At 70.3% G+C, this 106,451-nt stretch carries 92 protein-coding genes and 2 pseudogenes; 48 read left to right on the forward strand and 46 right to left on the reverse strand.

Annotation, left to right across the window (positions count from 1 at the left end):
• Positions 1-212: pseudogene (locus AB0B28_RS09450) on the forward strand (hypothetical protein); the annotation flags it as partial.
• Here the strand turns inward: AB0B28_RS09450 and rpmB are convergent.
• The gene (gene rpmB / locus AB0B28_RS09455; protein WP_030157716.1) at positions 209-400 is read right to left on the reverse strand and encodes a 50S ribosomal protein L28; all 192 of its coding nucleotides are present in this window, start codon (positions 398-400) and stop codon (positions 209-211) included. The pseudogene AB0B28_RS09450 and the gene rpmB overlap by 4 nt on opposite strands.
• 386 nt (positions 401-786) lie before the next feature.
• On the opposite strand from rpmB, the gene AB0B28_RS09460 reads away from it, so the two are divergent.
• The 9 genes from AB0B28_RS09460 (at position 787) to rnc (ending at position 9,442) form a co-directional block, all read left to right on the forward strand.
• The gene (locus tag AB0B28_RS09460) at positions 787-1,965 is read left to right on the forward strand and encodes a hypothetical protein (protein WP_360118987.1); all 1,179 of its coding nucleotides are present in this window, start codon (positions 787-789) and stop codon (positions 1,963-1,965) included.
• Positions 1,966-2,333: 368 nt separating this feature from the next.
• Positions 2,334-3,923 (forward strand): DAK2 domain-containing protein, encoded by a 1,590-nt coding sequence (locus tag AB0B28_RS09465; RefSeq protein ID WP_360118989.1) that lies wholly within the window; start codon positions 2,334-2,336, stop codon positions 3,921-3,923.
• Positions 3,920-6,085, forward strand: a complete 2,166-nt coding sequence (gene recG, locus AB0B28_RS09470; RefSeq protein WP_360118991.1) for an ATP-dependent DNA helicase RecG — start codon at positions 3,920-3,922, stop codon at positions 6,083-6,085. The genes AB0B28_RS09465 and recG overlap by 4 nt, the downstream gene beginning before the upstream one ends.
• Before the next feature lie 110 nt (positions 6,086-6,195).
• On the forward strand, positions 6,196-6,753 hold the full coding sequence (gene rsmD / locus AB0B28_RS09475) for a 16S rRNA (guanine(966)-N(2))-methyltransferase RsmD (RefSeq protein WP_360118993.1): 558 nt from the start codon (positions 6,196-6,198) through the stop codon (positions 6,751-6,753).
• Positions 6,750-7,259, forward strand: a complete 510-nt coding sequence (gene coaD, locus AB0B28_RS09480) for a pantetheine-phosphate adenylyltransferase (protein WP_360118995.1) — start codon at positions 6,750-6,752, stop codon at positions 7,257-7,259. The genes rsmD and coaD overlap by 4 nt, the downstream gene beginning before the upstream one ends.
• A 62-nt stretch (positions 7,260-7,321) precedes the next feature.
• Entirely contained in the window at positions 7,322-7,831 is a 510-nt protein-coding gene (locus AB0B28_RS09485) for a hypothetical protein (protein WP_360119151.1), read from the forward strand.
• A gap of 120 nt (positions 7,832-7,951) precedes the next feature.
• On the forward strand, positions 7,952-8,512 hold the full coding sequence (locus AB0B28_RS09490) for a YceD family protein (RefSeq protein ID WP_360118997.1): 561 nt from the start codon (positions 7,952-7,954) through the stop codon (positions 8,510-8,512).
• 27 nt (positions 8,513-8,539) lie between these two features.
• On the forward strand, positions 8,540-8,713 hold the full coding sequence (gene rpmF, locus AB0B28_RS09495) for a 50S ribosomal protein L32 (RefSeq protein ID WP_360118999.1): 174 nt from the start codon (positions 8,540-8,542) through the stop codon (positions 8,711-8,713).
• Positions 8,714-8,725: 12 nt separating this feature from the next.
• The gene (rnc, locus tag AB0B28_RS09500; RefSeq protein WP_360119001.1) at positions 8,726-9,442 is read left to right on the forward strand and encodes a ribonuclease III; all 717 of its coding nucleotides are present in this window, start codon (positions 8,726-8,728) and stop codon (positions 9,440-9,442) included.
• Positions 9,443-9,683: 241 nt separating this feature from the next.
• Here rnc and mutM read toward each other — a convergent pair whose 3' ends face one another.
• The 3 genes from mutM to AB0B28_RS09515 form a co-directional block, all read right to left on the reverse strand.
• Entirely contained in the window at positions 9,684-10,514 is an 831-nt protein-coding gene (gene mutM, locus AB0B28_RS09505) for a bifunctional DNA-formamidopyrimidine glycosylase/DNA-(apurinic or apyrimidinic site) lyase (RefSeq protein WP_360119003.1), read from the reverse strand.
• A gap of 43 nt (positions 10,515-10,557) precedes the next feature.
• The gene (locus tag AB0B28_RS09510; RefSeq protein ID WP_360119153.1) at positions 10,558-11,181 is read right to left on the reverse strand and encodes a response regulator transcription factor; all 624 of its coding nucleotides are present in this window, start codon (positions 11,179-11,181) and stop codon (positions 10,558-10,560) included.
• Positions 11,182-11,351: 170 nt separating this feature from the next.
• The gene (locus tag AB0B28_RS09515; RefSeq protein WP_360119005.1) at positions 11,352-12,083 is read right to left on the reverse strand and encodes a CAP domain-containing protein; all 732 of its coding nucleotides are present in this window, start codon (positions 12,081-12,083) and stop codon (positions 11,352-11,354) included.
• A 338-nt stretch (positions 12,084-12,421) separates the two neighbouring features.
• On the opposite strand from AB0B28_RS09515, the gene AB0B28_RS09520 reads away from it, so the two are divergent.
• The 4 genes from AB0B28_RS09520 (at position 12,422) to AB0B28_RS09535 (ending at position 18,383) form a co-directional block, all read left to right on the forward strand.
• Positions 12,422-12,610, forward strand: coding sequence for a hypothetical protein (locus AB0B28_RS09520; RefSeq protein ID WP_360119007.1), 189 nt, complete (start codon positions 12,422-12,424; stop codon positions 12,608-12,610).
• A 199-nt stretch (positions 12,611-12,809) separates the two neighbouring features.
• Positions 12,810-16,352, forward strand: coding sequence for a chromosome segregation protein SMC (gene smc / locus AB0B28_RS09525; protein WP_360119009.1), 3,543 nt, complete (start codon positions 12,810-12,812; stop codon positions 16,350-16,352).
• A 75-nt stretch (positions 16,353-16,427) separates the two neighbouring features.
• Positions 16,428-17,567, forward strand: a complete 1,140-nt coding sequence (gene ftsY / locus AB0B28_RS09530) for a signal recognition particle-docking protein FtsY (RefSeq protein WP_360119011.1) — start codon at positions 16,428-16,430, stop codon at positions 17,565-17,567.
• A 27-nt stretch (positions 17,568-17,594) separates the two neighbouring features.
• Positions 17,595-18,383, forward strand: a complete 789-nt coding sequence (locus tag AB0B28_RS09535) for an aminoglycoside phosphotransferase family protein (RefSeq protein ID WP_360119013.1) — start codon at positions 17,595-17,597, stop codon at positions 18,381-18,383.
• A gap of 54 nt (positions 18,384-18,437) precedes the next feature.
• Here AB0B28_RS09535 and AB0B28_RS09540 read toward each other — a convergent pair whose 3' ends face one another.
• Together AB0B28_RS09540 and AB0B28_RS09545 are read right to left on the reverse strand one after the other, a co-directional pair.
• Complete coding sequence (locus AB0B28_RS09540) at positions 18,438-19,718, reverse strand: vanadium-dependent haloperoxidase (RefSeq protein ID WP_360119015.1); 1,281 nt, start codon at positions 19,716-19,718, stop codon at positions 18,438-18,440.
• Between the two features lie 259 nt (positions 19,719-19,977).
• Positions 19,978-21,192, reverse strand: a complete 1,215-nt coding sequence (locus AB0B28_RS09545) for a hypothetical protein (RefSeq protein WP_360119017.1) — start codon at positions 21,190-21,192, stop codon at positions 19,978-19,980.
• 234 nt (positions 21,193-21,426) lie between these two features.
• On the opposite strand from AB0B28_RS09545, the gene AB0B28_RS09550 reads away from it, so the two are divergent.
• Positions 21,427-21,618 (forward strand): hypothetical protein, encoded by a 192-nt coding sequence (locus AB0B28_RS09550; RefSeq protein WP_360119019.1) that lies wholly within the window; start codon positions 21,427-21,429, stop codon positions 21,616-21,618.
• Positions 21,619-21,674: 56 nt separating this feature from the next.
• Here AB0B28_RS09550 and AB0B28_RS09555 read toward each other — a convergent pair whose 3' ends face one another.
• From AB0B28_RS09555 to AB0B28_RS09590, 8 genes are all read right to left on the reverse strand, one after another.
• Positions 21,675-23,069, reverse strand: a complete 1,395-nt coding sequence (locus AB0B28_RS09555; RefSeq protein WP_360119021.1) for a cellulase family glycosylhydrolase — start codon at positions 23,067-23,069, stop codon at positions 21,675-21,677.
• Between the two features lie 146 nt (positions 23,070-23,215).
• Positions 23,216-24,253 (reverse strand): LacI family DNA-binding transcriptional regulator, encoded by a 1,038-nt coding sequence (locus AB0B28_RS09560; protein WP_360119023.1) that lies wholly within the window; start codon positions 24,251-24,253, stop codon positions 23,216-23,218.
• A gap of 55 nt (positions 24,254-24,308) precedes the next feature.
• Positions 24,309-26,033, reverse strand: a complete 1,725-nt coding sequence (locus AB0B28_RS09565) for an ABC transporter substrate-binding protein (protein WP_360119025.1) — start codon at positions 26,031-26,033, stop codon at positions 24,309-24,311.
• Positions 26,034-26,141: 108 nt separating this feature from the next.
• On the reverse strand, positions 26,142-27,026 hold the full coding sequence (locus AB0B28_RS09570) for an ATP-binding cassette domain-containing protein (protein WP_360119027.1): 885 nt from the start codon (positions 27,024-27,026) through the stop codon (positions 26,142-26,144).
• A gap of 1 nt (position 27,027) precedes the next feature.
• Positions 27,028-27,981 (reverse strand): ABC transporter ATP-binding protein, encoded by a 954-nt coding sequence (locus AB0B28_RS09575; RefSeq protein WP_360119029.1) that lies wholly within the window; start codon positions 27,979-27,981, stop codon positions 27,028-27,030.
• Positions 27,981-28,862, reverse strand: coding sequence for an ABC transporter permease (locus tag AB0B28_RS09580; protein WP_360119031.1), 882 nt, complete (start codon positions 28,860-28,862; stop codon positions 27,981-27,983). Before AB0B28_RS09580 ends, AB0B28_RS09575 begins: the two co-directional genes overlap by 1 nt.
• Complete coding sequence (locus tag AB0B28_RS09585; RefSeq protein WP_360119033.1) at positions 28,859-29,854, reverse strand: ABC transporter permease; 996 nt, start codon at positions 29,852-29,854, stop codon at positions 28,859-28,861. Before AB0B28_RS09585 ends, AB0B28_RS09580 begins: the two co-directional genes overlap by 4 nt.
• Before the next feature lie 66 nt (positions 29,855-29,920).
• Positions 29,921-31,540 carry an ABC transporter substrate-binding protein gene (locus tag AB0B28_RS09590; RefSeq protein ID WP_360119035.1) on the reverse strand — a complete coding sequence of 540 codons (1,620 nt, stop codon included), beginning with the start codon at positions 31,538-31,540 and terminating at the stop codon, positions 29,921-29,923.
• Between the two features lie 616 nt (positions 31,541-32,156).
• Between AB0B28_RS09590 and AB0B28_RS09595 the strand changes: the two genes are divergently transcribed.
• Both AB0B28_RS09595 and AB0B28_RS09600 read left to right on the forward strand, forming a co-directional pair.
• Positions 32,157-34,583, forward strand: a complete 2,427-nt coding sequence (locus AB0B28_RS09595) for a glycoside hydrolase family 2 TIM barrel-domain containing protein (protein WP_360119037.1) — start codon at positions 32,157-32,159, stop codon at positions 34,581-34,583.
• Between the two features lie 174 nt (positions 34,584-34,757).
• On the forward strand, positions 34,758-35,303 hold the full coding sequence (locus AB0B28_RS09600; RefSeq protein ID WP_360119039.1) for a hypothetical protein: 546 nt from the start codon (positions 34,758-34,760) through the stop codon (positions 35,301-35,303).
• On the opposite strand, the gene AB0B28_RS09605 is transcribed toward AB0B28_RS09600, so the two are convergent.
• Complete coding sequence (locus AB0B28_RS09605; protein ID WP_360119041.1) at positions 35,300-36,406, reverse strand: nicotinate-nucleotide--dimethylbenzimidazole phosphoribosyltransferase; 1,107 nt, start codon at positions 36,404-36,406, stop codon at positions 35,300-35,302. The genes AB0B28_RS09600 and AB0B28_RS09605 overlap by 4 nt on opposite strands.
• Before the next feature lie 50 nt (positions 36,407-36,456).
• Between AB0B28_RS09605 and dapF the strand changes: the two genes are divergently transcribed.
• Entirely contained in the window at positions 36,457-37,239 is a 783-nt protein-coding gene (gene dapF / locus AB0B28_RS09610; protein ID WP_360119155.1) for a diaminopimelate epimerase, read from the forward strand.
• 55 nt (positions 37,240-37,294) lie between these two features.
• Here the strand turns inward: dapF and AB0B28_RS09615 are convergent, their stop codons facing one another.
• A complete protein-coding gene (locus tag AB0B28_RS09615) occupies positions 37,295-38,683 on the reverse strand; it encodes an NAD-dependent malic enzyme (RefSeq protein ID WP_360119043.1) in 1,389 nt (462 codons plus the stop codon).
• Between the two features lie 189 nt (positions 38,684-38,872).
• Here AB0B28_RS09615 and hflX point away from each other — a divergent pair, with 189 nt between their 5' ends.
• Positions 38,873-40,288, forward strand: a complete 1,416-nt coding sequence (gene hflX, locus AB0B28_RS09620) for a GTPase HflX (RefSeq protein ID WP_360119045.1) — start codon at positions 38,873-38,875, stop codon at positions 40,286-40,288.
• Between the two features lie 71 nt (positions 40,289-40,359).
• Positions 40,360-42,189, forward strand: a complete 1,830-nt coding sequence (locus AB0B28_RS09625; protein ID WP_360119047.1) for a hypothetical protein — start codon at positions 40,360-40,362, stop codon at positions 42,187-42,189.
• Between the two features lie 77 nt (positions 42,190-42,266).
• On the opposite strand, the gene lexA is transcribed toward AB0B28_RS09625, so the two are convergent.
• The gene (gene lexA / locus AB0B28_RS09630; RefSeq protein WP_360119049.1) at positions 42,267-42,923 is read right to left on the reverse strand and encodes a transcriptional repressor LexA; all 657 of its coding nucleotides are present in this window, start codon (positions 42,921-42,923) and stop codon (positions 42,267-42,269) included.
• A 391-nt stretch (positions 42,924-43,314) separates the two neighbouring features.
• Between lexA and nrdR the strand changes: the two genes are divergently transcribed.
• Positions 43,315-43,782 (forward strand): transcriptional regulator NrdR, encoded by a 468-nt coding sequence (gene nrdR, locus AB0B28_RS09635; RefSeq protein WP_360119051.1) that lies wholly within the window; start codon positions 43,315-43,317, stop codon positions 43,780-43,782.
• A 74-nt stretch (positions 43,783-43,856) separates the two neighbouring features.
• Positions 43,857-46,712 (forward strand): vitamin B12-dependent ribonucleotide reductase, encoded by a 2,856-nt coding sequence (locus AB0B28_RS09640; RefSeq protein WP_360119053.1) that lies wholly within the window; start codon positions 43,857-43,859, stop codon positions 46,710-46,712.
• 531 nt (positions 46,713-47,243) lie between these two features.
• Here the strand turns inward: AB0B28_RS09640 and AB0B28_RS09645 are convergent.
• A complete protein-coding gene (locus AB0B28_RS09645; RefSeq protein ID WP_360119055.1) occupies positions 47,244-48,698 on the reverse strand; it encodes a DUF222 domain-containing protein in 1,455 nt (484 codons plus the stop codon).
• Positions 48,699-49,065: 367 nt separating this feature from the next.
• Between AB0B28_RS09645 and AB0B28_RS09650 the strand changes: the two genes are divergently transcribed.
• On the forward strand, positions 49,066-49,653 hold the full coding sequence (locus AB0B28_RS09650) for a TetR/AcrR family transcriptional regulator (RefSeq protein WP_360119057.1): 588 nt from the start codon (positions 49,066-49,068) through the stop codon (positions 49,651-49,653).
• A 17-nt stretch (positions 49,654-49,670) separates the two neighbouring features.
• A complete protein-coding gene (locus AB0B28_RS09655) occupies positions 49,671-50,567 on the forward strand; it encodes an alpha/beta fold hydrolase (RefSeq protein WP_360119059.1) in 897 nt (298 codons plus the stop codon).
• 51 nt (positions 50,568-50,618) lie between these two features.
• Here AB0B28_RS09655 and AB0B28_RS09660 read toward each other — a convergent pair whose 3' ends face one another.
• From AB0B28_RS09660 to AB0B28_RS09680, 5 genes are read right to left on the reverse strand one after another with little or no spacing between them, the layout of a single operon-like run.
• Positions 50,619-51,824 carry an FHA domain-containing protein gene (locus AB0B28_RS09660; RefSeq protein ID WP_360119061.1) on the reverse strand — a complete coding sequence of 402 codons (1,206 nt, stop codon included), beginning with the start codon at positions 51,822-51,824 and terminating at the stop codon, positions 50,619-50,621.
• The gene (locus AB0B28_RS09665) at positions 51,821-52,888 is read right to left on the reverse strand and encodes a PP2C family serine/threonine-protein phosphatase (RefSeq protein WP_360119063.1); all 1,068 of its coding nucleotides are present in this window, start codon (positions 52,886-52,888) and stop codon (positions 51,821-51,823) included. Before AB0B28_RS09665 ends, AB0B28_RS09660 begins: the two co-directional genes overlap by 4 nt.
• Positions 52,889-52,900: 12 nt before the next feature.
• Positions 52,901-55,261 carry a tetratricopeptide repeat protein gene (locus AB0B28_RS09670; protein WP_360119065.1) on the reverse strand — a complete coding sequence of 787 codons (2,361 nt, stop codon included), beginning with the start codon at positions 55,259-55,261 and terminating at the stop codon, positions 52,901-52,903.
• Between the two features lie 9 nt (positions 55,262-55,270).
• The gene (locus tag AB0B28_RS09675) at positions 55,271-56,245 is read right to left on the reverse strand and encodes a glutamate ABC transporter substrate-binding protein (protein WP_360119067.1); all 975 of its coding nucleotides are present in this window, start codon (positions 56,243-56,245) and stop codon (positions 55,271-55,273) included.
• Positions 56,242-57,582, reverse strand: a complete 1,341-nt coding sequence (locus AB0B28_RS09680; RefSeq protein ID WP_360119069.1) for a hypothetical protein — start codon at positions 57,580-57,582, stop codon at positions 56,242-56,244. Before AB0B28_RS09680 ends, AB0B28_RS09675 begins: the two co-directional genes overlap by 4 nt.
• 213 nt (positions 57,583-57,795) lie before the next feature.
• Between AB0B28_RS09680 and AB0B28_RS09685 the strand changes: the two genes are divergently transcribed.
• From AB0B28_RS09685 to AB0B28_RS09695, 3 genes are read left to right on the forward strand one after another with little or no spacing between them, the layout of a single operon-like run.
• Positions 57,796-58,251 (forward strand): deaminase, encoded by a 456-nt coding sequence (locus AB0B28_RS09685; RefSeq protein ID WP_360119071.1) that lies wholly within the window; start codon positions 57,796-57,798, stop codon positions 58,249-58,251.
• Positions 58,252-58,260: 9 nt separating this feature from the next.
• Complete coding sequence (locus AB0B28_RS09690) at positions 58,261-59,046, forward strand: sulfurtransferase (protein ID WP_360119073.1); 786 nt, start codon at positions 58,261-58,263, stop codon at positions 59,044-59,046.
• Positions 59,043-59,645: a hypothetical protein gene (locus AB0B28_RS09695; protein ID WP_360119075.1), complete on the forward strand. Its 603-nt coding sequence runs from the start codon at positions 59,043-59,045 to the stop codon at positions 59,643-59,645. The genes AB0B28_RS09690 and AB0B28_RS09695 overlap by 4 nt, the downstream gene beginning before the upstream one ends.
• 504 nt (positions 59,646-60,149) lie before the next feature.
• Here AB0B28_RS09695 and AB0B28_RS09700 read toward each other — a convergent pair.
• The 5 genes from AB0B28_RS09700 to AB0B28_RS09720 all read right to left on the reverse strand — a co-directional run bounded on the left by AB0B28_RS09700 (position 60,150) and on the right by AB0B28_RS09720 (position 63,415).
• Positions 60,150-60,836, reverse strand: a complete 687-nt coding sequence (locus AB0B28_RS09700; RefSeq protein WP_360119077.1) for an iron dependent repressor, metal binding and dimerization domain protein — start codon at positions 60,834-60,836, stop codon at positions 60,150-60,152.
• 96 nt (positions 60,837-60,932) lie between these two features.
• A complete protein-coding gene (locus AB0B28_RS09705) occupies positions 60,933-61,901 on the reverse strand; it encodes a sigma-70 family RNA polymerase sigma factor (protein ID WP_360119079.1) in 969 nt (322 codons plus the stop codon).
• A gap of 144 nt (positions 61,902-62,045) precedes the next feature.
• Entirely contained in the window at positions 62,046-62,684 is a 639-nt protein-coding gene (locus tag AB0B28_RS09710; protein WP_360119080.1) for a TRIC cation channel family protein, read from the reverse strand.
• A 68-nt stretch (positions 62,685-62,752) separates the two neighbouring features.
• Entirely contained in the window at positions 62,753-62,974 is a 222-nt protein-coding gene (locus tag AB0B28_RS09715) for a DUF3039 domain-containing protein (RefSeq protein ID WP_360119157.1), read from the reverse strand.
• A gap of 114 nt (positions 62,975-63,088) precedes the next feature.
• A complete protein-coding gene (locus AB0B28_RS09720) occupies positions 63,089-63,415 on the reverse strand; it encodes a DUF3099 domain-containing protein (protein WP_360119082.1) in 327 nt (108 codons plus the stop codon).
• Between the two features lie 71 nt (positions 63,416-63,486).
• Between AB0B28_RS09720 and dtd the strand changes: the two genes are divergently transcribed.
• Positions 63,487-63,909, forward strand: coding sequence for a D-aminoacyl-tRNA deacylase (gene dtd, locus AB0B28_RS09725; RefSeq protein WP_360119084.1), 423 nt, complete (start codon positions 63,487-63,489; stop codon positions 63,907-63,909).
• Between the two features lie 95 nt (positions 63,910-64,004).
• A complete protein-coding gene (locus AB0B28_RS09730; RefSeq protein WP_360119086.1) occupies positions 64,005-65,714 on the forward strand; it encodes a DEAD/DEAH box helicase in 1,710 nt (569 codons plus the stop codon).
• Positions 65,715-65,834: 120 nt separating this feature from the next.
• Here AB0B28_RS09730 and AB0B28_RS09735 read toward each other — a convergent pair whose 3' ends face one another.
• The 3 genes from AB0B28_RS09735 to AB0B28_RS09745 all read right to left on the reverse strand — a co-directional run bounded on the left by AB0B28_RS09735 (position 65,835) and on the right by AB0B28_RS09745 (position 68,710).
• Positions 65,835-66,074, reverse strand: coding sequence for a hypothetical protein (locus tag AB0B28_RS09735; RefSeq protein WP_091053111.1), 240 nt, complete (start codon positions 66,072-66,074; stop codon positions 65,835-65,837).
• A 322-nt stretch (positions 66,075-66,396) separates the two neighbouring features.
• Entirely contained in the window at positions 66,397-67,983 is a 1,587-nt protein-coding gene (locus AB0B28_RS09740; protein WP_360119088.1) for an RNA polymerase sigma factor, read from the reverse strand.
• Positions 67,984-68,194: 211 nt separating this feature from the next.
• Positions 68,195-68,710 (reverse strand): LytR C-terminal domain-containing protein, encoded by a 516-nt coding sequence (locus AB0B28_RS09745; protein WP_360119090.1) that lies wholly within the window; start codon positions 68,708-68,710, stop codon positions 68,195-68,197.
• A gap of 351 nt (positions 68,711-69,061) precedes the next feature.
• Between AB0B28_RS09745 and AB0B28_RS09750 the strand changes: the two genes are divergently transcribed.
• Complete coding sequence (locus AB0B28_RS09750; protein WP_360119092.1) at positions 69,062-69,358, forward strand: DUF4193 domain-containing protein; 297 nt, start codon at positions 69,062-69,064, stop codon at positions 69,356-69,358.
• Positions 69,359-69,425: 67 nt separating this feature from the next.
• Here the strand turns inward: AB0B28_RS09750 and AB0B28_RS09755 are convergent, their stop codons facing one another.
• Positions 69,426-69,905, reverse strand: a complete 480-nt coding sequence (locus AB0B28_RS09755; protein ID WP_360119094.1) for a DUF3093 domain-containing protein — start codon at positions 69,903-69,905, stop codon at positions 69,426-69,428.
• A gap of 73 nt (positions 69,906-69,978) precedes the next feature.
• Here AB0B28_RS09755 and dut point away from each other — a divergent pair, with 73 nt between their 5' ends.
• The 4 genes from dut to AB0B28_RS09775 are packed head-to-tail and all read left to right on the forward strand — an operon-like array spanning position 69,979 to position 72,362.
• Complete coding sequence (gene dut / locus AB0B28_RS09760; RefSeq protein ID WP_360119096.1) at positions 69,979-70,455, forward strand: dUTP diphosphatase; 477 nt, start codon at positions 69,979-69,981, stop codon at positions 70,453-70,455.
• Positions 70,448-71,191 (forward strand): DUF3710 domain-containing protein, encoded by a 744-nt coding sequence (locus AB0B28_RS09765; protein ID WP_360119098.1) that lies wholly within the window; start codon positions 70,448-70,450, stop codon positions 71,189-71,191. The genes dut and AB0B28_RS09765 overlap by 8 nt, the downstream gene beginning before the upstream one ends.
• Before the next feature lie 5 nt (positions 71,192-71,196).
• Entirely contained in the window at positions 71,197-71,565 is a 369-nt protein-coding gene (locus AB0B28_RS09770) for an OB-fold nucleic acid binding domain-containing protein (protein WP_360119100.1), read from the forward strand.
• A gap of 50 nt (positions 71,566-71,615) precedes the next feature.
• Positions 71,616-72,362: a DUF3159 domain-containing protein gene (locus AB0B28_RS09775; protein WP_360119102.1), complete on the forward strand. Its 747-nt coding sequence runs from the start codon at positions 71,616-71,618 to the stop codon at positions 72,360-72,362.
• Position 72,363: 1 nt separating this feature from the next.
• Here the strand turns inward: AB0B28_RS09775 and AB0B28_RS09780 are convergent, their stop codons facing one another.
• From AB0B28_RS09780 to AB0B28_RS09790, 3 genes are all read right to left on the reverse strand, one after another.
• Positions 72,364-73,428, reverse strand: coding sequence for a lytic polysaccharide monooxygenase (locus AB0B28_RS09780; protein ID WP_360119104.1), 1,065 nt, complete (start codon positions 73,426-73,428; stop codon positions 72,364-72,366).
• A gap of 87 nt (positions 73,429-73,515) precedes the next feature.
• The gene (locus AB0B28_RS09785; protein ID WP_360119106.1) at positions 73,516-74,181 is read right to left on the reverse strand and encodes a TrkA family potassium uptake protein; all 666 of its coding nucleotides are present in this window, start codon (positions 74,179-74,181) and stop codon (positions 73,516-73,518) included.
• Entirely contained in the window at positions 74,178-74,846 is a 669-nt protein-coding gene (locus AB0B28_RS09790) for a TrkA family potassium uptake protein (protein ID WP_360119108.1), read from the reverse strand. The genes AB0B28_RS09785 and AB0B28_RS09790 overlap by 4 nt, the downstream gene beginning before the upstream one ends.
• 123 nt (positions 74,847-74,969) lie before the next feature.
• Between AB0B28_RS09790 and AB0B28_RS09795 the strand changes: the two genes are divergently transcribed.
• The 4 genes from AB0B28_RS09795 (at position 74,970) to AB0B28_RS09810 (ending at position 79,398) form a co-directional block, all read left to right on the forward strand.
• The gene (locus AB0B28_RS09795) at positions 74,970-76,928 is read left to right on the forward strand and encodes an APC family permease (protein ID WP_360119110.1); all 1,959 of its coding nucleotides are present in this window, start codon (positions 74,970-74,972) and stop codon (positions 76,926-76,928) included.
• A gap of 115 nt (positions 76,929-77,043) precedes the next feature.
• Positions 77,044-78,222, forward strand: coding sequence for a TRAM domain-containing protein (locus tag AB0B28_RS09800; protein ID WP_360119159.1), 1,179 nt, complete (start codon positions 77,044-77,046; stop codon positions 78,220-78,222).
• Positions 78,223-78,317: 95 nt separating this feature from the next.
• Entirely contained in the window at positions 78,318-79,052 is a 735-nt protein-coding gene (locus tag AB0B28_RS09805; protein WP_360119163.1) for a hypothetical protein, read from the forward strand.
• A 67-nt stretch (positions 79,053-79,119) separates the two neighbouring features.
• Positions 79,120-79,398 (forward strand): hypothetical protein, encoded by a 279-nt coding sequence (locus tag AB0B28_RS09810; RefSeq protein WP_360119165.1) that lies wholly within the window; start codon positions 79,120-79,122, stop codon positions 79,396-79,398.
• 176 nt (positions 79,399-79,574) lie between these two features.
• Here AB0B28_RS09810 and AB0B28_RS09815 read toward each other — a convergent pair.
• The 5 genes and pseudogenes from AB0B28_RS09815 to AB0B28_RS09835 form a co-directional block, all read right to left on the reverse strand.
• Positions 79,575-80,147, reverse strand: a pseudogene (locus AB0B28_RS09815) (DUF5685 family protein); the annotation flags it as partial.
• A gap of 308 nt (positions 80,148-80,455) precedes the next feature.
• The gene (locus AB0B28_RS09820) at positions 80,456-81,382 is read right to left on the reverse strand and encodes a glycine betaine ABC transporter substrate-binding protein (RefSeq protein ID WP_360119112.1); all 927 of its coding nucleotides are present in this window, start codon (positions 81,380-81,382) and stop codon (positions 80,456-80,458) included.
• 67 nt (positions 81,383-81,449) lie between these two features.
• Entirely contained in the window at positions 81,450-82,349 is a 900-nt protein-coding gene (locus tag AB0B28_RS09825) for an ABC transporter permease subunit (protein WP_360119114.1), read from the reverse strand.
• Complete coding sequence (locus tag AB0B28_RS09830; RefSeq protein ID WP_360119116.1) at positions 82,346-83,407, reverse strand: glycine betaine/L-proline ABC transporter ATP-binding protein; 1,062 nt, start codon at positions 83,405-83,407, stop codon at positions 82,346-82,348. The genes AB0B28_RS09825 and AB0B28_RS09830 overlap by 4 nt, the downstream gene beginning before the upstream one ends.
• Positions 83,408-83,705: 298 nt before the next feature.
• Positions 83,706-84,605: a hypothetical protein gene (locus AB0B28_RS09835; RefSeq protein ID WP_360119118.1), complete on the reverse strand. Its 900-nt coding sequence runs from the start codon at positions 84,603-84,605 to the stop codon at positions 83,706-83,708.
• A gap of 274 nt (positions 84,606-84,879) precedes the next feature.
• Between AB0B28_RS09835 and dxs the strand changes: the two genes are divergently transcribed.
• Positions 84,880-86,808: a 1-deoxy-D-xylulose-5-phosphate synthase gene (gene dxs, locus AB0B28_RS09840; protein WP_360119120.1), complete on the forward strand. Its 1,929-nt coding sequence runs from the start codon at positions 84,880-84,882 to the stop codon at positions 86,806-86,808.
• A gap of 531 nt (positions 86,809-87,339) precedes the next feature.
• On the opposite strand, the gene AB0B28_RS09845 is transcribed toward dxs, so the two are convergent.
• Positions 87,340-90,102, reverse strand: a complete 2,763-nt coding sequence (locus tag AB0B28_RS09845; RefSeq protein ID WP_360119122.1) for a hypothetical protein — start codon at positions 90,100-90,102, stop codon at positions 87,340-87,342.
• Positions 90,103-90,589: 487 nt separating this feature from the next.
• Complete coding sequence (locus tag AB0B28_RS09850) at positions 90,590-92,809, reverse strand: hypothetical protein (RefSeq protein WP_360119124.1); 2,220 nt, start codon at positions 92,807-92,809, stop codon at positions 90,590-90,592.
• 192 nt (positions 92,810-93,001) lie between these two features.
• Between AB0B28_RS09850 and AB0B28_RS09855 the strand changes: the two genes are divergently transcribed.
• Positions 93,002-93,655: an NAD(P)-binding domain-containing protein gene (locus AB0B28_RS09855; RefSeq protein WP_360119126.1), complete on the forward strand. Its 654-nt coding sequence runs from the start codon at positions 93,002-93,004 to the stop codon at positions 93,653-93,655.
• Between the two features lie 65 nt (positions 93,656-93,720).
• Here AB0B28_RS09855 and AB0B28_RS09860 read toward each other — a convergent pair whose 3' ends face one another.
• The 3 genes from AB0B28_RS09860 to AB0B28_RS09870 all read right to left on the reverse strand — a co-directional run bounded on the left by AB0B28_RS09860 (position 93,721) and on the right by AB0B28_RS09870 (position 98,095).
• Complete coding sequence (locus tag AB0B28_RS09860; RefSeq protein ID WP_360119128.1) at positions 93,721-94,548, reverse strand: hypothetical protein; 828 nt, start codon at positions 94,546-94,548, stop codon at positions 93,721-93,723.
• A gap of 275 nt (positions 94,549-94,823) precedes the next feature.
• Positions 94,824-96,908: a 3-hydroxyacyl-CoA dehydrogenase NAD-binding domain-containing protein gene (locus tag AB0B28_RS09865; protein WP_360119130.1), complete on the reverse strand. Its 2,085-nt coding sequence runs from the start codon at positions 96,906-96,908 to the stop codon at positions 94,824-94,826.
• Complete coding sequence (locus tag AB0B28_RS09870) at positions 96,908-98,095, reverse strand: thiolase family protein (RefSeq protein WP_360119132.1); 1,188 nt, start codon at positions 98,093-98,095, stop codon at positions 96,908-96,910. The genes AB0B28_RS09865 and AB0B28_RS09870 overlap by 1 nt, the downstream gene beginning before the upstream one ends.
• A gap of 191 nt (positions 98,096-98,286) precedes the next feature.
• Here AB0B28_RS09870 and AB0B28_RS09875 point away from each other — a divergent pair, with 191 nt between their 5' ends.
• Positions 98,287-98,544, forward strand: coding sequence for a plasmid stabilization protein (locus AB0B28_RS09875; RefSeq protein WP_360119134.1), 258 nt, complete (start codon positions 98,287-98,289; stop codon positions 98,542-98,544).
• Positions 98,541-98,960 carry a type II toxin-antitoxin system VapC family toxin gene (locus AB0B28_RS09880; RefSeq protein WP_360119136.1) on the forward strand — a complete coding sequence of 140 codons (420 nt, stop codon included), beginning with the start codon at positions 98,541-98,543 and terminating at the stop codon, positions 98,958-98,960. The genes AB0B28_RS09875 and AB0B28_RS09880 overlap by 4 nt, the downstream gene beginning before the upstream one ends.
• A 66-nt stretch (positions 98,961-99,026) precedes the next feature.
• On the opposite strand, the gene AB0B28_RS09885 is transcribed toward AB0B28_RS09880, so the two are convergent.
• Positions 99,027-100,184, reverse strand: coding sequence for an HRDC domain-containing protein (locus AB0B28_RS09885; protein WP_360119161.1), 1,158 nt, complete (start codon positions 100,182-100,184; stop codon positions 99,027-99,029).
• Positions 100,185-100,463: 279 nt separating this feature from the next.
• On the opposite strand from AB0B28_RS09885, the gene hemE reads away from it, so the two are divergent.
• The 6 genes from hemE (at position 100,464) to ilvD (ending at position 106,280) form a co-directional block, all read left to right on the forward strand.
• A complete protein-coding gene (hemE, locus tag AB0B28_RS09890) occupies positions 100,464-101,504 on the forward strand; it encodes a uroporphyrinogen decarboxylase (RefSeq protein WP_360119138.1) in 1,041 nt (346 codons plus the stop codon).
• Positions 101,501-102,904 carry a protoporphyrinogen oxidase gene (gene hemG / locus AB0B28_RS09895; protein ID WP_360119140.1) on the forward strand — a complete coding sequence of 468 codons (1,404 nt, stop codon included), beginning with the start codon at positions 101,501-101,503 and terminating at the stop codon, positions 102,902-102,904. Before hemE ends, hemG begins: the two co-directional genes overlap by 4 nt.
• Before the next feature lie 12 nt (positions 102,905-102,916).
• Positions 102,917-103,630, forward strand: coding sequence for a hydrogen peroxide-dependent heme synthase (gene hemQ, locus AB0B28_RS09900; protein ID WP_360119141.1), 714 nt, complete (start codon positions 102,917-102,919; stop codon positions 103,628-103,630).
• Positions 103,631-103,638: 8 nt separating this feature from the next.
• Positions 103,639-103,854, forward strand: a complete 216-nt coding sequence (locus tag AB0B28_RS09905; protein WP_360119143.1) for a hypothetical protein — start codon at positions 103,639-103,641, stop codon at positions 103,852-103,854.
• The gene (locus AB0B28_RS09910; protein WP_360119145.1) at positions 103,841-104,266 is read left to right on the forward strand and encodes a S26 family signal peptidase; all 426 of its coding nucleotides are present in this window, start codon (positions 103,841-103,843) and stop codon (positions 104,264-104,266) included. Before AB0B28_RS09905 ends, AB0B28_RS09910 begins: the two co-directional genes overlap by 14 nt.
• Before the next feature lie 169 nt (positions 104,267-104,435).
• Positions 104,436-106,280 (forward strand): dihydroxy-acid dehydratase, encoded by a 1,845-nt coding sequence (gene ilvD, locus AB0B28_RS09915; RefSeq protein ID WP_360119147.1) that lies wholly within the window; start codon positions 104,436-104,438, stop codon positions 106,278-106,280.
• Positions 106,281-106,451 lie beyond the last annotated feature (171 nt).

Consider the following 106,451-nt stretch of genomic DNA (forward strand, 5'->3'; position numbering starts at 1 on the left):
CATCGCCGCATCGCCGCATCGCCGCATCGCCGCATCGCCGCATCGCCGCATCGCCGCATCGCCGCATCGCCGCATCGCCGCATCGCCGCATCGCCGCGTGCTTCTGCGACTGCGCGTGCCGCGTGGCATTTCGTTTGCGTTCGGGGACGCGAAAAGCCGCCGGAGGGCATTGCCCTCCGGCGGCGTGCGTCTTATTCGGCGTCAGCCCTTAGCGGGTGACTTTGCCGGCCTTGATGCACGAGGTGCAGACCTTGGCGCGGCGCTTGTTGTCGCCGGAGCCAGTCGCGATGCGGATGGTCTGCAGGTTCGGGTTCCAACGACGACGGGTCTTCTTGTGGGACCACGGGACGTTGTTGCCGAAGCCGGGGCGCTTGGCACAGACTTCACACACGCTCGACATAATCCAAAACTCCTGCTTGACGTTCATTCGGCCCACCCGACGGCGGGCAACCCAACGATTCTAACGGACCGGGATGCGCGGTGCCCATCCAGGTGGCGGGACCTGCGCCACAGCGCCTCGGCGGCGCCTTCCCACCCGGGGTCCGGACCGTTTCCGGACCCGTGTCCGGGCCCCGCACCGCCGAGGCGATGCGCATGCGCCGCAAGCGCACGGGCGACCGGTACGCACCGGTCTGGTCGGTCCTGGGAGGACGCTCGACGGCCGCTCTGTACTGTGGCGGCTGCCGCGGTCGGCTACCGTCGGTGACTCTAGGATGAGCTGTGATCCCGTAGGCTGGCCGCATACAGTGATGTGCCGATGCCCATAGCTTCTTTGGTGAGTCGAACATGAGCAACACCCCGCAGCAGCCCGCCGACGGCTGGCAGCCGCAGCAGCAGCCCCCGGTCTACCGCCCCAACGAGCAGCCGCCGACCGAGGAACCTCCGCCGTGGTCGCCGGAGAGTCAGCGCATGTCTCAGCCGATGAGCCAGCCTCAGCAGATGAGCCCGCAGGTCCCGGTCGAGGACGTCGACGGCACGGTCAAGTACGTCGGCGGCCCCACCGGCATGCCTTCGCAGCCGCAGCAGTACGGGCCGCCCCCGGGCGTGCCGGTCTCGCCGTTCGACTCGCCCGTGCAGCCGCAGCCCGGCATGCCCGCGTCCGATCCCTTCGGCGGCGGTGGCGGGATGCCCGTCTCCGGGATGCCCGCCCCGGGCATGCCCCCGGTCTCCTCGATCCCCGCCTCCGGGATGCCCGTCTCGGCTCCCGGCGGCCAGCCCCCGTACGGCCAGCCGCCCTTCGGCGGCGGCCAGTTCGGCCCCCAAGGCGGACAGCTCGTCCCCGTCTCCGGCGGCGGCGCGCAGCCGTGGGGCGCGCCCGACGCGATCAAGCGCAAGAAGAAGGGCGGCAAAGGCGGCGGCAAGGGCCCGATGTGGCTCGTGCTCGTCGGCGTCCTGGTCATCGTGGTCGCGCTCGGCGTCGGCGGGGTCTTGATCTTCCAGCCCTTCGGCGGCGGCGGCTCCGAGGACCCGACCGGCACGATCAAGACCCAGGAGGCCGGTCCGGTCGAGACCGACCCGGTCCTGGTCGCCGGGCCCGGCGCGCTCCGCTTCGTCTCCAGCGGCGCGGCCACCACCTGGGCCGAAGGCGCCGCGGCGCCCACGGTCTTCAGCTCCGCCACTGGCATCGCCGCCGAAGACGGCACCGGCTCGGCGTACGTGGGCCCGCTCAACGCCGACACGTTCGCGATCACCGCCGATTCGGCGATTGGCGACTTCGCCGAGGCCTTCGACGCCGCGATCACCGCTGAACTCCTCGGCGGCACCCCCGCCGAGGTCACCTCCGAGTCCTACTGGATCGACGGCCGCTCGGGCCAGTTCCGCACCTACACCGGCGCCGACGCCGTCGTCTACGTCGCGCTCGTACAGGCCGAGACCGGCTATGAGGCCTTCGTCGGCACCGCCGCGCCCGACCAGGCCGAGCTGCTCGAATCCCTCCGGATGAGCATCCGCTTCGGCGACCTGTAACGAGGATCGAACCCGCGCCGCTAGGGCGTGTTCGGGAACCCCCGGCGGCCGTTATCCGGCCCATTCGCTCGCTCGCTTCGTTGTCGGCCTTCCCGATCCAACACCGGTATCGGGAAGGCCTTCGGCCTCCCGAGCGAACGAATGGACTCCGATACCGACTCACCGCGAGTTCCCGAACACGCCCTAGCCCCCGCGGTCGGGGGCGCGAGTCGTACCCGCACCGGCACGGGACGACACCGCCACCTGGCCCGGCGGCCGCAGGCACGGCGCTGTCGCGACGGTTCGGGAGCGATCCTGCGACCGGGGAGCGCGGCTTCGGCCAGCGGTGCGGTTCCCACCGGCCGAACAAGCGCGTATCCTCATGGCCCGTGGTGGAAATCCCTGAGACCGGACGCCAGCTCCTCGACGCCGACATCATGCGCGACTGGGCGGCGCGGGCCATCGACTCGCTGACCCGCCACCGCCGCGGCGTCGACGAGCTCAACGTGTTCCCCGTGGCCGACTCCGACACCGCGACGAACATGCTCGCGACCCTCCAGGCCGCCTTCCAAGGCGGTACCCCCGGCCTGGCCCTCGCCGCGCTCCTCGACGAAGCCGCAGGACGGGCCCTGCTCTCGGCCCGAGGCAACTCCGGCGTGATCCTCGCCCAGATGCTCCGCGGCCTCGCCGACGCCTGGGACGCCGACGCGATCGACGCCAAAGCCTTCGCCGCCGGACTGCGCGCGGCCACCGACGCCGCCACCGCGGCCGTCGCCGTCCCCACCGCCGGGACCATCCTCACCGTGGCCGAGTCCGCGGCCTCCGCCGCCGCCAAGGCCGCCCCGTTCGGGCTCGTCTCCACCGCCCGCGCCGCCGCCGAAGGCGCGGCCGAAGCCGTCGCCGCCACCCCCGGCCAGCTCCCCGCGCTCGCCCGCGCCGGAGTCGTGGACGCCGGGGGCCTCGCCCTCGCGCTCATCATCGAGGCGCTCGTGGAGACCCTCACCGGGATGGTCTCGACCGGCGCGCTCGACCTGCTCGAACGCCACCGCGTGCGCGCGGTCGAGGAGACCGAGGAGGTCCCGCGCGAGAGCGGCTCGGAGGTCTACGGCTACGAGGTCCAGTACCTCCTCGAAGCGAACGCGGCCGCCGCGTCCGACCTGCGCCACCGCCTCACCGACCTGGGCGACTCGGTGGTCATCATCGGTTCGCGCGCGGCCGTGGACGTCACCACGTTCAACGTCCACGTGCACGTCAACGACATCGGCGCGGCCATCGAGGCGGGCATCGAACGCGGCCGGGTCCACCGGATCTCGGTGACCCGCTTCGACGACAGCGCCGTCCACCACCCGCCCGCCCTCGACGTCGACCCCAAGCGGGCCGTCCTGGTCGTCACCGCCGCCTCCCGCGTCCGCGAGCTCCTCGAAGGCGAACGCTGCCTCGCCGCCCCGGTCGAGCGCGCCGCCGCCGTGCTCGCTCACGCGCGCGACGCGGGGGCCCCGGACGCCGTGGTCCTCACCGACACCCCCGAGGCCGCCCGCGCGGCCCGTGAGGCCGTCCAGGCCGCCCGCGGCGCCGGGTTCCGGGCCGCCGTGGTCCCCGTGCACGCCGTGGTCCAGAGCCTCGCGGCAGTGGCCGTCCACGACCCCGACCGCGATTTTGACGACGACGTGGCCGCGATGGCCGAAGCGGCCACCGCCTGCCGTGTAGGGGAGTTGCGCTCGCAGATCGAGGGGATCGCCGTCGCCGTCGGCGAAGCCGACTTCGGGATCTTCGACGAACCCGAGCAGGCCGCCCGTGACCTGGCCGACCGCCTCTGCGAGGCCGGGGCCGAACTGCTCACCGTCCTGCCCGGCGCCGGGTCGCGCCCCGAAACTGTCACAGCCTTGAGCGATCATGTCCGCGAGGCGTGGCCGCTGGTCGAAGTCCAGCATCTGCCCGCCGGAGACGACGAACCGCTGTTGCAGATCGGAGCCGAATGACCATCGGGCTGGACACCCGCCTGCGCGAGGTCCTGGGCAAGGCCACCGCGCAGACACTCGCCGACGGGCTCGGCCTGGAGACCGCCGGGGACCTTTTGGGCCACTACCCCTTCCGCTACGCCCAGCGCGGCGAGCGCACCGACCTCGGCTCCCTCGCGCTCGGCGAGGAGGTCACCGTGGCCGCGCAAGTGCGCGCGGCCGTCAAGAAGACCTTCACTCCACGCGGCGGCAAGGCCCGCCGCCGCGACCTCCTCGAAGTGATCGTGGCCGACGAGGCCGGGCGGTCCCTGACCCTCACGTTCTTCAACCAGTCCTGGCGCGCGAAGGAACTCACCGCCGGACGCTGGGGCCTGTTCGCCGGGAAGGTCGCCCAGTTCCGCGGCCGCCTCCAGCTCAACTCGCCGCAGTACCAGCTCCTCGCCGAAGACGCCGACGACCAGGCCGGCGCCATCGAGGAGTTCGCCGGGACCCTCATCCCGGTCTACCCGGCCACCGCCGAACTCCCCACCTGGAACATCGCCAAAGCCGTCCGCACCGTCCTCGACCTCGTCCCCTCACCCCCCGACCCGCTCCCCGGCACCGTGCGCGGGCGCCTCGGCCTCCTCGACTACGGCACCGCCCTGCGCCAGATCCACCGCCCCGACTCCCACGAAGCGCTCGGCGCGGCCAAGAAGCGCCTCAAATGGCAGGAGGCCCTGGTCCTCCAGACCGTCCTGGTGCGCCGCAAGGCCGCCTCCGCCGCCGAGGCCGCCACCCCCTACCCGAGGGGCGGCGCGATCCTCGACGCCTTCGACGAGCGCCTCCCGTTCGAACGCACCGCCGGGCAGATCCAGGTCGGCGCGGAGATCGCCGCCGAGATCGCCCGCCCCCACCCGATGCACCGCCTCCTCCAAGGCGACGTCGGCTCCGGCAAGACCCTCGTGGCGTTGCGCGCGATGCTCCAAGTCGTGGCCCACGGCGGCCAGGCCGCCCTCCTGGCCCCCACCGAAGTCCTCGCCGCCCAGCACCACCGCTCCATCACCGAGATGCTCGGCGACCTCGCCGAAGGCGGCGCGCTCGGCGCACCCCCCGAGGCCACCCGCGTGGCTCTCCTCACCGGCTCGGCCACTGCCGCCCAGCGACGCGCCGTCCTCGAAGACGTCGGTTCCGGGGCCGCCGAGATCGTGGTCGGCACCCACGCGCTCCTCTACGAAGGCGTCGACTTCGCCGACCTCGGCCTCGTCGTGGTCGACGAGCAGCACCGCTTCGGCGTCGAACAGAGGGACACGTTGCGCGCCAAGGCCGGAAGGCCCCCGCACACCCTCGTCATGACCGCCACCCCGATCCCGCGCACCGTGGCCATGACCGTCTACGGCGACCTGGAGACCAGCCGCCTCACCGAACTGCCCGCGGGCCGCAGCCCCATCGCCACCCACGTCGTGCCCTATACCGACCAGCGCTGGATGCAGCGCACCTGGGACCGGGTCCGCGAAGAGGTCGCCGCGGGCCGCCAGGCCTACGTCGTGTGCCCCCGCGTGGGCGACACCGAACCCAAGACCGAAGGCGACCGCCGCCCGCCGCTGGCCGTCATCGAGGTCATCGAGCAGCTCCGCGAAGGCCCCCTCCAGGGCCTTCGCCTCGGCCTCCTCCACGGCCGCCTCGACGCCGACGAGAAGGACCGCGTCATGCGCGCCTACGCCGCGGGCGAGGTCGACGTCCTCGTGGCCACCACCGTGATCGAGGTCGGCGTCAACGTCCCCAACGCCACTGCGATGGTCATCCTCGACGCCGAGCGCTTCGGCATCTCCCAGCTCCACCAGCTCCGCGGCCGCGTCGGCCGCGGCACCCACCCGGGCCTGTGCCTCCTGGTCTCGGAGGCCCACGAGGCCAGCACCTCACGCGAACGCCTCGACGCGGTCGCCTCCACCACCGACGGCTTCGCGCTGGCCGAACTCGACCTGGAGCAGCGCCGCGAAGGCGACGTGCTCGGTGCTGCGCAGTCCGGCGTCAAATCGCACGTGAAACTCCTTTCACTGCTCAAGGACGCCGACATCATCGCCGACGCCAGAGCCGAGGCCGCCGCGCTCATCGGCGCCGATCCCTCGCTCGAATCCGAGCCCCGTTTCGCGGCCCTCGTGGACGACCTGGCCGCCGACCGCGGCGAGTACCTGGAGAAAGGCTGAATCCTATAGGATATATCCTGTAGGATTCAGCGGCCGTAAGGGGGTAAGGGGCCCGCGCGCGACGCCGAGGGCACTCGCGTTCCCCGCGAGCGGATTACAGTAGGGCCCAAATGACTAGGATCATCGCGGGCAGCCTCAAGGGCCGCCGTCTCGCCACGCCACCGGGGGACCGCACCCGGCCCACCTCCGACCGGGTCCGGGAGGCGCTGTTCAACTCCCTCGCCCCCGGCGGCGACCTCGAAGGACTCCGCTTCGCCGACCTCTACGCCGGGTCCGGCGCGGTCGGGATCGAGGCCCTCTCGCGCGGCGCCGCAGCGGCCCTGTTCGTCGAATCGCACTCCCTCACCGCGAAGCTCCTGCGCCGCAACATAGCCGACCTCGGCGTCACCGGCGCCGAAGTCGTCGCCGCCTCCGTCGAGAAGGTCCTCCAGAACGCCCCCGGCGAACCCTTCGACATCGTGTTCGCCGACCCCCCGTACGCGGTCACCGACCAGGCCATCGCCGACGTGCTCGCGTCCCTGGTCGAGAACGACTGGCTCGCACCGGACGCCGACGTGGTCGTCGAACGCGGCGGCAAGGCCGCCGCCGTCCCGTGGCCGCCCCAGATCGCAGAAGACCGCATCCGCCGCTATGGCACCACGGCTCTTTGTTACGGTCACGCGCTGTGAGTTTCGATCGCACAGGAACACCAGAAGCACGGATCGCCGTCTGCCCGGGGTCATTCGATCCGGTGACGTACGGTCATCTCGACATCGTCGGACGGGCCGCCCAGTTGTACGATGAACTGTGGGTCGCGGTCTTCCACAACGCCTCAAAGAACACGCTGTTCAGCGTCGAGGAACGAGTGGAGCTCCTCCGCGAGACCACCGCGGACATTCCCAACGTGCGAGTGGCGTCCTCCCAAGGACTCGTCGTCGACTTCTGCGTCAAGCACGGAGCCGGCGTCCTCGTCAAAGGCGTCCGCGCGGTCTCGGACTTCGACTACGAACTGCAGATGGCCCAAATGAACTACGGCTTGCGAGGCATCGAGACCGTGTTCATCCCTACGAATCCCCTGTACTCCTTCCTCTCCTCCTCGATGGTCAAGGACGTGGCGAAATGGGGCGGCGACATTTCGCCCTACGCCCCCGAAATCGTCCAGTCTCGACTCATCGAGCGTTTGGGACAGGATTAGCCACGTTTCAGACCCTCATCCGGGACAATGTCCCAATGAATGACATCGACGGGAGCAAATCGGTGGGTGCGCTCGACCGGATCGAAGAGATCATCGCCTACGTGGAGCAGGCCAAGGCCGTGCCCATGTCACGCGCCTGCAAGGTCGACCGAGCGGAGATGATCGCCCTGCTCGAAGAGCTCCAGGCCGACCTCCCCGGCGACCTGCGCCGCGCCGAGGCGATGCTCCAGGAACGCGACAAGATCATCGACGCCGGCGAACGCGAGGCCGAGCGCATCATCAACGAGGGCGAGACCGAGCACGCGCGCCTGGTCTCGCGCCACGAGATCACCGTCTCGGCCGAGCACGAGGGCAACCGCATCATCGCCGAGGCCCGCGGCGAGGCCCAGCGCCTCCGCGACGAGGTCGACGAGTACGTCGACACCACCCTGGCCAACTTCGAGCAGTTCCTCCACCGCGCCCTCTCCGGCGTCGAACGGGGCCGCGACAAGATGCACACCCTCCGCGAGATCGGCTCCTTCACGCCGCAGCAGGAGCAGCCCGAGGAGGAGAAGCCCCTCCCGCAGATCTGATCCCCGGATCTGACTCACGCCCGCGAATGCCGGGTAGGCGCTGCTCCCGGGGTTGATGTAGCATTACCGGTCGGCCTCGATCGAGGCGCATCTCCCTGACGTAAGGACCGCAGTACACCCATGACGACCGTTCCGGATCCCACCGCGCCGCTGGTGTTCGACACCGCGGAGCTGGGGCGCACCTCGGGCTCGACGACGCACGTCGCGCTCGAAGTCCCCGCGCCCGCCGATCTCGGTCTGCCCGGGTACGCCGTCCCCGCCGGGGCCCCGCTCGCACTCGACTTCGACCTGACCTCGGTCAGCGAAGGGGTCCTCGTCTCCGGCGAGGTCGCGGGCGTGGCCGAAGGCGAGTGTGCGAGGTGCCTCGCACCCGTGCAGGACGCTCTCAGCGTCCGGGTGCAGGAGCTGTACGCTTATGAAGGCTCCGTCACGGAAGCGACCACGGAAGCCGACGAGATCTTGCGGCTCCAGGGGGACATGCTCGATCTGGAGCCCGCGGTTCGGGACGCGCTGGTGCTGGCGATGCCGGTCACCCCGCTGTGCCGACCTGACTGCCCGGGACTGTGCGCCGATTGCGGCGTCCCCTGGGATGAACTGCCCGCAGGCCACGGTCACGAGACCGTGGACCCCCGTTGGGCCGGTTTGGACAAGCTTCGACTCGCCGACGGCGAATCGAAATAGCACAGCGTATAGGTATGGAGTTCTGAAGTGGCTGTTCCGAAGCGTCGTACGTCGCGCAGCAACACCCGGCACCGTCGGTCGCAGTGGAAGGCGACCCCGGTGCAGCTGGTCGAGTGCCAGCAGTGCCACGCCAAGAAGCGCGGCCACCAGGTCTGCGAGGTCTGCGGCACGTACAAGGGCCGCCAGGTCCTCGAGGCCTAAGTCCTCTCGCGCATGGGCGACAAGGCGATACAGCATTTCGAAGCGGTGTTCGGGGTTCGTGCATTCGACCCCGACCTGCTGCGTCTCGCCCTGACGCACCGGTCCTACGCCTACGAGCACGGCGGCCTGCCCACCAACGAGCGCCTGGAGTTCCTCGGGGACTCCGTGCTCAGCCTGGTGGTCACCACCGCGCTCTACCGCAATCACCCGGAACTGCCCGAAGGGCAGCTCGCGCGCCTGCGCGCCTCCGTGGTGAACATGAAGGCGCTGGCGGGTGTGGCACGCCGGATGGGCGCGGGCGGTATCGGCCCGCACCTCATGCTCGGCAAGGGCGAGGAGTCCTCGGGCGGCCGGGGCAAGAACTCGATCCTCGCCGACGCGGTGGAGGCGCTGCTCGGCGCGGTCTACCTCCAGTACGGGGTCGAGATCGCCACGCGGGTGGTGCACCAGTTCTTCGACCCGCTCATGGAGGAGGCCGCAGGCCAGGGCGCGGCCCTGGACTGGAAGACCAGCCTCCAGGAGCTCACGGCCGATTCGGGCCTCGGCGTGCCCGAGTACCGCATCACCGAGTCCGGTCCCGACCACGCCAAGCAGTTCACGGCCTGGGCCGTGGTCGCGGGCGAGGAGTTCGGCGAGGGCACCGGCGGCTCGAAGAAGGACGCGGAGCAGATCGCCGCGCAACTGGCGTGGCAGGTCTTGTCCGAACGCATGGGCGTCAAGCAGCGCTGAGACTCGACGAAAGGGCGGCACCGGGTTCCGGGGCCGTCCTTTTCGCGTGCCCCCAATACCATCCCAAACCCCCACCCACCCAAGGGGAGAAGGAAGCGCCAATATTCGCGCGGGGGTCCGACAAGATCGGGCTCGAATCGGGTCGTGGGGGCCGAAAGTCGCCCGAAAGAGTGAACGAAGGCCGGGGCGCGGCTGCTTCTGACACGTGGGGCAGCGGTGAGTGGTGGAGCGAGTGGCTCGGCTACTTCTGGCACTTGGGGCAGTAGTGGGCCGAGCGGTCGCCGATGACTTCCCGCGCGATCGCGGTGCCGCAGCGGCGGCACGGCTGGCCCGCCCTGCCGTAGACGGCGAGTTCGCGGGCGAAGTACCCGGCCTCGCCGCGGGCGTCGACGTAGAGCTCGTCGAACGAGGTGCCGCCGACCGCGAGGGACTCGGTGAGCACGTCCTTGACGTGCCCGAGCAGTTCGAGGGCCTTGCGGCGCGAGAGCGAGTCACCGGTGCGCCTGCCGCGCAGGCGGGAGCGCCACAGGGCCTCGTCGGCGTAGATGTTCCCGACCCCGGAGATCCACCCCTGGTCGAGCAGGGCCTTCTTGACCTCGATGCGGCGCTTGAGGAGCCGGTCGGCGCTCATTGAGGCGTCGAACTCGGCCTCGAACACGTCGGGCGCGATGTGCCCGAGCGTCTTCGGGACCGCGCCTTCCATCTCGGCGAGTTCCCAGAACCCGAAGGTGCGCTGGTCGATGAACCACAGTTCGCGCTCGTCGGTGAACCGCATCCGGCCGCGCAGGTGCTTGTGGGCCGCGCGGCCGTCGGTGACCACGTGGAGCTGGCCGCTCATGCCCAGATGGCACACGAGCGCGCGATCGTCATCGAGGCCGAGCCACATGAACTTGCCGCGCCGCCCGCTCCCGGTGATCGCCAGGCCCCGCAGGCCCGCCTGGAAATCGGCGATGCCGGGGGCGTGGCGGCGCACGGTCCGCGGGTTGTAGACCTCGACGGCGCTGATGCGGCCGCCGCGGAACGCGGCGTCGACTCCGCGGCGGACCGTCTCGACTTCAGGTAGTTCAGGCACGTCCCAAGTATGACCGGGGCGCCGCGGCGCCCCGTCCCGGCCGCTAGCTCAGTTGCGGGTGCTGCTCCCTGACGGTGTCGATGCCGTAGTTCAGCGCGAACGCGATCGCGGCCAGCCGGGAGTTGACGCCGAGTTTGCCGAGCACGTTCTGGACGTGGGACCGCACGGTGGAGACCGAGACGCCCATCTGGGTGGCCATCTGGCTGGTGGGTTCGCCGCGCACGATGCGGCGCAGCACGTCGTCCTCCCGGGGCGTGAGGTGGTGTGCGAGTTCGAGCGCGTCCTGGTCGCCGAGGAGCGGCGCGGGCTGGAGCGCCGCGCGCAGCAGCTGCGGATCGTAATAGGGCGGACTGTGCAGTCCGGTGTCGATGGCGTGCAGGAGATCACCGGGCATGATGTGGGTGTTGGCTATTCCCGCGGCCGACACCGAGACCGCTTTTCGCAGTACCGAGCCGTCCTCGCGGTCGGTGATGAGGAATACCGGCCGCTTGCAGTCGGTCAGGACCCGGTTGCGGGAGACCGCTTCGAGTGCGACCAGACAGCAGTCGATCTGCTCGTTCGCGGCGGCGAGCGCGCGGGCGCTGCGGGCCTCGACCGGGATGTCACCGCGTCGGTGGAGCAGGGGTCGGATGCTGGCGGAGAAGACCTGGTTCGGGTCGTACAGCATGACACGCACGGTTGGCACCTCGTCCTTCAGGTTTTTCGCGCCTCCCCAGTCGCGCACCCGTTCAGGCGGCCACACCAGCATGACTGTTGGTAATCGTCCAGTCCAGCGTTGAGTCGGATGGACGACAGTAAGAGGTCTGGTCGAGGTTCACCTGCGATAATGCGCGGCGATCAGCCGAAGTTCTGGACCCAGTAGAGCGTGCCGCCCCGGTCGGCCACGCCGATCCCGATGACGTCGTAGCCGCAGTTGAGGATGTTGGCGCGGTGGCCTTCGGAGTTCATCCAGCCCTCCATGACCGCTTCGGCGTCGCGGTAGCCGTACGCGATGTTCTCGCCCACGCCGCCTTGGTAGCCCTGCGCATTGGCCCGGTCGGTGGGGCTGCGGCCGTCCTGCGAGGTGTGGTCGAAGTAGTCGTTGGCGGCCATGTCCTCGGCGTGCAGCCGGGCCGCGGTGTCCAGGCGCGAGTCGCGTTCGAGCGGGTCGCAGCCGGCCGAGCCGCGCTCGCGGTTGACGATGTCGAGCACGGCCGACTCGGTGTCGGCGTAGGCCGAGCCGCCCCCGGAGTTCCCGCCGTCATCGCCCCCGTTGCCGCCGCTGTCGCCCTCGTCCGCGGCGGACGTCTCCTCGGTGGTCGTGGGCGCTTCGCTGCTGGGGGCCTCTTCGGCCTCTTGCGCGCGGATGTCGGCTTCGCCGAGGAGCAGTTCGGGGAGGACTTCGGCGGTGGTCTCCTCGACCGAGCCGCCCTTGCCGCCGTCGTGGGCGGCCGCGCCGTCCAGTGGCGAGTCGAGCGCCCACAGTGAGGTCGCCGCGGCCGCGAGACCGAAGGTCGCCAGGATCGCAAGGAACAACTTGCGGCGGCTCTCGGCGGGATCGCGGTGGCGTCCGCCCTGGAGTCTGCGCATGGGGTACGGCCTCGTCACGTGGGGTTACGTGTGGAATATTCGGATTTTCCGCGAACCTACCAGGTTCGCGTCCGCCCCGCGAGGCCCGATCCTGGCGTGAGCTACCCCCATAGGTGTGACCCCCGTCGAATCTGGGGGTCAAACCCTGTGCAAAGCTTGACGAAGACCGCCGATTGGGCGGAAGATAGTGGGTGACGGCCAGTGTTCACGAGCCGTGCTCCACTGGTCCGGCAAGGGGCAATCGGCCCCGGCGGCTAACAAAATTCACTCAGCAAATGCGACGTTATTCGTGGTGCGTACGCCAACGCCACCACTCGACGTGATCGCAAGGAGAAATTATGGCGAAAGCCCTCTACGGCCACATCGGCCAGGCTCCCAACAAGCGCCTGCTCGAAGAAGTGGTCCAGCTACGCGCGCGAGTACGCAACCTCGAGTCCGAGCTCGCCGAGCTTCGGGCCCGCGAGGACGAGATCGAACACGATTCGGTCGAGGAGCTGATGCGGATGCAAGAACCCGCATTGACCTAGGCGTTTCGCCCGCGACAACAGAACATCAGCGCGCCAGCTGCGAGACGGCCGGCGCGCATTGCCATGTCCGGGGCCGGGCCGCCGCTCGTTCCCGTCGCAGTTCGTCCCCTTTGCCGCCTTTCAAGTGCCCGGTTCGGTCGGTCGGGCCTTGTAGGCTGGGACGGTCCTGTTCCCGAGTCGACGCACGCCGGAGCGATCCTTGTACCTCAAGAGCCTCACGCTGAAGGGATTCAAGTCCTTCGCCTCGGCCACGACCCTGCGCTTCGAGCCGGGGATCACCTGCGTCGTGGGGCCGAACGGCTCAGGCAAGTCCAATGTCGTCGACGCCATCGCCTGGGTCCTGGGCGAGCAGGGCGCGAAGTCCCTGCGCGGCGGCAAGATGGAGGACGTCATCTTCGCCGGGACCACCGGCCGCCCCGCGCTCGGGCGCGCCGAGGTCACCTTGACCATCGACAACTCCGACGGCGCGATCCCCATCGACTACTCCGAAGTCTCGATCACCCGCCGCATGTTCCGTTCGGGCGAAGGCGAATACGAGATCAACGGCGACCGCTGCCGCCTCCTCGACGTCCAGGACCTCCTCTCCGACGCCGGGATCGGCCGCGAGATGCACGTCCTGGTCGGCCAGGGCAAGCTCGACTCCTATCTGCACGCCCGCCCCGAGGACCGCCGCGCGTTCATCGAGGAGGCCGCCGGGGTCCTCAAGCACCGCAAGCGCAAAGAGAAGGCCCTGCGCAAACTCGAAGGCATGCAGGGCAACCTCGACCGCCTCGCCGACCTCACCGCCGAACTGCGCCGCCAGCTCAAACCCCTCGGCCGCCAGGCCGAACTGGCCCGCCGCGCCCAGACCATCCAGATGGACCTGCGCGAGGCCCGCCTGCGCCTCCTCGCCGACGACCTCGCCTCCCTGCGCGGCAACATCGCCAAGGACCTCGCCGACGAGGCGGCCCTGACCGAGCGCCGCGAGGTCCTCGCCGAAGAGCACGAGCGCCTCGCCGCCCAGGTCGCCGAGGTCGACGCCGCGCACGCCGCCGACAAGCCGCGCCTGGCCCGCCTCCAGGAGACCTGGTACCGCCTCCAGGCCGTGGCCGAGCGCCTCCGCTCGACCGCCCAGCTCGCCGCCGAACGCCGCCGCTACCTCGCCGAAGAGCAGGACGACCGGTCCGGGCGCGACCCCGAGGTCCTCGAAACCGAGGCCCAGCGCATCCGCGAGCAGGAGATCGACCTGCGCGAGTCCATCGCCGAGGACTCCGAGCGTCTCGCCGCCGCCGTCGAGGCCCGCGAGGAGACCGAGACCGCGCTCTCGGACGCCGAGCAGCGCATCGTCACCGCCGTCAAGGCCGCCGCCGAGCGCCGCGAAGCCCTCGCCACCCTCCGCGGCCGCGTCGACTCCCTCCAGACCCGCACCGCCGCCGCCGCCGAAGAACTCGACCGCGCCGCCACCGCGCTGGCCGAAGCCCGCGAACGGGCCGAGGCCGCCGCCGAGGCCCACGCCGAAGCCGAGGCCGAAAGCGAAGCGGCCGAAGCGAACAGCGAATTCGACGAAGCCGTGGCCGCCGCGAAGGCCCGCGTCGCCGCGGCCAAGGCCGAAACCGACCGACTCCAGTCCGCCGAACGCGACGCCGACCGCGAGGCCTCCCAGTGGGCCGCCCGCGAAGAGGCCCTCGCCGTGGGCCTGCGCCGAAAGGACGGCGCCGCGACCCTCCTGGCCCGGTCCGAGACCGTCCCCGGCGTCCTCGGTTCGGTGGCCGCGCTCTTGACCGTCGAACCCGGCTACGAGGCCGTGCTGGCCGCCGCGCTCGGCCGCCTCGCCGACGCCATCGCCGTCACCGGCCCCGATACGGCTGCCGAAGCGATCCGGATCCTCCGCGACGAAGACGGGGGCCAAGCATCGTTCTTGGTCGCCGGATCGCGCGCGCAGGTTCCCGTCCCCGCCGGGTTCCAAGCCGTCGCCGACCTCGTCACCGCACCTCCCGACCTCGCCTCCACCGTCCGCGCCGTCCTCGCCGGGATGGTCGTCGCCGAGCACCTCGACGGCGCCCGCGCCCTCGTGGCCGCCCACCCCGAACTCACCGCCGTCACCCGCGAAGGCGACGTGCTCGGCGCCGGTGCCGCCCACGGCGGCTCGGCGAAAGCCCAGTCCTTCATCGAGATCCAAGCGGCCGTGGACGAAGCGCGCGACCGCAAGATCGCCGCCGAAGCCCTCGCCGCCCAGCTCGCCGAGCAGCTCGAATCCGCCCGCGGCGATCTCGCCGCCGCCGAGGCCGCCGCCGAGGCGGTCCGCGCCGAGCAGCGCCAGGCCGACGCCGCCCGCAGCGTGGTCGCCCGCCGCCTCGCCGAACTCGGCGCCGCCGCCCGCAGCGCCGAAGCCGAGGTCGCCCGCCTCGCCCAGGCCCGCGACCGCGCCCAGTCCGCCCGCGAGAGCGACACCGCCGGACTCGAAGACCTCGAAGCGCGCCTCGACGAACTCGAATCCCTCCCCGCGATCGAAGAGCCCTCCACCGACGAACGCGACGTCCTCTCCCGCCAGCTCGACGCCGCCCGCCAGAACGAGATGGAGACCCGCCTGGCCGTCCGCACCGCCGAAGAGCGCGCCTCCGCGCTCGCCGGAAGGGCCGACGCCCTCGCCCGCCAGGCCCAGTCCGAACGCGCCGCCCGCGCCCGCGCCGAAGCCCGCCGTGCCGCCCGCGCCCGCGGCGCCGCCGTCGCCGCGCTCGTGGCCGAAGCCGCCGAGGAAGCGGGCGTCCAGCTCACCGACTCCCTCGAAGCCGCCGCGATCGAACGCGACAGCGTCTCCGCCGAGCAGTCCCGCCGCGAAGCCGCCCTCGCCGACCTGCGCACCCGCGCGGGCGCGACGGCCGCCGAACTCGAACGCATCACCTCCGCGGCCCACCGCGACGAGGTCGCCCGCGCCGAGCAGCGCCTGCGCATCGAACAGCTCGAAGAGAAGGCCGGCGCCGAATTCGGGGTCGACATCGAGACGCTCATCGCCGAATACGGCCCCGACCAGCCGGTGCCCCCCACCGCCGAGGAGATCGCCGCCGCCGAAGAGAAAGGCAGGCCCGAACCGCGGCCGGGCGACTTCGACCGGGCCCTGATGGAGAAGCGCGCCTCCCGCGGCGAAAGGGAGCTCAAACTCCTCGGCAAGGTCAACCCGCTCGCGCTCGAAGAGTTCGCCGCCCTCGAAGAGCGCTACAAGTTCCTCTCCGAGCAGCTCGAAGACGTCAAGAAGACCCGCGCCGACCTCACCACCGTCGTCAAGGAGGTCGACGACCGCATCCAAGAGGTCTTCGCCGAGGCCTTTGCCGACACCGCCCGCGAGTTCGAGAGCGTCTTCCAGACCGTGTTCCCCGGCGGCGAGGGCCGCATCCTGCTCACCGACCCCGAGGACATGCTCCACACCGGCGTCGAGGTCGAGGCCCGCCCGCCCGGCAAGAAGGTCAAGCGCCTCTCGCTGCTCTCGGGCGGCGAGCGGTCCCTGACCGCGCTGGCGCTGCTGGTGGCGATCTTCCGCGCCCGCCCCAGCCCGTTCTACCTGATGGACGAGGTCGAGGCGGCGCTCGACGACGTGAACCTGGGCCGCCTGCTCGACCTGCTGCGCCGCCTCCAGGAGAACTCGCAGCTGCTCATCATCACCCACCAGAAGCGCACGATGGAGATCGGCGACGCGCTGTACGGGGTGACGATGCGCTCGGGTGTCACGCAGGTCATCAGCCAGAAGTTCTCCCGCGAAGAGGACTGACACCCTCCCAGTACAGTGGGTTCGTGCGCGTTCGCCCGCGCGCTGAGAATCGAGATCGTCGCTGGAGGACTCCCTGTGGACAACCTGTGGATCTGGCTGGTCGCCGCCGTCGTGTTGGCCGCGGCCGTGGTCGGCATCGCCGTCGCGGTGCGCGCGTCGCGGTCGGCCGAGGTCGACGCCCCTGCCGAGGAACCGCAGGTCGAGGCGCCCAGCCCTGAGCCGGTGGCCGAGGAGGCCACCGCACCGGCCGCTGTGGCCGAGCCGCAGGTCGAGACCCCCGAACCGGCCGCGGGCCGCCTGGTGCGGCTGCGTTCGCGCCTGGCCCGCTCCAACAACGCGCTCGGCAAGGGCCTGCTCGCGCTGCTGGCCAGCGACAAGCTCGACGACGACGTGTGGGACGAGGTCGAGGAGACGCTCCTCTCGGCCGACGTGGGGATCGCCGACACGACCCAGGTCGTCGACCGCCTCCGCGATCGCGTCAAGGTCCTCGGCACCCGCGACCCCGAAGAGCTGCGCAGCCTCCTCAAGTCCGAGCTGACGGCCGTCCTCGAACCCGACCTGGACCGCTCGATCGCGACCGCCTCGCCTTCGGGTGAGGGCCCTGCCGTGATCATGATGGTCGGCGTCAACGGCTCGGGCAAGACCACCACGTGCGGCCGCGTGGCCCGCGTGCTCATCGCCGAGGGCAAGACCGTGATCATGGGCGCGGCCGACACGTTCCGCGCCGCCGCCGCCGAGCAGCTGGAGACCTGGGGCGCCCGCGTGGGCGCGAAGGTGGTCCGCCGCGGCGAGGGCGCCGACCCCGCCTCGGTCGCGTTCGACGCGGTCAAGGCCGGGGCCGACGAGGGCGTGGACGTGGTCCTGGTCGACACCGCGGGCCGCCTCCAGAACAAGTCCGGGCTGATGGACGAGCTCGGCAAGGTCAAGCGCGTGATCGAGAAGCAGGGCCCGGTGGCCGAGACGCTGCTGGTGCTCGACGCGACCACCGGCCAGAACGGCCTCCAGCAGGCGAAGGTCTTCGGCGAGGTCTGCCAGGTGACCGGGATCGTGCTCACCAAGCTCGACGGTTCGGCCAAGGGCGGGATCGTCATCGCAGTTCAGCGGCAGTTGGGCGTACCGGTTAAGCTGGTCGGACTCGGAGAGGGGCCGGACGACCTGGCCCCGTTCGAGGTCGGGGCGTTCGTGGACGCGATCGTCGACGGCGCCGACAGCTAGTCAGGACCAGAGGCACAGCGGAGACCGGTGAGCCAAGACGAGATCCCGCTTATTGGCGGCAACACGAGCACGGTCATCCGGCTGGGGGACACGGTCCGCCGGAACACCGGACCCTGGACCCCCGCGGTGCACGCGCTGCTGCGCCACCTCGACGGCGCCGGGTTCACCGGCGCGCCGCGGGTGTTCGGCATCGACGAGCACGCCCGGGAGGTGCTCTCGTTCGTGGAGGGCGAGCCGGGCAAGTACCCGCTCGCGCCGCACTGGACCACCGACGACACCATGGTCGCGGTCGCGAAGATGCTCCGCATGTTCCACGACGCGCAGTTCGGGTTCCGGCCCTCGCCCGGCGCGACCTGGCGCTCCTTCGGCCCCCCGCCGCCGGACACCGAGGTCATCTGCCACCACGACGCCGCTCCCCACAACGTGGTCTGGCGGCCCGACGGGACGCTCTCGCTGATCGACTTCGACCTCGCCAGCCCCGGCGCGCGCATCTACGACGTGGCGTACGCGGCCTGGACCTGGGTCCCGATCTTCACCGACCGCGACTCGATCACCTTGGGCTGGAAGAAACCCGACCGGGCCCGGCGCCTGCGCATGTTCGCCGACGCCTACGGCCTCTCCGACCGCGACCGCCAGCGCTTCATCAAGGTCATCCGCAAGCGCATCGTCGACCACATCGAAGGCATCCGCCGCATGGCCCAGGCCGGCGACCCGGCCTTCGAACGCATCGTGGAGAAAGGCCACCTCCGCCGCCCCGCCCGCGACCTCCGCCTCCTCGACGCCGAACGCTACATCCTGGACGAGGCCCTGCGCTGAGGCAGTGAAAGGCCCCGGCCGCGAGGACGCGACCGGGGCACCCCTTGAAGAAGGTCAGGCCAGCAGGTCGTCCGACCGGCTGAGCACGTACGCGGCCACGGCCCGGCTGAGCTCGACCCCGGCGAGGTCGGCCGCGCGCGAGTGGATGCCCGACCACACGCGCGCGTCGATGTTCTCGGTCGTGAGCGGATGCCAGGTCGTGTACGTGCGGGTGACGCCCGGCGCGCTCGGGCTCGGGATCGTGTACGCCGCGCCCGGCCCGTCGCCCACGAGCTGGGTGAGCACTTCCTCGGCCGAACCGGAGTAGGTGTTGTGCCCGCTCGGATAGTCCGGGTGGGAGGGCGTGACGTGCAGCGGGGTCCAGTCCGGGTCGGGCACGGTCTCGGGGTCGCCGTCGTCGACCGGCCCGGCGATGGCCGTGACCGGCCGCCACCACACGTGCGCGTACTTCGAGTCCGAGGTCGCGATCTGGGTGTCGACCGACGCGGTGTGGAACAGCGCCACCAGCGTCACCTGTTCGCGCAGTGAGCCCCGGTGGTGTTCCAGGGCCGCCCGCAGCACCGGGTTGTACAGCACGAACGAGCTGCCGAGCCAGAACTGCGCCACGTCGGTTTGCTCCTGGGTCCGCACGGCGCTGTCGAGCGCGCCGTACGCCTGGACTTCGGCCACGTCGGCCCGGTAGGCCGCCGAGCCGAGCGCCGGGGGAGGGTCGAGCCGGAACTGGTCGGCCGAGTCGAGCGCGAAGGGCACGGCGAAGCGGGTGCCCGCCTGCTGTCCCGGCCCGTGCGCGGGCGGGGTCGGCTGCCACACCCCGGGCCCGGCGGGCGGCGGCGTGTACGGCGGGTTCACCGACGCGGGGTCGAGCCCGTCGCCTTCGCGTTCGACCAGGAGCGCCTCGGCGCGGTCGGCGCCGGCCACGACGCCTTTGCGCTTGGCCTTGCCGTTCGGGACGCGTGCGAGCGCGTCGTCAAGGGCGGCATCGAGTTCGGTGGCCTGAGCGGGCGCGAGCGCGATGAGCGCGGTGTGCACCGCCGAGGCGAGCGCCGCCTCCCGGAAGTGCTTCTCGTTGACCCCGTGGGGGACTCGCCGTACGGCCCGCGCGGCGGCCAGCCAGGCGATGGCCCAGGTCCGGCTGTTGGTGACCTGCGCCGTGGCGGCGGTCGCGGTGACGGCCGCGTCGGTGACGTCGAACCAGGACAGGACCGCCGAATGGCGGCCCTTCCCGGCCGAGGCCGGGGACGCGGTGGCGGTGATGCCCGCCGCCGCGGCGACGGGCGCGGCGGCGATGATCGTGCGGCGTGAGACTGACGTGCGTGCGGCATCGTTGGAGGACATGGAGCTCCTTCGGTTGCGTGGTGGGGAAGTCGGGGACCGTGCCGACCGGTGCCTGTGCACCCGGTCGGGTCGGTGAGCGGACGCCGGATCGGAGGCGTCGTGGAGGCGCTGCGGCGGGAAGCGGCAGGGTTCTCAGCGACAGAGGGCGCTGGCGACGCGCATCTGGTCGACTTCGCGCCGCTGCACGAGTGTGTTGGCGGGCTTCATGAATCGACTATAACAGTATTCCTATCGGAATACTAGACATTGTGGGCCCGGATCACGCGGCGGTCCAGTGGAGTTCGCGAGAAGCCAAGGGGCCGTAAGGGGTCACCGCCGCGAGGTCGGCTCGGTGGGTGCCGCTGTCGCGGGGGATCGCCTTGGTGCGGTTCGGGAGCGGGGCGCCGTCCCAGGTGGCGGCCTCGGCATAGGGGTGGATCGGGTCGACGCGGATCGCGGCGGTTCCGGCTTCGGCCACTACGGCCACGGCGAGATCGGAGAGGCGCGGATAGGCGTCGCCCGCCTCGCGCAGGAGCCTCTCGGTGGGCAGGACCTGGCCGTCTTGGAACAGCGGCACGTAGCCTTCCGGGGCCCAAGCCGCACCCGAGACCGACGCGTGCGCGAAGTAGGCCGCCCACAAGTCCACGTCCTGAATCCCCGCGCGCCTGCCCACGTGGACCGGTTTCGCCGGGCGCTCGCGTCGCTGGAGTTCGGGAAGGCTCAACGCCGTCCCCGATTCGTCCACCCAGTACGCGCCGTGCTGCCCGTCCAGGAGCACCCACCGGTCGAGGTCGTCGATCCAGGCCTCGGCCACGGCGTGGCCCTGGCCGACGCCGTCGTGGTAATCACCGCGCCGCAGCCACACCCGCCGGGCCGGGACCTTCCGGGCGTTCAGGGCCTGCGCCAGCACGATCGAGTACTCGACGCACGAGTAGCGGGCCCCCAGCGCGACCTGTTCGAGCACGTCGAGCGCGTCCCCGGCGTTGATGCGCGCGTTCGCGTGCCGCCACAGGTCCGCCGTCCACGCCAGCAGCGTCAGCGCCGTGTCCCACGCGCCCGCCTCCGCTCCCGGCACCCGCGCCAGCAGCTGCCCCTCCCGGTGCGGCTGCGCCCGCTCCAGCACCAGCGCCGAGGCCGGGCCCGGCTCGGGCCAAGCGGTGATCCGCAGCGGCGGCTCGGGCACGTTCGCCTTCGCCCGCTCGAGCAAAGCGGCCCAGTCCGGGTCGGTCCCGAACGCCGCCGACAGCTCGGGCTCGAACAGGTCCGTCTGGTGGAACCCCGCCTCGATCGCCTCGTCCAGGCGCTTGCGCGCCCCCGCCAGACCGACCTTGTGGGCCGCGATCGACAGCGAAGGCGCCCACAGGTCCCGCCAGAACTCGGTGTCCGCGCGCAGCGTCTTCTCCAAGTCCAGGAGCGTCCACCACCGCGCGCCGCGCATCGCGTCCTGCGCCGCGGTGCGCACGCGGGCGAGCCGGGCGATTCGGGGCTGGGTCATGCGTATGAGCGTAGTCACCGCGAAGGCGCGCGCAAACCCCGTTGTGCCCGGGGGCCGCGGGCGCTAGAGTGAGCGGCATGATCCTTTAGAAGAGATGCGGCCGTGCGATGCATCGAGTGCAGCGGCCAATACGAGAGAAGCGCAATCCTAGAGACGTCGAGTCAGCGGGCCCACGGGCCGCCTCCGTTTCGCGCTCACGTCTCTTCACGCTCAATACCCGAGAAGGGGATCCGTATGACCAAGGAAGCTCCCGAGCCGCAGCACGACGAGAACGCCGAGCCGCTCAACCGCGAAGAGCGCCGCGCGCTCGCCCGCGGCAAGAAGACCGGCAAGGCCAAGCAGCCGATCGGCAAGAAGTCGAACGTGCGCTCGCAGATGCCCAAGGGCGGGCCGGGCAAGTTCCAGCTCCCCACCAAGAACGGCTAATACGCGCGAAGAGCGGGCGGGAGACCACAGGTCTCCCGCCCGCTCTGCGTCTTCGGTCAAAGCGCTTCGCAGGTCACGGCCGGAGTAGCGGCAGCGCCGGTCGCGATGAACCCGAACGCCTCACGGCTCTGGCCGCTGGCGACCGAACCGTTCCAGCCCACGTCCTGGGCCGTCACGTTCGCCCCCGAACTGGTCAGCGTGGTGTTCCACGACGAGGACACCGCCTGCCCGGCGGGCCATGACCACGTCAGGCGCCACCCCTCCAGCGCGCCCTCCGAAGCGGTCACGTCGACCCGGCCCTGCCAGCCCGAACCCCAATCGTTGACCACGGTGATCGCCGCCGAGCAATCGCCCTCGACGGGCTCGGTCGGCTCATCGGTGGTCGGGGGGTCGGTCGGGTCGGTCGGGTCCGGGTCGTCCCCGAACACGCTCGCCCGCTCGGCGGTGTTGACGATCCCGTACTGGGACTCGAAGATCGCCTCCCCGGCGGTGGTGATCTGGGAGGGATCGAAGTTGAGGAACTGGTCGAGGATCGGGTCGGAGTTGCCCGAGTAGGACCAGCCGATCCAGCCGATCCCGCGCGCCTGGGCCTCGGCCTGGATGGTCTCCCACGCCACGGTCTCACCCTGATGGGTGTAGGCGTACTCGCCGACGATGAGCGGCAGGTCCATCGCCTCGAACGCGTCGAAGTAGTCGACGACCGACTGCGCGGTCCCGTACACCTGGTACATGTGGATGGAGAAGAGCGTGTTCGCGTCGGAGTCGGCGGCGAACACCTGGGGAGCGTTCGCGAGCATGACCTGCTGCCAGTCCTGACCCCAGTTGGGAGCGTCGACCACGAGCGTGTGCTCGAAGCCGATGTCCCTCATCCGCTCGATCGCGTCGATGGTTGCCTGGGTCCACTGCCCCGCGTCGGTGTTGCCGATCGGCTCGTTGCCGATGTTGACCAGGATGTAGGCCTCCTCGCCCGCGAGGACGTCGTACACGCCCTCCCAGAAGTCGACGGCCTCGTCGAGGGTCGCCGCCCCCGACTCCTCCCCGTAGCCGGTCGTGTCGTGGACCTCCAGCACGCAGATGACCCGCTGCGCCTTGCACTCGGCGACGATGTCGGCGACGCGGTCGGGGGTCGTGATGCCCCAGTCGCGCTGGCCCGAGCCGAGGACGACCCGGATCGTGTTGGCGCCGAGGTCGCTGATCTCGCCGTAGCTGTCCCACTCTCCCTGGTACCACACGTCGGGGTGGGTGGAGCCGCGCATGATGAACGGATTGCCGTTGGCGTCGATCAGCTGCGTGCCGTCGATCGTGAAGCCGCCCTCGGTCTGGGCGCTGGCCGGCAGCAGCGTCCAGATGCCGGCGAGGGCGACGGTGAGCGCGGTCAGACCGGCGGTGAGCCAGGTTCTGACCGCGCTTCGTTGGCGGGGCCCGGAGGCCCCGGTGAGGGTAGTCGTCATCGAACTCCTTCTCTCTTGATGAATCGGTTCACCCGATCTCAATATAGAGAAGCATATATATGTATGGAGGTCAATACAAAGAAATGCGATCCCCTGTGGCGCAAAGTGACTCGATGCGCTTAACGCAACTGAACCGCGAAAGCGCCTCATGCCACCGCCGGCCCGGTCGAGCCGCGGGGCGACAGCGACGCCGTCGGGCACCGGATCGACGGGGCCGGTCCGGCCCCCGCCGCGGCCGGGTCCTTCAGCCTGGCGAGCAGCAGTTCGGCGCTGCGCGAGCCGTACGCGGTCACGTCCCTCGTCAGTGAGGTGAGCGTCGGATGCGTCAGGCGGCACAGCGGCGAGTCGTCCCAGGCCACGATCGACAGTTCCTCGGGCACCGCGATGCCCAGCTCGTGGGCCACGCCCAGGCCCGCGATGGCCATCACGTCGTTGTCGAACACGATCGCGGTGGGCCGGGGCGTCGAGGTGAGGTACCGCCGGGTGATCCGCGCGGCCTGCTCGCCGGTGTAGTCGGCGTGGATGCTCTGGAACGACTCCAGGCCCAGCCGCGCCGCCGCCTCGCCGAACCCCGAGTCCCGGTACGTGGTGTGCAGCAGGTGCGGCAGGCCCGCCACCCGGGCGATCCGCCGGTGCCCCAGCGCGTACAGGTACTCCAGCACCTCGGCGCACGGCTCGTGGTCGTCGTGCCACACCGACGCGAGCCGCTCGCTCTCGATCGGGCCGCCCACGGCCACCGCGGGCAGCCCGAGCGCCGGGACGGCCTCCACGCGCACGTCGTCCACATGCAGGTCGCACAGCAGCACCCCGTCGACGCGCCGCTCGGCCCACCAGCGCCGGTAGACCTCCAGCTCCTCCTCCTGCGTGACCACGAGCTGGATGGTCAGGCCGAAGGACTCGGCCGAGAGCTTGGACTCCATGCCGCTGATGAGCTCCATGAAGAACGGTTCGAGGCCGAGCACCCGGGCGGGCCGCCGCAGCGCCAGTCCGACTGCCTGCGCGGTCGACGCCGAGAGCGAGCGGGCCGCCCGGTTGGGCACGAAGCCCATCTCGGTGGCGATCGCGAGGATCCGTTCCCGGGTCGCCGCCGAGACCCCCGGCCTGCCGTTGAGCGCGTAGGAGACCGCACCTTTGGACACACCGGCGGCCTGAGCGATGTCGGCGATGGTCGGGCGTCTGGTCATGTGGGCTCCTCGTCGGTGTGGCGTCGGCTCGCGGTGCGGCGCGAGTGCCGGGTCGCTACTCGATCGGTCTGATCTGGGTCAGCATCCGCACGGCCCCCAGGCCCCACATCTCCTGCCAGAAGTTGGAGATGACGCCCGGAGTCTCTGAGTTCTCGGAGGGCCAGTTCGTCCACACCGCGTTGCTCGCCTGCGACCACGCACCGTTGTACCAGATCGGGATCGCGGGAAGGTCGCGCAGCGACATCCGCTGGAGCTCGGCGATGAGCTCGGGGTAGCGCGGGTCGTCGGTGGCGACCGACGCGAGCTCCTGGGTGAGCTCCCACGCGTCCTCGCTCTCCCAGCGGGAGAAGTTCGCGTTCTCCTGGGTCTCGCCCACCGGCAGCTCGAACAGGTACCGGTAGTGGCTCCACGGCGAGTTGGTTATACCCGAGTAGTTGTTGATGAGCAGGTCGAAGTCGCCCGCCATGCGGTTCGTGTCGACCTCGGCGGCGTCGATGAACTCCTCGGTGACGTTGATCCCCACGTCCTGGAGGTCGCGCGCGATCGAGCGGGCCGCCTCCTCCCAGTCGGTCCACCCGGCCGGGACCACGAGCTTGAGCGCGAACGGCTCCCCTTCGAGGGTCTCGACGAACCCGTCGCCGTCCTCGTCCTTGTACCCCGCGTCGGCGAGGATCGTCAGCGCCTGCGAGGACTCGAACGTGAACCCGTACTCGCCCAAGGCCCCCGAGTCGTAATAGCGTTCCCAGATCGGCAGCAGCCCGGTCGGGCTCGCTTCGGCGACGATGCCGCCGTAGACGGAGTCGACGATCTCGCCGGGGCTGATCGCGAAGGCCATCGCGCGGCGGAACTCCGGGTCGTCCATGGGTTCGCGGGTGGTGTTGGGGATGAGCATCGCGGTGTTCGCGGCGGTCATGAACGGCGGCCGGTCGTAGTAGGTGCTCAGTTCCGGGTCGCCCGAGAGGAAGTCGGAGATCCCCGGCAGGAAGTTGTTCGCCAGGTCCAGGCTCCCGCCCACGAGCATGTTGAGCGTGTCGGCGTTGGAGGGGGTCACCAGGTCCACGATGAATCTCGGCCCCACCTCCATCCCGAGCGCCTTGGTGGCCCACCAGCCCTCGCGCCTGACCCACGCGATGCGGCCCTCGTCGAAGCTGTGCACCTCGTACGGTCCCGAGACGACCGGCGCCGAGTCGAGGTTCCCGGTGAGCAGGTCCTCCTCGGAGTACGCCGAGTAGACGTGCTCGGGGAGGATCTCGTTGGTGTAGATGAAGTTGTCCCACTCCTGGTGGCGCGCTTCGCTGAAGCTGAACCGCAGCGTCAGGTCGTCGACGATCTCGACCGCGTCGAGCCAGTCCCAGACCGCCCCGTTGGGCGCGCCGTCGATCTTGGCCAGGCCGAACGTGAAGGCCACGTCCTCGGCGTCGAGCGCCTGGCCGTCGCTCCAGGTGGTGCCGCTTCGCAGCTTGAGCACGAACTCCAGGTCGCCGGTCCACTCGCCGGACTCGGCCAGCCACGGGGTGAGGCGCTGCTCGACGGTGTCGAACAGGAAGAGGTATTCGTAGCCGAGGCCGTTGAGTCCGGTGACCTGGCCGGTGGTGAAGGGGTTGAAGTCGCCGGGCGGGCCCCAGGCCGTGCCGGTGGTGTAGAGGGTCTCCCTGCGCGGGAACTCGTCGATCGTCAGCTTGCTCGGGTCGAGGACGGGTGAGGGCTCGTCGTCGGTGCACGCGGAGGCCGCCAGGGCCGCCGTGGCGAATATCGCGGGGAGGGAACGCCGCTTTGTCATGTCGCACTGCCTTCGATGTGTGGGGGTGGCCTGCCTCGCTGTCTGCCGGTGTGTACGTCGGAGCAGGGTGCCGACGCCGGGGCGGGTGCGCCCCGGCGTCGGCGGGGGTCATCCGGTGGCCGCCCAGTGGCCGTCGCCGACCTTGGTGAGCGGGGGCGGGTCGATCTCGCGGTCGCCGTCCGGTTCGAGCGGCTCGGGCTCTACCGGGTCGTCGGACCACTTGCGGTGCAGCTGCGGCACCGAGGCGAGGAGGTTCCTCGAGTAGGGGTGGCGGGGGTCTGAGAAGACCTTCCCGGTCTCGCCCATCTCGACCACCGCGCCGTGGCGCATGATCACGACCCGCTCGCTGATGTAGTTCGCCAGCGAGAGGTCGTGGGTGACGAACAGGACGCCCAGGCCCTGCTCGCGCAGTTCGGCCAGGAGGTTGAGCACGTCGATGCGGGTGGAGGCGTCGAGCATCGAGATGATCTCGTCGGCCACCAGCACCTTGATGTCGAGCAGGAGCGCGCGGGCGATGAGCATGCGCTGGAGCTGCCCGCCGGAGAGCTGGTGCGGGTACTTGCCCAGCACCGAGCCGGGGTCGAGCCGTACCGACTGGAGGACCCGTTCGAGCTTCTCGCGCCACTCCTGGCGCCCCACCTGCGGGAAGTAGGACTCGCGCACGGTCTCGAAGACCCTGTCGGCCTTGAAGATCGGGTTGTAGCTGGAGAACGGGTCCTGGAACACGCCCTGGACGTTGCGGTAGTACTCCTTGCGCTGCGCGTGGCCCTTGGCGGTCACGTCGACGCCGTCGAGCGTGATCGAGCCGCGCGTGACCGAGGTCAGCTGGAGCACCATCTTCCCGATGGTGGTCTTGCCGCTGCCGGACTCGCCCACCACCGAGAGCACCTCGCCGGGGGCCACGTCGATGCTCACGTCCCGCACGGCCACCAGGCGTTTGGAGCCGAGCGCGCCGACCCGGTAGGACTTCCACACGTTCTTGAGTTCGAGCATGTCAGACCTCCGCCTTCCAGCACGCGACCTCGTGGCCGTCCTGGACGGCCACGACCGGGGGCTCCTCGGCGCATTCCTCCGAGGCCAGGGGGCACCGGTCGCGGAAGCGGCACCCGGTGGGCGGGTTGAGCAGGTGCGGCGGCTTGCCGGGGATGCTCTTGAGCCGCTCGTCGCCGTATTCGAGCCCCACTTCGGGCAGCGCCCCGATGAGCGCCTTGGTGTAGGGGTGCTTGGGCGATTTGATGATCGTCTCGGCCGGGGCCTTCTCCACGATCCGCCCGGCGTACATGACCATGATGGTGTCGGCGATCTGGTAGACCAGCGAGAGGTCGTGGGTGACCACGATCATCGACTTCACGAAGCCCATGTCGCGGAACTTGACGAGGGTCTCGGCCACGGCCTTCTGGTTGGTCACGTCAAGGGCCGAGGTCACCTCGTCGGCGATGAGCAGGCTCGGGTCCAACAGGGTCGACAGGACCATGACCACGCGCTGCTTCATGCCGCCGGACAGCTCGATCGGGTAGTTGTCGAGCACCTTCTCCGAGAGCCCCACCAGTTCGAGGCGGCGCACCAGCTCGTCCTTCAACGCGCGGTACGACTTCCCGCGCGACTTGAGGAGCTCGGCGGTCATCTTGCCGATCTTGCGGGTCGGGTTCATCGCGCTCATCGAGTACTGCGGGATGATCGAGACGCCCTTCCAGCGGTGGGCGTTCATGGCGCGGTCGTCGCCGATCGGCAGTTCGTCGCCGTCGAGCACGGCCGTGCCGCCGACGTGCCGCATGCGGCCGTCGAGGCGGATGAGGCTCTTGCCGAGGGTGGTCTTGCCGCAGCCGGATTCGCCTGCGAGGCCGACGATCTCGCCGTCGGCCAGCGAGAACGACACCCCGTCGAGGGCGCGCACGTCGCCTTTGACGGTGCGGTAGTGGACCCGCAGGTCCTCCACTTCGAGTGTCATTACATCTCCCTCAGTTTCGGGTTGAAGACCTCGTCCAGGCCGACGTTGGTGATGTACAGCGCGCCCACGATCGCGGTGATCGCCAGGCCCGGCGGTACGAACCACCACCACGCTCCCAAGTGGAGCGAGCTCCACGCCATCGACTGCTGCATCATGGTGCCCAGCGAGACCGCGTTGGTGGGCCCGAGGCCGATGAAGTCGAGCATCGCGGCGAACAGGATCGCGCCGCCGAACAGCAGGATCATCGACATGAGCAGGTAGGAGGCCATGTTCGGCATGATCTCGCGGACGATGATCTGCGGGGCCCGCTTGCCGGTGAGCCTGGCCAGGTCCACATAGTCCCGGTTGCGCAGCGTGAACGTCTGGGCCCGAACGGCTCTGGCGACCCACGGCCACGAGAACGCGCCGATGATGATCGCCTGCGTGACCACGCCGCGCACCTCCAGGTAGGAGCTGATGACGATGAGCACGGCCAGCGCGGGGAGCACGAGCACCACGTTGGTGATCATGTTGAGGAGCTCGTCGACCAGGCCGCCGCGGTAGCCGGCGGTGAAGCCCACGGTCAGGCCGATCACGAACGCGATGCCGCCGCCGAGCGCGCCGACGAGGTAGGAGGAGCGCAGGCCGTGGACGAACTGCACCCACACGTCCTGTCCGAAGTAGGTGGTCCCCAGCCAGTATTCGCCGTTCGGCGCCTGGGACTTCGGTCCCACGTACTCCATCGGGTTGTCGGACATGAAGAACGGCCCGATGAGTCCCACCAGCAGGAACAGGAGCACGATGGACATGCCGACCGCGACCTTGGGGTTGCGCAGCGCGAAGTACAGGTGCTCGTTGCGGCGGCCGAGGGGTTCGGTGGCCATGACGACTTCGGCGCTCATGACTGGCCTCCTTCGAGTCCGAGGCGGGTGCGGGGGTCGACCAGGACGTACACGACGTCGGCGAGGAAGTTGAACAGGAGCACGCCGATCACGATGAACAGCAGGATGCCCTGGAGCAGGAAGAAGTCCTGGTTGGTGACGGCGTTGAGGAGCAGGCTCCCCAGGCCGGGGTAGGCGAACACGACCTCGGTGACCAGGGCCCCGCCGACCACCACGCCCAGTTGGAGCGCCAACCCGGTGATTTGGGGCAGGACCGCGTTGCGGAAGGCGTAGCGCCGGATGAGCCGGGTCGGTGCGCCGAGTGCCGAGAGGTAGTTCGAGTAGTCCGATTCGAGCTCGTAGATCACGAGGTTGCGCATGCCGATCGCCCAGCCGCCCAAGGCGACGATGAAGAGCGAGAGGAACGGCAGGAACCAGTGCATGACGAGGTCGACGAAGAACGTCCAACTCAGGTTGGGCGTCATCGCGAAGCTGTAGCCGCCTGCGACGGGGAACCAGCCGAGGATGATGCCGGCGACCCAGGCGAGGAGGATCGCGAGCCACATGTAGGGCACGGCGGTGAGCACGTAGCCGACCGGCAGGACGCCGTTGTCGAGCCATTTGTTGCGTGCGGCCTTGGCCCCCAGGGCGTTGCCCACGACCCAGCTGAGCAGGATCGAGGGGAGCAGGAGTGCGAGCGTGTACGGCAGCGCGTCGAGCACCACTGAGGACACCGGGGAGGGGAAGGCGTAGACGCTGACGCCGAGGTCGCCTTGGAACAGCGCGGCCCAGTAGTTGAGGTACTGCTTCCACATCGGCACGTCGAGGCCGAAGACGTTGTCGAAGTAGGCGCGCATCGCCTGGGAGGACTCGACATTGGACACCGAGTTGCGGGTCAGCATGCGCGAGACGGGGTCTCCGGGCATGAGGCGCGGGACGGCGAAGTTGATGGAGACGGCGATGACGAACGTCAGGCCGTAGATGAGCAGCTTGCGGCGGAAGTATCGGCCCATGTGGCCAGACTCCTAAGATCGGGCCGAGGGCCGGCGTCCGCATCGCGGCGCCGGCCCTCGGGGAGGCTATCCGGCCAGTTTGAGTTCGGTCAGCATGTAGATCGAGCCCATGTTCCACATGTTGTTCCAGGCGCTGGGGAAGACCTTGGGGGAGTCGCCGTCCTCGGAGGGCCAGTTGGTCCACACCGAGTTGTTGACCTGCGACCAGGCGCCGTTGTACCAGACCGGGATCGCGGGCATGTCGACCAGCGACAGGCGCTGGAGTTCGGAGAGGATCTCCTGGTAGCGCGGGTCCTCGGCGGCGGTGGCGGCGAGCTCCTGGGTGAGGGTCCAGGCCTCTTCGTTGGTCCAGCGCGAGAAGTTGGCGGTGGTCTGGGTGTCCAGGACCGGCAGCTGGAACAGGTACCGGAAGTGCGTCCACGGGGTGTGGCTGGTGCCGGTCCAGTTGTTGAGCATGAGCTGGAAGTCGCCGGTGGTGCGCGAGTCGTCCACGGCGCCTGCGTCGATGAACTCCTCGGTGACGTTGATGCCGGCGGCCCGCAGGTCGGCGGCCATGGAGCGCGCGGCCTCCTCCCAGTCGGTCCAGCCGGTGGGCACCACGAGGCTGAGCGCGACCGGCTCGCCGGACTTGGTCTCGACGAAGCCGTCGCCGTCGGCGTCCTCGTACCCGGCCGCGGCGAGGATCGACTTCGCCTGGGCCGCGTCGTAGGAGAACCCGTGCTCGTCGAGCACGGCCTGGTCGAGGTACTTGTCCCACATCGGGAGGAGCCCGGTCGGGTTGGACGCGGCCACGAGTCCTGAGTAGACCGAGTCGACGATCTTGGCCGAGTCGAGCGCGAAGGCCATGGCGCGGCGGAACTCGGGGTCGTCGAGCGGCTCGATCGTGGTGTTGGGGATGAGCATCGCGGTGTTGGCCGAGAGCATGTACGGCGCTTCGGCGTAGTAGGTGCTCAGGTCCGGGTTGGAGGCGATGAGCTCCTGGATGCCGGGCAGGAAGTTGTTGGACATGTCGAGCTCGCCCTGCGCCATGAGGTTGAGGGTGACCTCGTTGGAGGAGTTGACGATGTCGACGATGAAGCGCGGCGCCACTTCGAGGCCGAGCGCCTCGGTGGCCCACCAGTCGTCGCGCTTGACCCACGCGAGGCGGTCCTGGTCGAAGCTGTGGAGCTTGTAGGGCCCAGTGACGACCGGGTCCTCGTTGGCGCCGGTGAGGATCTCCTCTTCGGACAGCTTGGAGAAGACGTGCTCGGGGAGGATCTGCTCGGCCCACAGGAAGTTGTTCCACTCCTGGTGGCGCGCTTCGGTGAAGGTCACCTTGACGGTCAGCTCGTCCACGACCTCGACCGAGGAGGTCCAGTCCCAGATGTTGTGGTACGGCACCGCTTCGACCTGGCCGAGTTCGAGCGTGTACTTGACGTCGTCGGCGCTGAGCGTCTCGCCGTCCGACCACTTGACGCCCGAGCGCAGCTTGATCGTGTAGACGAGCTCCTCGGTCCATTCGCCGGACTCGGCGAGCCACGGGGTGAACTCGGTGGTGTTCGGGTCGAACAGGAAGAGGGTCTCGTAGGCGAGGCCGTTGAGGCCGGTGGCCTCGCCGGGGGTGACGGTGTTCCAGTCCGCGGGCGGGCTCCAGGCCGTGCCGGTGGTGTAGAGCGTCTCGTTGCGCGGGAACTGGTTCATCGACATGTCGTCAGGGTCAGCGCTCCCACCGTCGTCGCTGCAGGCCGCGGTGGCCGCGACGGCCGATCCCGCCGCGATGGTGAAAAGGGTGCGTCGTCTGGTCATTGTGGTGTGCTCCGCTTCGGTTCGAGGGATGGCCGACGTCCGGCTGAACCCGGCCGGGACGACGAGGAGGGACGAGATGATGTGACCACCGGCATGTTAACCGGGTCAGTGATGGCACTGAATCACGAGAAATCTTGTCTGTCAAGTGCCGGTTGTGGGAACAGGAGATCTCGGCCTGAAAACCCACCTTGAAACCAGGTTGAAACCTGAGGTCTCAGACTACGCCACCACAACCGCGTCTACCAGTGCTTCTGTCCCTCGGCAGGTCACAACCTATGGACATATGTGATTTCAATTTGGTCAAGACTGCGAGGCGATATTGACGAACGACGCTTCGGCCTATATGTTCAGGCCCACTTACACGGTTAAGTTCTCAAACCGGACGCGCTCCGTGGGAACGCTCTTCTCACTTTGCAAGGTCCGGCACCCCGCCCCTGGCGAGCCCCAGGCATAGTTGGCACCGCGGCGCAGGCGTCCCGAACCGGCCGCGACCACCGATCAAGGCAGAGGAGTCCCTTTGAGCGCCAAGCGAACGCTGCACGAGAACTGGACGGTCACGGGAGCCCCCGGCACCCCGGTCCCGGCCCTGGACGTGCCCGCCGCCGTCCCCGGCGAGGTCCTGGCCGACCTGCTCGCCGCCGGCCTCGTCGCCGACCCCTACCTCGACGACGCCGAGCAGCGCCTCGCCTGGATCGGCCGCACCGACTGGACCTTCCGCACCGAATTCGACTGGGACGGCACCGACGCCGACGGCATCGACCTCGCCTTCGACGGCCTCGACACCGTCGCCCGCGTCAGCCTCAACGGCACCGTCATCGGCGAGAGCGCCAACATGCACCGCCGCTACCGCTTCGACGCCGCTCCCGCGATCCGAAACGGCGCCAACGAACTCGAAGTGGCCTTCACCTCGCCGTACACCTACGCCGAAGCCCAGCGCGAGCGCCTGGGCGATCGCCCCAACGCCTACGACGAACCCGGCAACTTCATCCGCAAGGCCGCCTGCAACTTCGGCTGGGACTGGGGCCCCAATCTCGCCGGGGCCGGCATCTGGCGCGACGTGCGCCTCGAAACCTGGAACACCGCCCGCCTCGACGAAGTCGTGCCGCGCACGACCATCGAAGGCGACACCGGCACCGTCGCATTCGACGTGCGCCTCCAGACCGCCGCCGACACCGAACTCGAACTCGCCTGCGACGCGGGCGGCCACCGCACCACCCTCACCGTCCCCGCCGGGACCACCACCGCTACCATCCGCGTCGAAGTGCCCCAAGCCGAGCGCTGGCACCCGCACGACCGCGGCGACCAGCCGCTCTACCCCGCCACCGTCACCGTCCGCTCCGGCGGCGAGGACCTCGACGCCTGGACCGGGCGCGTCGGCTTCCGCACCGTCGAGCTCGACACCGAGCCCGACGAGCACGGCCGCCCCTACAACCTCAAGATCAACGGCGAAGTCGTGTGGGTCAAGGGCGTCAACTGGATCCCCGACGAGGCCCTGTTCAGCCGCATCGACCGCGACCGCCTCAAACGCCGCCTCACCCAGGCCGTCGAGGCCGGGATCAACTTCGTGCGCGTATGGGGTGGCGGCGTCTACGAGTCCCAGGACTTCTACGACCTGTGCGACGAGATGGGCCTCCTGGTCGGCCAGGACTTCGCCTTCGCGTGCGCGGCCTACCCCGAAGAGGAACCCTTCTGGTCCGAAGTGGAGGCCGAAGCCCGCGACAACCTCGCCCGCCTCGCCCCCCACCCCAGCCTGGTCACCTGGACGGGCAACAACGAGAACCTCTGGGGCTGGCACGACTGGAACTGGCAGTCCCGCCTCGAAGACCGCACCTGGGGCGCCGGCTACTACCTCGACCTCCTCCCCAAACTCACCGCCGAAGTCGACGGCACCCGCCCCTACTGGCCCGGCAGCCCCTACTCAGGCGACCGCGACCTCCACCCCAACGAGCAGGCCCACGCCTCCGTCCACATCTGGGACGTGTGGAACGAGATCGACTACAGCCGCTACCGCGACTGGAAACCCCGCTTCGTGGCCGAGTTCGGCTACCAGGCCCCGCCCACCTGGGCCACCGTGCGCCGCATGGTCACCGACGAACCGCTCGAAGCCGCCTCGCCCGCGATGCTGTGGCACCAGAAGGCCGACGACGGCCAGGCCAAACTCCAGCGCGGCCTCGACGCGCACCTCCCGCCGGTGCGCGACTTCGACGACTGGCTCTACTACACCCAGGTCAACCAGGCCCGCGCCATCAAGCTCGGCATCGAGTACTTCCGCTCGCTCCAGCCCTACTGCTCCGGCGCGATCGTGTGGCAACTCAACGACTGCTGGCCCGTCACCTCCTGGGCCGCCGTCGACGGCGAAGAGCGCCGCAAGCCCCTCTGGTACGCGCTGCGTGACGTCTTCGAAGACCGCATCGCCACCTTCCAACCCAGCGGCGACGGCCTCGACCTCGTGGTCGTCAACGACTCGGCCGAGGCCTGGGAAGGCGTCATCGGATTCTGGAAGTGCGACGAGCAAGGCCGCATCCTCGGCCGCGCGCTCGTCAAACTCGAGATCGACCCGCGCGACACCGCCGTCCTCGGCCTCGACCCCCAGACCCTGCCCTCCGACGGCGAATTCCTCGTCACCGGCCGCGACGACATCCCCCGCGCGACCTGGTTCACCAAGGAGGACAAGGACATGGACTGGCCCCAGGCCCGGTTCACCTCCGAGACCACCGTGGACGGCGACCAGGTCTCGGTGACCGTCACCGCCGAAACCGTCCTGCGCGACCTGTGCCTGTTCGCCGACCGGCTCGACCCCGACGCCCTCGTCGACAAGGCGCTCCTGACCCTCCTCCCCGGAGAGCAGGCCACCATCACCGTCACCAGCGCCACCATTGCCGCCGACCCCGAACTGGCCGCCGCGCTCACCAGCAAGCCGGTGCTGCGTTCCATCAACGACTGACGGTGACCGACAGCGACGCGCGACCACCGGCAACAGCGACCGAAGACTGACAGAGACCGATATCCGACAGCAGACGCGCGGGAGGCCCTCCTTCCGCGCGTCTCCTTCTCCCACAAGCGAAAACGACCCGTTCGGGGGTCCCGGAATGTCGTACCCCGGCAATAAAATCGAAGGGTGCCCGACTCTCCGACCGCCCCGCGGACCCGCACCCCGCGCGCGCTGATCCTCCCCGCGACCGCCCTCCTGTGGGCCGCCGCGATCGTGTGGATGGCCGCCGACGCGGGCACCGCCTGCGCGAGCGGAGACTGCGGGCCCGCCGAACTCATCGCCCAGACCCACCAGCTCTTCGTGCCCGTGCTCCTCGGCGGACCGGTCGCCATGCTCGCCGCCGGCGTCGCCCTCAGCCCGCCCGGCAAGCGCTACCGGCCCGCCTGGTACCTGCTCGTGGTCATCTGGTTCTGCGTCCCGCCGGGCCTCCTGCTCGACGCCATCGCCTCGACCATCGCCCACACCAACTCGCCCGAGCCGCTCTCCGACGTCGACCGCACCGCCGCCACGCTGAAACTCACCGTGGCCGGAGCGGCCGCCGTCCTCGCGCCCGCGGCGCTGGCGGTCGTGACGTATCGGCGCGGGTACCAGACCTATGCGAGGGTCCTCGGCGCGGTGACGATCGCGACGGCAGTGTGGTTCACCGTCCAGGCCTGCTCGCCGCCGGTCTAAGCCGGGTCGGTCGGTTCGGCCGCTTCGAGCGCGGCCTCGCTCGCCTCGGGGCTGGTCACTTCGGGACTGGTTACTTCGGACGGCTCCTCCGCGGGCTCCTTCGGCTCGTCCTTCACCGGCATCGGGAACGTCTGCGCGGCCCGCAGACCCTGCTGCACCAGTTCGTATCCGATTGGCAGCGCGGCCGCGTCGGGCAGGTCGAGGTCGAGTCCGAGGTCGTCGGCCAGGCCGCCCTGCTTGCCGAGCTTGACGACCACCGGGTGCTGGGACCGGTTGGGCGCGTAGCACCACTTGGGGGAGGCCAGGCCGAAGTCGCGGGCGATCATCATGGCCGCCACGGCCGCCGGGCCGTCGATGAGCATCGCGGTCGAGCGCACCGCGGCGGTGAAGATCGCCGCGGCCATCGCGCCGATCGCGGCCCCGCCCAGGCGCGACACGAGCGCTTCGGGGGTGCGCTTGAAGCCGCGGTTGAACGCCACGTGGTCGCGCAGCGCGGAGATCCGGCCCATCCAAGCCGAGTCGAACACCGAGCCGCCCGGGGCGTGCAGCTGCGGGAGGTAGGAGGTGATGTCCTCCTTGGCGATGTACGCGCACACCCCGACCGCCGCGGTGGACGCGCCCGCGCCGATGCCCGACACCAGCAGCAGGTCCGCGCCCGCGTCGATCGCGCTGTCGGCGCTCTCTCGGCCCAGTCGCAGCGCCGCGTCGAGTTCGGTCTCGTCCAGCAGCGGGCCTTCGACCCCGGTGCTCGCTCCGGTGCGGACCACCGTGACCGGCAGCGAGGACCGCGAGGCCTGCTCGGCGAGCGTGCCCTCGCCGCGTTCGAGGGCCGCGGCCTGCGCCTGGACCGGGGCGTAGTCGCCGGAGTCCCAGCCGGCGGGGTACTCCCCGGCGAACAGGAGCATCCGCGGGGACGTGAACGGGATCGGGGCGTCGGTGGCCTGCATGCGGGCGGCCCAGCCGACGGCGGCGCCGAGCCTGCCGAGGCCGGCGCCTTCGATGAGCGCGTCCTGGAGCCGCGCGTTCGCGCGGGTCGTCCACACTCCGTTGGGGAACTTCGCTTTCAGGTCGGCGAGGGGCCCGGCGTCGGTCGTCTGTGTCACGGCACAAGGCTAGCGCGAGAGCGGTGGGGCACAATTGCCAAGTGACCACCATCGAGTTCGCCAAGGGCCACGGCACCGGCAACGACTTCGTGATCGTCCCCGACCTGGAGGACGCCCTTCCGCTGAAGGACGCCCAGGTGGCGGCCCTGTGCGACCGCCGCTTCGGCATCGGCGGCGACGGCCTGCTGCGCGTGGTGCCCTCCGAGGACCCGGCCGCGGCCTATTTCATGGACTACCGCAACGCCGACGGCTCGATCGCCGAGATGTGCGGCAACGGCGTGCGCGTCTTCGTGCGCTACCTCCTGGAGCAGGGCCTCGCCGAGGGCCCGGTCGTGCCGCTCGCCACGCGCGGTGGCATCAAGACCGTGCACGTCGAGGGCGACGAGCTGCGCGTCGACATGGGCCCGGCCGAGTTCGGGCCCGCTTCGCAAGCCTCGCTCGACGGTTTCGAGTGGCCCGGCCAGGCCGTCTCGATGGGCAACCCGCACCTGGTGGTCCAGCTCGGCGACGAGACCGAGCTCGAACACCTGGAGCTGTTCCACCAGCCGCGCTACGACACGACCGTCTTCCCCGAGGGCGTCAACGTCGAGTTCGTGACCGGCTCCGCGCCTCACGTGCGCATGCGCGTCCACGAAAGGGGCGTGGGCGAGACCGCCTCCTGCGGCACCGGCGCCTGCGCGGTCGGCGCGGTGGCCCTGCGCCACGCGGGCCAGGACACCGGCACCTGCCGAGTCGACGTCCCCGGCGGCACCCTCACCGTCACGGTCACCGACGAGACGCTGTTTCTCGCGGGCCCGGCAGTGATCGTCGCAGAAGGCACCTTCCGCCTCTAACCGAAAGAAAGGGCCCCGACGCATTCGCGTCGGGGCCCGCTCGCTTTCGCCTCGCTCAGCGCATGACCTGCTTCACCGCTGCCGCCACCGCCGGGGCCACGTTCGGGTCGAACACGCTCGGCACGATGTAGGTGGCGTTGACCTTCTCGGAGCCGACGCAGTCGGCGATCGCGGTCGCCGCGGCCACCGCCGCGTCGTCGTTCCAGCCTCGCGCCTGCGCGTCCAGGAGCCCCCGGAACACGCCCGGGAACGCGAGCACGTTGTTGATCTGGTTCGGCTGGTCCGAACGCCCGGTCGCCACGATCGCCGCGTACCGCGCCGCCTCGGTCGGGCTGATCTCCGGGTCCGGGTTGGCCAGCGCGAAGACGATCGGGTCCTTGGCCATCTTCGCCACGTCGGAGCCCTTGAGGATGTTCGGCGCGCTCACCCCGATGAACACGTCCGAGCCCTCGACCGCGCCGGCCAGGTCCCCGGAGTAGTCGTGCTTGTTGAAGTGCTCGCCGAGCCACTTCCAGGTCTCGTTGTCGCAGTCGAGCTTGGAGTGCAGCGCCCCGTCGCGGTCGACGGGGATGATGTCGCCGATCCCGGCCTTCTCCAGCAGCCGCATGATCGCCGTCCCGGCCGCGCCGCAGCCGACCACGGTCGCCCGCACGTCGGCGAAGTCCTTGCCGACCACCCGCAGCGCGTTCGTGAGCGCGGCGAGCACCACGATCGCGGTGCCGTGCTGGTCGTCGTGGAACACCGGGATGTCGAGCCGTTCGCGCAGCCGCGCCTCGATCTCGAAGCAGCGCGGCGCGGCGATGTCCTCGAGATTGATCCCGCCGTACGTGGGCGCGAGCGCCGCCACGATGTCCACGATCTCGTCGGTGTCCTGCGTGTCCAGGCACACCGGCCACGCGTCCACGTCGCCGAACTTCTTGAACAGCGCCGCCTTGCCCTCCATGACCGGCATCGCCGCGGCGGGCCCGATGTTGCCCAGGCCCAGCACGGCCGAGCCGTCGGTGACGACCGCGACGGTGTTGCGCTTGATCGTCAGCCGCCTGGCGTCGTCGGGGTTCTCGGCGATCGCCATGCACACGCGGGCCACGCCGGGGGTGTACGCCATGGACAGGTCGTCGCGGTTGCGCAGCGGCACCTTCGGGGTGACCTCGATCTTGCCGCCGAGGTGCATGAGGAAGGTCCGGTCCGAGACCTTCTTCACGTCGAAGTCGGGCATCGCCTCGAGGATGTTCGTGACCTGCTCGGCGTGCGCGGCGTCGGAGGTGTCGCAGGTGAGGTCGACGGTCATGCGCTTGTTGTCGGAGCCCACGACGTCGAGTGCGGTCACGATCGCGCCCGCCTGACCGACCACGGTGGCGAGGCGTCCGGCCGCGCCCGGGTCGGCCGACAGGGCCAGTCGCACCGTGATGGAGAACCCGGCGCTGGGTAGACGCGCTGCACTCATGCTGCTCCTCGATTTGTCGACTTCGTTGAAGACGCGTTGTGGGATGTCGCCAATAATGCCACCGCCCGCCCGGGGTCCGCTCGTCCCGGGGTCTGGGAATCGGGTGCGCCACTGGAGCGCGGAGCCGCCATGGTGAAGCCCGTCAATATCGGTTCGCGGTTGTCACCTGCGCGTGTCAAGCTTGAGGCAATGCACCGAGAACACATTGACACCCACGAGGACTTCCCGTCCGCCGGCTCCCCCTCGACCGGGGAGCTCGACCTGGAGGCCCGCCAGGCGCTGCGGCGCGTGGCCGGGGTCGCCTCCACCGAACTCGAAGACGTCACCGACGCCGAGTACCGCCGCCTCCGCCTGGAGCGCGTGGTCCTGGTCGGCGTGTGGACCGAAGGCACGATCGGCGACGCCGAGAACTCGCTCGCCGAGCTCGCGCAGCTGGCCGAGACCGCCGGTTCCGAGGTCGTCGACGGCCTCATCCAGCGCCGCAGCAAGCCCGACGCGGGGACCTTCATCGGCTCCGGCAAGGTCAAAGAGGTCAAGGAGACCGTCGAAGCGCTCGGCGCCGACACAGTGATCGCCGACGGCGAGCTCTCGCCGGGCCAGCTCATCGCGCTGGAGAAGGCCATCAACGTCAAGGTCATCGACCGCACCGCGCTGATCCTCGACATCTTCGCCCAGCACGCCAAGAGCTCCGAAGGCAAGGCCCAAGTCGAGCTCGCGCAGCTCCAGTACCTGCTGCCGCGCCTGCGCGGCTGGGGCGACGCCATGAGCCGCCAGGGCGGTTCCAACGGCGGCGTGGGCCTGAGGGGCCCCGGTGAGACCAAGCTGGAGACCGACCGCCGCCGCATCCGCGCGAAGGTCGCCAAGCTCCGCCGCGACCTCGCCAAGCTCACCGTCACCCGCGAGACCAAGCGCGACTCGCGCACCCGCAACCGCGTCCCCGGGGTCGCGATCGCCGGGTACACGAACGCGGGCAAGTCGAGCCTGCTCAACGCCCTCACCGGCGCGGGCATCCTGGTCCAGGACGCCCTGTTCGCCACCCTCGACACCTCGACGCGGCGCTCGCGCACCGCCGAGGGCCGCGAGTACACCGTCACCGACACGGTCGGGTTCGTCCGCCACCTCCCGCACGCGCTGGTGGAGGCGTTCCGCTCGACCCTGGAGGAGGTCGCCGAGGCCGATCTCATCGTCCACGTCATCGACGGCGCCCACCCCGACCCGCTCGGCCAGGCCGAAGCGGTGCGCGAGGTGCTCGCCGAGGTCGGCGCCGAGGAGATCCCCGAGCTGATCGTGGTCAACAAGCTCGACCTGATCGACCCGGACGACCTGCTCCAGCTGCGCTCGGACTGGCCCGACGCGGTGTTCGTCTCCGCGCACTCGGGCGAGGGCATCGACAAGCTGCGCGCCGCCATCGAGCAGGCGCTCCCGCAGGCCAGCGTCACGCTCACCGTGTGCGTGCCCTACGTCCGCGGCGACCTGGTCTCGCGCCTGCGTTCGCGCGGCGAGGTCCTGACGACCGAGCACCGAGGTGACGGCACCGTGATCACCGCCCGCGTCGACGAGGCATTGGCCGGTGAATTGCGAGCGTTCGTCCTGGAAACCGACTGAATGGCAGTGGTCCTGAACATGTCTCATGGGGGTCCCGCCGCCTACACGGCGTGTTCTGGAACACTTGCGTGATGCGAGAGCGCCGTGTGGGCCGATTGGCCCTGCCCGCGCGGGTCGTCGCCGGGGTCGTAGGTGTGCTCGCCCTGGCAGCGACCGCGTCCCCTGTGCATGCCCAGGACGAGGAGTCCGGCGGTGGCACCGTGCTGTGCAATCTGCACGACGTGCAGAGCCCCGCCGGGATCACCTCCGCCGGTGACGACGGCTGGTGGATCGTCTCCTCCCGGAACGGCCAGGACACCACGCTCTCGGTCGACCGGGTCGGCGAGGACTGCTCCGCCCGCCGCGACGACGAGGCGTGGATCGAGCACCAGCCGCTGGACCCGCAGGGGCTGTTCTTCGATTCCCAAGGCGGCCAGTACCTCTGGGTCGGCGACATCGGCGGCGCGACCGACCGCGACTGGATCACCCTCAACCAGCTCGACCTGGGCGACCTCGGCAACAGCGCCTTCTGGCGGTACGTCTTCCCCGGCTCCTCCAAAGAGGTCGAGTCGTTCATCCTGCTTCCCGGTGAGGGGAAGCACCCCCTGTTCTTCACCTCCGAGAACGGCAAGTCCACCCTCTTCTCCACCAGCGTCGCGAACCAGGAGTACGACACCCCCCTCGAAGAGGTCGGCACCGCCGAGCTCTCCGAAGGCGGTTCGGTCACCGGCGCGGCCCTGAACGCCGACGCCACCAAGATCGCCCTGCGCACCGAGAACGCCGTCTACGAGTGGACGGTCGAAGGCGGCGACGTGGTCGCCGCGATCACCGGCACCGCCCCCACGGTCACCCCGATCACCGCCGAAGGCACCGCGCAGGACGTCGCCTACGACGCCGAAGGCAACTTCCACGTCCTCTCGGCCACCGGCGGCGACGACGGAACATACGGCACCATCACCTCCTACGCCCCCGCCGCCCCGGCCCCGGCCGACGACGCCCCCGCGAGCGACGAGGAGACCCAGGCAGCCGAGAAGGCCGGCCCGAGCCTGCTCGACCGCATCCTGGGCCTGGGCTTCGACACCATCATCAAGATCCTGGCCGGGATCGCGATCCTCGGCATGTTCACGATGGTCATGGGCATCGTGGTGATCCGCAAGCACCGCAAGGCCCATGCGGCGGCCGTCGCCGACGAGGAGTCCGACGAACTCGGCTTCGCCGCCGAGGAACCGGCCTTCGGGCGCGACGACGAACCGTTCATGCCCCGCGACGACGACCCGATCGACCTCGGCATCGAGTCCGGCCAACCGGACCCCGACCTCGGCCAGGTCGCCCGCGGCAACGTCTACGGCGGCGCCCGCCCCGAGCCCACCGGGAACGTCTACGGCGCGCAGCCCGAACGCACCGGCAACGTCTACGGCGGCGCCCGCCCCGAGCCCGCCGGGAACGTCTACGGCGCCCGCCCGGCCGAACCGGTCGGCGGCGGTGTCTACGGCGGCCCCCGCCGCGACATGGCCCCACCGCCTCCCCAAGGCGGCGTCTACGGCGCGGCCCGCGAGGAACCCCAGTACGGCGCGTTCGAAGGCGGCGGCCACGGCAGCGTCTACGACAACGGCTCCGGCCAGTTCTTCACCGTCCGGCCCGAGCCCGGCGGCGCCGCGAACAACCACGGTTCCCGCCCCGAACCCACCGGCAACGTCTACGGCGCCCGCCCCGCGGGCGGCGCGGTCTACGGCGGCGGTTCGGGCCAGGGCTTCGCCGACCGCCCCGCGAATGCGGGACGGCCCCCTGAATCCGACGAAGGCTATTGGGGTCCGCCCGGGAACGGCCCGCGGGGAAACGGCCCGAGGAACAACGGTTCGACCTACGGCGCCAACGGCGGCGGTTCCACCTACGGGGGATCCACGTACGGCCGGGGACGCTGAGCCGCGGGGTTCGAACTACGACGGGGGAGTAGCCGGGGCTCGCGCCCCGGGCACCGCGACGTTTCGGAGCGGAACGCTCAAATCTTCCGGAGGACGGCCACGACTCGGCCGAGGATCTCGGCCTGGCTGGCGTCGATCGGGTCGTACAGGGCGTTGGCCGGGAGAAGCCACGGCTTCCCGTTCTTGCGCTTCCAGGTCTTCACGGTGGCCTCGCCGTCGATCATAGCGGCCACGATCTCGCCGTTGAGCGCGTCGGGCTGCTGGCGCACGACCACCCAGTCGCCGTCGGTGATGGCCGCTTCGACCATCGAGTCGCCCTTGACGCGCAGCAGGAAGTGCACGCCCTCGCCCACGAACTCCGCGGGCAGCGGCATGACGTCGTAATCGCGCTCCTCGGCCAGGATCGGCTGCCCGGCGGCGATCTCGCCGACCATCGGCACGTACCGCGGCCGCGGGTGCTGCGAGCAGGTCTGGACCCCGCCCGGCGTGGACTGGCGCACCCCCACCGCACGCGGCCGACCGGCCAGGCGGTTGAGGTAGCCCTTGCGTTCGAGCTGCTTCATTTGGTAGGCCACCGACGAGGCCGAGGCGAGCCCGACCTCCGCGCCGATCTCGCGGACGCTGGGCGGGTACCCCTTGTTGTTGATGAACTCCTCGATGTACTCGAGGACTTGCTGCTGCCGACGCGTCAACTTGCGCGTTTTCGCTCGGGCTGTGGTGGTCTCGCTGGCCACAGGAGGCTCCTGTAAGACAAATGGGACGGTATGTCTGATTCCGACAATGTAACTCAGGTGCGGTGTCAAGTCAAACATTCGTGCGACGTCGGCGTGTCGCCGCGCTGGTCGGAATGTGTTTCGCCGCAGGTTCACCCGTACGGGTGAACGATACTCCGCCGCAAGGTGGTTCACTGGAGCCCGCCCCCGAACTCCTCCATGATCACGGCGAATCGCGCTGCGCTATCCTTGCACTAGATCTTGTGGTTTGTTGTATCGTCTCTCACTAGGTGTTGGGGTTTGTGTGCCGCTCGGTACGGGTACCGGCAGACTGTCCCAAGGTGCGGCATCCCGACACCGGCTGAGGCGCCGCCGGACCTGAAGAGACGATGGCACTAGAAGGAGACTAGCGATGCGTTGCCCTTACTGTCGCCATCCCGACAGCCGCGTGGTCGACTCGCGCGACGCCGACGACGGCAAGCTCATCCGCCGCCGCAGGGTCTGCCAGGAGTGCGAGAAGCGCTTCACCACGGTCGAGGAGTCCATCCTGGCCATCGTCAAGCGAAGCGGCGCGACCGAACCCTTCAGTCGCAGCAAGGTCGCCAGCGGCGTCCTCAAGGCCTGCCAGGGCCGCCCGGTCAACGCCGACGACGTGGCGAAACTGGCGCAGGCGGTCGAGGACGAGATCCGCTCCAGGGGCGTGGCCGAGGTCAACAGCAACGAGGTCGGCCTGGCCATCCTCGGGCCGCTGCGCCAGCTCGACGAGGTCGCCTACCTGCGCTTCGCCAGCGTCTACCGCGGTTTCGAGTCGCTCGAGGACTTCGAGGCCGCCATCGCGCAGCTGCGCGAAGAGCACGCCGCCCGGGACGCCGGGCAATGAACGCCGCACGGCACACGCCGTAGAACACCAGTACGATTCCCGCACGACCAGGCATGAGCAGACAGGGGCGAGACATGCCGAAGACCACCAAGGCCGCCACAGGCGCCGCCAAGACCATCGCGAACCGTCCGCAGGCCAAGGGCCTCAAGGTGGAGCGCGTCTTCACCACCGACGGCGTCCACCCGTACGACGAAGTCAAATGGGAGTCGCGCGACGTCGTGATGACCAACTGGCGCGACGGCTCGATCAACTTCGAGCAGCGCGGCGTGGAGTTCCCGGAGTTCTGGAGCCAGAACGCCACCCAGATCGTGACCTCGAAGTACTTCCGCGGCGCCGTGGGCACCCCGCAGCGCGAGACCGGCCTCAAGCAGGTCATCGACCGCGTCGTGCAGGCCTACCACCTCGCGGGGGAGAAGTACGGCTACTTCGCCACCGCCGAGGACGCCCAGATCTTCGCCGACGAGCTCACCTGGCTGCTGCTCCACCAGTACTTCAGCTTCAACTCCCCGGTCTGGTTCAACGTCGGCACCGCCGCGCCGCAGCAGGTCTCGGCCTGCTTCATCCTCAGCGTGGACGACACCATGGAGTCGATCCTCGACTGGTACAAGGAAGAGGGCATGATCTTCAAGGGCGGCTCGGGCGCCGGGATCAACCTCTCCAAGATCCGCTCCTCGGCCGAGCTCCTCTCCTCGGGCGGCAACGCCTCGGGCCCGATCAGCTTCATGCGCGGGGCCGACGCCTCGGCGGGCACCATCAAGTCCGGCGGCGCGACCCGCCGGGCCGCCAAGATGGTCGTCCTCGACGTCGAGCACCCCGACATCGAGGCGTTCATCGACACCAAGGCCCGCGAAGAGGACAAGATCCGGGCCCTGCGCGACGCCGGGTTCGACGTCGACCTCGGCGGCGAGGACATGTTCTCGGTCCAGTACCAGAACGCCAACAACTCGGTCCGCGTCTCCGACACCTTCATGAAGGCCGTCGAGGACGGCACCGACTACGCGCTCACCGCACGCCTGACCGGCGAGGAGATCGGCCGCCGCGACGCCCGCGAGGTCTTCCGCCGCATGGCGCAGGCCGCGTGGGAGTGCGCCGACCCGGGCATCCAGTACGACGACGTCATCAACGCATGGCACACCAACCCGAACACCGACCGCATCTACGCGTCGAACCCGTGTTCGGAGTACATGAGCCTCGACGACTCCTCGTGCAACCTGGCGAGCCTGAACCTGATGAAGTTCCTCGGCGAGGACGGCTCGTTCGACGTCGACCGCTTCGTCAAGACCGTCGAGTTCGTCATCACGGCCATGGAGATCTCGATCTCCTTCGCGGACTTCCCGACCGAGAAGATCGGGCAGACCACCCGCGACTACCGCCAGCTCGGCATCGGGTACTCCAACCTCGGCGCCCTGCTCATGACCTCGGGCCACGCCTACGACTCCGAGGAGGGCCGCGCCCTCGCCGCCGCGGTCACCGCGCTCATGACCGGCGTGTCCTACCGCCGTTCGGCCGAGATCGCCGGGGCCGTTGGCCCCTACGCCGGGTACGAGCGCAACGCCGAACCGCACCAGCGGGTCATGGCCAAGCACGCCGCCGCGGCCGAGGCCGTGGCCACCTTCGGCGATGTGGACGCCACGGTGCTGGAGGCCGCGAAGGCCGAATGGACCCGCGGCAACGAGCTCGGGGCGCTCAACGGCTGGCGCAACGCGCAGGCCAGCGTGCTCGCGCCGACGGGCACGATCTCGTTCATGATGGACTGCGACACGACCGGCATCGAGCCGGACCTGGCGCTCGTCAAGCACAAGAAGCTCGTCGGCGGCGGCTCGATGGAGATCGTCAACCAGTCGGTGCCGCACGCGCTGGACCGCTTGGGCTACAAGCCCGAGGAGCGGGACGCGATCGTCGACTACATCGCCGACCACGGCCACGTCGTGGGCGCGCCCGGCCTGAGCGAGGACCACTACTCGGTGTTCGACTGCGCGATGGGCGAGCGGGCGATCTCGCCGATGGGCCACGTCAACATGATGGCCGCGGTGCAGCCGTTCCTGTCCGGGGCGATCTCCAAGACCGTGAACGTGCCCGAGTCGGCCACGATCGAGGACTTCGAGGAGATCTACTTCCAGGGCTGGAAGCTCGGCCTCAAGGCCCTCGCGGTCTACCGCGACAACTGCAAGGTGGGCCAGCCGCTCTCGGCCAAGAAGAAGGAGGTCGAGCAGGCGGTCGAGGCCGCAGTGGAGCAGGCCATCGCCACCGTCGAGGCTCACACTCCGGTGCGGCGCAAGCTTCCCAAGAAGCGCCCGAGCCAGACGATCTCGTTCTCGGTGGGCGGCGCGGAGGGCTACATGACCTCCTCGTCCTACCCCGACGACGGGCTCGGCGAGGTCTTCTTGAAGATGTCCAAGCAGGGCTCGACCCTCGCCGGCGTCATGGACGCGCTGTCGGTGTCGATCTCGATCGCGCTCCAGTACGGGGTGCCGCTGGAGAAGTACGTCGAGAAGTTCACCAACATGCGCTTCGAGCCCGCGGGGATGACCGACGACCCGGACATCCGGATGGCGTCTTCGCTGGTCGACTACATCTTCCGGCGTCTGGCGCTCGACTACCTGCCTTACGAGGAACGCGCCGCGATCGGCATCCTCACCACGGCCGAGCGCACCGCCGAGCTCAACGGCGAAGACCCGTCCAAGGTCTCCCAGCCCGAGGTCGACCTGGAGGCCCTCCGCGCCTCCGCCCCGATCGAGGTCAGCGAGGCCGTGACCGACCGCGCCCAGTCCGAGCAGGCCAAGGCCGAGCCCAAGCGCCTCGACATCCTCAACTCGGCCCAGACCCGCAGCGCGGACGCTCCGCTCTGCATGAACTGCGGCACCAAGATGCGCCCGGCGGGCTCCTGCTACGCCTGCGAAGGCTGCGGCGCCACCAGCGGTTGCAGCTAAACCCGCACAGCAATAACCAAAGCGGGGCCAGGAGCGAACCAGCTCCCGGTCCCGCTTTCGTTGTCCGGTTGTGGGGGTTGGGGTTCGGGCGGCGGCGACGACGAGGTGGGAGTGGGGCGGGGCTCTCAGTGGGCCCTCGGGGAGGCCGGGGTTGGGGTTTGGGCGGCGGCGACGACGAGGTGGGAGTGGGGCGGGGCTCTCAGTGGGCCCTCGGGGAGGCCGGGGTTGGGGTTTGGGCGGCGGCGACAACAGGGTGGGGGTTGGGTGGGGTTGTCGGCGGGTCTCGGGGAGTCCGGGGTTGGGGTTCGGGCGGCGGCGACGACGAGGTGAGAGCGGGTTGGGGTTGTCGGCGGGTCTCGGGGAGGCCGGGGTTGGGGTTTGGGCGGCGGCGACGACGAGGTGAGGGCGGGTTGGGGTTGTCGGCGGGTCTCGGGGAGTCCGGGGTTGGGGTTCGGGCGGCAGCGACGGCGGGGTGAGGGTGGGGCGGTGTTTGCGGCGAGGTGCGGCGGGCAGGGGGTTTGGCCCGGTCCCTTAGAAGGGGATCGGGCTGAGGGATTCGGTTTGTTGGGTGGGGAGCTTTGGGCTTTGCGGCGGGGGATCGGGTTGGTCGATGGTGAACCTTTTGCGGGTCTTGGCTTTTGATGCGAAGGCTTTTCGCCAGGCGTTCTCTGCTGCCAGGGAGTTGAGTTCGGATTTGAAGGCAGGGGAGAACTCTGCGGGTGTTAGGCCGGTGGCGAAGTCTGAGCTTCCTTTGTCTTCTGCCCATTCGGAGTCGAGGGTTCCCGATGGGGTGTGAGTGATCTTTGCTTTGCCTGGGCTGAGTTTCGACACTTCCCATTGGGCGGTGTGGATCCTGCCGTGGTGGAAGCGGCAGAGGAGGATCAGATTCTCGGCGTTCGTCTTTCCGCCGTCGATCCAGTGTTCTACGTGGTGTGCCTCGGTCCAGGAGACCGGGCTGGTGCAGCCGGACCAGGCGCAGCCGTTCTGTTCCAGTTCGAGCTTGCGGCGGAGGGCCGTGTTGGGGAGCCGTTCTTCTCGGCCCAGTTCGAGGACTTCGCCCTTGTCGTAGTCGAAGACCGCCGGGATGACACCGGCTTCGCAGGCGAGGTGACGGGCCTTGGACACTGCGACGGGCTTGCCCTCCAGGCGGGGCGTGCGCTCCGGGGCAGTGCTCAGGTCGATCTGGTTTCGCAGGACCTCTACGTCAGCGGTAAGCGTCAGGGTCGCTGTGTGGCCGTGGCGCTTCGGGGCCCTCGCGTCGACCCCGTAGGAGGTCAGCATTTGGTGCAGGGCCTCAGCGTTGCGGTTCGAGGCGGCGGGAAGGACGCCGTCTTCGTCGGCTTCGTCCTGGCGCGGCGGCGGGACCGCTGTGCGGAGCAGGTTCGCGAAGAGGGCCCCTGTGTCTGCGGTGAGGCGACCGTCGATGTCCCACATGCCGTCCGGGCGCTGGTTCACTTCGAGCCAGGCCAGGGACTGCTGGCTGAGGTCGTCCAGGAGCGCCTTGTCGTCGAGCAGGTTCGCGATGATCGTGTCGAGGTGGTCGCGCACTTCTGCGAAGGGAGCGTGGATGCAGTACTCCCGGATCAGTTCCTCCGGGGAAGCGCAGGTCTCGCCCGGGGTGAAGGGCGACTCCACGGGACCATCTGCGAAGGGCACTCTCGCGTACACGGCCATGCCTTCGCGCTCAAGGCGGCGGGAAGCATAGGCGACCGCCTCAAGCTGAGCTGAGCCCGAGAGGGCGGCCTCAGTGAGGGCCTTGAACTTCGGGGCCAGACGAGCCACTGAGGCGATGTCGCCCGCGACCGTGCGATGGAAGCTGAAGGACTCGCAGATCCAGTCCCGGATGCCCGAGAAGCCGTCACGGGACTTGTGGAGACCGGCTGAGGTGTAGGCGATGGTGGCCCTGAGGGCAGCGGCTTCGAGCTTGCGGGAGTGGCGGGCGAGGGCCGTCAATTCGGAGAGCAGGGACTCGATCTGCGGTGCCATGTGCCACCTCCCTAAGGCGAACTATTGCACTTAATTTGACTAACTGTTCGATATGTCAATGATGCCTCGGGGGGAAGGCTGGTGTCATCACCGAAGTGGGTAGAGAGTCCTCATGTTTGTGCCAACCCCCAACGCCCGCAACGAATCCGCCGCCAACGCAGCAGAGGCCGAAGGCCCGCCGACACACCCCACCCAACCTCCCACCTCTTCGTCGCTGCCGCCTGAACCCCGACCAAGTCCCACCCGCACCCCGCGAACCAACCCAGTCAGCGCCCCCACCCCTCCGCCGCCGCCGCCCGAACCCCAACCCCCACCGTCCCTCCAAATCCCCGTCGACTTTCCAGCACGACCGTGCTATTTTTCAGGAGTGCGCAAAGGAGAACTCACCCGCCAAGCCATCCTCGACGTAGCCGTCAGGATGGCCCGGTACAGCGGCCTGTCCGGTCTCACCATCGGCTCGCTCGCCGCCGCCGCCGACATGTCGAAATCAGGCCTCTACGCGCACTTCAAGTCCAAAGAAGCGCTCCAGCTCGCCTGCATGGAGCGCAATTCCGAGCAGTTCCGGGACGAGGTCTTCCGGCCCGCGCTCGCCAAGCCGCGCGGTGTCACCCGCCTTCAGGCGCTCATGGAGCACTGGATGGCCTGGTACTCGCGTCCCGGCGGGTGCCTGTTCCTCGCCGCCGCCGCCGAGTTCGATGATCTTCCGGGGCCGTTGCACGACCTCATGGTCGCTGAGCAGCGGCAGATGATCGACTCCCTCGCCCGCATCGCCACCACCGCGGTCGAGGCGGGGGAGCTCGACGAAGACACCGACGTCTTCCAAGTCGCCCAAGAGGTCTTCGGCATCCTCCTGTCCTACAACTGGATGAGCCGCATCCTCTCCTATCCCGACGCCTCCGAACGAACTTGGACGGCGTTCAACCGGCTGATCGACAGTCACGCCACCAGCCTCTGACCAGGAAGGCAACACTCATGGCCGCCAACTCCCAGGCCCCCGTCGTGAAGAAGAAAAGCACGACCGTTCGTGCCCCTTGGTACGTGCGCACCGGGTTCGCCGCCGCCGAGCACATCGCGCCCGGCCCCGCCGCCAAGCTCCTGTGCGAGCTCTGGTTCCGCCTCCCCGGCGGCCCCGACAAGCGCCTGCGCGGCGACGCCCCCGCCGGGTCCACCGTGTTCGAGCTCGAATGCCTCGGGACCAACGTGTGGGGCTACGACTGGGGCGAAGGGCCCCTCGTCTACCTCGTCCACGGCTGGGGCGGCTCCACCGGCGACTTCAAGTTCATCTCCGCGAACCTCGTGGCCGCCGGTTACCGCGTGGTCGCCTTCGACTCCCCGAGCCACGGCAACTCAGGCCCCGGCCCCTGGGGCGACCGCCACTCCAACGGCCTCCACCTCATCGAAGCCATGTCCAAGGTCGCCGAGAAGTTCGGCACCCCCTACGGCGTGGTCGCCCACTCCATGGGCTGCATTTCCTCCCTCCACGGCCTGACCATGAACGGCGTCGACCTCGACGAGCTGCGCCTGGCCATGCTCGCCCCGTTCATCGGCGGCGTCGAGGGCTTCGCCGACACCATCGGCGCGATCGTCCCGGTCGGCCCCCGCATGCTCAAGCGCCTCGTGCCCCTCGGCGAAGCCAAGGCCGGCATCAAACTCGAGGACTTCTCCCTCAACGGCCTCGACGTCAACGCCGAGGCCCTCATCGTCCACGACCGCGGCGACCGCCCCAACCCGTTCCGCCACGGCGAGGGGCTCGCCGCCGCCTGGCCGGGCAGCGACCTCATGGCCACCACCGGCCTGGGCCACCGCAAGGTCCTCGCCAACTCGGCCGTCAACAGCCGCATCACGCAGTTCTTCAACCAAGGACGGTAAGACGAAGCGGGGGCCGGATCGAAAGATCCGGCCCCCGCTGCTCAGCGCTTCTTAACCTTCGTAGTGGATCGTCAAACGAGTCCACGCACCGATGTTGATGTAGGTCCCATCGCCGACCGGGACCTCCACGTTCGGCGCCAGCGGCTCGTCGGAACCGTTGAGGAACGTCCCGTTCGAGGAACCGACGTCCATGATCGTCCACGACCCGTCCGGCTTGGCGTACAGCCGCGCGTGCTGCGCGCTCACACCAGGGTCGGCCACGTCGCCCGACAAGTCGATGTCCGGGGTGACGCCGCGCTTGGCGCTGTAGCGGCCGATCGTCAGCTCGCCCTTGTCGAGCGGGAAGCGGCGCGGCTTCGCGAACGACGGGTACTGGAGCTGCGAGGCCCCGTCCGAGGCCGCGACCTTGTTGAAGTACCCCTGGTCCGCGGTGACCGCGACGCCCCAGCGGGTCGCCGACTGCCCGGGAGGGGCGTAGTTCGAAGCCAGGTCGCTCGGCTGCGCGTCCGGCATCGAGAACCCGCCGGTCGGCGAAGCCGAAGGCGGCGCGGACGTCGGAGCGCCGAACGGCGCGGCCGGCACACCCGGAGGCGGTCCGGGCGGAGCCGAGGTCGGCGCGGCCCCGTAGGCCTGCTGCGCGTACGGGTCCTGCCCGTAGCCGCCGCCCTGAGGCTGCCCGTACGGGTCCTGCTGTTGCGGCTGCCCGTAAGGGTCCTGGCCGTAGCCCTGCTGCGGCTGTGACTGCCCGTAGGGGTCTTGCCCATACCCCTGCTGGGGCTGCTGCCCGTAAGGGTCCTGCGGCTGCGACTGCCCGTACGGGTCCTGCTGTTGCGGCTGGCCGTAAGGGTCCTGGCCGTAGCCCTGCTGCGGCTGTGACTGCCCGTAGGGGTCCTGCCCGTAACCCTGCTGGGGCTGCTGCCCGTAAGGGTCCTGCGGCTGCGACTGCCCGTAAGGATCCTGTCCATAGCCCTGCTGGGGCTGCTGCTGCCCGTACGGGTCCTGCTGCTGCGGCTGGCCATAGGGATCTTGGCCGTACCCCTGCTGCTGGCCCCCGTAAGGGTCCTGCTGCGGCTGCCCGTACGGGTCGTTCGGGGCGTAGCCCTGCCCGAAGGCCGGCGACTGCGGGGGCTGGCCTTGCTGCCACGCCGGGTTGGGCGTTCCGCACTGCTCGCAGAACTGTGCCTGCGGAAACGCTCCGCACGCGCACTGGTACCCGCCCGGCTGTGGGGCACCGCCGTAGGTCGGCTGGTAGGTCAAGGTCGTCCCCCTCCAAGCATTTGGGTGTACTCGGCCTCGCTGACGACACCGAGCAGCGGGGCGGTCTCGTCACCCTGGACCGGAGCGTCCTGGTCGGCGCTCTCGCGAGCGCGTTCGTCGACCTGGACCGAACCGGGGGATTCGAGTTCCACCACCGCGACACTGATGTTGTCATGCCCGCCGTTGGCGAGCGCTTGTCGTGTCAACGCTACCGCCTTGTCGCCAACGCCGCCCTCCGGCAGTGGCAGAAGGTCGCCATCGTCATTGAAGTAACGCGACAGGCCATCGCTGCACACTACGACATGCCCGCCTCCCAGATCGACGCGGAGGAGGTTCGGATTGAGCGTCGGGGCGTCCGCGCCGAGCCACGCGAGCAGGGCTTTCGCGTACGGATTCTTGTACCGCTCGTCGTCGGGTGCCACGCCCTGATACTCCAGGCGGGCCTGGATCGTGTCGTCCACCGTGAGGCATCTCGCCTCCTTCTCCCCGGCCCAGTACGCCCGCGAGTCGCCCACCCAGCACAGGATCGCCTGGTTCCCCTCGACGACCACCGACACGAACGTCGAGGACGGCGGCGAGTTCGGGTACTGCTTGCCCACCGCGGCGACCGCCGAGTGCGCCGCGGCCACGCCGCGCCGGGACGCGTCCTCGGCCGAGAGGCCCTCGCCGAGAGCGGCGCGGATCTCTGTGACGGCCGCCTCCACCCCTGCGAGTGAAGCCCGCTCGGAGTCCGACGCGCCCGAGACGCCGTCGCAGACCACGGCGATCTTGCGCCCGTCGTCGGCCAGCGCGATCGCGATCGAGTCCTGGTTGTAGTGGTGCCGGTGCCCCACGTCGGTGGCCGCGCCGATGCCCGGCAGCAGGAACGACGTGTGGTCGTCGGAGCCGCCGGGGTGGTTCGGGTTCTCCTCGGCGGCGGCCGAGGACAGCCACGCGGCCGCTTCGGCCTGGACGGCGAACTCTTCGAGGTCGCCGCCGCAGTCCTCGCAGTAGCGGCCGAGGTCGGCGGCGAGTCCGCATGCGGTGCACCGCTTCGCGGCTCCCATGGTCGGTGAGGGCTGCATGTGGCTCCTTCGCTACAGCATCGTGCGGGGGCGGTGGCGGTTGGCCAGGTCGAAGTAGTACACCTGGTCCTCTCTGCGGGTGCAGGCGTGGGCGAGGTCCCTATAGGCCCGCTCCAGCGCGAATCGCAGTTCTCGCTCCTCGGGCTGCGCCCCGAAGACGCGCGGTTCGTGGGCGGGCCCGGTGCGCTGCACGGTCTCCAGCGCGAGGTGGAGGATCCGGGTGGACACCAGGTGCCTGCGCCGCGGTTCGAGTTTGAGCTCGTCGAGGCGCCCGGCCATGTGGTGCATGTCCAGCAGCGACGGCGGCGAGGTGCGCGAGTGCAGGGCGGTCTGGATGGCCGCGGTCTGCGCGATCCCGTACTGCGCGGAGGTCTTGGGGACCTGGTGGAGGGTGGAGATCGCGTCGGTGGAGTTGCCTTCGAGGTCGAGCAGGCGCGCCCGCCCGTACGCGGCGGAGACGAACCGGTGGTCGCAGGTCCAGATCCGCGTGTAGTGCGGCAGCGCGAGGTCGCGGCGCCCCGCGAGTTCGGCGCACGCGGCGAGCGCGAGCCGGGGCGCGAACTCTCCGGGGAGGTGCGAGTAGACCGCGTCGAAGTGCGCCGCGGCGGTGTGGAAGTCGCCCGCCAGCAGCGAGATGAGGGCCCGCATCCACGTGACCTGCCACGTGTTGCCCTCGCGCTGCGCGAACTGGTCGAGCGCGGCGGCGGCCTGGTGGAGGTCCCCGGCGTTGACCAGGGTCTGGACGCGGCGCATCTGCACTTCGGGGCTCTGCCTGGGCGCGGAGTTGAGCTCGGCGAGGATGCCGCCGGCGTCGGTGGCCTGGAGGGTCGCCAGGAACGCGGCCATCGGATCGGAGAGGTCGATCATGGGCGTCGGCAGCGCGTGCGCGATGTCGAACGGGCTGCCCGCGGCGTGGATGTCGTATTCGACGTCCGGTTCGCCGAACACGGCCTGCTCGCCGGTGAACAGCGTGGACGGCTCGGACTTCGGCTCGCCCTTCTGCACCGACTGGACCTCGTGGAGCACGCCGCGCACTTGGGTGCGCATCTCGTCGGCGTCCTGGAACCGCGAGCGCGGGTCGAGGTGGGTCGCGCGCATGAGGAGCCGGTGGAAGGACCCGAACTCGGCGAACTGGGGGGCCTCGGCGACCGGCGGGAGCTTGTCGCGGTAGGTGCTGGTGAAGCCCTTGAAGTCGAGCGCGAGCACGGCCATGGAGCGGCCGATCGTGTACAGGTCGGAGGTCACCGACGGCCCGACCGAGATGATCTCGTCGTTGGGCACGGAGTACCCGGGGGTGCCGTAGATCGCCGACTCCATGTCCTCGACGTGCCTGACGGCCCCGAGGTCGATGAGCTTGAGCCAGGTCTCGACGTGGATCACGTTGTCGGGCTTGAAGTCGCAGAACAGCAGGCCGCGGTCGTGCAGGTAGGAGAACGCGGGGAGGAGCTCGGCGGTGTAGGTCAGGACCTGCTCCAGCGAGAGCGCGTGGCGTTCGCCCTGGTCGTCGACGGCGTCGCGGATGTCGCGCAGGGACTTCCCGGCGATGTATTCCATGACGATGTAGGACTGGAGCTGCCCCGAGCGCGGGTCGGCGGCGGTGACGAAGTCGTGGATGTCGACGACGTTGGGGTGGTCGATGCCGACCAGGAAGCGCCGCTCGTTGATGGCCGCTTCGATCGCGTCCTCGTCGGAGGTGTTGATCAGGCCTTTGATGACGACCCACCGCTGGGTGAGGTCGTCGGCGAAGTTCTTGTCGTTGGCGAGGTAGATCCACCCCAGCCCGCCGTGTGCGATGGCGCCGAGGACCTCGTACCGGTCGGAGAGGAGGTCGTCGGGCTGGAGCGCGGGCGTGAACCAGTACCTGGCCCGGCAGTAGGGGCAGAACCCTTCGACGCGGCCGCCGCGCCCGGCCTGCGGGCGCCCCACGGCCTTGCCGCACGAGGAGCAGAACCGCTTGTGCTCGGGCACCTGCGGGTTTTCCATGACCGCTTCGGCGGGGTCGCGCGGGGGGATCGGCGGCATGTCGGACAGGCCGCCTCTCTGGCGGGCGCTGGTGGTGGTGGACCTGGTGACGGGGCCGGTGATCGGCTGAGGGAGCGGCGCGGCGGGGGCCCGGTGGGGGGCGGGCGGCGGCGAGGGCACGGCGGCGGCGGGCGCGACCTGCTGCGAGTAGGGGTAGGCGGCGAGCGGCGGCGGGTTGGTGCCGGGGGGCCCGGGCACGGGTGGTGAGAACCCGGGTTGGGGCGGCACGGCGGGGGGCGTGTTGAGGCGCTTGCGCACGCGGAGGGTGTCGCTCTCCTCGCTGGCGGCGGGCTGCTGGCCTTGGCCGGGGAGGTACCGCTGGGTGTGTTCGGGCGGCTGCTGGTCGCTCATGGGGCTCCCTTAATCCCGGTACTGGACGGTTCGGTCCGCGGCTTCGGCGCCGCCGAGCGGGACTTTGAGCCATTCGTCGTAGGCGGCCTGCCAGGTCGGTCCGGCGGCGATGTCCTCGAGGGCGCCGTTGACGAACCTGGCGAGGTCGGTGTTGTCCTTCTGGAACCCGATCCCGTAGGACTCGACGGAGAAGGTCTCGCCGACGATGACGAGGGTGGGGTCTTGCGCGGCCATCCCGGCGAGGATGGTGTCGTCGGTGGAGATCGCGTCAACGGTGCCTTGCTGGAGGAGCACCAGGCAGTCGTTGAAGTCGGGCACGGTGACCTGTTTGACCTGGTCGTTGACGGCGGCGATGTTGCCGCCGGAGGTGGAGGTCTCGCCGGTGCACACGTGGTGGTCGGCGGTGAGGTCGGTGACGCTCTCGATCCCGGCGTCCTTGGTGACCAGGAGCCGCTGCCCGGCCTTGTAGTACTCGGTGGAGAACTCGATCTTCTCCCACCGGTCGCAGGTGATGGACATGGTGCGCACGACCATGTCGACGCGGTCCTCGTTGAGCGCGCTTTCACGCTCGCCGGAGGTCATGGGCACCCATTTGACCTTGGTCGCGTCGCCCATGAGCGCCTGCACGACGGCGGTGGCGATGTCGATGTCGAAGCCGGTGAGCTTGTTGGTGACGGGGTCTGCGTAGCCCATGAGGTTGGTGGACTGGCTGACGCCGATCGAGACCACGTCGGGGTTGTCGAGGGTGGCCCTGGCCTGCTCGGCGGTGACGGTCCCGGGGCTGTAGGAGCTGAGCGGGTCGCACGAGTCGTCGGGGACCGAGGCGGTGACGTCGGCGTCGAACACGATCCCGGCCGGCAGCGGCGTGGGCACGTCCACCTGCGGTGGCTCCATGCTGGAGGGGCTGGTACAGGCGGCCAGGAGCAGCCCGGTGGCGGCCGCGCAGGCGGCGGCGAGGCGGGTTCGGTAGGGGTGCTGGTTCATGCGTAGTACTCCGCCACTCGCAACTGGATGCCGATCGCGATGCCGACGAGGGCCGCGAGGGCCAGTCCGGCGAGCCCCGCGGCGGCGCCGGTGAGCGCCTGCTGGGCGTCGACGGTCGATTCGGCGAACCGGTCGGCGCTGGTCTTGGTCGCCTCGGTGAGCGCTTCGTTGAGGGCGCCGAACGAGGTTGCGAGGCTGTCCTCGTGGTCGCCGACGGCCTCGGCCACGGCGCCGAGGTAGTCGCCTTCGGCGGCGGTCTGGACGACGGAGTCGTGCCCGGCGTTCCAGGTCTCGGCGGCGGCGCGGGCCGCCTCGACCGAGGGGGCCAGTTCGGGGTCGTCGCCGAAGGACTCGTCGAGCTGGTCGAGGAGCCCGCCGGGGCCGACGAGCTCTTGGATGTGCTCTTCGTAGCGTTTGGCCGCACCTGGTTCGTCGCCGCGCGCGATGAGCAGCAGCGACTCCTCGGCGCGCGCGAGCTGCGCGGTGATCTCGGCCTGCGCGAGCAGCTCCAGCGGCTGCGCGCCCTCCTCGTGGGACTTGGTGGTGTGCCCCGCGGACGCTATGGCGGCCATGGTGAGCCACCCGGCGAACACCACGAGCACGACCGTGGCCCCCACGAGCCCGAGGTTGAACACGCGGTTGGTCTTGCGCGAGAGCCATATCTGCGCCCACACGAGCGTCCCGAGCGCGGCGGCCACCAGCGCGGCGGCGGCCCACGGGAACGCCTCGGCGCCCGCGCGGGACTCGGCCAGCTGCCCGAGCGCGTTCTCCTGGAGTTCGTGCGCCCGAGGGAGCATCGCCTCGCGCATGAGCGTGGAGGCCTGCTCCTGGTAGGTCGCGCCGACCGGTTCACCGAGGCGGTTGAACGCCTTGGCGGTCTCGACCAGGCCGGTGTAGACCGGCAGGTGCGCGTTCAGTTCGGCCACGAGCTTGGCGTCGTCGCCGCTCTTGACCTCACCGGCGGCCGTGGCGAGAGCGACGGTGGCGTCGCGCAGCGAGGACCGGTAGGCCTCGTTCATCTCCTTGGTGGGCGTGCCACCGGTGAGGTAGGACGAGGCCGCGGTCGCGTCGGCCTGCGAGAGCGCCTGGTAGAGCTGGAGCGCGGCCACCGAGAGGCGGCCGGACTGGCTGGTGGTCTCTTCGATGACGGCGGATTTGGCCAGGATCGAGGTCATGCCGGTGATCCCCGCGCCGAGCACCAGCACTGTCAGGATCGCGAGGAGGCCTCGTAGCTGCCCGGGCGTGTACCGCAGCGCGGCCACGGCGCGGTCGAATCGCCGCCCCGGTGAGGCGCCGGTCGCCGGAGGGCCCGCGGGCGCCTCGGACGGCGCCTGCATCGGAGCTGGAGGGGACTGGACGGACAACTACTGCACCTCGCAAAGGTTCGTCTCGCGCGTCGGCGCCGCCGGGCGGGACCTGATCGACCGCTGCGCGCACGTCACCGTGGCCGGAGTGTCGGGGGACTCCCACATGGTATCGGCCCGTGGCAACGGACGGTGTCGACCGTCGCGCGCCTTTCCGAGGCGATTGCGAGGCGGTACCGTGGGGCCGTGCCGAACGCCGAACGAACCTCCATTGAGGACGACGAATTCTGGATGGCTCGCGCCGTGGAGCTGGCCGAACGCTGCCCGCCCTCCGAGACCGCCTTCAGCGTCGGGGCCGTCGTCGTCGCGAACGGGCGCATGGTCGGCGAAGGCTGGTCGCGCGCCGAGGACCCCGCCGACCACGCCGAAGAGGTCGCGCTGCGACACGCCGGGCCCGCCGCGCGCGGGGCCACCGCCTACTCCTCGATGGAACCGTGCGGGCGCCGCGCCTCCCGCCCCGCGCCCTGCGCCCGCCTCCTCGCCGAGGCCGGCGTCTCCCGCGTCGTCTACGCCCTCGCCGAGCCGCAGAACTTCGTGGCCGCCCCCGGCGGCGACGCCTTCCTGCGGGAGAACGACGTGGTTGTAGACGTGATGCCCGAATTCGCGGCGGCGGCCGAACGCCCCAACGCCCACCTCCTATAGCCTGGGACCATGAGGCCACTGATCGAGGCCGCCGAAGCGGCCGGAGCGGTCCGGCTCGACGTCCGCTGGACCCTCGGCGGGCCGTCGAGGGAATCCGACTACGCCGCCGGGCACCTGCCCGGCGCGGTGTGGCTCGACTTCGACCGCGACGTCTGCGGGCCGGTGGGCGCCGTCGGCGGACGCCACCCCCTCCCCGACCCCGAACCCCTTCAGGCCGTCCTGCGCGCCGCCGGCATCGACGACGACTCGCACGTCGTGGTCTACGACGATGGCGATGGCATGGCCGCGGCCCGCACCTGGTGGACGCTCCGATGGGCCGGGATCGAGGACGTCCAGGTCCTCCAAGGCGGCCTGAACGCCTGGACCGCCGCCGGACTCCCGCTCGAAACCCAAGCGCCCCAACCGAAACCGGGCACCGTCACCGTCCGGCCCGGGGCCCTGCCCGTGCTCGACGCCGAGGACGCCGCCGCCTGGGCCGAGGAGCGCGAACTGGTCGACGTGCGCGCCCCCGAGCGCTACCGCGGCGAGAACGAACCGGTCGACCCCGTCGCCGGGCACATCCCCGGCGCGGTCAACCTCTTCCTCGGCGAGGACGACCTCGCCGACACCGCTGGCCTGCGCGAACGCTACGCCGCCCACCCCGACGCCGCGTTCTACTGCGGCTCGGGCGTCGGCGCGGCCCGCACCGCCCTGGCGGTCACCGAAGCCGGAATGCCCACACCGCCGCTGTACATCGGGTCCTGGAGCGACTGGGTCGCCCGCGGCCGCGAAGTCGCCACGGGGGAGGAATCATGAAACGTCTCCTGATCGCACCCGCCGTCATGCTGCTGGCGCTGGCCGCCTGCTCCGACGGCGGCGACCCCGGCGAGGAACCGGTCGACTCGGCCGCGAACGAGTCCAGCGAGGCCGCCGAACCGAACGAGCCGGTCGAGCTCGACCTGGCCGAGGCCGAGGGGGCCTGCCCGTTCATCGACTCGGACCTGCTCAACTCCGTCACCGGCGAGGTCTTCCGCTTCGCGTCCGGCGGCCCCGGCGAGGCCGAGGGCGAGGAGGAGGTCCCCGCCCAGCTCACGTGCGCCGTGCAGACCGGCGAGGCCGCCTACCCGGACCTGACGCTGTTCATCATCGGCACCGAGGCCGAGGTGGAGATCTACGAGGACGAGCTGAGCGACAACGCCAACGAGGTCTCCGGGCTCGGCGAGGCCGCGTACTGGAGCGTCCACACCGAGGACACCGGCGCGGGCCCGGCCCTGGAGATGGGCTGGTACGACGACGGCACGATCTTCGAGATGCGCTACACGACCCCTGTCGACACCGACCCGGCCCTGGTCACCGACCTCGTCCAGGGCTTCGCCGACCTCGCGGTCGGCATCGCCGAGAGCTACGCCGCCTGATCGAACGCAGACGCCCCCGCACCGGCAGGTGCGGGGGCGTTTCGCTTTAGTGAGCGCCCTCCCCACCGGGGTGCGGGGAGGGCGCTCAGGTGCGGAGTGAAGTTCGCGACGTGTGGCGTGTTCCATGCCACAGCGCATGCTTGCGGCAATATTGGAAACGTTTGCACGTTTTCGACAGCCTACTACCCAGTACGCCCCCGGTCAAGACACGACAGCGCCGCGTGTCAATCGTTGTGGCCCAATGGGTCAGGAGCGACGAGGTGGGCGGGCGGAGCGGAAATGCGAGACGGAGTCGGGTTCGCCGCCGCCCCCGGTTTCCACGATCCCCGGCGGGTGCGACATCGTCGGCGCAGTCGCGTACCCCGCGGTCGGGCGTGGCGGAATCCGAGCGCCCCCGAAATCAATGCTCTCGCACGGGTACGACATCGGCGGTGCGGCGCTTCCGGGCCGCTGCACGCGCGATGGCGCGCCGCCCTCGGGCGACGCGCCATCGTTCAGCTTCGGTTACTCCGCCGGGACCGCGAAGATCTTTGCCGCGTCGTCGATCGAGAGGCGGACCGTGGGGCCGCCGGCGGTCACGGCGACTTCGCCTTCGACGCGGTCGATCGCGACTTCGGCGCCGGGGTCGACGCCGGCCTCGTGGAGGGAGGCGAGCAGTTCGGGGTGGGTCTGGGCCGACTCGCACAGGCGCGTCACGCGCACCTTCGCGCCGGGGGAGACCACGCTCATGGGCCGCTCGTCGGCGTCGCGGCCGTCGACCTCGGCCGAGGAGTCCAGCTCGCGCAGCCCGGGGATCGTGTTGCCGTAGGGGGAGCGGGTGGGGTGCTCCAGCAGCTCGTACACCCGCTTCTCGACCGTGTCGCTCATCACGTGCTCCCACTTGCAGGCCTCTTCGTGGGCCTCGGTGTAGGACATCCCGATGACGTCGACCAGGAGCCGCTCGGCCAGCCGGTGCTTGCGCATCACGGCCACGGCCTGACGCCGGCCCTCCTCGGTCAGTTCCAGGTGGCGGTCGCTCTTGACGTTGAGCAGGCCGTGGCGCTGCATGCGGCCCACGGTCTGCGAGACCGTCGGCCCGCTCTGCTCGAGCCGTTCGGCGATCCGGGCGCGCAGCGCCGGGACGCCCTCCTCTTCGAGTTCGAGGATGGTGCGCAGGTACATCTCAGTGGTGTCGACGAGGTCCGTTGTCACAGCTTCGTTCCTTCACTATGTCCGCCCGCAGGGCACCGAGCGGGGTGGGTCGAGTAGCCGCCAGACCCCCTGTCTGCACCAATGGTATATGGCCTGTCAGGCCACGTAATCGGCGAGCCTTCCCGCGTAGTCGGGCTGGCGGAGACGGTGCAGCGCGTTCTTCTCGATCTGGCGCACCCGCTCGCGCGAGAGCCCGAAATCGGCCGACACCTCCTCGAGGGTGCGCTGGCGACCGTCGTCGATCCCGAAACGCAGCCTGAGCACGGTTTGTTCCCGCTCGGGCAGCGAGGCCAGCACGCCGGCGATGTGGCGGCGCAGCAGTGCGTACGACACCGCGTCGTCGCCTCCCCGCTCGCGGGGCAGGTGCGCGACCAGGTCGCCCAGCGCGGTCGAGTCGTCCTCGCCGACCGTCTGGTCCAGGCTCACCGGCTCGCGGTCGTAGGACATGAGCTCCAGCACCTTGCCGGGGGTCACGTCCAGCTCGGCGGCGATCTCCTCGTAGCGCGGCTCGCGGCCCAGTTCGGCCATGAGGTCCTGGCGGACCCGGTTCATGCGCTTGATCTGGTCGACGGTGTGCGCGGGGACGCGGATCGTGCGGGACTGGTCGGTGACCGCCCGGTTGATCGCCTGGCGGATCCACCAGGTGGCGTACGTGGAGAACTTGTAGCCCTTCTGGTAGTCGAACTTCTCCACCGCGCGGATCAGGCCGAGGTTCCCTTCCTGGATCAGGTCCAGCAGGCTCATCCCGGCCCCGGAGTAGCGCTTGGCGACGCTGACGACCAGGCGCAGGTTCGATTCGAGCATCCGCTGCTTGGCGGCCCGGCCCTCGGCCGCGACGCGCGCCAGGTCGGAGCGGAAGTCGGGGTCGGTGACCTCGGTGATGCGGCACCCGGCCATCAGGCCGGCCTCGATGGCCTTGGCGCACTCGACCTCCTCGGAGGCGGTGAGCAGCCGGTGTTTGCCGATGCCGTTGAGATAGGCGCGAACCGGGTCGCCGGAGTACTCGGTCGCGCGCTGCGCCGGTCGCTGAGCCGGACGCTGACGGATGCTGTCGACAGGTGCCATCGAATCGCCTTTCGCTGCATTCCCCGGTGCGGTGACACCGCACCCGCCCCGGCTGGGCCCCGGGCGTCGGGGTACCAGCTTGCAGCGATTTCCAGGCTTTGCGATCCCCCAGGCCGAAGGGTGGCACGAAGTCGGGAGACACAGTCAGAATTTCGGCTTGGGGGCCTCCCAGCGATACCTGATGGCCACCATCCGTACGACGAAGATCACCGCGATCGCGCTGAGCATCAGCGTCCAATGCCCGATCTGGGACTCCCACCGGGCCCCCACGCCCACGATCACCGCGCCGATCACCGCGGCCATCGCGTAGAAGTCCTCCCGCAGCACCGCCGGGATCTCCTGGACCAGGACGTCGCGCACGATGCCCCCGCCGATTCCGGAGAGTACTCCCACGATGCAAGCCGCGTAGACCGCGAACCCGAATTCGAGCCCCTTGAGCGTCCCGATCACCGTGAACAGCGCCAGGCCCGCCGCGTCCAGCACCAGCATCGTCAACCGCATCCGCGACAACGCCGGGTGGAACCGGAACACCACCAAAGCCGCGACCACCGCCGCCAGCGGGTAGCGCCAGTCGGTGAGCACCAAGGGCTTCGCGTCGATGAGCAGGTCGCGGATCGCGCCGCCGCCGAGCGCGCAGATCACGCCGATGACGACCACGCCGAACAGGTCCAGGCGCTTGCCGACCGCGGCGCTGGCCCCGGACGCGGCGAACACGGCCGTGCCGACCAACTCGGCGACCAGGCTCACCGCGTCGGGGTCGAACTCGAAGGAAGAAGGCTCCACCCGAGCGTTATAGCAGGCAGAGCCAGATCACACGTCCGGTCCGGACGAAGGTGAGAGCCTACTTGCCCTCAGCCCTTCATCTTCGCGAAGATCTCTTTGCACTGCGGACAGATCGGGAAGCGGTCGGGGTCCCTCGTGGGCACCCACATCTTCCCGCACAGCGCCTTCACCGGGATGCCGTCGACCATCGCGGCCATCAGCTTCTCCTTGGGCACATAGTGCGAGAAGCGGTCCTCGTCACCCTCTTCGTAGGTGTAGTTCGGGACGGTCTGGGTCTGCTCTTCGAGCATGGTCGAACCGTTCGAACCGGGACCGTTCGGACTGCCGGTCTCGGGAAGATCGCTCACGTCTACTCACTCCTCATCCGCGGGCAAGAGACCTCAATCTTGCCACGACCGGGCCGCTCACTCCGAATCGATCATCGGCCTCGTCGGCGTCTCCAACACCGGGGCCTTGCGCTGGCGGTGGAAGAACGAACCGCCCTGGCGGCGCACCACCCGGTCGTTGGCCAGCAGGACCGCCAACCACGGCAGCGCCGCCATGCCGACCACGCCGATCGCGAGCCACAGCAGCAGATACGGGACGTCGTTCATCACCAGGATCCCGCACACGATCACCAGGGCGCCGCGGATCGACATCATCAGGACATACCTGATGGTCCGAAAGCGCCGCTCCTCTTCCAGAGAAAGGCTCGCATCGGTGATGACCGTCGTCTTCTCGCGCCGTCCCACCCTTCGAGCCTACGCCCGCGCCCCGAAGGGGCCATGAGAGCCTCAGGGCACACCGAGCGAGGAGACGCCACATGCGAGCCGTGATCCAGACCGTCAGCGAAGCCGAAGTCACCGTCGAGGGCGCGAGCGTCGGCGCGATCGGCGAAGGCCTCCTGGTGCTCCTGGGCGTCACCCACACGGATGGAGACGACGAAGTCCGCTGGATCGCCGAGAAGATCTGGAACCTGAGGATCATGCGCGATGAACGCTCCGCCTCCGACCTCGACGCCGCCGTACTCCTAGTGAGCCAGTTCACCCTCTACGCCGACACGCGCAAAGGCCGCCGCCCCTCCTGGAACGCCGCCGCCCCCGGACCGGTCGCCGAACCCCTCGTCGACGCGGTCGCCGTCCACCTCCGCGGCCTCGGCGCGCACGTCGAGACCGGGAAGTTCGGGGCCATGATGGAGGTCCGCAGCGTCAACGTCGGCCCCAACACGATCCTCCTCGAACGGTGAACGTGACCATCCCAATTCACGACCGGCAACGAGGCACCCGCGAGCGGTGCACGGCCTAAAATCAACCGGTCCGTCGCCGTCCGATAGGAGACCAGATGATCCCGGCCGCCCCACCCGAAACGCTTCCCTCGCTTCGGGTCTGGCAGCGCAAGGCAATGGTCGCCTACCACCGGGGACAATCGCGCGACTTCCTCGCAGTCGCCACGCCCGGCGCGGGCAAGACCACGTTCGCCCTGCGCATCGCCTACGACCTCCTCGCAGACGGCACCGTCGACACCGTCACCGTCGTCTGCCCCACCGAGCACCTCAAGACCCAATGGGCCGCAGCGGCCGCCCGCTTCGGCATCCAACTCGACCCGGCCTTCCGCAACTCCGACGTCCACAGCGCGGCCGACTACCACGGCGTGGTCCTCACCTACGCCCAGATCGGCGCCGACCCCGCCGTCCACCGCCGCCGCACCCTCGCCCGCCGCACCTTCGTCATCCTCGACGAGGTCCACCACGCCGGCGACGCCCGCACCTGGGGCGAAGGCGTACAGACCGCGTTCGACGAGGCCGAACGGCGCCTGTGCCTCACCGGCACCCCGTTCCGCTCCGACGACAACCCCATCCCCTTCGTCGAATACGACGAGGACGCCGAAGGCGCCAAGCGCTCACGCGCCGACTCCCTCTACGGCTACCGGGACGCGCTGGCCGACGGCGTGGTGCGCCCGGTCATGTTCATGGCCTATTCGGGCCAGGCGAAGTGGCGCACCAGCGCGGGGGACGAGCTGGCCGTGCGCCTGGGCCAACCGCTCACCAAGGATCTCACCAGCCAGGCCTGGCGCACCGCGCTCGACCCCGAAGGCGAGTGGATCAAGCAGGTCATCCGCGCGGCCGACCGCCGCCTGAGCTCGCTGCGGGCCGCGGGCATGCCGGACGCGGGCGGCCTCATCATCGCCTCCGACCAGAACAGCGCGCGCTCCTACGCGGGCATCCTCAAGCGCGTCACCGGCAAGAGCGCCACGATCGTGCTCTCCGACGACGGCGGCTCCTCCGACCGGATCGCGAAGTTCGCCGACTCGAACGACGAGTGGTTGGTGGCCGTGCGCATGGTCTCCGAAGGCGTGGACATCCCGCGCCTGGCCGTGGGCGTGTACGCCACGAACGCGCAGACGCCCTTGTACTTCGCGCAGGCGATCGGCCGGTTCGTGCGCTCGCGCAGGCCCGGCGAGACCGCCTCGGTGTTCCTGCCGAGCGTGATCCCGCTCTTGAGCCTCGCGGAGAACCTGGAGGCCGACAGGGACCACGTGATCAAGCCGAAGTCGGCCGAGGACGCCGACCCCGAGCTGTTGCTCCAGCAGGCGCAGCGGGTCCTCGACGAGGGCACCGAACTCGGCGGCTCCCGCGAGACCCTCGAATCGAGCGCGGAACTCGACCAGGTGATCTTCGACGGCGGCTCGTTCGGCCTCCCGGTCGAGGCCGGCAGCGCCGAGGAGCAGGAGTACCTGGGCCTGCCGGGCCTGCTGACGCAGGAACAGGTCCACCTGCTGCTCCAGAAGCGCCAGAGGGACCAGATGGCGAAGCAGAAGAGCGCCACCCGCACCGAGGACCGCCCGCAGACCGAACCGCCGATGACGAACGCGCAGAAGCGATTGAAGCTCCGCAAGCAGCTGAACGCATTGGTAGGCGCCCGCTCCTTCGCCACGAACGAGCCGCACGGCAAGATCCACGCCAAACTCCGCTCGACCTGCGGAGGCCCGCCGAGCGCGCAGGCCACGATCGAGCAGCTCGAAGAGCGGATAGCGGCGATCCGCTCGTGGTGAACGGCACGCTCGCGGTGCTCCGCGAGTAGCGGCGGCGCCGCTTCGCCTGTGCGGACACGTGAAAGGGCCCGAGCGGGTTTTCCGCTCGGGCCCTTCTCCTTAAGCCTATGTGCGCGTCGGCTAGTTCTCCGAGGCCATGAGGTCGGTGCCGCGCCACTCGAATTCGGGGTCGGCGGTGAAGTCGATGGCGATCGGCACGAGCTTCTCGGCGAACTGGTTCGCGTGGTGGCCGCAGAAGACGAGGTCGCCGCCTTCGGCCAGGGTCACGCGAAGCTTTGCCGCGGCGCTACACCGATCGCAGCGCTCGCCCGCGATCGGACGTTCCTCCGTCTGGGGCGGGGGCGTCAGGGTGGATGTCATACCAGGTCCTCCGCTGCGTTCGGTCACTGTGCCCTTGGGGCACTTATGGATGGTGATTCCGGCCGGTTGACCGGGTCGTTCCGTTCAACGCCTGCACTGTACTACCTCTTCCCGACACCGGCTGACTGAGACTCTGCTCACTCGGTCTTGCTTATCCGGTGCGGGTCGTGATGGTTGTTCCACACCGTAGCCCACCGATCCGGGATCGACAAGCCGGAGCAGGCTCGGGGTACCCACCCGTTCGGGTGATACACCCAAGGTCCAGGCCTTGTGCCTGGCGCGGCCGCGAATACGCTCTGAGCGAATTGCGAGCCGCCGGGCGCTAATCGAGGTAGTCGCGCAGGACCTGGGAGCGGGACGGGTGGCGCAGCTTCGACATCGTCTTGGACTCGATCTGGCGGATGCGCTCGCGGGTGACCCCGTAGACCTGGCCGATCTCGTCGAGCGTGCGCGGCTGGCCGTCGGTGAGGCCGAAGCGCAGGCGCACCACGCCGGCCTCGCGCTCGGACAGGGTCTGGAGCACCTGCTGGAGCTGGCCCTGGAGGAGCGAGAACGAGACCGCGTCGACGGCCACGATGGCCTCGGAGTCCTCGATGAAGTCGCCGAGCTGGCTGTCGCCCTCGTCGCCGATGGTCTGGTCGAGGCTGATCGGCTCGCGCGCGTACTGCTGGATCTCCAGGACCTTCTCCGGGGAGATGTCCATCTCCTTGGCCAGCTCGTCGGGGCTGGGCTCGCGGCCGAGGTCCTGAAGCAGCTCACGCTGTATGCGGCCGAGCTTGTTGATGACCTCCACCATGTGCACCGGGATGCGGATGGTGCGGGCCTGGTCGGCCATGGCGCGCGTGATCGCCTGCCGGATCCACCAGGTGGCGTACGTGGAGAACTTGTAGCCCTTGGTGTAGTCGAACTTCTCGACGGCGCGGATGAGACCGAGGTTGCCCTCCTGGATCAGGTCCAGGAACGCCATGCCGCGGCCGGTGTAGCGCTTCGCGAGCGAGACCACGAGCCGGAGGTTCGCCTCCAGGAGGTGGTCCTTGGCGCGGTCGCCGTCGCGGATGATCCATTCGAGGTCCCGGCGCATCTGCGTGGGGATCTCCTCGCCGCCCTCCTTGAGCTGCTTGAGGCGCTCGACGGCGTACAGGCCGGCCTCGATGCGCTTGGCGAGCTCGACCTCCTGCGCGGCGTTGAGGAGCGGGACCTTGCCGATCTGCTTGAGGTAGGCGCGGACCGAGTCGGCCGAGGCGGTCATCTCGGCGTCCTTGCGGGCCTGCTTGAGCGCTTCGGAGTCCTCCTCGTCCCACTCGAAGCCGTCTTCCTCGTCGCCGTCCTCGCCGTCCTTCTTGGACTTGCCGCGGGCGGCGGCCTTCTTCGCGGCCTTCTTGCGGGTGGCCTTCTTCGCCGGAGCCGCGGCGGCCGCTTCGGCCAGCGCGTCGTCGTTCTCGGCGGAGGCCAGCGCCGCCTCGTCGGGCTCGTCGCCCTCGGACTTGGCCGCGGCCTTCTTGACCGCCTTTTTGGCGGCGGCCTTCTTCGCGGTCTTCTTGGCCGCCTTCTTGACCGGGGCGCCGTCCTCGGCGGCCTCGTCGGCCGCGGGCACCGCCGCGGCCTTCTTGGCGGCCTTCTTCGCCGCGGTCTTCTTGGCGGCCTTGGCCGTCGTGGTCCGGGCGGAGGTCGCGGTGCGAGCGGCGGGGACGCGCTTGCGCGTGGGCGTCGAACCATCGACGACGACGGTGACCTCGGCTTCGGCGAGGGCCCGCAGGACCTTCTTGCCGTCGGCGGGGGAGGCCTGAGCGGACTCCAGGACCTGGGCGACTGTCGCGGACGTCAGCTGCCCGTTGCTCTCTCGGGCCAGAGAGAGCAGTGAGTCGGTCAGGGAATTGACGTCAGTGCCGGTGGGACGTGCGTCAGTCACGAGCAACCTTCCGAGGCAATGGCGGGCACGGCGCAGCCGGGCTCCGTGGCGGGTGAGCGTTGGATATCTGGTCGGCAGCCCAGGTCGGCACACGACCGGGCAGGCGTGAATTGTAGCGCCGAAATTCGCTATCGGCCCGTCCGTGATGCCGTTTCGAGCTGTGTTTCCGCATTTTCAGTGTCAGTGTCGACAGCCGGGGTGCGACAGCCTTCTACTCTACCGCGCAGGTGCCCTCGGGTGCCTCGCCGATGCCGCCCTGGGCGAAGGACTGGCGTGCCTCGGAGGCCGATCTGACCTCCGCGAATTGCGATCCGAGCGTGATGGTGATCGGCTGGTCGACCCATTCGATGTCGAAAGCGGCGTAGCCCTGATAGAAGTACGCGTGCGTGTGGACGCCGGCCGCGTACTGGTCGGGTCCGTACTGGACCAGCGCGGTGCCGTCGTAGGGCTCGGGCGCGTCCCCGGAGTCGATGACCACGAAGCCGCGGTCGGCCAGTTGCGACGCGGCCTGGTCGGCCAGTCCGGCCTGGTCGGTGCCGTTGAGGACCACGACCTCGATCTCCGACGGGTCGGGGATCGGCGCGGTCTTGATCTCGACCGCGCCGGGCGGGCAGTCCGGATTCGCCGACAATTGCGAGTCGTTCCTGATCGCCCAGAGGGTCGCCAGTCCCGCGACCAGCGCCAACGCGCACACCACCGTCAAAGCGCGGATACGAGCGATACGCACGGCTGCCTCCCCGAGTCTCCAATTGAACGCGAACTCATCGCCTGACTCAAAGACGAGCCGACGCCCCGCAAACGTTGCCAGGAGAAGGCTATCGTGCGCGGGACCGCTCCGTGGGCGAGAGGCGGTATGCTCGCTGCGCCCGACACAGAAGTGTTTCTCGCCACAATGGGGATGAAAAACTGGGGTACCTCGTGTATAGGAATGGACTGCACGCGGTAAGGTACGCCGCTGCATGGGACGGAACCGACCCGCCGCGAACCCGAGCCGAGCCGCTGTATCACCCGAAAGCTCCAGCGGCTCAGCCGCGCTCGGTTCCGGTTACCACGGAAGCAACCAATGGGAGTGGAAAAGATGGCAACCGACTACGACGCCCCGCGCCGGGACAAGGAAGAGAACACCGGGCCCGACGGCATCGAGGCCCTCGCCAAAGGCCGCAGTGACCAGACCGGCTCGGTCGACGTCGACGAAGCGGAGGTGGCCGAGAACTTCGAGCTGCCCGGCGCCGACCTCGGCGATGAAGAGCTCTCGGTGAAGGTCCTGCCGATGCAGACCGACGAGTTCCGCTGCTCCTCCTGCTTCCTGGTCCACCACCGCAGCCAGTACGCCAAGGAGAAGAACGGGCAGCCCATCTGCAAGGACTGCGCGTAGTCCGCGCGAGAACCCCTCAGACGGCGCACGGCTCGCGGGAACTCCCGCGAGCCGTATCGCTTACCGCTCAAGCCTGAACGGGCTCCTGAGCGCCGCTCAGGGCCGCCCGCAGCGCCTCAGGGTCGCGCGAGGAGACCACCCAGCACGGCGTCGGGTCCTCCGGGTCGTCCAGCACGATCCGCACCCCGCGCCCGATCCACGGCCGCTGGACCACGAACGCCAGCGGATGCAGGGCCACCCCCAGAGCATCGGAGTACGCCACCCGGTCGAGCACCTGGACCTCGGCGACGGCCGACATCGGCAGCCGCGCGTCGTCCACGTGCAGCCACACCTCGCCGCCCTCCTCGACCACCGCGACCCGCAGCCGGCCCATCCACCAGGCCGCCACCAGCGGCGCGACCAGGACCACCGCGGTCGCGGCCAGGCGCCACCAGCGCATGTCGCCCAGGTTCGACAGGGCCGCCGCGATCACCGCAAGCACGATCACGGCCAGCCAGCCCGCCACCGGCAGGCGCATGCGCTCGGCGTACCGTTCCCCACTCCTCATATCTGAGACCATAACTCCGCGCCCGCCGCGACCCGCGCGCCGTGCGACCGCGAGTGAGAGGAACCCACCGACGATGACCGCCAGCGTCCCGGTCGCCATCAGGCGGCTCGACCCCGACCTGCCCGTGCCCGCCTACGCCCACGAAGGCGACGCCGGAGCCGACCTCTACGCCGCCGAAGGCGTCGCCCTGGCCCCCGGGCAGCGCGCCCTGGTGGGCACCGGCGTGGCCGTGGCGATCCCCGACGGGCACGTCGGCTACACCAATCCGCGCTCCGGGCTCGCCCACCGCCTGGGCGTCACCATCGTCAACGCGCCGGGCACGATCGACTCCGGATACCGCGGTGAGATCAAGATCAACCTCGTGAACCTCGACCCGGAGCGGACCGCCGTCATCGAACGCGGCGACCGTGTCGCACAATTGGTTGTCCAACCGGTGGTGCGAGCCCGCTTCACCGAAGTCGAGGAATTCGCTCCGACGCAGCGCGGCGCGAGCGGCCACGGCTCCACGGGCGGGCACCGCCGACTTGCAGAGGAGAGCGAACGTGTTTAAGCGGCGACGGTCGTCGAAGAAGCAGCGCCCCGCCGAGGGGGCCGTGCTCGACTCGCTGGCCGAGTCCGGCGAGGTCACCGAGCACCAGGTCACCGAGGGCCCCTACGACGTCACCGACGCCCCCGACGACGGCATGCGCCGCATCGACCTGGGCGCGATCCGCCTGCCCGTCCCCAAGGGCGTGGGCTTCCAGGCCCAGACCGACGCCAAAGGCAACATCAGCCAGGTCCTGCTCACCACCGGAGCCTCCGCGCTCCAACTCGTGGTCCGCGCCGCGCCGCGCTCCGAAGGCATCTGGGGCGAATTCCGCGAGGAGCTCACCGCCCAGGTCACGAGCCAGGGCGGCCAGGTCGAAGAGGTCCAGGGCCGCTGGGGCACCGAGCTGATCGCCAAACTCGCCGCCAAGAAGGGCACCAACGCCGTGCGCTTCTGCGGCATCGACGGCCCCCGCTGGTTCGTCCAGGCCACCTTCCAAGGCCAGAGAGCCCTCGACGAGAGCGCCGCCCCCGAACTCGACGAAGCCCTCCAGAACCTCGTCATCGAGCGCGGCTCCACCGCGATGCCGGTGCGCGAACCGCTCCCGCTCAAACTCCCCCCGAAGATGGCCGAAGAGGCCGCCGCGCGCATCGCACAGCGCAAAGCCGAAGGCGGCGAAGGCAACCGCGCCATCATCGCGGCCGGGGACACCCCCAAGCCGCAGGTGCGCCGCAAACCCTCCCCGCGGCCCAAGCGGTAGGTCCGGTGCCCCGCCCGCGGACCGGACTCGCGGCCCGGCTCAAGCGCCTGGCCGCGCCGCCCGCGGAGCTGTTCGCCGACCAGATCCGCCGCGAGTCGGGCACCGGAGCCGTCCCGATCGCCTCGATCGAACCCAGGCAGTTCGCGACCCTGGCCGGACGCCTGCGCTCGGTCGTACTGCGCACCGGCGGCCGCTCGCCCTCGGTCGAGGCCGAGCTGTTCGACGGCACCGGTCAGGTCGGATTGGTCTGGATGGGTCGACGGCGTATCGTGGGCCTTGAGGCCGGGACCTGGCTCGTCGCCCGCGGCCGCGTGGCCCGACTGGGAGACGGACGCCTCATCGTCTACAACCCGAGCTACGACCTGCGCCCCTGAGCGCGGACCTGCCGTCGGCTCCCGCCGACCACCGGACTGGAAGGCCCGCAGTGAGCACCGAGACGCCGACGACCCGCAAGCCCGATCCCGAGCCGCGCGAGGACCGCGACCCCGACGAGCTCCCGCCGTTCACCGAGCAGCTCTCCCAGCAGCTCGGCGGCGTCAAGGGCGTGGTCGAGGCGGCCGTCCCGATCACCTTGTTCGTCGTGCTCAACCCGCTGCTGCCCGACGCGGGCTTCGGCCCGCTCTCGGGGCTCCAGTGGGCCATCCTCGTCTCCGCCGCGAGCGCGCTGGCGATCGCCGCGGTGCGCGCGCTGCGCAAGGAACCGGTCCGCCACGCCCTCAACGGCCTGTTCGGCATCGCGCTCGGCGCCTTCCTGGCCTGGCGCTCGACCGACGCGCGCGACTTCTACCTGCCCGGGATCATCCAGGGCGCGATCTACGGCGTGCTCCTCATCGTCTCGGCCCTGGTCCGACACCCCGTCATCGGCTGGATCTACGCGGTCGTGGCCCAAGGCGGCAAGAAGGAATGGCGGCAGAACAAGCCGCTCGTGGACGTCCTCAGCAAGATCACGATCCTGTGGGGCGCGGTCTTCATCGTCAAGAACGCGGTCCGGATCTGGCTGTACTGGACCGACCAGGAGAACGCGCTGGGCCTGATGACCCTGTTCGGCGGCTGGCCGGTCACGATCGCGCTCACCGCGTTCACGATCTGGGCCGTGCGCCGCCACATGGCCAAGGTCGAAGACGCACCAGAACGGCGCGAGGCCGAGGCCCCGCGCCGCCTGGAGTACTGATCTAGCTTGCGATGCAGTCCAGCTCGGGGGCGCCGCCGAGCGCCCCGGAGACGTTGAAGCCGAACTCCACCTGACCGCCGACCGGGATCTCCTGGTTCCAGGAGAGCGGCTCGGCCATCTCCATGCCGCCCATGGTCGAATGCTCGGCGTTCCAGATCTGGTTGATCGTCACGCCCGAATTCGCCCAGGTCCAGTGGAGCATCCACGCGTGGACGGTCCGGGTCCCGGTGTTGGCCACGGTGACCGTGACCCCGGCGCCCGAGCCCCAGTCGTTCACCGAAGCGGTGGCCGAGCAGCCCAGGTCAGCGGGAGGGTCGGTCGGGTCCGTGGGCGGGTCGGTGGGGTCGGTCGGGGGATCGGTGGGATCGGTGGGCGGGTCGGTCGGCTCCTGGCTGCCGCCGCCGCCGAACCACACGTCCGAGCACGAGTAGAAGGTCTGGTCGATGTGGCTGGCCTGCCACACCACGTAGACCACGTGGTGCCCGGTGCGCCCGGGGGCGCTCACGGGGATGTCGACCTCTTCACCGGGGAGGAACACCCCGGAGGAGACGACCCGTTCGAGGTCGGCCCAGTCGAGCGCGTCGGTCTTGGCGTCGTAGCCCTGCTTGGTCACGTACACCCAGTAGTAGTCGCCGCCGTGGGTGGCCACGTCCTCGTAGTGCAGCGTGAAGTCGTTCTCGAGCGGCGTCGTGTGCCAGGCTCCGGCGGCGTCGAGAGAGTTGTAGCGACCGCCTTCGGCCTGGCCGCCCGAGCAGAGCTGGTTGTCGGGGATGCGGGTCTCGTGCTGGCCCTGCATGCCCTCGCGCAGCAGGCCGTTCCAGTTCCACATGGTGTTGGGGTTGGCCTGCCAGGCCTGCCAGCACATGGGGTCCTCGTCGGCCATGTCGGGATTCTGGAAGTCACCTCCCCAGCGCTCCCAGCAGCTGTACTGCCGGGCGGGCGGGTTGGTCGCGGTGCCGTGCCCGGAGGCCGGCTGGACGATGACGAACGCCGATACGATCCCGGCCGCCGCGGCGGCCAGGATGACGATCGCCGCTCGCAGGCGCCGTCTGGACTTGGTAAGCATGGTAGCGCTCCCAATTCGAAGGAACATTGATGTCAATCAATGTAACTTGCTCGGGTCCGCCTGTAAAGTCCGAAGTCTCCCCAGGCCTCAGTTCGTCTGGCCGAGGATCACCGACCGGGTCCCCTCCTCGGCGTCCTCGTCGCACACGAACACCAGCTCATCGCCCGGTTCGAGCGTGTCGTCGCCGGAGGGGGCGATGACGCGGCGGCCGCGGATGATCGCCACCAGCGCCACGTCCCGCGGCAGCGCGACCTCGGCGACGGACCGCCCGGCGTGCGGCGCCGCGGGCGGGAGCGTTATCGCCACCAGGTTCGCCTGCGACTGTCGGAAGCTCATGAGGCGCACGAGGTCGCCGACGCTGACGGCCTCCTCGACGAGCGCGGCCAGCAGACGCGGGGTCGAGACGGCCACGTCCACACCCCAGTCCTCGTCGAACAGCCACTCGTTCTCGGCGCGGTTGACGCGAGCGACCACGCGAGGGACCGCGAACTCGGTCTTCGACAGCAGGCTCACCACCAGGTTCACCTTGTCGTCGCCGGTGGCCGCCACGGCCACGTCGCACGTCTCCAGGTGGGCGCCGCGCAGGACCTCCAGTTCGCACGCGTCGGCGAGCAGCCACTCGGCCTCGGGCACCCGCTCGGGCCGCATCGAGTCGGGGTCGCGCTCGATGAGCAGGACCCGGTGGCCGTTGCCCACCAGCTCGGCGGCGATCGAGCGGCCCACGTTCCCGGCCCCGGCGATGGCGACCCTCATACCGCGCCTCCCTGCGGGGCCGCGCCCGCGATCTGGCGTATCTTCGCCTCGTCCCCGTCGGCCACCAGCATGAACACGCCGTCGCCGTCCTGGAGCACGGTCGAGGGGGTCGGCAGCGTGGCCCGGCCGAACCGCGTCACGTAGGCGATCCGGTGCCCGGTCGCCTGCTCCAGCCGCGCCAGAGCGAGCCCGTACCAGGCCTCGTCGCAGCGGATCTCGACCATCGACAAGGTCGCCGTCGGATCCCTCCACAAAGGTCCCTGCTCGTCGGGGAGGAGGTGGCGCAGCAGCCGGTCGGCGGTCCAGCGGACCGTGGCCACGGTGGGGATGCCGAGCCGCTCGTAGACGGTGGCCCGCTGCGGGTCGTAGATCCGCGCGATCACGTTGGGGACGCCGAAGTTCTCGCGGGCGACCCGCGCGGCGATGATGTTCGAGTTGTCCCCTGAGGACACCGACACGAACGCGTCGGCGCGGCCGATCCCGGCCTTGGCCAGGACCTCCCGGTCGAAGCCGACGCCTTGGACCGTGGCCTGGTCGAAATCGGGCCCGAGCCGGCGGAAGGCCTTCGGGTTCTGGTCGACGACGCCGAGCGTGCAGCCGCGCTCCACCAGGCTGCGCGCCAGGAGCGACCCCACCCGCCCGCAGCCCATGATCACCACATGCACCCGGCCCCACCTCTTCTCGCCACGTCCTTCCAAGGTAGAGCCTCTCACGACGAGGCCCTCTCGGGCCTTGGCGGCCGAAGCGCCCGCCCGCGGCCGGTAAGGTCACTACCCGTGACGCGGTCCATGTCCGTCTTCAAACGGCTGCTCGTGGGGGAGCCGTTCCCCTCCGGGCGCCGCCCCTCGCTCTCGCTCTCGAAGCGCTACGCGATCCCGCTGCTGGCGGTCAACCCCATCTCCTCGCTCGCGTACGCCCCCGAGCAGGTCTTCCTCGTGCTCGGCCTGGCCGGGACGGCCGCGTACGCGTTCTCGGTGCCCACCGGCCTCGCCGTGGCCGCGCTCATGGTCCTGGTGATCGCCGCCTACCGCTACACCGTGCAGGCCTACCCGGGCGGCGGTGGGGACTACCGGGTGGTCACCGCCAACTTCGGGCCCGGGGCCGGGCGGCTCGCCGCCGCCGCGCTGGTCTTGGACTACATCCTCACCGTGGCCGTCTCGGTGGCCGCGGCCGTGGCCGCGCTCGGGGTCCTCATGCCCGGTCTCCAGGCCTGGCGCGAGTGGATCGGTGCCGCCGCGATCGCGGGCCTCGCCGCGTACAACCTGCGCGGCCTCAAAGTCTCCGGGCGCCTGGCCGCGGCCGTCACCGTGGCGTTCATGACCGGGATCGGTGCGATCCTCGTCGTCGGGTTCGCGCGCCTGGGGGCAGGCGAGGACCTCACCGCCGCCTCGGCCGAGTACGACACCGCCGAACCGCGCGAATGGACCACCGCGGCCCTGCTCATGCTGTGCGCCAGGGCCTTCGCGGCCGGTTCGGTGGCCGTCACCGGGATCGAGACGTTCACGACCCGGGTCCGGTTCTTCCGGCCGCCGCGCGGACGCAACGCCGCCGCCGCGATCACCGCGGTCGGCGGCGCGACCGTGGCCCTGTTCATCGGGATCGTGGTCCTCGCCCACCTCACCGGCGCACAGGCCTCGCCAGAACCGGGGCCCGCCTCGTTCCTCCAGCACCCGCTCATCGCCCAACTCGCCGACACGGTGTTCGCGGCCTCGCCCGCCGCGGTGGCCCCGATCATGCTCGCCACCGCCGGGGTCCTGTTGCTGGCCGCGAACACCGCGTTCGTGGGCTTCCCGCGCCTGGCCTCGGTGTTCGCCGAGGACTCGCTGCTGCCGCGCCAGCTCCACAAGCGGGGCGACCGGCTCGTCTACTCCAACGGCATCCTCATCCTCGCCGTGGCCGCGGCGGTCCTGGTGATCCTGTTCGGCGGCGCGGCCTACGAGCTCATGGGCCTGTACATCGTCGGGGTGTTCCTCTCGATGGTCCTGGCCCACGCCGCGATGGCCCGCCATTGGCGGCGCGTCCTCGACGTCGAACCCGACCGGGGACGCCGCGCCAGGGCCCGCCGGGCCCGCGCCACCGCTCTGGCGGCGACGGTCGCCTGTGCGGCGGTCCTGGTGGTCGTGGTGGTGGCCGACTACCGGCGCGGCGGGTGGATCGCGGTGCTCATCATCGGCGGCTGCTACCTGCTCATGCGGTTCATCGCCCAGCACTACACGGCGGTGCGCGGCGAGATCGAACTGCCGCCGGGCCGCCCCAAGCTGCCCGCGCGCAACCACGCGATCGTCCTCGTCTCCAGCGTGAACCTGCCGCTGATGCGGATGCTCTCCTACGCCAAGGCGACCCGGCCCGACACGATCACGGGCCTGTCGGCGAACGTGGACGCGGCGGCTTCGCGCCACCTCCTCGCCGAGTGGGAGCGGCGCGGCATCACCGTCCCCCTGACCGTGGTCGACTCGCCCTACCGCGAGATCACCGGCCCGATCGTGGACTACGTCAAGGCCCTGCGCCGCGACGCCCCGCGCGATGTCGTCACCGTCTACCTGCCCGAATACGTGGTCGGGCAGGGCCCGCAGCGCGGGCGCCTCGCGCGCGGCTACTTCAACTGGTCGACCTCGCTGCTGCACAACCAGACCACCAAGGCCCTGCGCCGCCAGCTCAAATACGAGCCGGGCGTCATGATCTGCACCGTGCCGTGGATCCTCGGCGAGAGCACCGAGCCGCCGCCGCTGCGCCGCGTCCCCAAGTAGTCCGGGGGTCACACCCGCGAGGCAAGTCGCGCCCCGGCCCCGCCGGGCCCGTATCCTGGCGTGCGGCCCGCTGAGCCGCAGCAGGAGCCGGAGTCAAGTGCAGGGGATGAAGACGATGATCGTCACCGTGGGAGACGTCGCCGCAGGAGGCCACTGCGTGGCCCGAGTCGACGGCGAGGTCTACTTCGTGCGGCACGCCCTGCCCGGCGAGCGCGTCCGCATCGAGATCACCGAACGCAAGAAGCGCTTCGCGTTCGCCGACGCCGTCGAGGTCCTGGAGGCCTCGCCCGACCGCGTCGAGCCCCCGTGCCGCTTCGCCGGGCCTAGCAAGTGCGGCGGCTGCGACTTCCAGCACGCCACTCCCGAATCACAGCGCCGCCTCAAGGCCAAGGTCCTGTTCGACCAGCTCACCCGCATCGGCGGGATCGACCCGGCCCGCCTCGACGGCGTCGAGGTCGAGGCCCTCGCATGGCCCGAAGGGGCCCTGGGCTGGCGCACCCGCATGCAGTACGCGGTCGGCCCGGACGGTCGGCCCGGCCTGCGCGCCCACAAGTCGCACGACCTGATCCACATCGACAAGTGCGCGATCGCCACCGAGCGTATCCGCGAGTCCGAGGTCCTCGGCAAGCACTGGGACGGCATGGGCGCGGTCGGGGTCGTCGACACCGACGACGAGCAGCTCGCGGTGTACACCCAGCTGCGCCGCACCGCCCGCCCGCACCACAAGAGCGGCCCCAAACTCGTGCACCAGCAGGTCGGATCGAACGAGTTCGAGATCGGCTTCGACGGGTTCTGGCAGGTCCACCCGGCCGCCGCCTCCACGTTCCTGGAATGCGCCCTCGACTTCCTCCAGCCCCGCGAAGGCGAATCGGCCTGGGACCTGTACGCGGGCGCGGGCGCCTTCGCCGCCGGGCTCGCCGAAGCCGTGGGCGAGACCGGCCGGGTGGTGGCCGTGGAGAACGCGCCCGCCTCCCGCACCGCCGCGAACCTCGCGCGCTGGAAGAACGCCGGGGCGATCGACGGCGACGTGGCCGCCATCGCGCCCGACCTCGGATCGGTCGACCTCGTCGTCTTGGACCCGCCGCGCAGCGGCGCGGGCCCGGAGGTCGTGGTCGCGCTCGGCGAGGCCCGCCCCCGCGCGATCTGCTACATCGCCTGCGACGCGGGCGCTCTGGCGCGCGACGCGAGCGACCTGGCGATCGAAGGGTACGAGCTCAAGCGCCTGCGCGCGTTCGACGCGTTCCCGATGACCCAGCACTTCGAGACGATCGCCCTGTTCGAGCCCGTCGACTGACCACTCGCGCCACTGCACGGGAACTGACCGTCTCCCGCGAGTTCGCCATGCGATAACTTTGTGCCGCAAATGAACGCATCCCTCGGAGCCGTACGATGACGCACCCTCCCCACGGGCAGCCCGCCGGGCCGCCTCCCGGGCCGACGCCGCAGTCCTTCCAGTACCAGCCCCACGACCCCTACGGGCACGTGGCGAACGGGCAGCCCTCCGGGCCGGTCCTGCCGCCTGCGCCCACGTTCTGGCAGCGGTGGGGGATGACGCACCTGGACGGGCGCCCGCGCCAGGTCACCGTGCTGCTCCAGGCACTGTGGATCTACCTCGCGGCGCTGGTGCTCTCTTCGCTGCTGTCCCTGGCGTTCTCGGCCGTCATCGCCGCGTTCCTGGACTCAGGGGTCGGGTTCGCGGTCAACCTGGTGTTCAGCCTGCTCCTCGCAGGGCTCGTGGTCGGCCTCATCTGGGTCACCGCCAGAGAACAACTGGGGCGCCTCAACTTCGAGAACCCGCGCCTGACCTACCACATCGGACTCGGGATCCTCGGCCTCAACGCCCTCTTCGGACTCATCGGCGCGTTCCGGTTCGTGTTCGGACTCATCCAACTCGCCGCCGTGGGCCTGGCGTTCGCGCTCATCTTCACCAAACCCTTCATCGCCTGGATGAGAGAACGCCCCGGCAACCAGCCGCGCAAAGCGCCCCAGTCGCGCCCGCTCCCCGGCGAGGACTTCCACCACGCCCCGCCCCAGCAGTCCCCTTGGCGCGACGCCGCTCCCGGCCCCGGTCACGCCGGGCCGCCCGCGAGCGGCCCGACCGGATGGCCCCAGCCGCCTCGCTAAGTCACAACTGCAATCGCAGCCCGAGCAGCACCCGCCGTCACCGTCGCCGCCGCAGCACTGGCAGCAGTTGCAGCACTCGCAGTCGCAGCACTCGCGGCAGTCGCACCCGTCCCGGCAGCAGCCCTGGCGCGGCCGCCCGGTGAACGGGTCCTCGTACTGCTCGGCGCAGCACCACTGGCACGTGCAGCACACCACCGCCAGGCCGCACATGCCCGCCCAGAACCCCTTGCGGCGCCCGCCGAAGTCACCCTCGCTCGTCACCGGACTACTCCCGACATGCCGCTCGGGCCTGCGATACGTCGCGCACGTCGTGCCGAACGTCTTCGACACCGCATGGCGCGCATAGCGGTCCAGCAGCAGCCCGGTCATCGCCCGGTCGAGCAGCGCCGCCGACCCCAACGCGGCCTTGAGATCAGCGAGGGCCCCGCGAGCGAGATCCCGCGCCCCCTCGACCCCCACACCGGTGGCCGCCAACGGATTCCACGCCCCGCGCTCGGCGTCCTCGTCGAAGTCCTCGGCCGCGTCCAGCAGATGCGCGAGCCGCCCGAACGCGGTCCCGGCGGCCCGGAACGCCCCCTCGTTCTCCGGCCGCCCGCCCAGCCGCGCCGCATGGGCGAACAACTCGGCCGTCGCGATCTCAGTGGGCGCGGTGACCTCGGTCAGCGCCGTCCCCAGGCCGCAGGAGGCCTCCACCTCCCGCTGCCCCTCCACGACCGCCGCGATCGGCCCCACGTCCACCCCGATCGAGTCCCCGATCCGAGCCGCCTTGGCACGCAGCCGATCCGAAGTCGCACCCACGACCGTCCGGGCCCCGCGCCGCCCGGCGAACCCGTCGCCGTCCTCCACATGGTCGCGCAGCTTCGCCGAAGCCAGCAGCAGCGAAGCGGTCGCGGCCAGGCGCGGCCCGCCGCCGGTGGCGATGCGCTGGCGGCGCATCCCGCGCAGCGCGCACGGCCCGGCCTCGCGCGACTCGGCCTCGCCGAGCTGCGCCTCCACCAGCACCGATAGCGCCAGCGCGTCGTAATTGGTGGTTAGGCGCGCGAAATGCCCGGCGTCGTCGCGAAGCTCCAGGCACAGGCCGCAGAAATGCCCCATCCAGCGCGGCTTGAGATCGTCGGGCGTGCGCGAAGGACATGGCGAGAGGATGCCGAACAACTGGTCTCCCGGGAAGCGAGGGGTCGTGTCTTCCCGGGATGGTAGGAGGCGGACGCAACGCGACCGCCGAGCGCGGGTCGGCGGTCGCGTGCGGGAGGTCTCACGGGACGTCCTGCGGACAGAACGCCCCCATATATTAGCGCACCTGCATGAATTCGGAGCTTTTTCGCAACGCGCAGCCGACCGGAACCGCACAAAGCAGCGAAAACGGGGCGAGGCGCACGCGCCCCGCCCCGTACCGGCCCTCGCTACGCGATGAGCGAGGAGAAGTCGTTGTCCGCCAGCCAGGCCGCGACTCCGCCCGGGACGTCGCCCTCGTGATCGGTGAAGACGATGTTCTCCAGGTCCGCGAGCTGGTCGTCGGACAGGGTGAACTTCCCGAGCGCCTCGGCGAGGTCGGGGAACTGGGCGCTGAAGCCCTGGGTCGCGAGCGTGTTGATGGTCTCGACGTCGCCGAGGCTCTTCTCGGGGTCTTCGAGGTTCTTCAGGTCGTACTTGGCGTACGCCCAGTGCGGCTGCCACAGCGTCACCACGATGGGCTTCTCGGCCGCGATGGCCGAATCGAGCTCGCTGAGCATGGTCGCCGTCGAGGAGGTCTTCAGCTCCAGGTCGGTGATGCCGTAGGTCGGGATGGTCGCCGTCTGGACGGCCTCGGTCAGGCCCGCGCTGGGCTCGATGCCGATGATCTCGCCGCCGAAGAGCTCGGCGTTGTCGTTGAGCTCGGCGAGGGAGTTCACCCCGTCCACATAGGAGGGAACCGCCACGGTCAGCGCCGCGTTGGAGTTCCACTCGCCGATCTGCTCCAGCTGGTCCCCGTACGTCTCGAGGTAGGTCGCGTGGGTGACCGGCAGCCAGCCGTCGAGGAACACGGTGACGTCGCCGCTGGACAGGCCCTCGAAGAGCAGGCCCGCCTCGGCGAACTCCTGGACGGTGACCGTGTACCCGGCGCTGGTGAGCGCCTGGTTCCACAGCTCGGTGGCGACGATGCCCTCGTCCCAGCCGGGGATGACACCGAGGACGATCTCGCCTTCGCCCTCGGCCAGGCCGAAGTCGACGTCGGAGGTGTCGGGGGCGTCGCCGCCCTCGTCCTCGACCGCGCAGGCGGTCAGTGCGGCGGGCAGGGCGACGGCGGCGCCGGTTGCCCAGGCGCCCTTCATGATCGAACGACGACGCATGTTTCCTTCTCTCTCCCGCGCCGGGACACGCGGGCTCTTGGGTAGTGAGTGCTGTTCGGGTCGGGTGCTATCGCGCGAGCTGCGCGGCCTTGGCGACCGGCGTGCGCTCGGCCAGGCCCTGCATGACGCGGTCGAGGAAGATCGCCAGGATCACCACGGCGATCCCCGCGTTGAAGCCCTTGGCGATGTCGACTCGGCCGAGCGCGGACACGATGTCCTCGCCGAGTCCGCCGCCGCCGACCATGCCCGCGATGACGACCATGGACAGCGCGAGCATGATGACCTGGTTGAGACCGGCCATGATCGTCGGCAGCGCCAGCGGCAGCTTGACGCGCAACAGGGTCCGCGCGGGCGAAGAGCCGAAGGCCTGGGCGGCCTCGACGACCTCGCGGTCGACCTGGCGCAGGCCCAGTTCGGTCAGGCGCACGCCCGGAGGCATGCAGAAGATGATGGTGGCGATGATGCCCGGCGTCTCGCCGACGCCGAAGAGCATGACCACCGGCAGGAGGTAGACGAACGCCGGCAGCGTCTGCATGAAGTCCAGGACCGGGCGCAGGACCGTGGAGGCGGCGCGGTTCTCGGCGGCGAGGATGCCGATGGGTATCGCCAGCAGCGTCGCCAGTCCGGTCGCGACCACGACCATGGCGAGCGTCGACATCGTGTTGTCCCAGTACGGGGTCCAGGCCACGACGAACATGCCGGCGCCGACCACGGCGGCGAGCTTCCAGCCTTTGACGGCGAAGGCGAGCCCGGCGAAGATGAGGATCATCAGGCCCGAGGGCAGCCACAGCAGGGCGTCGGCCAGAGCGAAGTAGAGGGATTCGAGGAAGGTCTCGACGCCGTCGAACAGCGGCGCCCAGGCGGTGCGCAGCCAACGGATGAGACTGTCCATCCACTGCCCGAGGGGCATGTCGGGCAGGGGTTTCCAGACGTAGGTCCAGAACCAGTCGCGGGTGTACTGAATCATGCCGGCTGGGCCTCCTGGCTGTCGGCTTCGCGCTCGTCGTCCGATCCGGGATCGGGCGCCAGCGACTTGATGATGGACCTGGTGGTGACGACGCCGAGCGGGTCGGCGTTGTCGTTGACGACCAGGAGGGGGGCGTCGGAGCTCAGGACCGGCTCGTACAGCTCGTTCACCGGCACGTCGGACTCGACGGTGGCGAACTCGCTGGTGTCGGTGGTGCCGCAGGGCTCCATGACCGCTTCGGCGGTGAGCACGCGGCTGCGGTCGACGTCGGCGGTGAACTCGGCCACGTAGTCGTCGGCCGGGCGCAGCAGCAGGTCCTCGGCGGTGCCCATCTGCTTGACCTCGCCGTCGCACACGGCGATCCGGTCGCCGATGCGCATGGCCTCGTTGAGGTCGTGGGTGATGAACACGATGGTCTTGGCGAGCTTGGCCTGGAGTTCGAGGAGCTGGTCCTGCATCTCCTGGCGGATGAGCGGGTCGAGGGCGCTGAACGCCTCGTCCATGAGCAGGATCTCGGTGTCGGCGGCGAGCGCGCGGGCCAGGCCCACGCGCTGCTTCATGCCGCCCGAGAGCTGCACGGGCAGCTTGTCCTCGTCGCCGGCCAGGCCCACGAGCTCGACGGCCTCCCTGGCGCGCTCCAGTCGCTCGGGCTTGCTCAGGCCCTTGATCTCCAGGCCGAACGCGACGTTCTCCAGCACGGTGCGGTGCGGCAGCAGCGCGAAGTGCTGGAAGACCATGCTGATCTTCTCGCGCCTGAGGCGGCGCAGCTCCCGGGCCGAGAGCGAGCCGAGGTCCACGCCGTCGATCTCGATGGTGCCGGCGGTGGGCTTGATGAGGCCGTTCAGCATCCGGATCAGCGTCGACTTGCCGGAGCCGGAGAGCCCCATGACGACGAAGATCTCGCCGGGCTCGATGGCCCAGTTGTGGTCGATGACGGCCGCGGTCAGGTTGCGGCCGCTCAGCTCGGAGCGGGGTACGCCCTCCTTGAGCTGGGTGACGGCGGCTTTGGCGCCTTTGCCGAAGACTTTGTACAGGGAATCGACTGCGATCGCAGGCATTTCCGTCCTTTCACAGCACCGTCCCGCGGGCCGCAGTCTGGGGGCGCGGCGTCGCGGGAGCTCGGGCTTCCGTTGGGGGCGGCAACGTTGGAAACACTAATCAACACCAGGGCTTTTAGCACCCGAGCAGCGCGTGAGAAGGTAGACACGAGGGGTGGAGAAGGGGTGTTTTGGCAGGTCAGAAAGATGTTCGGAGGTGTTGACCAATCGCTGGTTCGATTGTCGACAATCCGACATTCCTAATAATTGACGCCTCGACTTGACCTATTCGAGACCTGTCCGTGACCGCCCGGCCCGGTCACAGCGCCGCGGCCTTGGCCCGCGAGGACACCGCTTCGAGATCGGCCCGGCTCAGCCCGAGCGAGGCCGCCTTGGCGTACTCGCCGGCGATGTCGGTCCCCATCCGCATCGGCGAGTCCGTCCCGAGCACCACCGGGATCCCCGCGTCGAGGAACCGCGGCAGCGGATGCGCCTCCAGGCTCGGCACCATCCCCAGCACCACCGCCGAGGTCAGGCACACCTCCACGGTCACCCCGCGCTCGGCGAGCAGCCGCATGATCCCCGGGTCGCTCGCCGCCCCGACGGCGTGCCCGATCCGGCCGATCTGCTCGATCTCGGCCAGCGAGGCCAGGTTCGAGGCGTTGAACGCCCCCGCCGGGACCGTGACGCCCATCCCGGCCGCACCCGCGGCCTCGGCCACCACCCGGCCCCGGGCCCAGTCCGCCTCGGCCGCATAGGGCACGTAGATGATCTCGATGCCCGACAGGCCCGCGGCCGCGGCGTCCCCGAACGCGTCGCACAGCTCCCGCAGCATCGGGTCCCACAGGTTCATGCTCAAGATCGCGCCCGCGTCGAAGTCGGGGTAGGTCTCGGTCACGCTCGCCCGCGCGGCCTCGAACCGCTCCATGAACTGCGGGTGCACCACCGACTCCTGCGGCAGCCGCAGCTCGGTGTAGACCGCGCCCCCGTGCGCGGCCGCCAGCAGGGCCTCCTTGAGGATGCCCTCGTAGACCACCGGATCGACCGCGTCCAGGTCGAAGCGCGGCACCGCCGACATCCGTTGGAGCCTGGCCAGTCCCGGCGGCACGGCGGACTGGACGCTCGCGCGCCGCTCGGCCCAGTCGACCGGGGAGGAGCTCAACACCTGGTCGAGGCGCGCGGGCCATTCCGTGTTCTGGTGCAGGTCGATGAGGTCCATGTTGGGATGATCACATTTCGATCACGAACGGTGCGGGCTTTCGTGCGGCGTGTCCCTTTCGGGGAGTGACAGCTTTGCGACACACACGCCTGAAGTCCCCCGTTCGGCTGAACTTTCGGTGCGCCCGTGGAGAGTCGAACTGAACGGGGGACTTGTCAGGCCCGCCCGCGCGATCCGTGACCGCCTTCGCCTCCCCCGTCCACCCCATGAGACACGTCCCAGCCGACCTCGCGGCGGTACCGCCCCAGCGGCGCCACCGTTAGACTTCCGGCTTATGAACTCCCACGACGCACCCGAGATGGGCCCGCTGCTGTCAGGCATCGGCAGGCTGGCCGATTTCAAGTCGCTGGACGAGGACGACCTCCCCGCCCTCGCCGAGGAGATCCGCACCTTCCTGGTCGACGCGGTCGCCCGCACCGGCGGCCACATCGGCCCCAACCTCGGCGTCATCGAACTGACCATGGCCATCCACCGGGTCTTCGACTCCCCGCACGACCAGGTCGTCTTCGACACCGGGCACCAGTCCTACGTCCACAAGGTGCTCACCGGCCGCGCCGGGCAGTTCACGGGCCTTCGCCGCCGCGGCGGCCTCACCGGCTACCCCAGCCAGGCCGAGTCCCCCCACGACCTGGTCGAGAACTCCCACGCCTCGACCTCGCTGTCCTACGCCGACGGCCTCGCCAAGGCCCACGCGCTCACCGGCTCCGACCGCCACGTCGTGGCCCTGGTCGGCGACGGCGCGCTCACCGGCGGCATGTGCTGGGAGGCCCTCAACAACATCGCCGCGCGCGACGACCTCAAGCTCGTGATCGTCGTCAACGACAACGGCCGCTCGTACGCGCCGACCGTCGGCGGCCTCGCCAAGCGCCTCTCGGGCCTGCGCCTCAACCCCGGCTACGAGCCCGCGCTCAAGAAGATCCAGGAGGTCGTCGAGCGCATCCCCGTGTTCGGCCGCGCCGCCTACGCGGGCCTGCACGCCGCCAAGACCGGCCTCAAGGACGCGCTCGCGCCCCAAGGCATGTTCTCCGACCTCGGCATCAAGTACGTCGGCCCCGTCGACGGCCACGACGTCGCCGAACTCACCGAGGCGCTGGAGCGCGCCAAGGGCTTCGGCGGCCCGGTGATCGTTCACGCGCTCACCGAGAAAGGCCACGGCTGGGCCCCCGCGCGCGCCGACGAGGCCGAGCAGATGCACTCGCCTTCGGCCGCGTTCGACCCCATCACCGGCGAGCCCGTTGCCGCCTCGAAGCGCCGCTGGACCGGCGTGTTCGCCGACGAGCTGGTGGCCCAGGCCAACCTGCGCCCCGAGGTCGTGGCGATCACCGCCGCGATGCCCGGCCCGACCGGGGTCGACAAGCTCATGCAGCGCCACCCCGAGCGGGTCTTCGACGTCGGGATCGCCGAGCAGCACGCCGTGACCTCGGCCGCGGGCTTGGCACTGGGCGGGATGCACCCGGTGGTCGCCGTCTACTCCACGTTCATGAACCGCGCGTTCGACCAGACCGTGCTCGACGTGGCCATGCACAAGCTGCCGGTCACGTTCGTGCTCGACCGCGCCGGGATCACCGGGCCCGACGGGCCCAGCCACTACGGGATCTGGGACACCTCGATCTTCCGCGTGGTGCCCGGGCTGCGCATCGCGGCCCCGCGCGACGCCGCGACGCTGCGCGAGGAGTTCGCCGAGGCGCTCACCGTCGACGACGGCCCCACGATGCTCCGCTTCCCGACCGGCGCGATCCCCGAGACCGACATCGCCGCCGTCGACGTCCACGAAGGACTCGACGTGCTGGTCAAGCACGAGGACGACGAACTCCTCATCGCCGCCTGCGGCTCCCTCGCCGCCCCTGCGGTCGAGACCGCGAGACTCCTTGCCGAGCAAGGCATCCGCGCCACCGTGGTCGACCCGCGCTGGATCTCCCCGGTCCCCGACGCGCTCGTGAAGCTCGCGGGCCAGTACCCGCTCGTGGCCACCATGGAGGACGGCATCCGCACCGGCGGCTTCGGCGACGCGCTCGCCCAGTCGCTGCGCGACGCGGGCGAAGAGGTCCCCCTGGTCGACTTCGCGGTCGAACGCGGCTGGCACCCGCACGGCACCCGCGGCGAACTCCTGGCCGACCTCGGCCTGACTCCGGCGGCGATGGCCGACCGCCTCGCCGCGGAGGTCCACAGAAGAGGCGAAGCCGAAGCGCACCACCACCACTAGGCGGCGCTGGCCGTATGAAGAGCTGAAGGTCGTATACCGTCCCTAGCCCCCACCCACCCAGAGGGGACTACGGCCGCAATCTTTCCGGGCGGGTACGACAGAAAACGCCCCCGCGAGCGAGGTTGTCACCCGAAAAGGCGACAAGGCGTGAGTCATACTCCGCTGCGGGGTCGCGGGGTCGCGGGGTCGCGGGGTCGCGGGGTCGCGGGGTCGCGGGGTCGCGGGGTCGCGGGGTCGCGGGGTCGCGGGGTCGCGGGGTCGCGGGGTCGCGGGCGTGACCCGGTGCGGTCGTGACGACTGCCGGTCGGCGTGGCGCGATTCGGGTGCGGTCGCGGCGGCTGCCGGTTCACGTGAGCGTGGCCCGGTGGTCGCGACGACTGCTGGTCTTTTTGAGTGCCGCTGTCGCCGCGGTTGCGGTTCCGGGCGCTGGTGCGCCGCCGGGCCGCGCGCAGCGACGCGGCGGACCCTGTAGGGGCCGCCGCGTCAGGTGCTGCCTCATAGACGAGGCGAGGGCCCCGTTCGGTTGTCGCGCTAGCGCATAGATTTCAGGCCGCTGCGGATGCGAGCAAAGTCGCGGCGCCTGCGTTCGAAGGTCGCGCCCGCTCCCAGGAGGATCACGCCGCCGATGGCGGGCGGAATCCACACCGGGATGAGGTCCCACAGCAGCGTCAGCTCGTTGATCGTGATGACCGCCAGCGCGATCGAACCGAGCACGAGCGGCGCCTGCCAGCGCCGTTGCAACCCTGCGATGATGACCGCGATCGCCGCGGCGCCCACGCCGACCCGGCGGACCGGGTCGTCGTCGCCGAGCGCGAGCAGCAGGCTGGGGCCGATGCCGCCGATGATCGGCAGGGCCAGGGCCGACCACGATCCGGCCTGGGGCCGCTTCTCCAAGCGCCACAGGCCGATCACGAACAGCATCGCCGCGGGCGGGGCGGTGAAGTACTCCAGTGTGGTCGCGCCTTCGGCGGCCAGGAGCGTCCACCAGCCGACGGTGCCGGTGGCCATCGCGGCGATCGTGTAGCCCCACTTGCGGACCGGGGCCATGATCGCGGCGCCGACGAGCGCGAGCGTGTAGATCCCGAACTCGGCGGGCACGAACAGCCGTTCGGTGGAGTCCGAGAGCGTCCACGCGAAGAAGTCCACGAGGCCGTTGACGGCGATGGTGATCCCGGCGAGCACGTGGGCGAGGATCGCGCCGAGGACCCGGTCGGGGCGGCTGCGCCGGGGCGCGCCGACCGCGGTGACGAGCATGGCCGCGGCGGTCACGGTGAGCCAGAACGGGATCCAGCCTTCACCGGGGTCGACGGTGTCGCTCATGGAGGCGGCGAGCCCGGCGATCGGGGCCCACACGGCGACGGCGACCCAGCCGCCGCAGCGTCCGCCGAGGGTCTGCGAGCCGAGCGCGGCCACGACGCCGAGGACGGCGCACACCAGGAATCCGAGGGTCGGCAGCGCGTCGTAGCGGGTCGGGTCCTCTTCCCAGACCAGGATCGACGTCGAGATCACGGCGAAGGTCGCGGCCAGCGCGGCGGCGTCGAAGCGGAACCGCTTCGGCAGGAGCACCGAGGCGATGCCCGCGCCGACGAGCACGAGCGGGATCTCGAAGTTGAAGGGGCCGTTGTGGTCGGCGCCGTCGATGAGGTGGGTGAGGCCGCTGATGGTCAGGAGAGCGGCGATGAGGGTGGTGCCGCCGCCGATCACGTAGGACGCGAGGCGCACGGCGGCGCGCATCGGCTCGGCGAGGACGGTCGAGACCAGGCGCGCGATGACGAACACGATGAAGTACGTGGTCAGGTCGGGCGCGTTGAAGGTCACGGACGCGAACGCGGCCAGCCCGGCGAGTCCGGCGACCGTGGCGGTCGTCAGCGCCCAGGCGGGGTTGCGGGAGCCGATGAGCACGAGCGCGGTGATCCCGGCTGCGAGGAGCGCGAGGATCGGGACGGCGAGTTCGGGGACGGCGGCGCGGGCGGCGAGTGTCCACGCGCACAGTACGAGCGACCCGGCGGTGGAGGAGGCGACGAGCATCGCGGTGGTGGTGACGCCGAGGCGGCGCGCGTATTGGACGCCGAGGAGGTTCGCGGCGGCCAGGACCGCGACGGCGGCGGCGATGGGCGGGACGACCGGGTCGTCGAGGCCGAAGGCCGCGCGGAGCCCGGCCGAGCACGCGGCGACCACGGAGGCGCAGATGAGCAGGCGCGAGGCCCACAGGTCGCCGCGGGTGGCGCGGCTGGGGAGCCGGGTGGTGATCCACGCGGCGGCCCCGAGGGCCGCGGCGATGGTGACCATGAGGATCACGGCTTTGCCGATGGAGGCGGCGGCGGCGAACGAGGCGCCGACGGCCGCGAGCGGCAGCATGGCCCAACTGGTGGCGCTGAGCCGCGCGGCGGCCCGGTAGGCGGCGAGGACGGCGAGCACGCCCGCGGTCCAGGCGGCGACGGTCTCGGGTCCGAAGCTCGCTCCTTCGGGGCGGTACAGGTAGTAGCCCGCGAGGGTGGTGCACCACAGGGCGAGTGCGGCGAGCGCGGCGAACGTCTCGGCGGTGGCCCAGAGCCGGAACCGCTTGAACGCGAACGGCACTGCCAGCAGCAGGATGGTGACGCCGCCGAGGATCGCGGCCCGGCCGCCGTTGCCGAGGTTGCGCCAGGCCACGGCGGTGAAGATGATGATGGCGGCCGCCACGAGCAGCCCGCCGAGGCTCAGCAGCACGGTCTGCACGGTCTTGGTGCCGACCTCGCCGCGTTCGCGCGGCGCGCGAGCAGGTCGCATCGGCGGTCCCTGCGGCGCGTAGGGCGGTGCCGCCGGGTACCGAGGGAGACCGCCGACCGGGGGAGGGGCCTGCGGCGCGTTGCCGTGGGCGGGGGTCTGCGGTCCGGCGGTCGGGTTGGGCCCCTGGGGTGTCGGCGCAGCGGCAGGGCTCGGAGCGGCGAGGTTCGGGCTCTGCGGAGCGGCGTTGGAGCCCGGAGTCGTAGCGGCCGCAGTGGGAGTCTGCGGAGTCGGAGCGGCGAGGTCGGGCGTAGCCGCAGGCTTGATGACCTGCGTCCCGGGGTCGTCCGCGGCAGGGATGGGGCTTTGCGGCGTCTGGGCCGCGTTGCCCATGCCAGCGGTCGGCGTCTGGGGCGCGTTCGAGGGCGCACCCGGAGTCGGCAACCCGATCGTGGCGTCGGTGGGCGGGTTCGCGGCCGACCGCTGCCGGGCGTCGGCGTGATAGGCCGCGGCGAGGGTCCCCAGGGCGTCGAGGACCTCCCGGCGCTCGGCCTCGACGGCGCCGCGACTGGTCAACTCGGCGGGCATCGACGCGAGGGCGGCATCTAGCCCGCTGAGCCGGGAAAGCAACGGCTCAGCCCCACGGCCGCAGGCCGGGCAGCCTTGCGCCGTGGAGGGGCTTCCGCACCTTGGGCAGTTGTACGTCGTCATGTGGTCAGTCTCCAAGGCCTGTCAACTCCCGATCCGGACGAATCGGGCACGAATTGTGAGGGGCATACAACGCAACGTGGGTTCGGGCGCGAGTCCGGACACTGAAAATATCGGATTCCTACAAACGCACCACCACACGCCGCCCCCAATCCCACCCCCGTGTCGAGTAGGACGCCTCGGCGAGGGGCGAGGGGCGAGGGGCGAGGGGCGAGGGGCGAGGGGCGAGGGGCGAGAGGCGAGGGGCGAGGGGCGAGGGGCGAGGGGCGAGAGGTTCGACTCGGGCCGGCGTTGGGCAGGTGCCCGCCTGGCACTCGCGCTGTGGGGCTGTGCCAGGCGGGCGCTGTCCGAACGTTCGCCTTGGCAGTTACCGCATTGCCTTCACCGATCGCGTCATCCTCGCCAGGTCGCGCCTGCGCTGCTCCAGCGTCGCCCCTGCCGCGATGAGGATTGCTCCTCCGATGGCCAGCGGGGCCCACTTGGGGACCAGGCTCCATACGAGGGCGATCTCGTTGACCGCCAAGGCCGCGAGCACGATCGTGCCGATGACCATCGGGGCCTGCCAGCGGCGGTTCGCCGCCAGCAAGACGACCGCAAGCGCCACTGCGCCCAAGGTGATCCTTCGCCACGGCTCGCCGTCCGGGCCCAGGGCCAGTGCCAGCGTGGGGCCGAAGCCCGCCGCCAGGGCCGGGGCCAGCGCCGCCCACGAACCCGTGCGCGGGCTGCGCTTGAGCAGCCACAGGCCCAGGCCGAGCAGCAGCGCCGCGGGCGGGGCGGTGTAGAGCTCGACGACTGTCGCTCCGCTGTAGGCGGTGAACAGCAGTTGCGCCACGATCGCGGCCGCACACGATGTGGTCGCGTAGACCACCCGCCATTGCGGCGTCAGCAGTGCCGCCGCAGCGAGGGCCAGTGCGTAAGCCGTGAACCCGAGGGGCGCAGCGAGGGACGCACCGAACGCGCCCACGTCGGCGACCAGCCAGATCAGGCTCATGCCGACCACGGCGTGCGCGCCGTACCGGCCCGCGCTGTTTGTGCGCAGTGCCAGCACGAACAGCGCCGACCCGGCGATCGCGGCGACCAGCGCCGTCGCCGTGACGTCGACCGTGTTCGCCGCCGGGTCGTAGTTCGCGGCCAGTGCGGTCGCGATCGTCCACGGGTACAACGCGATCCACGCCCCGGTGCGCCGCCAAGCGCTCGGCGAGGTCAGGCCGATCGTCAACGCGGCCAAGGTGATCAGCGCGAACGCGGCCGCCGGGGCCCAAGGCCGCCCCGCGAGCGGGCCCGCGACGAGCGCCGTCGCGGCCGCCACCATGAGCAGGTAGTCCCGCCGCGCGCCGCGGCCGACCGCGAGCACTCCGATGGCGCACAACGCGGTCACGGCCGCGGCCTCCCAGTCGAGGAACCGGTGCGGCTCGGCCCCGAACGCTGCCGGGAACGCCGCGAGGCCGATCCCCGCGCACCAGGTGAGCACCGCCGCGCCGACCGTGAACGCGGCCCGTTTGAGGTGGGCCGACAGCGGCGCGGGGAACGTGAACGCCAGCAGCAGCGTCAGCGCCGCAGCTCCGGCGTAGGACGCGAGCGCCGACGCGCCGGTGACGACCGCGGCCAAGGTCGCGACCGAAGTCGTGGCCACCGCGGCGGCCGCGGTCGGGGGCAGCCAGTCGGTGCCGCCCGGGTCGGTCCAGGCCGCCGCGATGGCGATGCCGACCGCGACGAGGGCGAACGCGGGCACCGTCAGCAGCAGCTCGCTCGAACGCGCGGCGAGGATCCACGCGGTCAGGCACATTGCGGCGCTGGCCGAACCGAGGATCGCGACCGTGGCGACCGGAGCCCCGGCGCCGCGGGCGTGGGCGGTGGCGAGCAGCAGGACGGCCGCGATCAGGCACGCGACGGCGGCCGCAGTGGGCAGCAGCGCGGCGTCGAGGCCGAACGCGGCCCGCAGTCCGGCGAGGAACGCGATCGCGATGCCGGCGGCGAGGAGCAGCTTCGCGGCCCACCGGTCGGAGGCGGTGTGGCGCGTGGGCGCGGCTCCCACCGTCCAGGCCGCGCCGGCGAGCACGGCCCCGATGGCGGCCATGTGGAGCGCGGCCTCGACCGGGCCGCCGAAGGCCGCGAACGCGGCCCCGGTGGCCGCGATCGGCAGCAGCGCCCAGCCGGGGGAGCTGACGCGGGCGGCGAGCCGGTAGAGCACCGCAGCGACCAGTACGAGTGCGGTCCACCGGGCCACCGACAGCGCGGTGAGTCCGGCACCGGCGGGCAGGTACAGGTAGTACCCGGCCAGGGCCGAGCACCACATGGCGAGCACGGCGACGGCCGCGAGCGTCTCGGCCGTGGCCCACAGCCGGAACCGGGTGAGCGCCAGTGGCACCGCGAGCAGCAGCCCGGTGGCCCCGGCGAGGATCGCGAGGCGGCCGCCGTCGCCGAGGTCGCGCCAGGCCACGGCGGTGAAGACGATGATGCCCGCGGTGAGCAGCAGTCCGCCGAGGCCGAGCAGCACGATCTGGATCGACTTGGTGGTGACCTCGCCGCGGCGCTGGAGGTCGGGCGGGGCGGGCGCGGCGGGCGCCGGAGTCTGTGTCTGGTTCATACGCTGAGTGTCGAAGCCGTGTCAACCAGCGATTCGGACATTTCAGGCACGATTTGTGGGGTTCGGACAACGATCCGCGCCGCCTCGCCCGAGGGGGCGCCGATAATTCGTGGGTTCCTCTAAACGGTCCACACCGCGCGATGCTTCAATCGGAAGCGACCCTCGACTCCTCTGACCCTGAAGGGCCACAACATGAAGATCGCTGTACTGGGCACTGGCGCGGTCGGCCGCGCGCTCGCCGGGCGCCTCGCCGCCCTCGGCCACGACGTCGCCCTCGGCACCCGCGACCCCGAGTCCACGACCGCCCGAGGCGATGTCGCCGCATGGGCCGCCGAGCATCCCGGCGTCCCGGTGGCGACGTTCGCCGAAGCGGCCACCGGCGCCGAACTCCTGATCAACGCCACCTCCGGTGAGCACTCGATCGCGGCCCTGGAGGCCGCGGGCGAGGCCAACCTGGCCGGGAAGGTCGTTCTCGACGCCGCCAACCACATGTCCTTCGCCAACGGCTACCCCGAGGTCGGCCACAACGAGACCGAGTCCCTGGCCGAGCGCCTCCAGCGGGCCTTCCCCCAGGCCCGGGTCGTCAAGTCGCTCAACACGATGAACAGCGACGTGATGGTCGAGCCGCGCAAGGTCGCCGGGGGCGACCACACCGTGTTCGTCTCCGGCGACGACCCCGAGGCCAAGCGGGCGGTGACCGCGCTGCTGACCGAGATGGGCCACACCGACGTCCTCGACCTCGGCGGCATCGAGTCCGCCCGCGGCGCCGAACTCGCGCTCGGGTTCTGGTTGCGGGTCGCCTCGGGCGTGGGCCACTTCGCGTTCAACTTCAAGATCGCGCGATAGCGAAGGAGGAACGGGCCCCGCATCCGTCGATGCGGGGCCCGTTCCGTCGGGAGGAGGAAAAGTCCTTATGACGCCGCGTTGTACGCGTCGATGATGTCCCAGGCCAGGTCTTCCCACTGGGCGTAGGCGTCGGGGAACGCCGAGACCTGGACGGCCTGCGCGGCGCCGGCGATCGACATGTTCTCCCAGCCGCCGATGTTGCTCAGGCCGTGGTAGAACTTGCCCGCGGAGGTCGAGACGTCCATGAGCTCCTCGACCGAGCCCCAGCCCATCGAGGGGCGCTGCTGGAAGATGCCGACCGAGTCGTGGTCGGTGTAGGTCACCGAGGAGTCGGTGTACTCGTAGCTCTCCGGGACGGCGTCGGAGGCGGCGTTGTAGAGCTTCGCCTCCTGCATCGCGGTGGCCAGGGCCACGGCCCAGCCGTTCTCGTCGAAGCCCTTGTCCTTGCCGGCCTCGATGATGGTGACCGCGTTGGCCTCCTGCTCGTCGTCGATGTCGCTGACGTCGATGTCGACCGGTCCGGCGGGCTCGGGTTCGGGTTCGGGCTCGGGGGCGGGCTCCTCGGCCTCCTCGACCGGGGCGGCCTCTTCGGTCACGGCTTCCTCGGTCGCCTCGGGGGCGGCCTCGGGCTCTGCGGCCTCGGTGGTCTCCGGAGCCGCCGCGGCGACCTCCTCGACCGGCTCGTCGGAGTTGGAGATGGCCCAGGCGGCCGAAGCGCCGGTTCCGGTGAACACGGCCGCCGCGAGGGCGATGACCGCGACGCGGCGGGCGCGCTGCCCATTGGGGTGCTCGTCCTTGAATCCCGCGAGGGTGGTGTGGAGTCGCTCGGCGACCGCTGAGGCGGCGCTCCGGATCGATCCGGTCACGCCTTCGATGATCTTGGTGATCTGCACTGGGCAACCGTAGGGAGGAATATCCCCAGGTCAAAACCGGTGCGAACCATGGAATCCAAGGTCAGGCGGGGGTTCGGCGCCAGTAGGTAAGCGCTGCCGCAAATGCCCGGAACCGCCGCTATCGTCGCCCTCGCCCGAGCGCGTCCGCGCTGCCGCCCGACCCCCTCCTGACACAGGACGAACCCGGCCTCATCCTTTCGGACGAGACCGGGTTCGGCGCAAAGATAACGTGACCGCGGTCACGACCCACGTTTAACGTGGGAGCCTTCCCCCGCTCAAGCGACGGAACCGAACGGCGCACCCGACACCTCGGTCGAAACCCCCACCCGGTCCAGGTACGGCGTCAGCCCACCCAGCCAGAACGGGAAGCCCGCACCCATGATCATCGCCAGGTCCACCTGCTTGGGCGAGGGCACCACGCCCTCGTCCAGCATCAGCTTGACCTCCTCGGCCAGACCCCGCAGCACCCGCTGCTTGACCTCCTCGGCCGACGACGGCTGGTTCCCCAGCTCGATCAGCGCCTTCGCCTCAGCGGTCAGCTGCCCCTTGCCCTTCGCCGCGGCGTCGAACACCGGGAAGTCGGCCTCGGCCAGCCGCTTCAGGTTCGCCGAAGCCGGGAACCGCGGCCCCAGGTCCTCGTTCAAGTGCTGGCACAGGTGCCAGCACACCTGGAGCCCCACGAGCTCCAACAGCGCGAACGGCCGCATCGGCAGCCCCAGCTCGTCGAGCGCCACGTCCGCGACCTCGATCGGCGTCCCCGCGTCGACCACCCCGGTGACCTCGGCGAGCATCCGCCCCAGCAACCGGTTCACGATGAACGCCGGCCGGTCGGCCGAACCCACCGCGGTCTTCTTCAGCTTCTTCGCCACCGCGTACGCCGTCGCCAGCGTCGCCGGGTCGGTCGAATCGGTCGCGATGATCTCCACCAGCGGCATCACCGCCACCGGGTTGAAGAAGTGCATCCCCACGAGCCGCTCAGGGTGCTTGAGCTGCGAAGCCATCGCGGTGATCGACAGCCCCGAGGTATTGGTGACCAGCAGCGCCTCCTCGGAGACGATCGACTCGACCTCCGCGAACACCGCCTGCTTGACCGACAGCTCCTCGAACACCGCCTCGATCACCAGGTCGCAGTCGGCGTACACCGACTTGTCGGCGCTGGCCGAGACGAGCGCGCGCAGTTTGGCGGCCTTGAGCTTGGACGTGCGGCCCTTGGCCTCCAGCTTGTCGATCTCGGCCCGCACGTACGCCAGGCCCTTCTCGGCGCGCTGGGCGTCCAGGTCGGTCATGACCACCGGCACTTCGAGGCGCCGCGCGAACATGAGCGCGATCTGCCCGGCCATGAGCCCGGCCCCGACGACGCCGATCTTGCGCACGTCCTTGGCCAGGCCCGGGCTCGGCGCGCCCTCGGGGCGCTTGCCCAGGGCCCGCACCAGGTTGAACGCGTAGATGCTGGCCTGGAACTGGGGACCGGCCTCGAGGTCGGCGAGCGCCTCGTCCTCGGCGAGCGAGCCCTCCTCGAACGACGCGTGCCGCGCCAGTTCGAGCAGGTCCAGCGCCCGCACCGCGGCGGCCGAGGCGTTGTGGACCTTCTCGTCCACGAGCTTGCGGGCGCCCGCGATGACCTGCGGCCAGACCTCCCGGTCGACCTCGGGGCGCTCGACGACGATCGCGCCGGTCGCCACGCGCACGGCCCAGTCCAGGGACTCCTCGAGGAAGTCCGCGGGCTCGAACTCGGCGTCGGCGATGCCCAGCGGCACCAGGTCCTTGCCCTTGAGCATCTTGTTCTGGTTCAAGGGGTTGCCGACGATGACCTGCGCGGCCTTCTCGACCCCGATGAGGTTCGGCAGGATCTGCGAGCCGCCCCAGCCGGGGATGAGCCCGATCGAGACCTCGGGCAGGCCCAGCCCGGCCGCGCTCGTGCTCACGGTGCGGTAGTGGCAGTGCAGCGCCAGCTCGAAGCCGCCGCCGAGGGCCACGCCGTTGATGAACGCGAACGTGGGGACCGCGGAGTCCTTGAGTCGCTTGTAGAGCGCGTGCCCGGCCTGGGCGAGCATGAGGCCCTGCTCGCGCGATTCGAGGCTCGGCATGAGCTTGATGTCGGCGCCGGCCAGGAAGATGAACGGCTTCCCGGTGACGGCCACGAGCTTGACGTCCTCGGCGGCGTCGACCTCGTCGAGCGCCCGCCAGAGGTTCTTGAGCCCGCCGGGCCCGAAGGAGCTGGGCTTGGTGTGGTCGTAGCCGTTGTCGAGGGTGATCAGCGCGGCCTTGCCGCCGAGCCCGCGGGGCTCGAAGAAGCGGACGTGGGCCTCGGTGACGACCTCTTCGTCGAAGTCGGGAAGGTCGAGCGGCGTCGCGTACATTACTTGGCCCCCTTGAAGTTCGGGTTCTCCCAGATGACCGTGCCGCCCTGGCCGAGGCCGACGCACATGGTGGTGATGCCGTAGCGCACCTCGGGGTGCTCGACGAATTCGCGGGCGAGCTGGGTCATCAGGCGCACGCCCGAGGACGCGAGCGGGTGGCCCATCGCGATCGCGCCGCCCCACGGGTTGACCCGCGGATCGTCGTCGGCGATCTTGAAGTGGTCGAGGAAGGCCAGGACCTGGATGGCGAAGGCCTCGTTGATCTCGAACAGGCCGATGTCGTCGATCGACAGGCCCGCGCGTGCGAGGGCCTTCTCGGTGGACGGGATCGGCCCGACGCCCATGGTCTCGGGGTCGACGCCGGCGAACGCGAAGCCGACCATCTTCATGGCGACCGGCAGGCCCAGCTCGGCGGCGGTCTCGGCGTCGGCCAGCAGGCACGCGGTGGCGCCGTCGGTGTTCGGCGAGGAGGTCCCGGCGGTGACGCGCCCGTGCGGGCGGAACGGGGTGCGCAGGTTCGCGAGCCCCTCCATGCTGGTGCCCGGGCGGGGGAGCTCGTCGGCTCCGGCGATGGTCCAGCCCTCGTCCGAGCGCGCGGCCATCGTGGTGATGTCCGGGGTCAGCTTGTCGACCGCTTCGGCGTAGCGCTGCTGGGTGCGCACCGCGTAGGCGTCGGCGCGCTCCCGGGTTAGGTGCGGGTAGAGGTCGTGCAGGTTCTCGGCGGTGTAGCCCATCTGGAGCGCGTCGGGGTCGACCAGCCGCTCGGCGACGATGCGCGGGTTGGGGTCCACGCCTTCGCCCATCGGGTGGTTCGACATCGACTCGACGCCGCCGGCGATGGCGATGTCGTACTGGCGCGAGGCGATCGCCGACGACACGCTGGTCACCGCGGTCATCGCGCCCGCGCACATGCGGTCGATCGAGTAGCCGGGGACCGAGCGCGGCAGTCCGGCCAAGAGCGCGGCGGTGCGGCCGAGCGTGAGTCCCTGGTCGCCGATCTGGGTGGTGGCCGCCAGGGCCACCTCGTCCACGCGCTCAGGCGGCAGCGCTGGGTTGCGGCGCAGCAGCGTCCTGATGGCGCGGATGATCAGATCATCGGCGCGTGTGTCCTCGAAGAGTTTGCCCGCCTTGCCGAACGGGGTCCGTACCCCGTCGACGAAGACGACATCGCGGATGGTGTCGTTCACGCCAGCCCCTCCTTTGGGTATGCAACGTCACAAGCGATGTTACCCGCAAGTAAGTTCGATGCAACGGCAGCACCCAGCCTAGTGCCGTCCGCCCCGTCGCACCCCGCCGAAACCCGAGCCGCACCGCGTCGAAGGTGTGTCGGGGTCACGATTTCGTTGTTACCATCGATACGGTCAGGGGGGTGACAACTATGGAGGAACGACACACGAACCCGCTCGAAGCGATGGACCCCGAGACGCTTCGTCGACTTGAGCGGCGGGCGGCGAAACACGCTCGCTCGGTAGAAGACGAGGCGGTGGCCATACTCACCACTGCGGTAGAACCGTTCGAATCGGCGAACACCTGGTTCGAGGAGCGGCTCGCAGGGACCGGTGGGTTCGCTGAGGACGAGTTCTCGATCCCCCCGAGAACCGGCTCTCCTGCAAGGTGGGCGGACTTCTCCCGATGATTCTGGTCGACACGAACGTTATCTCGGAGCGTATGCGCCCCAAGCCGAATGAGAAGGTCCTGAAGTGGTTTCGGGCAACTCGCCGTGCAGAGCTCTACACGTCGACGATCACCGTTGCCGAGCTTCGCGCCGGAGCGTCCGTACTTCCGCAAGGTCGCCGCCGAGCGGAGCTTGAATCGGTGATCGACGATGTGATCGCCGTATATTTTCGGTACAGCGTGTTGCCATTCGACATGCCCTCCGCAGAATCCTTTGCCACCGTGATCGAGCAGCGGCGCGAAGCCGGCCGCCCGATCGAGATGGCGGATGCGCTGATCGCGGCAGTCTGCATTTCGCAGAATGCGCCGTTGGCGACCCGGAACACCAAGGACTTCGACGGGCTCGGGATCACCCTGATCAACCCCTGGGAGTACTGACCCGCAACCCCCGGGCAGCGCATGCAAAAAGGGCGACGGCCTCGCCGTCGCCCCTTTGTCGTCCCGTCAGCCTTCGAGGGCCTTGGCCAGGCGCTGCGCCAGCAGTTCGATCTGCCACTCGCGGGCCCCGCCCTCGGCCAGGACCTCGCGCACCCGCGGCTCCGAGGCCTGCTTCGGCGGCTCCCACGCCAAGCCCCGCACCAGCGCCGGGGCGATGAGGTTCTCGGCGGGCAGGTGGTGCTTCTGGGCGACCTCGGCCACCGCCTCGCGCGCCGCGGCCAGCCGCTCGGCCGCCACCGGGTCGCGATCGGCCCAGCGGTGCGTCGCGGGCGGGCCGTCCTGCGGCGGCGTCGTCGACGGCAGGTCCTCGCTGGGCACCGTGCGGGCCTCGGCCAGCGCCGCCAGCCACAGGCGCGCGTTCGCGCGGCCGCCACGCCGCCGGAACCCCGGCAGCCCCATCAACTCCGCGAAATCCGTGGGATCGGCCGTGGCCGACTCCACGATCGCCGCGTCCGGCAGCACCTTGCCCGGGGCGCGGTCGAGCTTGCGCGCCAGGTCGTCCCGCGCCTCCCACACCGCGCGCACCCGGCCCAGCGCCTTCGCGCCGCGCACCTTGTGGATGCCGCTGGTGCGCCGCCACGGCTCCTTGCGCGGCTTGGGCGGACCGGCCGTGCGCACATGCTCGAACTCGGCCTCGGCCCACGCGGTCTTGCCCTGCTCGTCGAGTTCGGCGGCCAACCGGTCGCGAAGTTCCACGAGCAATTCCACGTCCAACGCCGCGTACACCAACCAGTCGTGCGGAAGCGGACGAGACGACCAATCCGCCGCCGAATGCTGCTTCTCCAACCGGAAACCCAGCAACTGCTCGGTGATCGACGCCAGTCCGACCTTCTCGAAATTGCACAACCGCGCCGCCAACTCGGTATCGAACAACCGAGTCGGACGCAGATCCAACTCCTCCAGGCAAGGCAGATCCTGACTCGCCGCGTGCAGAATCCACTCAGGGCCCGAAAGGGCCCGGCGAAGCGGCGTCAAATCCTCAATCGGAATCGGATCCACCAGCACCGTGCCAGCACCCTCGCGCCGCAACTGGATCAAATACGCCCGACCCGAATAGCGGAAACCGGACGCGCGCTCTGTGTCAATGGCGATCGGACCGGAACCGGCTTCAAGGCGCGCGGCGGCCTCCGCGAGATCGGCGGAGGACTGGATCAGCGGGGGCATGCCATCGCGCGGCTCGGTGAGGAGTTCGGCTTCCGGCTCGGGTTGGGGATCGGTCACCCGTTCACCGTACGGCCAGGTAACCTGCGCGCGCTACTGCCCCGCCGGACAAGAGACCGTTTTACACCCGATCGTGGGCTAATCAACCGATTTCGTCTCCATCATGGACGGCCCGCGACCGTGCCGCCAGCCACACCACCCCGCCCAGGCGCCACCCGAATGCGGGCCACATCGCACTCGCCGCTCCGGGCGAGTACGCGATCGGCGTGAAAAGATGGCACCGTGGCCAACGAAGCAGCACCGCTCGCAGCATCCCCGTTCCTCACGGCCTGCCGAGGGGAGGAGCCCAGCCGCACCCCCGTCTGGTTCATGCGGCAAGCCGGACGATCCCTCCCCGAATACAAGACCGCCCGCGCCGGCACCACCATGCTCGAAGCCTGCCGCACCCCCGAACTGGTCACCGAGATCACCATGCAGCCCGTCCGCCGCTACGGCGTCGACGCCGCGATCTTCTTCTCCGACATCGTCGTACCCATCGCCGCCATCGGCCTCGACATCGAGATCGTCCCCGGCACCGGCCCCGTCGTCGCCGAACCCCTCCGCACCGAAGCCGACGTCAAACGCCTGCGCAACCTCGACCCCTGCGACGTCCCCTACATCACCGAAGCCATCGGCCTCCTCACCAAAGAGCTCGGCGGCACCCCCCTCATCGGCTTCGCCGGCGCCCCCTTCACCCTCGCCTCCTACCTCATCGAAGGCGGCCCCTCCCGCGACCACGCCAAGACCAAGTCCCTCATGCGATCCCAACCCGAGGTCTGGCACGCCATCGCCTCCCGCCTCGCCGCCATCTGCGGCGAATTCCTCCGCGTCCAAGTCGAAGCCGGCGCGCAAGCCGTGCAGCTCTTCGACTCCTGGGCCGGCGCCCTCTCCGAAGCCGACTATCGCCGCTTCGCCCTGCCCCACTCCACCGCCGCGCTCGCGGGCGTCGCGCAGTCGGTGCCGCGCATCCACTTCGGCGTCGGCACCGGGCACCTGCTCGAAGCCATGTCCGAAACCGGAGCCGAGATCAGCGGCGTCGACTTCCGCATCCCCCTCGACCAGGCCGCCAAGCGCCTGCCGGGCAAGGTCCTCCAAGGCAACCTCGACCCGGCCGCGATCCTCTCCGACGACGCGCCGCTCATCGCCGAGACCGACGCCGTGATCGAAGCCGGCCGCGCCGCCAAAGGCCACATCTTCAACCTTGGCCACGGCGTGCTCCCCGAATCCGACCCCGGCAAGCTCAAACTCGTGGTCGACCGCGTCCACGAGGTCACCGCCACATGAGCCCCATGACCCCCGCCCGCGTCACGGGCACCCCGGGCCGGACGAGGGTCCTCGTCGTCGGCGGCGGCATCACCGGCCTCGCCGCCGCCCACCGCCTGCGCGGCCTCCTCGGCCCCGACGCCGAAATCATCGTCGCCGAGCAGTCGAACCGCCTCGGCGGCAAGATCCACACCGTCGAATTCGCCGGACGCACCGTCGAGACCGGAGCCGAATCGCTCCTGGCCGCCCGCCCCGAAGCGGTCGGCCTCGCCCGCGACGTCGGCCTCGGCGACGCGATAGTCCACCCCTCGAACCTCAAGCCCGCCTTGAGCATCGGCGGCGAACTCATCGACTTCCCGGCCGGACACATGATGGGCATCCCCGGCGACCCGGCCGACGTCGCCGCCATCGCCGACGCGAAGGAACGCCCCGACGACGGCCTCCCGATCCTCGAACCCGGCCAAGACCTCTCAGTCGGCGCACTCGTCCGCGCCCGGCTCGGCGACGACATCCTCGACCGGCTCGTCGCCCCGATGCTCGGCGGCGTCTACGCCGGCGACGTCGACCGGCTCTCAGTGCGCGCCGTCATGCCGCAACTCGCGGCAGCACTCGAACGCCATGCCCGGTTGACGGACGCGGTCAACGAGATCAAGCGACCCAGGACAGGCAAACCGGTCTTCGCCACGATCGAAGGCGGCCTCGACCGCCTCGTCACCGCCACCTCCGCCGCCGCCCGCGCCGAAGTCCGCCTCGGCATGACCGTCCGCGAACTGCGCCAGACCCCCTACGGCTGGGAAGCCATCGCCGGACCCGTCCCCGACCCGATCAAGATCACCGCCGACGCGGTCGTCCTCGCCGTCCCCGCCTCACCCGCCACCGAACTGCTGCGCGGCGTCGAACCCCAGGCCGCCGCCGCGCTCTCGGGCGTCGCCTACGCCTCGGTCGCGCTGGCCGCGTTCGCCTTCGACCAGGTCGACCTGCCCGAGCGGTCCGGTTTCCTCACGCCCGCTTCGGAGGGCAAGACCGTCAAGGCCGCCACGTTCGCGTCCAAGAAATGGCCGCACCTGGGCCGCCGCCGCCAGATCGTGCGGGTCTCCATGGGCCGCATCGGGGAAGAGGCGCTGCTCCAGTACGACGACGCCACGCTCGCCAAGACCGCCCTGCGCGAACTCGGCGAGCACCTGGGCCGGCGCCTGCCCGAACCGGTCGAGCAGCGGATCGACCGCTGGGGCGGGGCGCTCCCGCAGTACGCTCCCGGTCACGACGCGCGGATCGCGGCCGCCCGCGAGGCGCTCGGGTCCGAGCGCCGGATCGCGATCGCCGGGGCCGCGGTCGACGGGGTCGGCATCGCCGCCTGCGTCGCGTCGGGCCAGCGGGCCGCGGAGGACATCGCAGCACAGCTCATCGAGCATTCGAACTAGAAGGGCCGCAAGGTGACCGAGACCCAGTCGAACAACCCGAACGCGCAGCGGATCAAGGAGCTCAACGAGACGATCCGCTACACCCTCTGGTCGGTGTTCCGCGTCGAGGAGTCCATGCCCTCGATCCGGCAGGACCTGGCCAGCGACACCGAGGCGTTCTTCGAGAAGCACTGCGCCGACCACGGTGTGACCGTGCGCGGCACGTACGACCTGACCGGGCTGCGGGCCGACGCGGACCTGCTGGTGTGGTGGCACGCCGAGTCCTCCGACCAGCTCCAGAAGGCCTACGCCGACTTCCGCCGCACCGCGTTCGGCCGCCACCTCGCGCCGGTGTGGTCGAACATGGCGCTGCACCGGCCCGCCGAGTTCAACCGCAGCCACCTCCCGGCGTTCCTCACCGAGGAGCCGCGCGGGTATGTGAGCGTGTACCCGTTCGTGCGGTCCTACGAGTGGTACCTGCTGCCGGACGAGGAGCGGCGCGACATGCTGCGCGAGCACGGCCAGATGGCCCGCGACTACCCGGACGTGCGCGCGAACACCGTGCCCGCGTTCGCGCTCGGCGACTACGAGTGGATCCTCGCGTTCGAAGCCGATGAGCTGCACCGGATCGTGGACCTCATGCGCGAACTGCGCGCGTCCCGCGCGCGCAGGCACGTGCGCGAGGAGGTCCCGTTCTACACCGGCAAGCGGCGCTCGATCACCGACATCATCAACGACCTGCCGTAGGGGGTCGCGTGCCCACCAACGGCGATCCGGCCGCGGACCTGTGGTTCGGGGTCGGCTGGTTCAGCGGCATCGGCGCCGTCTTCGGCGGCATGATCCTGCTCTTCATCTGGGGTGTGCTCGCGGTCTCGGCGCTGCTCGGTCTGACCGGTTTCTCGGTGGCGGGCCTGCTGCGCCGCAAGCGCCGGGAGCGACCCGAGGACGGCGGGCTCGATGACCTCTTCTGAGTGGCTGATCCCGCTGCTGCTGTTGGCCGCGGTGGCGCTCTTGGCCGAGAGCGTGCGGCAGTTGCGGCGCCGGTGGGTGCTGGTCAAGGTCGTGGGCGACTCGATGGAGCCGGCGCTGCGCGAGGGCTCTGAGGTCCTCGCCAAGCGCACCAAGCGGATCGCGGTCGGGGACGTGGTGGTCCTCGCGGCCCCCGACCCCGAGCTCGGCTGGGCCGAGACCATCCGGGCCCGCGGCCCGTGGTGGGTCAAGCGCGTCGCGGCCGCCCCCGGCGACCCGATGCCCGGCGCGAGTGGCACGGTCCCGCCGGGGCACTGGTTCGTGTTGGGGGACAACCCGACCGGAGCGGACTCGCGCCGCCACGGTCCGGTCCCGGCCTCGGCCGTGTTCGGTACCGTGATTCGCGAGTTCTGATCGCGTAAAGGGGTATGTCGTACCCCGCGTGTATTTTTATTCCAGGGGTCCCCTAAGGGGACATATCGGGAATATCGCGACTTGCCCCGTTTCATGTTCGCCACTACTTAGGGAATCCTAAGGTGCGGGCGCTTCATCTCGGCATTCGGGACGTGGCAGACTTGGGTGCATGCCTGCGCTTCGTTCACGCACTTCCACCCACGGCCGCCAGATGGCGGGCGCCCGCGCGCTGTGGCGCGCCACCGGCATGACCGACTCCGACTTCGGCAAGCCGATCGTGGCCATCGCCAACTCCTACACCCAGTTCGTGCCCGGCCACGTCCACCTCAAGGACATGGGCGACATCGTGGCCGGGGCCATCGCCGAGGCCGGCGGGGTCTCCAAGGAGTTCCACACCATCGCCGTCGACGACGGCATCGCGATGGGCCACGAGGGGATGCTCTACTCGCTCCCCAGTCGCGAGATCATCGCCGACTCCGTCGAGTACATGGTCAACGCCCACTGCGCCGACGCCCTCGTGTGCATCTCCAACTGCGACAAGATCACCCCCGGCATGCTCATGGCCGCGCTGCGCCTGAACATCCCGGTCGTGTTCGTCTCCGGCGGCCCCATGGAGGCCGGGAAGACCGTCGACAAGGACGGGATCGTCACCCAGAAGCTCGACCTCATCGACCCGATGATCGCCGCCGCGAACGACGACGTGTCCGACGCCCAGCTGCGCACCCTCGAAGAGAACGCGTGTCCCACCTGCGGCTCGTGTTCGGGCATGTTCACCGCCAACTCCATGAACTGCCTCACCGAGGCCATCGGCCTCTCACTGCCGGGCAACGGCTCCACCCTCGCCACCCACGCGGCCCGCCGCGACCTCTTCACCGAGGCCGGGCGCGTCGTGATGGACCTGTGCCGCAAGTACTACGAGCACGACGACGACTCGGTCCTGCCCCGCTCGATCGCCACCCAGCAGGCCTTCGAGAACGCGATGGCCCTCGACGTGGCCATGGGCGGCTCCACCAACACCGTGCTCCACCTCCTCGCCGCCGCGCGCGAGGCCGGGCTGAGCTTCTCGGTCGCCGACATCGACGCGGTCTCGCGCCGCGTCCCGTGCCTGTCGAAGGTCGCCCCCAACTCCGCGAAGTACCACATGGAGGACGTGCACCGCGCCGGCGGCATCCCCGCGATCCTCGGGGAGCTGTGGCGCGGCGGGCTCCTCCACGAGGACGTCCACTCCGTGCACGCCCCGAACCTCGACGAGTGGCTCGGCGCGTGGGACATCCGCGCCCAGGCCCCCTCGCCCGAGGCGATCGAGCTGTTCCACGCCGCGCCCGGGAACGTGCGCACCACCGAGGCGTTCTCGACCTCGAACCGCTGGGCCTCGCTCGACACCGACCAGGCCGACGGCTGCATCCGCTCGGTCGAGCACGCCTACACCAAGGACGGCGGCCTGGCCGTGCTGTTCGGCAACCTCGCCGAGGACGGCTGCGTCGTCAAGACCGCCGGTGTGCCCGAGGAGAACTGGACCTTCACCGGCCCGGCGCACGTGTTCGAGTCCCAGGACGCGGCCGTGCAGGGCATCCTCGACAAGTCCGTGGTCGAAGGCGAGGTCGTCGTCATCCGCTACGAGGGCCCCAAGGGCGGCCCCGGCATGCAGGAGATGCTCTACCCGACCTCGTTCCTCAAGGGCCGGGGCCTGGGCCGCAAGTGCGCGCTCATCACCGACGGCCGCTTCTCCGGCGGCACCTCCGGGCTCTCGATCGGGCACATCAGCCCCGAGGCCGCAGGCGGCGGCACGATCGCGCTCGTCGAGGACGGCGACATCATCGAGATCGACATCCCCGCCCGCCGCATGGAGCTCAAGGTCGCCGACTCGGTGCTGGCCGAACGCCGTGTGGCCCAAGAGAAGCGCGAACGTCCGTTCACGCCCGAGGCCCGCGACCGCCACGTCTCGCGGGCCCTCCAGGCCTACGCGGCGATGGCCACCCCGGCCAGCGACGGCGCGGTCCGCAAGGTCGACTAGGGGGCGTTTAAGAACTCCCGGCGAGTCGGTATCGGAGTCCATTCGTTCGCTCGCGAGGCGGAAGGCCGCCCGAATCCCGGCTACGTCGACGGCGACGCCGGACGCGAGGACCTCGTCGCCCAGGGCTACCCGGCCGACGTCGTCGACCGCGTCGCGGGCCTGGTCGACCGC

Origin of the sequence: Glycomyces sp. NPDC046736 (assembly GCF_040645615.1) — a bacterium.
In the GTDB taxonomy this organism is placed as follows: domain Bacteria; phylum Actinomycetota; class Actinomycetes; order Mycobacteriales; family Micromonosporaceae; genus Glycomyces.

Coding starts and splice junctions, on each gene's coding strand:
- AB0B28_RS09850 (WP_360119124.1), bottom strand. CDS start 92,809: ATGAACCAGACACAGACTCCGGCGCCCGCCGCGCCCGCCCCGCCCGAC.
- AB0B28_RS09590 (WP_360119035.1), bottom strand. CDS start 31,540: ATGTCGATGAACCAGTTCCCGCGCAACGAGACGCTCTACACCACCGGC.
- recG (WP_360118991.1), top strand. CDS start 3,920: ATGACCATCGGGCTGGACACCCGCCTGCGCGAGGTCCTGGGCAAGGCC.
- AB0B28_RS09655 (WP_360119059.1), top strand. CDS start 49,671: ATGGCCGCCAACTCCCAGGCCCCCGTCGTGAAGAAGAAAAGCACGACC.
- AB0B28_RS09830 (WP_360119116.1), bottom strand. CDS start 83,407: ATGCCTGCGATCGCAGTCGATTCCCTGTACAAAGTCTTCGGCAAAGGC.
- AB0B28_RS09490 (WP_360118997.1), top strand. CDS start 7,952: ATGACGACCGTTCCGGATCCCACCGCGCCGCTGGTGTTCGACACCGCG.
- AB0B28_RS09565 (WP_360119025.1), bottom strand. CDS start 26,033: ATGACAAAGCGGCGTTCCCTCCCCGCGATATTCGCCACGGCGGCCCTG.
- AB0B28_RS09555 (WP_360119021.1), bottom strand. CDS start 23,069: ATGACGACTACCCTCACCGGGGCCTCCGGGCCCCGCCAACGAAGCGCG.
- AB0B28_RS09550 (WP_360119019.1), top strand. CDS start 21,427: ATGACCAAGGAAGCTCCCGAGCCGCAGCACGACGAGAACGCCGAGCCG.
- AB0B28_RS09825 (WP_360119114.1), bottom strand. CDS start 82,349: ATGATTCAGTACACCCGCGACTGGTTCTGGACCTACGTCTGGAAACCC.
- dxs (WP_360119120.1), top strand. CDS start 84,880: ATGAACTCCCACGACGCACCCGAGATGGGCCCGCTGCTGTCAGGCATC.
- AB0B28_RS09545 (WP_360119017.1), bottom strand. CDS start 21,192: ATGACCCAGCCCCGAATCGCCCGGCTCGCCCGCGTGCGCACCGCGGCG.
- AB0B28_RS09865 (WP_360119130.1), bottom strand. CDS start 96,908: ATGTACGCGACGCCGCTCGACCTTCCCGACTTCGACGAAGAGGTCGTC.
- AB0B28_RS09910 (WP_360119145.1), top strand. CDS start 103,841: ATGACCTCTTCTGAGTGGCTGATCCCGCTGCTGCTGTTGGCCGCGGTG.
- AB0B28_RS09645 (WP_360119055.1), bottom strand. CDS start 48,698: ATGGCACCGCAGATCGAGTCCCTGCTCTCCGAATTGACGGCCCTCGCC.
- AB0B28_RS09520 (WP_360119007.1), top strand. CDS start 12,422: ATGGCGAAAGCCCTCTACGGCCACATCGGCCAGGCTCCCAACAAGCGC.
- AB0B28_RS09735 (WP_091053111.1), bottom strand. CDS start 66,074: ATGACATCCACCCTGACGCCCCCGCCCCAGACGGAGGAACGTCCGATC.
- AB0B28_RS09820 (WP_360119112.1), bottom strand. CDS start 81,382: ATGCGTCGTCGTTCGATCATGAAGGGCGCCTGGGCAACCGGCGCCGCC.
- AB0B28_RS09540 (WP_360119015.1), bottom strand. CDS start 19,718: ATGTCCTCCAACGATGCCGCACGCACGTCAGTCTCACGCCGCACGATC.
- AB0B28_RS09785 (WP_360119106.1), bottom strand. CDS start 74,181: ATGAGGGTCGCCATCGCCGGGGCCGGGAACGTGGGCCGCTCGATCGCC.
- nrdR (WP_360119051.1), top strand. CDS start 43,315: ATGCGTTGCCCTTACTGTCGCCATCCCGACAGCCGCGTGGTCGACTCG.
- AB0B28_RS09695 (WP_360119075.1), top strand. CDS start 59,043: ATGAAACGTCTCCTGATCGCACCCGCCGTCATGCTGCTGGCGCTGGCC.
- AB0B28_RS09460 (WP_360118987.1), top strand. CDS start 787: ATGAGCAACACCCCGCAGCAGCCCGCCGACGGCTGGCAGCCGCAGCAG.
- AB0B28_RS09580 (WP_360119031.1), bottom strand. CDS start 28,862: ATGAGCGCCGAAGTCGTCATGGCCACCGAACCCCTCGGCCGCCGCAAC.
- AB0B28_RS09715 (WP_360119157.1), bottom strand. CDS start 62,974: ATGCTCGAAGAGCAGACCCAGACCGTCCCGAACTACACCTACGAAGAG.
- AB0B28_RS09845 (WP_360119122.1), bottom strand. CDS start 90,102: ATGCCCGCCGAGTTGACCAGTCGCGGCGCCGTCGAGGCCGAGCGCCGG.
- hemG (WP_360119140.1), top strand. CDS start 101,501: ATGAGCCCCATGACCCCCGCCCGCGTCACGGGCACCCCGGGCCGGACG.
- AB0B28_RS09875 (WP_360119134.1), top strand. CDS start 98,287: ATGGAGGAACGACACACGAACCCGCTCGAAGCGATGGACCCCGAGACG.
- AB0B28_RS09640 (WP_360119053.1), top strand. CDS start 43,857: ATGCCGAAGACCACCAAGGCCGCCACAGGCGCCGCCAAGACCATCGCG.
- AB0B28_RS09880 (WP_360119136.1), top strand. CDS start 98,541: ATGATTCTGGTCGACACGAACGTTATCTCGGAGCGTATGCGCCCCAAG.
- AB0B28_RS09670 (WP_360119065.1), bottom strand. CDS start 55,261: ATGAGCGACCAGCAGCCGCCCGAACACACCCAGCGGTACCTCCCCGGC.
- rpmB (WP_030157716.1), bottom strand. CDS start 400: ATGTCGAGCGTGTGTGAAGTCTGTGCCAAGCGCCCCGGCTTCGGCAAC.
- AB0B28_RS09855 (WP_360119126.1), top strand. CDS start 93,002: ATGAAGATCGCTGTACTGGGCACTGGCGCGGTCGGCCGCGCGCTCGCC.
- AB0B28_RS09510 (WP_360119153.1), bottom strand. CDS start 11,181: ATGCTGTACGACCCGAACCAGGTCTTCTCCGCCAGCATCCGACCCCTG.
- AB0B28_RS09750 (WP_360119092.1), top strand. CDS start 69,062: ATGGCAACCGACTACGACGCCCCGCGCCGGGACAAGGAAGAGAACACC.
- AB0B28_RS09730 (WP_360119086.1), top strand. CDS start 64,005: ATGATCCCGGCCGCCCCACCCGAAACGCTTCCCTCGCTTCGGGTCTGG.
- AB0B28_RS09585 (WP_360119033.1), bottom strand. CDS start 29,854: ATGGGCCGATACTTCCGCCGCAAGCTGCTCATCTACGGCCTGACGTTC.
- AB0B28_RS09675 (WP_360119067.1), bottom strand. CDS start 56,245: ATGAACCAGCACCCCTACCGAACCCGCCTCGCCGCCGCCTGCGCGGCC.
- AB0B28_RS09615 (WP_360119043.1), bottom strand. CDS start 38,683: ATGAGTGCAGCGCGTCTACCCAGCGCCGGGTTCTCCATCACGGTGCGA.
- hflX (WP_360119045.1), top strand. CDS start 38,873: ATGCACCGAGAACACATTGACACCCACGAGGACTTCCCGTCCGCCGGC.
- AB0B28_RS09835 (WP_360119118.1), bottom strand. CDS start 84,605: ATGGACCTCATCGACCTGCACCAGAACACGGAATGGCCCGCGCGCCTC.
- dtd (WP_360119084.1), top strand. CDS start 63,487: ATGCGAGCCGTGATCCAGACCGTCAGCGAAGCCGAAGTCACCGTCGAG.
- AB0B28_RS09570 (WP_360119027.1), bottom strand. CDS start 27,026: ATGCTCGAACTCAAGAACGTGTGGAAGTCCTACCGGGTCGGCGCGCTC.
- AB0B28_RS09780 (WP_360119104.1), bottom strand. CDS start 73,428: ATGCTTACCAAGTCCAGACGGCGCCTGCGAGCGGCGATCGTCATCCTG.
- AB0B28_RS09560 (WP_360119023.1), bottom strand. CDS start 24,253: ATGACCAGACGCCCGACCATCGCCGACATCGCTCAGGCCGCCGGTGTG.
- AB0B28_RS09805 (WP_360119163.1), top strand. CDS start 78,318: ATGACGCACCCTCCCCACGGGCAGCCCGCCGGGCCGCCTCCCGGGCCG.
- AB0B28_RS09575 (WP_360119029.1), bottom strand. CDS start 27,981: ATGACACTCGAAGTGGAGGACCTGCGGGTCCACTACCGCACCGTCAAA.
- rnc (WP_360119001.1), top strand. CDS start 8,726: ATGGGCGACAAGGCGATACAGCATTTCGAAGCGGTGTTCGGGGTTCGT.
- AB0B28_RS09755 (WP_360119094.1), bottom strand. CDS start 69,905: ATGAGGAGTGGGGAACGGTACGCCGAGCGCATGCGCCTGCCGGTGGCG.
- AB0B28_RS09705 (WP_360119079.1), bottom strand. CDS start 61,901: ATGGCACCTGTCGACAGCATCCGTCAGCGTCCGGCTCAGCGACCGGCG.
- ilvD (WP_360119147.1), top strand. CDS start 104,436: ATGCCTGCGCTTCGTTCACGCACTTCCACCCACGGCCGCCAGATGGCG.
- AB0B28_RS09885 (WP_360119161.1), bottom strand. CDS start 100,184: ATGCCCCCGCTGATCCAGTCCTCCGCCGATCTCGCGGAGGCCGCCGCG.
- AB0B28_RS09800 (WP_360119159.1), top strand. CDS start 77,044: ATGATCGTCACCGTGGGAGACGTCGCCGCAGGAGGCCACTGCGTGGCC.
- rsmD (WP_360118993.1), top strand. CDS start 6,196: ATGACTAGGATCATCGCGGGCAGCCTCAAGGGCCGCCGTCTCGCCACG.
- AB0B28_RS09515 (WP_360119005.1), bottom strand. CDS start 12,083: ATGCGCAGACTCCAGGGCGGACGCCACCGCGATCCCGCCGAGAGCCGC.
- AB0B28_RS09665 (WP_360119063.1), bottom strand. CDS start 52,888: ATGCAGCCCTCACCGACCATGGGAGCCGCGAAGCGGTGCACCGCATGC.
- AB0B28_RS09795 (WP_360119110.1), top strand. CDS start 74,970: ATGTCCGTCTTCAAACGGCTGCTCGTGGGGGAGCCGTTCCCCTCCGGG.
- AB0B28_RS09680 (WP_360119069.1), bottom strand. CDS start 57,582: ATGCAGGCGCCGTCCGAGGCGCCCGCGGGCCCTCCGGCGACCGGCGCC.
- AB0B28_RS09690 (WP_360119073.1), top strand. CDS start 58,261: ATGAGGCCACTGATCGAGGCCGCCGAAGCGGCCGGAGCGGTCCGGCTC.
- AB0B28_RS09625 (WP_360119047.1), top strand. CDS start 40,360: ATGCGAGAGCGCCGTGTGGGCCGATTGGCCCTGCCCGCGCGGGTCGTC.
- dut (WP_360119096.1), top strand. CDS start 69,979: ATGACCGCCAGCGTCCCGGTCGCCATCAGGCGGCTCGACCCCGACCTG.